The 110261-nt window shown below is 68.4% G+C and carries 112 protein-coding genes, 3 tRNA genes, 1 other RNA gene and 3 pseudogenes (2 of these 119 only partly in view); 77 read left to right on the top strand and 42 right to left on the bottom strand.

What is annotated here, in order from left to right; genetic code table 11:
* Nucleotides 1–1036, bottom strand: the 5' portion of a protein-coding gene (locus ASD65_RS04155) for an MFS transporter (protein WP_156378776.1). The gene continues 260 nt to the left of window position 1, outside the view; only the first 1036 of its 1296 coding nucleotides appear in the window; it begins with the start codon at nt 1034–1036; the stop codon falls past the left edge of the window.
* Between ASD65_RS04155 and prfB the strand changes: the two genes are divergently transcribed.
* From prfB to smpB, 4 genes are all read left to right on the top strand, one after another.
* Nucleotides 1035–2144, top strand: a complete 1110-nt coding sequence (gene prfB, locus ASD65_RS04150) for a peptide chain release factor 2 (RefSeq protein WP_056218912.1) — start codon at nt 1035–1037, stop codon at nt 2142–2144. The genes ASD65_RS04155 and prfB overlap by 2 nt on opposite strands.
* Nucleotides 2145–2246: 102 nt before the next feature.
* Entirely contained in the window at nt 2247–3395 is a 1149-nt protein-coding gene (ftsE, locus tag ASD65_RS04145) for a cell division ATP-binding protein FtsE (RefSeq protein WP_056218909.1), read from the top strand.
* Complete coding sequence (gene ftsX / locus ASD65_RS04140) at nt 3392–4306, top strand: permease-like cell division protein FtsX (protein WP_056218905.1); 915 nt, start codon at nt 3392–3394, stop codon at nt 4304–4306. Before ftsE ends, ftsX begins: the two co-directional genes overlap by 4 nt.
* A 98-nt stretch (nt 4307–4404) precedes the next feature.
* Nucleotides 4405–4881, top strand: coding sequence for an SsrA-binding protein SmpB (gene smpB, locus ASD65_RS04135; protein ID WP_056218903.1), 477 nt, complete (start codon nt 4405–4407; stop codon nt 4879–4881).
* A 94-nt stretch (nt 4882–4975) separates the two neighbouring features.
* Here smpB and ASD65_RS04130 read toward each other — a convergent pair whose 3' ends face one another.
* Nucleotides 4976–5851, bottom strand: a complete 876-nt coding sequence (locus ASD65_RS04130) for a histidine phosphatase family protein (protein WP_056218900.1) — start codon at nt 5849–5851, stop codon at nt 4976–4978.
* A gap of 132 nt (nt 5852–5983) precedes the next feature.
* Between ASD65_RS04130 and ASD65_RS04125 the strand changes: the two genes are divergently transcribed.
* On the top strand, nt 5984–7243 hold the full coding sequence (locus tag ASD65_RS04125) for a TetR/AcrR family transcriptional regulator (protein ID WP_056218897.1): 1260 nt from the start codon (nt 5984–5986) through the stop codon (nt 7241–7243).
* Nucleotides 7244–7298: 55 nt separating this feature from the next.
* On the opposite strand, the gene ASD65_RS04120 is transcribed toward ASD65_RS04125, so the two are convergent.
* The gene (locus tag ASD65_RS04120) at nt 7299–7973 is read right to left on the bottom strand and encodes an SIMPL domain-containing protein (protein ID WP_056218896.1); all 675 of its coding nucleotides are present in this window, start codon (nt 7971–7973) and stop codon (nt 7299–7301) included.
* A 132-nt stretch (nt 7974–8105) separates the two neighbouring features.
* Here ASD65_RS04120 and ASD65_RS04115 point away from each other — a divergent pair.
* Nucleotides 8106–8321: pseudogene (locus ASD65_RS04115) on the top strand (tautomerase family protein); the annotation flags it as partial.
* A gap of 1 nt (nt 8322) precedes the next feature.
* Here ASD65_RS04115 and ASD65_RS04110 read toward each other — a convergent pair.
* Nucleotides 8323–8949, bottom strand: a complete 627-nt coding sequence (locus ASD65_RS04110; protein WP_056218890.1) for a hypothetical protein — start codon at nt 8947–8949, stop codon at nt 8323–8325.
* 152 nt (nt 8950–9101) lie between these two features.
* On the opposite strand from ASD65_RS04110, the gene ssrA reads away from it, so the two are divergent.
* Nucleotides 9102–9471: a transfer-messenger RNA gene (gene ssrA / locus ASD65_RS18680) on the top strand.
* 99 nt (nt 9472–9570) lie between these two features.
* Here ssrA and ASD65_RS04105 read toward each other — a convergent pair.
* From ASD65_RS04105 to ASD65_RS04095, 3 genes are all read right to left on the bottom strand, one after another.
* Nucleotides 9571–10611 (bottom strand): serine hydrolase domain-containing protein, encoded by a 1041-nt coding sequence (locus ASD65_RS04105; RefSeq protein ID WP_056218888.1) that lies wholly within the window; start codon nt 10609–10611, stop codon nt 9571–9573.
* Nucleotides 10612–10900: 289 nt separating this feature from the next.
* Nucleotides 10901–11419, bottom strand: coding sequence for a flavodoxin family protein (locus ASD65_RS04100; RefSeq protein WP_056218885.1), 519 nt, complete (start codon nt 11417–11419; stop codon nt 10901–10903).
* Between the two features lie 159 nt (nt 11420–11578).
* A complete protein-coding gene (locus ASD65_RS04095; protein WP_082561859.1) occupies nt 11579–12076 on the bottom strand; it encodes a cupin domain-containing protein in 498 nt (165 codons plus the stop codon).
* A 257-nt stretch (nt 12077–12333) separates the two neighbouring features.
* Here ASD65_RS04095 and ASD65_RS04090 point away from each other — a divergent pair, with 257 nt between their 5' ends.
* Both ASD65_RS04090 and ASD65_RS04085 read left to right on the top strand, forming a co-directional pair.
* Nucleotides 12334–13503 carry a DUF4878 domain-containing protein gene (locus ASD65_RS04090; protein ID WP_056218879.1) on the top strand — a complete coding sequence of 390 codons (1170 nt, stop codon included), beginning with the start codon at nt 12334–12336 and terminating at the stop codon, nt 13501–13503.
* 161 nt (nt 13504–13664) lie between these two features.
* Nucleotides 13665–15191, top strand: coding sequence for an SPFH domain-containing protein (locus ASD65_RS04085; RefSeq protein WP_056218876.1), 1527 nt, complete (start codon nt 13665–13667; stop codon nt 15189–15191).
* Between the two features lie 75 nt (nt 15192–15266).
* Here the strand turns inward: ASD65_RS04085 and ASD65_RS04080 are convergent, their stop codons facing one another.
* Complete coding sequence (locus ASD65_RS04080) at nt 15267–16589, bottom strand: flavin monoamine oxidase family protein (RefSeq protein ID WP_056218874.1); 1323 nt, start codon at nt 16587–16589, stop codon at nt 15267–15269.
* Nucleotides 16590–16718: 129 nt separating this feature from the next.
* Between ASD65_RS04080 and ASD65_RS04075 the strand changes: the two genes are divergently transcribed.
* Entirely contained in the window at nt 16719–17303 is a 585-nt protein-coding gene (locus tag ASD65_RS04075; protein WP_056218871.1) for a TetR/AcrR family transcriptional regulator, read from the top strand.
* 56 nt (nt 17304–17359) lie between these two features.
* Complete coding sequence (locus ASD65_RS04070) at nt 17360–18337, top strand: zinc-binding dehydrogenase (RefSeq protein WP_056218869.1); 978 nt, start codon at nt 17360–17362, stop codon at nt 18335–18337.
* Nucleotides 18338–18341: 4 nt separating this feature from the next.
* Here the strand turns inward: ASD65_RS04070 and ASD65_RS04065 are convergent, their stop codons facing one another.
* The gene (locus tag ASD65_RS04065; protein WP_056218866.1) at nt 18342–19328 is read right to left on the bottom strand and encodes an MBL fold metallo-hydrolase; all 987 of its coding nucleotides are present in this window, start codon (nt 19326–19328) and stop codon (nt 18342–18344) included.
* Between the two features lie 130 nt (nt 19329–19458).
* Complete coding sequence (locus ASD65_RS04060) at nt 19459–20067, bottom strand: dihydrofolate reductase family protein (protein WP_056218863.1); 609 nt, start codon at nt 20065–20067, stop codon at nt 19459–19461.
* Between the two features lie 110 nt (nt 20068–20177).
* Here ASD65_RS04060 and ASD65_RS04055 point away from each other — a divergent pair, with 110 nt between their 5' ends.
* The 3 genes from ASD65_RS04055 to ASD65_RS04045 all read left to right on the top strand — a co-directional run bounded on the left by ASD65_RS04055 (nt 20178) and on the right by ASD65_RS04045 (nt 23743).
* Nucleotides 20178–21764 (top strand): carboxylesterase/lipase family protein, encoded by a 1587-nt coding sequence (locus ASD65_RS04055; RefSeq protein WP_200948617.1) that lies wholly within the window; start codon nt 20178–20180, stop codon nt 21762–21764.
* 156 nt (nt 21765–21920) lie between these two features.
* On the top strand, nt 21921–22745 hold the full coding sequence (locus tag ASD65_RS04050) for a CPBP family intramembrane glutamic endopeptidase (protein ID WP_056218860.1): 825 nt from the start codon (nt 21921–21923) through the stop codon (nt 22743–22745).
* Entirely contained in the window at nt 22742–23743 is a 1002-nt protein-coding gene (locus ASD65_RS04045; RefSeq protein WP_056218857.1) for a PIG-L family deacetylase, read from the top strand. The genes ASD65_RS04050 and ASD65_RS04045 overlap by 4 nt, the downstream gene beginning before the upstream one ends.
* Before the next feature lie 16 nt (nt 23744–23759).
* Here ASD65_RS04045 and ASD65_RS04040 read toward each other — a convergent pair whose 3' ends face one another.
* A complete protein-coding gene (locus ASD65_RS04040; RefSeq protein WP_056218854.1) occupies nt 23760–24221 on the bottom strand; it encodes an SRPBCC family protein in 462 nt (153 codons plus the stop codon).
* A gap of 23 nt (nt 24222–24244) precedes the next feature.
* A complete protein-coding gene (locus ASD65_RS04035; RefSeq protein WP_056218851.1) occupies nt 24245–25471 on the bottom strand; it encodes a hypothetical protein in 1227 nt (408 codons plus the stop codon).
* A gap of 213 nt (nt 25472–25684) precedes the next feature.
* Here ASD65_RS04035 and ASD65_RS04030 point away from each other — a divergent pair, with 213 nt between their 5' ends.
* Complete coding sequence (locus ASD65_RS04030) at nt 25685–26092, top strand: hypothetical protein (RefSeq protein ID WP_056218848.1); 408 nt, start codon at nt 25685–25687, stop codon at nt 26090–26092.
* A 1-nt stretch (nt 26093) separates the two neighbouring features.
* Here ASD65_RS04030 and ASD65_RS18915 read toward each other — a convergent pair whose 3' ends face one another.
* From ASD65_RS18915 to ASD65_RS04015, 4 genes are read right to left on the bottom strand one after another with little or no spacing between them, the layout of a single operon-like run.
* The gene (locus tag ASD65_RS18915; RefSeq protein ID WP_156378774.1) at nt 26094–26249 is read right to left on the bottom strand and encodes a hypothetical protein; all 156 of its coding nucleotides are present in this window, start codon (nt 26247–26249) and stop codon (nt 26094–26096) included.
* Nucleotides 26250–26305: 56 nt separating this feature from the next.
* Nucleotides 26306–26710 carry an SdpI family protein gene (locus ASD65_RS04025; protein WP_056218846.1) on the bottom strand — a complete coding sequence of 135 codons (405 nt, stop codon included), beginning with the start codon at nt 26708–26710 and terminating at the stop codon, nt 26306–26308.
* Nucleotides 26711–26733: 23 nt separating this feature from the next.
* Complete coding sequence (locus ASD65_RS04020) at nt 26734–27309, bottom strand: SPOR domain-containing protein (RefSeq protein WP_056218843.1); 576 nt, start codon at nt 27307–27309, stop codon at nt 26734–26736.
* A gap of 36 nt (nt 27310–27345) precedes the next feature.
* Nucleotides 27346–28176, bottom strand: coding sequence for an inositol monophosphatase family protein (locus tag ASD65_RS04015; RefSeq protein ID WP_056218840.1), 831 nt, complete (start codon nt 28174–28176; stop codon nt 27346–27348).
* A gap of 93 nt (nt 28177–28269) precedes the next feature.
* On the opposite strand from ASD65_RS04015, the gene ASD65_RS04010 reads away from it, so the two are divergent.
* Nucleotides 28270–28342: transfer RNA gene (locus ASD65_RS04010), tRNA-Lys, on the top strand.
* Nucleotides 28343–28428: 86 nt separating this feature from the next.
* Here ASD65_RS04010 and ASD65_RS04005 read toward each other — a convergent pair.
* The 3 genes from ASD65_RS04005 to ASD65_RS03995 form a co-directional block, all read right to left on the bottom strand.
* Nucleotides 28429–28917 carry an adenosine-specific kinase gene (locus ASD65_RS04005; protein ID WP_056218836.1) on the bottom strand — a complete coding sequence of 163 codons (489 nt, stop codon included), beginning with the start codon at nt 28915–28917 and terminating at the stop codon, nt 28429–28431.
* A gap of 16 nt (nt 28918–28933) precedes the next feature.
* Complete coding sequence (locus tag ASD65_RS04000) at nt 28934–29140, bottom strand: dodecin family protein (protein WP_045300893.1); 207 nt, start codon at nt 29138–29140, stop codon at nt 28934–28936.
* Between the two features lie 77 nt (nt 29141–29217).
* The gene (locus ASD65_RS03995; RefSeq protein ID WP_056218834.1) at nt 29218–30432 is read right to left on the bottom strand and encodes an MFS transporter; all 1215 of its coding nucleotides are present in this window, start codon (nt 30430–30432) and stop codon (nt 29218–29220) included.
* A gap of 202 nt (nt 30433–30634) precedes the next feature.
* On the opposite strand from ASD65_RS03995, the gene ASD65_RS03990 reads away from it, so the two are divergent.
* Together ASD65_RS03990 and ASD65_RS03985 are read left to right on the top strand one after the other, a co-directional pair.
* A complete protein-coding gene (locus ASD65_RS03990; RefSeq protein WP_056218830.1) occupies nt 30635–31192 on the top strand; it encodes a DUF6578 domain-containing protein in 558 nt (185 codons plus the stop codon).
* 36 nt (nt 31193–31228) lie between these two features.
* Complete coding sequence (locus tag ASD65_RS03985; protein ID WP_056218827.1) at nt 31229–31723, top strand: hypothetical protein; 495 nt, start codon at nt 31229–31231, stop codon at nt 31721–31723.
* 15 nt (nt 31724–31738) lie between these two features.
* Here ASD65_RS03985 and ASD65_RS03980 read toward each other — a convergent pair whose 3' ends face one another.
* On the bottom strand, nt 31739–32119 hold the full coding sequence (locus tag ASD65_RS03980) for an SseB family protein (protein WP_056218823.1): 381 nt from the start codon (nt 32117–32119) through the stop codon (nt 31739–31741).
* Between the two features lie 283 nt (nt 32120–32402).
* Here ASD65_RS03980 and glsA point away from each other — a divergent pair, with 283 nt between their 5' ends.
* Both glsA and ASD65_RS03970 read left to right on the top strand, forming a co-directional pair.
* The gene (glsA, locus tag ASD65_RS03975; RefSeq protein WP_442922447.1) at nt 32403–33362 is read left to right on the top strand and encodes a glutaminase A; all 960 of its coding nucleotides are present in this window, start codon (nt 32403–32405) and stop codon (nt 33360–33362) included.
* Nucleotides 33362–34990 (top strand): MFS transporter, encoded by a 1629-nt coding sequence (locus ASD65_RS03970; RefSeq protein WP_056218820.1) that lies wholly within the window; start codon nt 33362–33364, stop codon nt 34988–34990. The genes glsA and ASD65_RS03970 overlap by 1 nt, the downstream gene beginning before the upstream one ends.
* Nucleotides 34991–35017: 27 nt before the next feature.
* On the opposite strand, the gene ASD65_RS03965 is transcribed toward ASD65_RS03970, so the two are convergent.
* Both ASD65_RS03965 and ASD65_RS03960 read right to left on the bottom strand, forming a co-directional pair.
* Entirely contained in the window at nt 35018–36244 is a 1227-nt protein-coding gene (locus tag ASD65_RS03965) for an MFS transporter (RefSeq protein ID WP_056218817.1), read from the bottom strand.
* The gene (locus ASD65_RS03960) at nt 36241–36675 is read right to left on the bottom strand and encodes a MarR family transcriptional regulator (RefSeq protein WP_056218814.1); all 435 of its coding nucleotides are present in this window, start codon (nt 36673–36675) and stop codon (nt 36241–36243) included. Before ASD65_RS03960 ends, ASD65_RS03965 begins: the two co-directional genes overlap by 4 nt.
* 172 nt (nt 36676–36847) lie before the next feature.
* Here ASD65_RS03960 and ASD65_RS03955 point away from each other — a divergent pair, with 172 nt between their 5' ends.
* Genes ASD65_RS03955 through ASD65_RS03915 form a run of 9 tightly spaced genes read left to right on the top strand, consistent with a single transcriptional unit; the run spans nt 36848 to nt 45435 of the window.
* Nucleotides 36848–38050: a substrate-binding domain-containing protein gene (locus tag ASD65_RS03955; RefSeq protein WP_056218813.1), complete on the top strand. Its 1203-nt coding sequence runs from the start codon at nt 36848–36850 to the stop codon at nt 38048–38050.
* Between the two features lie 10 nt (nt 38051–38060).
* A complete protein-coding gene (locus ASD65_RS03950) occupies nt 38061–38828 on the top strand; it encodes an ABC transporter ATP-binding protein (RefSeq protein ID WP_056218811.1) in 768 nt (255 codons plus the stop codon).
* Complete coding sequence (locus tag ASD65_RS03945) at nt 38825–39556, top strand: ABC transporter ATP-binding protein (RefSeq protein WP_056218809.1); 732 nt, start codon at nt 38825–38827, stop codon at nt 39554–39556. Before ASD65_RS03950 ends, ASD65_RS03945 begins: the two co-directional genes overlap by 4 nt.
* Nucleotides 39553–40428 carry a branched-chain amino acid ABC transporter permease gene (locus ASD65_RS03940; protein WP_056218807.1) on the top strand — a complete coding sequence of 292 codons (876 nt, stop codon included), beginning with the start codon at nt 39553–39555 and terminating at the stop codon, nt 40426–40428. The genes ASD65_RS03945 and ASD65_RS03940 overlap by 4 nt, the downstream gene beginning before the upstream one ends.
* 50 nt (nt 40429–40478) lie before the next feature.
* On the top strand, nt 40479–41567 hold the full coding sequence (locus ASD65_RS03935) for a branched-chain amino acid ABC transporter permease (protein ID WP_442922446.1): 1089 nt from the start codon (nt 40479–40481) through the stop codon (nt 41565–41567).
* Nucleotides 41567–43132 (top strand): class I adenylate-forming enzyme family protein, encoded by a 1566-nt coding sequence (locus ASD65_RS03930; protein WP_056218801.1) that lies wholly within the window; start codon nt 41567–41569, stop codon nt 43130–43132. The genes ASD65_RS03935 and ASD65_RS03930 overlap by 1 nt, the downstream gene beginning before the upstream one ends.
* Entirely contained in the window at nt 43119–43796 is a 678-nt protein-coding gene (locus tag ASD65_RS03925; protein ID WP_056218799.1) for a TetR/AcrR family transcriptional regulator, read from the top strand. Before ASD65_RS03930 ends, ASD65_RS03925 begins: the two co-directional genes overlap by 14 nt.
* Nucleotides 43793–44545, top strand: a complete 753-nt coding sequence (locus tag ASD65_RS03920; protein WP_056218796.1) for a 3-hydroxybutyrate dehydrogenase — start codon at nt 43793–43795, stop codon at nt 44543–44545. The genes ASD65_RS03925 and ASD65_RS03920 overlap by 4 nt, the downstream gene beginning before the upstream one ends.
* Nucleotides 44542–45435 carry an alpha/beta fold hydrolase gene (locus tag ASD65_RS03915; protein WP_235566596.1) on the top strand — a complete coding sequence of 298 codons (894 nt, stop codon included), beginning with the start codon at nt 44542–44544 and terminating at the stop codon, nt 45433–45435. Before ASD65_RS03920 ends, ASD65_RS03915 begins: the two co-directional genes overlap by 4 nt.
* Nucleotides 45436–45441: 6 nt before the next feature.
* Here the strand turns inward: ASD65_RS03915 and ASD65_RS03910 are convergent, their stop codons facing one another.
* Entirely contained in the window at nt 45442–46230 is a 789-nt protein-coding gene (locus ASD65_RS03910) for an IclR family transcriptional regulator (protein ID WP_056218790.1), read from the bottom strand.
* Nucleotides 46231–46334: 104 nt separating this feature from the next.
* Here ASD65_RS03910 and ASD65_RS03905 point away from each other — a divergent pair, with 104 nt between their 5' ends.
* From ASD65_RS03905 to ASD65_RS03895, 3 genes are all read left to right on the top strand, one after another.
* Complete coding sequence (locus ASD65_RS03905) at nt 46335–47111, top strand: CoA transferase subunit A (protein WP_056218787.1); 777 nt, start codon at nt 46335–46337, stop codon at nt 47109–47111.
* A 1-nt stretch (nt 47112) separates the two neighbouring features.
* Nucleotides 47113–47763 (top strand): CoA transferase subunit B, encoded by a 651-nt coding sequence (locus tag ASD65_RS03900; RefSeq protein ID WP_200948615.1) that lies wholly within the window; start codon nt 47113–47115, stop codon nt 47761–47763.
* Nucleotides 47764–47880: 117 nt separating this feature from the next.
* Entirely contained in the window at nt 47881–49065 is a 1185-nt protein-coding gene (locus tag ASD65_RS03895) for an acetyl-CoA C-acetyltransferase (RefSeq protein ID WP_056218784.1), read from the top strand.
* A 43-nt stretch (nt 49066–49108) separates the two neighbouring features.
* Here the strand turns inward: ASD65_RS03895 and ASD65_RS03890 are convergent, their stop codons facing one another.
* From ASD65_RS03890 to ASD65_RS03880, 3 genes are all read right to left on the bottom strand, one after another.
* The gene (locus ASD65_RS03890; protein ID WP_056218781.1) at nt 49109–49768 is read right to left on the bottom strand and encodes a methionine ABC transporter permease; all 660 of its coding nucleotides are present in this window, start codon (nt 49766–49768) and stop codon (nt 49109–49111) included.
* Nucleotides 49761–50798, bottom strand: coding sequence for a methionine ABC transporter ATP-binding protein (locus ASD65_RS03885; RefSeq protein WP_056218778.1), 1038 nt, complete (start codon nt 50796–50798; stop codon nt 49761–49763). Before ASD65_RS03885 ends, ASD65_RS03890 begins: the two co-directional genes overlap by 8 nt.
* 69 nt (nt 50799–50867) lie before the next feature.
* Complete coding sequence (locus ASD65_RS03880; protein WP_056218775.1) at nt 50868–51776, bottom strand: MetQ/NlpA family ABC transporter substrate-binding protein; 909 nt, start codon at nt 51774–51776, stop codon at nt 50868–50870.
* Between the two features lie 188 nt (nt 51777–51964).
* Here ASD65_RS03880 and ASD65_RS03875 point away from each other — a divergent pair, with 188 nt between their 5' ends.
* A complete protein-coding gene (locus tag ASD65_RS03875; RefSeq protein ID WP_056218772.1) occupies nt 51965–52411 on the top strand; it encodes a GNAT family N-acetyltransferase in 447 nt (148 codons plus the stop codon).
* A gap of 24 nt (nt 52412–52435) precedes the next feature.
* On the opposite strand, the gene ASD65_RS03870 is transcribed toward ASD65_RS03875, so the two are convergent.
* On the bottom strand, nt 52436–52690 hold the full coding sequence (locus ASD65_RS03870; RefSeq protein WP_056218769.1) for a hypothetical protein: 255 nt from the start codon (nt 52688–52690) through the stop codon (nt 52436–52438).
* A 98-nt stretch (nt 52691–52788) separates the two neighbouring features.
* Here ASD65_RS03870 and ASD65_RS03865 point away from each other — a divergent pair, with 98 nt between their 5' ends.
* From ASD65_RS03865 to serA, 11 genes are all read left to right on the top strand, one after another.
* Nucleotides 52789–54213 (top strand): alpha,alpha-trehalose-phosphate synthase (UDP-forming), encoded by a 1425-nt coding sequence (locus tag ASD65_RS03865; RefSeq protein ID WP_056218766.1) that lies wholly within the window; start codon nt 52789–52791, stop codon nt 54211–54213.
* Nucleotides 54210–55013: a trehalose-phosphatase gene (gene otsB, locus ASD65_RS03860; RefSeq protein WP_235566595.1), complete on the top strand. Its 804-nt coding sequence runs from the start codon at nt 54210–54212 to the stop codon at nt 55011–55013. Before ASD65_RS03865 ends, otsB begins: the two co-directional genes overlap by 4 nt.
* Nucleotides 55014–55022: 9 nt before the next feature.
* Nucleotides 55023–56741: a dihydroxy-acid dehydratase gene (ilvD, locus tag ASD65_RS03855; protein WP_056218764.1), complete on the top strand. Its 1719-nt coding sequence runs from the start codon at nt 55023–55025 to the stop codon at nt 56739–56741.
* Nucleotides 56742–56780: 39 nt separating this feature from the next.
* Nucleotides 56781–58589: an acetolactate synthase large subunit gene (locus ASD65_RS03850; protein WP_056218762.1), complete on the top strand. Its 1809-nt coding sequence runs from the start codon at nt 56781–56783 to the stop codon at nt 58587–58589.
* A gap of 2 nt (nt 58590–58591) precedes the next feature.
* Nucleotides 58592–59101 carry an acetolactate synthase small subunit gene (gene ilvN / locus ASD65_RS03845; RefSeq protein ID WP_056218759.1) on the top strand — a complete coding sequence of 170 codons (510 nt, stop codon included), beginning with the start codon at nt 58592–58594 and terminating at the stop codon, nt 59099–59101.
* 71 nt (nt 59102–59172) lie between these two features.
* Nucleotides 59173–60198 carry a ketol-acid reductoisomerase gene (gene ilvC, locus ASD65_RS03840; protein ID WP_056218756.1) on the top strand — a complete coding sequence of 342 codons (1026 nt, stop codon included), beginning with the start codon at nt 59173–59175 and terminating at the stop codon, nt 60196–60198.
* A gap of 154 nt (nt 60199–60352) precedes the next feature.
* Nucleotides 60353–60757 carry a DUF6855 family protein gene (locus ASD65_RS03835; RefSeq protein WP_056218753.1) on the top strand — a complete coding sequence of 135 codons (405 nt, stop codon included), beginning with the start codon at nt 60353–60355 and terminating at the stop codon, nt 60755–60757.
* Nucleotides 60758–60807: 50 nt separating this feature from the next.
* Nucleotides 60808–61335: a hypothetical protein gene (locus ASD65_RS03830; protein ID WP_056218751.1), complete on the top strand. Its 528-nt coding sequence runs from the start codon at nt 60808–60810 to the stop codon at nt 61333–61335.
* Nucleotides 61332–61685: a hypothetical protein gene (locus ASD65_RS03825; RefSeq protein ID WP_056218748.1), complete on the top strand. Its 354-nt coding sequence runs from the start codon at nt 61332–61334 to the stop codon at nt 61683–61685. Before ASD65_RS03830 ends, ASD65_RS03825 begins: the two co-directional genes overlap by 4 nt.
* 88 nt (nt 61686–61773) lie before the next feature.
* Nucleotides 61774–62616, top strand: coding sequence for a peptidoglycan-binding domain-containing protein (locus ASD65_RS19290; protein ID WP_056218745.1), 843 nt, complete (start codon nt 61774–61776; stop codon nt 62614–62616).
* A 143-nt stretch (nt 62617–62759) separates the two neighbouring features.
* Entirely contained in the window at nt 62760–64364 is a 1605-nt protein-coding gene (gene serA / locus ASD65_RS03815; RefSeq protein WP_056218742.1) for a phosphoglycerate dehydrogenase, read from the top strand.
* Between the two features lie 22 nt (nt 64365–64386).
* On the opposite strand, the gene ASD65_RS03810 is transcribed toward serA, so the two are convergent.
* Nucleotides 64387–64932 (bottom strand): TetR/AcrR family transcriptional regulator, encoded by a 546-nt coding sequence (locus ASD65_RS03810; RefSeq protein ID WP_056224433.1) that lies wholly within the window; start codon nt 64930–64932, stop codon nt 64387–64389.
* Nucleotides 64933–65023: 91 nt separating this feature from the next.
* Between ASD65_RS03810 and ASD65_RS03805 the strand changes: the two genes are divergently transcribed.
* From ASD65_RS03805 to ASD65_RS03775, 6 genes and pseudogenes are all read left to right on the top strand, one after another.
* Complete coding sequence (locus ASD65_RS03805; protein ID WP_056218740.1) at nt 65024–66580, top strand: MFS transporter; 1557 nt, start codon at nt 65024–65026, stop codon at nt 66578–66580.
* 34 nt (nt 66581–66614) lie between these two features.
* The gene (locus ASD65_RS03800; RefSeq protein WP_056218737.1) at nt 66615–67682 is read left to right on the top strand and encodes a 3-isopropylmalate dehydrogenase; all 1068 of its coding nucleotides are present in this window, start codon (nt 66615–66617) and stop codon (nt 67680–67682) included.
* Nucleotides 67683–67756: 74 nt separating this feature from the next.
* Nucleotides 67757–68818: pseudogene (locus tag ASD65_RS03795) on the top strand (branched-chain amino acid aminotransferase); the annotation flags it as partial.
* Between the two features lie 472 nt (nt 68819–69290).
* Nucleotides 69291–70283 (top strand): annotated as a pseudogene (locus ASD65_RS03785) (branched-chain amino acid aminotransferase); the annotation flags it as partial.
* A 406-nt stretch (nt 70284–70689) separates the two neighbouring features.
* Entirely contained in the window at nt 70690–71454 is a 765-nt protein-coding gene (locus tag ASD65_RS03780; protein WP_056218726.1) for a fumarylacetoacetate hydrolase family protein, read from the top strand.
* Nucleotides 71451–72701: an MFS transporter gene (locus ASD65_RS03775; protein ID WP_056218725.1), complete on the top strand. Its 1251-nt coding sequence runs from the start codon at nt 71451–71453 to the stop codon at nt 72699–72701. The genes ASD65_RS03780 and ASD65_RS03775 overlap by 4 nt, the downstream gene beginning before the upstream one ends.
* A gap of 144 nt (nt 72702–72845) precedes the next feature.
* On the opposite strand, the gene ASD65_RS03770 is transcribed toward ASD65_RS03775, so the two are convergent.
* Nucleotides 72846–73916, bottom strand: a complete 1071-nt coding sequence (locus tag ASD65_RS03770) for an aminotransferase class V-fold PLP-dependent enzyme (RefSeq protein ID WP_056218721.1) — start codon at nt 73914–73916, stop codon at nt 72846–72848.
* A gap of 83 nt (nt 73917–73999) precedes the next feature.
* On the opposite strand from ASD65_RS03770, the gene ASD65_RS03765 reads away from it, so the two are divergent.
* The 4 genes from ASD65_RS03765 to ASD65_RS03750 all read left to right on the top strand — a co-directional run bounded on the left by ASD65_RS03765 (nt 74000) and on the right by ASD65_RS03750 (nt 77088).
* On the top strand, nt 74000–74962 hold the full coding sequence (locus ASD65_RS03765) for a LysR family transcriptional regulator (RefSeq protein ID WP_056218720.1): 963 nt from the start codon (nt 74000–74002) through the stop codon (nt 74960–74962).
* 11 nt (nt 74963–74973) lie between these two features.
* Nucleotides 74974–76485 (top strand): glutamate--tRNA ligase, encoded by a 1512-nt coding sequence (gene gltX, locus ASD65_RS03760; protein WP_056218716.1) that lies wholly within the window; start codon nt 74974–74976, stop codon nt 76483–76485.
* 83 nt (nt 76486–76568) lie between these two features.
* Nucleotides 76569–76640 (top strand) — tRNA-Gln (locus tag ASD65_RS03755).
* Nucleotides 76641–76728: 88 nt separating this feature from the next.
* A complete protein-coding gene (locus ASD65_RS03750) occupies nt 76729–77088 on the top strand; it encodes an MmcQ/YjbR family DNA-binding protein (protein WP_056218713.1) in 360 nt (119 codons plus the stop codon).
* An 80-nt stretch (nt 77089–77168) separates the two neighbouring features.
* Here the strand turns inward: ASD65_RS03750 and ASD65_RS03745 are convergent, their stop codons facing one another.
* On the bottom strand, nt 77169–78695 hold the full coding sequence (locus ASD65_RS03745) for a hypothetical protein (protein WP_162248466.1): 1527 nt from the start codon (nt 78693–78695) through the stop codon (nt 77169–77171).
* Between the two features lie 275 nt (nt 78696–78970).
* Between ASD65_RS03745 and ASD65_RS03740 the strand changes: the two genes are divergently transcribed.
* Nucleotides 78971–79777, top strand: coding sequence for a hypothetical protein (locus ASD65_RS03740; RefSeq protein ID WP_056218707.1), 807 nt, complete (start codon nt 78971–78973; stop codon nt 79775–79777).
* On the opposite strand, the gene ASD65_RS03735 is transcribed toward ASD65_RS03740, so the two are convergent.
* Entirely contained in the window at nt 79774–80688 is a 915-nt protein-coding gene (locus ASD65_RS03735) for an aminoglycoside phosphotransferase family protein (protein ID WP_056218703.1), read from the bottom strand. The genes ASD65_RS03740 and ASD65_RS03735 overlap by 4 nt on opposite strands.
* Nucleotides 80689–80790: 102 nt before the next feature.
* Here ASD65_RS03735 and ASD65_RS03730 point away from each other — a divergent pair, with 102 nt between their 5' ends.
* From ASD65_RS03730 to ASD65_RS03715, 4 genes are all read left to right on the top strand, one after another.
* A complete protein-coding gene (locus tag ASD65_RS03730; protein ID WP_056218701.1) occupies nt 80791–81576 on the top strand; it encodes a DeoR/GlpR family DNA-binding transcription regulator in 786 nt (261 codons plus the stop codon).
* Nucleotides 81573–82517, top strand: coding sequence for a 1-phosphofructokinase (gene pfkB / locus ASD65_RS03725; protein WP_056224431.1), 945 nt, complete (start codon nt 81573–81575; stop codon nt 82515–82517). The genes ASD65_RS03730 and pfkB overlap by 4 nt, the downstream gene beginning before the upstream one ends.
* A 38-nt stretch (nt 82518–82555) precedes the next feature.
* The gene (locus ASD65_RS03720) at nt 82556–84625 is read left to right on the top strand and encodes a PTS fructose transporter subunit IIABC (protein WP_056218698.1); all 2070 of its coding nucleotides are present in this window, start codon (nt 82556–82558) and stop codon (nt 84623–84625) included.
* Between the two features lie 67 nt (nt 84626–84692).
* Nucleotides 84693–84962 carry an HPr family phosphocarrier protein gene (locus tag ASD65_RS03715; protein WP_056218695.1) on the top strand — a complete coding sequence of 90 codons (270 nt, stop codon included), beginning with the start codon at nt 84693–84695 and terminating at the stop codon, nt 84960–84962.
* A gap of 56 nt (nt 84963–85018) precedes the next feature.
* On the opposite strand, the gene ASD65_RS03710 is transcribed toward ASD65_RS03715, so the two are convergent.
* Nucleotides 85019–86803 (bottom strand): 2-isopropylmalate synthase, encoded by a 1785-nt coding sequence (locus tag ASD65_RS03710; RefSeq protein WP_056218693.1) that lies wholly within the window; start codon nt 86801–86803, stop codon nt 85019–85021.
* Between the two features lie 164 nt (nt 86804–86967).
* On the opposite strand from ASD65_RS03710, the gene ASD65_RS03705 reads away from it, so the two are divergent.
* Complete coding sequence (locus tag ASD65_RS03705) at nt 86968–87636, top strand: FadR/GntR family transcriptional regulator (RefSeq protein ID WP_056218689.1); 669 nt, start codon at nt 86968–86970, stop codon at nt 87634–87636.
* Nucleotides 87637–87660: 24 nt separating this feature from the next.
* On the opposite strand, the gene ASD65_RS03700 is transcribed toward ASD65_RS03705, so the two are convergent.
* Entirely contained in the window at nt 87661–88299 is a 639-nt protein-coding gene (locus tag ASD65_RS03700) for an MBL fold metallo-hydrolase (RefSeq protein WP_056218686.1), read from the bottom strand.
* Between the two features lie 107 nt (nt 88300–88406).
* Here ASD65_RS03700 and ASD65_RS03695 point away from each other — a divergent pair.
* Nucleotides 88407–88479, top strand: a tRNA-Glu gene (locus ASD65_RS03695).
* A gap of 65 nt (nt 88480–88544) precedes the next feature.
* On the opposite strand, the gene ASD65_RS03690 is transcribed toward ASD65_RS03695, so the two are convergent.
* A complete protein-coding gene (locus ASD65_RS03690; protein WP_200948614.1) occupies nt 88545–89621 on the bottom strand; it encodes a DNA polymerase IV in 1077 nt (358 codons plus the stop codon).
* 94 nt (nt 89622–89715) lie between these two features.
* Between ASD65_RS03690 and ASD65_RS03685 the strand changes: the two genes are divergently transcribed.
* Nucleotides 89716–90105: a nitroreductase family deazaflavin-dependent oxidoreductase gene (locus ASD65_RS03685; RefSeq protein WP_056218684.1), complete on the top strand. Its 390-nt coding sequence runs from the start codon at nt 89716–89718 to the stop codon at nt 90103–90105.
* Nucleotides 90106–90112: 7 nt separating this feature from the next.
* Here the strand turns inward: ASD65_RS03685 and ASD65_RS03680 are convergent, their stop codons facing one another.
* A complete protein-coding gene (locus tag ASD65_RS03680) occupies nt 90113–91219 on the bottom strand; it encodes a hypothetical protein (protein WP_056218681.1) in 1107 nt (368 codons plus the stop codon).
* A gap of 74 nt (nt 91220–91293) precedes the next feature.
* On the opposite strand from ASD65_RS03680, the gene ASD65_RS03675 reads away from it, so the two are divergent.
* Entirely contained in the window at nt 91294–91704 is a 411-nt protein-coding gene (locus tag ASD65_RS03675) for a DUF3054 domain-containing protein (RefSeq protein WP_056218678.1), read from the top strand.
* Nucleotides 91701–92276 carry a GNAT family N-acetyltransferase gene (locus ASD65_RS03670; RefSeq protein ID WP_200948613.1) on the top strand — a complete coding sequence of 192 codons (576 nt, stop codon included), beginning with the start codon at nt 91701–91703 and terminating at the stop codon, nt 92274–92276. The genes ASD65_RS03675 and ASD65_RS03670 overlap by 4 nt, the downstream gene beginning before the upstream one ends.
* On the opposite strand, the gene ASD65_RS03665 is transcribed toward ASD65_RS03670, so the two are convergent.
* Complete coding sequence (locus tag ASD65_RS03665) at nt 92212–93711, bottom strand: SulP family inorganic anion transporter (RefSeq protein WP_056218675.1); 1500 nt, start codon at nt 93709–93711, stop codon at nt 92212–92214. The genes ASD65_RS03670 and ASD65_RS03665 overlap by 65 nt on opposite strands.
* Before the next feature lie 137 nt (nt 93712–93848).
* On the opposite strand from ASD65_RS03665, the gene ASD65_RS03660 reads away from it, so the two are divergent.
* Nucleotides 93849–94445, top strand: coding sequence for a GyrI-like domain-containing protein (locus tag ASD65_RS03660; protein ID WP_056218673.1), 597 nt, complete (start codon nt 93849–93851; stop codon nt 94443–94445).
* Between the two features lie 63 nt (nt 94446–94508).
* Nucleotides 94509–94967, top strand: a complete 459-nt coding sequence (locus ASD65_RS03655; RefSeq protein ID WP_082561557.1) for a VanZ family protein — start codon at nt 94509–94511, stop codon at nt 94965–94967.
* Here the strand turns inward: ASD65_RS03655 and ASD65_RS03650 are convergent.
* Both ASD65_RS03650 and ASD65_RS03645 read right to left on the bottom strand, forming a co-directional pair.
* Entirely contained in the window at nt 94940–96019 is a 1080-nt protein-coding gene (locus ASD65_RS03650) for a sensor histidine kinase (RefSeq protein WP_056218670.1), read from the bottom strand. The genes ASD65_RS03655 and ASD65_RS03650 overlap by 28 nt on opposite strands.
* Nucleotides 96016–96675 carry a response regulator transcription factor gene (locus ASD65_RS03645; protein WP_056218666.1) on the bottom strand — a complete coding sequence of 220 codons (660 nt, stop codon included), beginning with the start codon at nt 96673–96675 and terminating at the stop codon, nt 96016–96018. The genes ASD65_RS03650 and ASD65_RS03645 overlap by 4 nt, the downstream gene beginning before the upstream one ends.
* Before the next feature lie 86 nt (nt 96676–96761).
* On the opposite strand from ASD65_RS03645, the gene ASD65_RS03640 reads away from it, so the two are divergent.
* The 3 genes from ASD65_RS03640 (at nt 96762) to ASD65_RS03630 (ending at nt 99776) form a co-directional block, all read left to right on the top strand.
* Entirely contained in the window at nt 96762–97361 is a 600-nt protein-coding gene (locus ASD65_RS03640) for a M15 family metallopeptidase (RefSeq protein WP_056218663.1), read from the top strand.
* A 92-nt stretch (nt 97362–97453) separates the two neighbouring features.
* Nucleotides 97454–98032 carry a PadR family transcriptional regulator gene (locus tag ASD65_RS03635; RefSeq protein WP_056218662.1) on the top strand — a complete coding sequence of 193 codons (579 nt, stop codon included), beginning with the start codon at nt 97454–97456 and terminating at the stop codon, nt 98030–98032.
* A gap of 37 nt (nt 98033–98069) precedes the next feature.
* Nucleotides 98070–99776, top strand: a complete 1707-nt coding sequence (locus ASD65_RS03630; protein ID WP_056218659.1) for an ABC1 kinase family protein — start codon at nt 98070–98072, stop codon at nt 99774–99776.
* Nucleotides 99777–99792: 16 nt separating this feature from the next.
* On the opposite strand, the gene ASD65_RS03625 is transcribed toward ASD65_RS03630, so the two are convergent.
* Both ASD65_RS03625 and ASD65_RS03620 read right to left on the bottom strand, forming a co-directional pair.
* Nucleotides 99793–100743 carry a hypothetical protein gene (locus ASD65_RS03625; RefSeq protein ID WP_056218656.1) on the bottom strand — a complete coding sequence of 317 codons (951 nt, stop codon included), beginning with the start codon at nt 100741–100743 and terminating at the stop codon, nt 99793–99795.
* A gap of 290 nt (nt 100744–101033) precedes the next feature.
* Nucleotides 101034–101237 carry a cold-shock protein gene (locus ASD65_RS03620; RefSeq protein ID WP_056224427.1) on the bottom strand — a complete coding sequence of 68 codons (204 nt, stop codon included), beginning with the start codon at nt 101235–101237 and terminating at the stop codon, nt 101034–101036.
* A 570-nt stretch (nt 101238–101807) separates the two neighbouring features.
* Between ASD65_RS03620 and ASD65_RS03615 the strand changes: the two genes are divergently transcribed.
* The 8 genes from ASD65_RS03615 (at nt 101808) to ASD65_RS03580 (ending at nt 109573) form a co-directional block, all read left to right on the top strand.
* A complete protein-coding gene (locus tag ASD65_RS03615; RefSeq protein WP_082561857.1) occupies nt 101808–102209 on the top strand; it encodes a PPOX class F420-dependent oxidoreductase in 402 nt (133 codons plus the stop codon).
* Nucleotides 102210–102240: 31 nt separating this feature from the next.
* The gene (locus tag ASD65_RS03610) at nt 102241–102963 is read left to right on the top strand and encodes an NUDIX hydrolase (protein WP_056218653.1); all 723 of its coding nucleotides are present in this window, start codon (nt 102241–102243) and stop codon (nt 102961–102963) included.
* Between the two features lie 65 nt (nt 102964–103028).
* A complete protein-coding gene (locus ASD65_RS03605) occupies nt 103029–104324 on the top strand; it encodes a M18 family aminopeptidase (RefSeq protein WP_056218649.1) in 1296 nt (431 codons plus the stop codon).
* Nucleotides 104321–105691: an amidase gene (locus tag ASD65_RS03600; protein ID WP_056218646.1), complete on the top strand. Its 1371-nt coding sequence runs from the start codon at nt 104321–104323 to the stop codon at nt 105689–105691. The genes ASD65_RS03605 and ASD65_RS03600 overlap by 4 nt, the downstream gene beginning before the upstream one ends.
* A 21-nt stretch (nt 105692–105712) precedes the next feature.
* Nucleotides 105713–106060, top strand: a complete 348-nt coding sequence (locus ASD65_RS03595; RefSeq protein WP_056218642.1) for a VOC family protein — start codon at nt 105713–105715, stop codon at nt 106058–106060.
* 430 nt (nt 106061–106490) lie between these two features.
* Complete coding sequence (locus tag ASD65_RS03590; protein ID WP_056218639.1) at nt 106491–107771, top strand: HNH endonuclease signature motif containing protein; 1281 nt, start codon at nt 106491–106493, stop codon at nt 107769–107771.
* Between the two features lie 184 nt (nt 107772–107955).
* The gene (locus tag ASD65_RS03585) at nt 107956–108519 is read left to right on the top strand and encodes an NYN domain-containing protein (RefSeq protein WP_056218636.1); all 564 of its coding nucleotides are present in this window, start codon (nt 107956–107958) and stop codon (nt 108517–108519) included.
* Nucleotides 108520–108619: 100 nt separating this feature from the next.
* A complete protein-coding gene (locus ASD65_RS03580) occupies nt 108620–109573 on the top strand; it encodes an aldo/keto reductase (RefSeq protein WP_056218633.1) in 954 nt (317 codons plus the stop codon).
* Here the strand turns inward: ASD65_RS03580 and ASD65_RS03575 are convergent, their stop codons facing one another.
* Nucleotides 109574–109960 (bottom strand): HNH endonuclease, encoded by a 387-nt coding sequence (locus ASD65_RS03575; protein WP_056218629.1) that lies wholly within the window; start codon nt 109958–109960, stop codon nt 109574–109576. It lies immediately after the preceding gene.
* A 9-nt stretch (nt 109961–109969) separates the two neighbouring features.
* Nucleotides 109970–110261, bottom strand: the final stretch of a protein-coding gene (locus ASD65_RS03570; RefSeq protein ID WP_056218625.1) for an MFS transporter. The gene runs 1313 nt beyond the window's last position; 292 of the gene's 1605 nt are visible here — the last part of the coding sequence; its start codon lies off the right edge, out of view; its stop codon occupies nt 109970–109972.

The raw sequence follows: 110261 nt of genomic DNA, 5'->3' as shown, positions 1-110261 counted from the left end.
CCACGCCGAGGACGGCGGCGAACATCGCGAACCACATCTCCGGCGAGCTCAGGTCGTGCGTGAACGCGAGGGCGAGGAAGGCGGCGCCCATCAGGAGCATCGCCGGGAGAGCAGCCCATAGGCGGCCGAAGCGGTCCATCACCTGGCCGCTGGCGTAGAACAGGGCGAAGTCGATTGCGCCGGACACGCCCACGACGATCGCGATCGTCTGGGCGTCCAGGCCGATCGACACGCCCCACAGCGGGAGGACGAGGAATCGCGCGGAGCGGACGGCGGAAAGGGATGCCGCGGCGAGACCCAGCCGCGAGAGCACCCGGCGGTGGCGCCACATCGTACGGAACACGCCGGCCCGCTCGGCCGTCGGGATCGACCCGGTGACGGCCTCGCCGGTGTCCTCGACGTCCTCGAACCGTTCGACGGTGGGGGTGGGGAACTGTCGCTCCGGATCGGGACCGAAGAGCACGAGCAGCACCGTGGCCACGAGGCATCCGGCGAAGAACCAGATCGCAGCATGCTCGTCGTCGAACAGCGCGATCAGCGCGGCGGCGATGAACGGGCCGATGAACATGCCGAAGCGGAAGGTGCCGCCCAGCACCGACAGGGCGCGGGCGCGGAACGCCAGCGGCACGCGCGTCGTCATGAAGGAGTGGCGTGCGAGGCCGAACGCGGCGGCGCAGAAACCGATCAGGAACACCGCGGTCGCGAAGAGGCCGAGGCTGGGAGCAGCGAGCATCCCGATCACGCCGAGCAGGGATGCGCAGCCCGCCACAGCCATCGTCAGGCGCTCACCGATCCGCGACACGGCCCAGCCCGCGGGGATGTTGCCGCACAGTTGCCCGACGACGAGCGCTGACGCCACCAGGGCAGCGGTGGCGATGTCAGCGCCGAGCTTCGACGCGATGATGGGGATCAGCGGAATGACCGCGCCCTCGCCCAGGGCGAAGAGCACGGTCGGGCCGTAGATCATCGGACCGAAGCGCAACAGGACAGAAGAGGCGCGGTCGGTCACCTCATCCACGTTAGTCTGGACTGTCATGCTCGACTTCGATCTTTCCGCCGATATACAGGCCCTCCGCTCGACCTTCGCCGACATCAAGGCGGTGGTCGATGTCGACGCGCTCACGGCCGAGATCGCCCGCCTCAGCGAGGAGGCCGGGGCGCCCGACCTCTGGGACGACACGGAGAAGGCGCAGAAGGTCACCAGCGCCCTGAGTCACCGTCAGACCGAGCTGGCGCGCATCACGAGCATCGAGCGGCGCCTGGACGACCTCGATGTGCTCGTCGAGCTCGCCAACGAGATGGACGACGAGGATTCCGCCGACGAGGCCCGCAAGGAGCTCGCCGAGCTGGAAGACATCATCGGTCAGCTCGAAGTGCAGACCCTGCTCGACGGCGAGTACGACGATCGCCCCGCGGTGGTCACCATCCGCGCAGGTGCCGGTGGAGTGGATGCCTCGGACTTCGCCGAGATGCTGCTGCGCATGTACCTGCGGTGGGCCGAGCAGCACAAGTATCCGGTCAAGATCATGGACTCGTCCTACGCCGAAGAAGCGGGCATCAAGTCCGCGACCTTCGAGGTCGACGCCCCATACGCCTTCGGCACGCTCAGCGTCGAAGCCGGCACGCACCGCCTCGTGCGGATGAGCCCGTTCAACTCCGCCGGCAAGCGCCAGACCTCGTTCGCCGCGGTCGAGGTCATCCCGCTGTTGGATGAGGCCGTCGAGGTCGAGATCCCCGAGAACGACCTGCGCGTCGACGTCTTCCGCTCCTCCGGCCCCGGCGGCCAGTCGGTCAACACGACCGACTCCGCGGTACGCCTGACGCACCTTCCCACCGGCACCGTCGTGTCGATGCAGAACGAGAAGTCGCAGATCCAGAACCGCGCCGCCGCCATGCGCGTGCTGCAGTCCCGCCTCCTCATCCTCCAGAAGGAGCAGGAAGCGGCGATCAAGAAGGACCTCGCCGGTGTGATCACCGCCAGCTGGGGCGACCAGATGCGGTCGTACGTGCTCGCGCCGTACCAGATGGTCAAGGACCTGCGCACGGACTACGAGGTCAACAACCCCTCGGCTGTGTTCGACGGTGACCTGGACGGCTTCATCGCCGCCGGCATCAAGTGGCGCAAGCGTCCCACCGACGACTGAGCACGTCTCCGCGACCGCTCGCGGAAATCGCGACGAATGGATGCCGCATCCGCGGGTGTCGCTCGGGACCAGCGCCGCTGACGCGCCTAGGCTCGTTAGGCCATGATCAGGTTCGAGAACGTCACGAAGCGCTATCGCGGCACCGCGAAGCCTGCCCTCAATGATGTGGACTTCGAGGTGCAACGCGGGGAGTTCGTCTTCCTGGTCGGCGCCTCCGGCTCGGGGAAGTCGTCGTGTCTGCGGCTCATCCTGCGCGAGGACACCCCGACCGACGGCCGCGTCGTCGTGCTCGGGCGCGACCTGCGCACGCTGCCCAACCGCAAGGTGCCGTATTTCCGCCGCCACATCGGCGCGGTCTTCCAGGACTTCCGGCTGCTGCCCAACAAGACGGTCTTCCAGAACGTCGCGTTCACGCTCCAGGTGATCGGCTCCTCCAGCGGATTCATCAAGCAGGCGGTGCCCGAGGTCCTGGCGCTGGTCGGGCTCGCCGGCAAGGAGAAGCGGTTCCCGCACGAACTCTCCGGTGGTGAGCAGCAGCGCGTCGCGATCGCCCGCGCGCTGGCGAACCGGCCCCAGGTGCTGCTCGCCGACGAGCCCACCGGAAACCTCGACCCCGCGACATCCGTCGACATCATGCAGCTGCTCGCTCGCATCAACGCCGGTGGCACGACCGTGGTCATGGCCACGCACGAGGCCGGCTTCGTCGACCAGATGCAGCGCCGTGTGATCGAGCTGCGCAACGGCGAGATGCTGCGCGACGAACGCCACGGCGGCTATGGCGACACGTCCGGCCTGCCGAGCCTCGCGCCCGAGCCCGAGCGGGGGGCGGCGGCGATCGCCGCGCTCACCGCAGTGCTCGAGGTGCAGCGCGAGGTCAGCGCGGCCGGCTACGTCGAGCCTGACACCGTGGAGGCCGCGGTCGAGGCTGCCGAGGAGGCGGTCGAGGTCGTCGTCCACGACGAGCCGACCCCAGATGCTGCACCCGCCGTCCCCGCCTACGCCGCTCCGGTCGCGCCTCAGCAGGTCGCGCCGAGGCAGGCCGCGCCGGCACCGGCCGACCCGGACCCGGAGCCCGAACCGCCGACCGAGACCGCCGCCAAGCCCGCGCCCGAACCCGCGCGCCCCGCGACGCAGCCCGTCGCGATCATCGACATCCCGGAGGTCGAGATCGCGGATCTCGGTGTGGCCGACCGGCTCGGACTGGGGCTCGGCGAGACCGACCCCGACGACGAAGTGGGGCCGACCTCATGAGGGCCGGACTGATTCTCTCGGAGGCGTTCTCCGGCCTCCGCCGCAACATCTCGATGGTGATCTCGGTCGTGCTCGTCACCTTCGTCTCGCTCACCTTCGTGGGCGCCGCGATGCTGATGCAGATGCAGATCGGCACCATGCGCGACTACTGGGTCGACCGCGCGCAGGTCGCCGTGTACATGTGCACCGACGGTTCTCGGGCGTCCACCTGCACCGAGGGCCTCGCGACCGAAGCGCAGGTCGACGAGGTGCGCCAGAAGCTCGAGGGCCCGGCGCTCTCGGCGCTCATCCGCGACGTGACCTACCAGGATCAGGACGCGGCGTTCGCCGAAGCGCTCCGGCTGCTGCCCGAGGACTACGCCGAGTTCCTCACCGCCGATCAGTTCCCCGCGACCTTCTCCATCAACCTGATCGACCAATCCCAGTCCGATGTCATCATCGAGGCGTTCAAGGGGCAGACCGGGGTCGAGCAGGTCAAGGACCAGCTGCAATATCTCGAACCGCTCTTCTCGGCCCTCACCGTAGCGACGTATGTCGCGGTCGGCATCGCCGGACTGATGCTGATCGCGGCGGTGCTGCTGATCGCAACGACGATCCGATTGTCGGCGTATGCGCGCAGGCGGGAGATCGGCATCATGCGCCTGGTCGGAGCATCCAACCGCTTCATCCAGACCCCGTTCATCCTGGAGGGCGTGTTCGCGGCGCTGATCGGCTCGCTGCTGGCCAGCGGCGCGATCGTCGCCGGGATCCACTTCGGTGTCGACGGATACCTGCGCGAACGCATCGGCTTCGTCACGACCTGGGTCGGCCTGTCCGACGCATGGCTCGTCATCCCGGTCGTGATCGGCATAGGAATCGTCCTCGCCGCCTTGTCGGCGGGCTTCGCCATCCGGCGCTGGCTGCGCGCCTGATTCGGCGCGGATCGCAAGCCTGAGCCGCGGCGTGCCCACGCTCGTTGTATGCTGGTGGGCTGTCGTGCACCCGCACGACGTCGAGTACAGGAGTCACCATGCCTAGGGAACGCGGCGAAAAGGTCATCGCGACCAACCGTCGCGCGCGCCACGAGTACAACATCGAGAAGACTTACGAAGCCGGACTCGTTCTGACCGGCACCGAGGTCAAGTCGCTGCGTCAGGGACGCGCGAACCTGTCGGACGGGTACGCGTTCATCGATGGGGGAGAGGCCTGGCTGGACGCCGTGCACATCCCCGAGTACTCGCAGGGACACTGGACGAACCACTCGACCAAGCGCGTGCGCAAGCTCCTCCTGCACAAGGACGAGATCATCAAGCTCTCGCACGCCACCTCCGCGGGCGGCTACACGCTGATCCCGCTGAAGCTGTACTTCTCGGACGGCCACGCGAAGGTCGAGATCGCGATCGCCAAGGGCAAGCACGAGTGGGACAAGCGCCAGACGCTGCGCGAGCGTCAGGACAAGCGCGAGGCCGAACGTGCCATGCGCTCCCGCAACCGGATGGGCGACTAGCGCCGAAGCCTCAGAGGGACGGATGCCGCAGCATCCGTCCCTCTGGCGTTGATACTCGGGCCGCCGCGGTGTGCGCGGCGACCCGAGAGCGTGATCAGTCCGAACCGGCCTCGACGTAGCTCAGGTCGTTGACCGAGAGCACGGTCCAGGTGCCGTTCTTGTACTCGAGCTTGCTGACGGACGCGTTGCCGATGCCCGTCGTGATGCCGCTGAGGTCGGCTCCCATGGCGGTGAGGTCCGTCATGATCGTGATGCCGCTGGAGACGACGAGGACGTTGCCGCCGCCCTTCTTGGCCTGCGCCGCGGCGATCTCGTTCAGGGCCGCCATGCTGCGGGCGCCGACCTGCTCGAACGACTCGGCGATGAGCGTGGGGGCGTTCGGGTCCTTCGCCTGGGCAGCCGCGTTGGCCGCGTCGTTGGCGGGGATGATCGCCGCGAACAGATTCAGGGGGTTCCTCGGGTCTCCGACGACGTACGGCCCTGCGGCAGCAAACACCTCGGCCTGGGTTGCGCCTTCGAACCGGCCGAAGGCGATCTCGCGGAGTCGCTCGTCGCGGACGGCTTCGCCCTTGTAGCCCAGCTCTTCGAGCACGGTCGAGGCGGTCGAGAAGTGGCGCAGCATGTCGGCCGAGTAGGCGGATTTGAACTTCACTCCGGCTTCCGCGAGGCCCTTTCCGAGGTGCTCGGCGACGACCGTGCCTTCCTCGGTGAGGGGTGCGTCCGACCAACCCTGCATGCGCTGGGTCGCGTTGAGCCAGGTCTCACCATGACGAGTGAGGTAGACGGTCACCGTGGCGTTCTTGCCGGGCTTGTCGTTCTTGTCGTTCTTGTGGGCGACCGACGATGCGGCGGCGTCGCCGTTGAGCGAGCCGAGGGCGGCCATGGGCGATGAGACACCGGTTGCCGAGATGAGAGCGCCGACGGCGATGACGCCGGCGATTGCCGTGCGGAGAATGCGTGAAGACGACATTGTCTGCGATTCCTTTCGAAAATCGAACGTGAGTTGGTTTTCGCAGACTATCGGAATTCCTGAACCGGTTGGTAACAATTCATTCTCGGGATGAGGGATCTCTCGACTAGCCTCGAAGGGAGAAGGAGTGCTGTGACGATCGCATCGATCACCGAGTTCAGCGCCGGCGCGCGGCCGACACGGCAGGCGCGCTCGGCTGCCACGCGCCGACGGATCCTCGACGCCGCGATCGACGCCTTCACGGTCGACGGCATCGGCGCAGTGTCGCTACGCGATATCGCGGCGCGCGCCGGGGTGACCCATCCCGGTCTGCTGCGGCACTACTCGTCGAAGGACGCACTGCTCGGGGCGGTGGTCGAACGCCTCGATCAGACCAACGCCGACTGGCTCGCCCATGAACTTGGCCCGCAGGATGTGCTCGGGTTCGCCTCGCTCGCACGGCACAACGCCGCGTCGCCGGGCTACCTGGAGCTGTACACCGCGCTCTCGGGTGAGGCCACCAGCGCGACGCATCCGGCGCACGCCCACATGCGCGAACGTTACGCGCGCGTCCGGTCCGCCATCAGTCAGCAGCTTGCGACCGTATCGGTACGTCCGGGCATCGAGCCGCATGTGCACGCCACACTCGCGATCGCCGGATGGGACGGCATGCAGCTGCAGGAGCGCTACGCGCCGGACGAGATCGACCTCGTCGCCTACGTCGGCCGGCAGGAGCAGTGGCTCCTCGGACGCAGCATCCCCCTGGATCCGGACGAGCACACCGCGCCTTCGGAGCGGCTTGACGATCTCGAAGCGGAGATCGTCGAAGAGCCCGACCTGTCCGGCGGCGCCAGCGCACGGAAGGAGCTGATCGTCTCGAGCGCCACCGAACTGTTCGCCCGAGACGGCTTCCACGGCACAAGTCTGCGCGACATCGCGGAGCGCAGCGGCATCTCCAAGTCCACGCTGCTGCACCACATCGGCTCGAAGGACCAGCTCCTGATCGCGGTCCTGCACCGGCGCGACCGTCTGACGACCGCGGAGCACCTGATGCCGCGCGGCGCCGCAGTCGACCGCTTGTATGCGCTGGCCGACAGTGCGGAGCACACGGGGCGCGGCGCGCCGGGGCTCATCGAGCTGTACGCGGTGCTGTCGTGCGAGGGGTCCATCCCCGGGCATCCCGCGCACGACTTCTTCGCTCGACGCTTCCGCGTGGGGCGACGCTACTTCACGACCCTGTTCCGCACCCTGCGGGACGAAGGCTCGCTCCGACCCGACCGTGAGCCGCGCCACGAGGCGGCGTGGCTGATGGCGACGTGGGACGGCCTGCAGATCCAATGGCTGTACGACCCGTCCATCGACGTCGCGCAGCATCTGCGGGCGCATTTCGCCGACCTGCTCGAACCGCGATAGCCCGCGTCGTTCATGGTGGGGAGAGCGGATGCCGCGGCATCCGCCTCCCGCATCGTCAATGCGCGACGAACCGTGCCTCGACGGCCGCGGTGACGGTGATGTCTTCGGGCTGGAGCTGAACCGAGGGTCCGCCGCCGGTGGAGTCGGCCATGGCGAAGGCGGCGCGCATCATCTTCGGCTGCGGCCCGCCGGGGGCGGGCTCGTTGCGCGTGAGGAGCCCGAGATCGGCGATCTCGAGCGGCGTGACCGCGGTGAGTCCGATCGCGCCGGCGTACGCGGTCGCGCGCATGACGGCGACAGTGACGGCTTCGGCGGCGACATCACGTTCGACGTCGGCCCGCGTCGCCGGGGTGAGGCGCCACTCGATCCAGGCGATCTGCACGCCGTCCTTGTCGGCGAGCTCGGAGACCCACCACGAAAGCACGGTGAAGTCGTCGAAGGTGACGAGGTACTCGACAGAGGCGTGGTGCACGGGGGAGAGCTGCTTGCCCTCGGCGTTCCACGGGCGGTCCGACCAGATCGACACGCGCTGGCTCGACCATTCGACGACGGTGCCCGCGGCGTCGCGGGCGGTGAGATCGTCGCGCAGGGGAGCGGCGAGGGCGGCGATGCGCTCGACGACTCCGCCGCGCTCGGGTCCTTCGACGCGCAGCGTGAGGTGCACAACGCCCTGTTCGGGCGCGATCCGGGTCTCGTGCTCGCCACGGACGGTGATGATGACTTCGCTCATGAGGCGAGCATATGGGCGGGCGAGGACAGCTGTGCGGGTTCCGGCGGCACTGTGGGCGGTCTGTCAGCGGATGCCGCGCCCTAGGCTGGTGAGCGGTTCGCGCGCAGCGAGCCGGACGACGAACGGGAGCTCGACATGCCGCACATCCAGATCGCGATCGCCGAAGGCCGCACCGACGACCAGCTGCGGGCACTCGTCACCGAGCTCACCGACGCCACCGTGCGCGCGATCGGCTCGAACCCCGAGGCCGTCAGCATCGTCATCACCCAGGTCCCCGGCACGCACTGGGCCAACGGTGGCGTGACGCTCGCCGACAAGAAGGCAGCCCGCGAGGCCGCCGCGAGCTGACTCAGTCGGCGTCGGTCGGCGCCTTGATGTAGCCGTCCACCTCGGCCTTGCTCATGCCCCAACGGACGTCTTCGATGCCGAAGTAGTACGTCGTACCCCAGCCCTCGTCGTCGGCCCAGCCCGCGTCGCTCCTCACTGCCATGTAGACGCCGTCGGGCGTCTCGATGCGGATGAAGCTCTGCTCCTCGAGCTTAAGCATGGCGGCGACCGCGTTCTCGGGATCGATGGGGGCCCACGCCAGGTCGATGATGTTGTCGGTCGCGAGGTCAGGGCTCGCACCCCAGCGGCATACGATCGCGCCCTCGGGGCTGCCGTTCGGGAACTCGTCGAAGGGACGTGCGCCGATCTCCGCGTCCTGGGTCTCCCACGAGATCCAGCCGTTGGACGCCATGGCCGATCGGAGCGCGGCCGTCGACGTGTTCTCGCACGTTGCGGCCACGACCGCGGGAGGAGTGTATGTCGGAGCCGGGGTGGCGGACGCGGAGGGGGTTGCGGTGGGCGAGGTGGTGCGCGTGGGCTCGGCCTCCGCTTCGGGTGGCTGCGGTGCGAACACGTTCGCGACGATCACCAAGACGGCGACGAGGACGGCAACGGCTCCGGCGATCGCCCACAGGCGCTTGGTCGACATCCCTCGAGGCTATCTGCGGATTACCCGTGATCCCGGCATCCGCAGCGGTGTGGAATGGCCGTGGCGCGGCATCCGTTGTAGTCTGTAATGCTCGGGTACGCCCGAGTACAACTCCACAGTGTGACAGCGGTCCCTTCGCAAGGAGGATCCATGGGGATGATCGGTTTCGACATCGCCTGTGAATCTGCGAGAAGCGGGCCGAGGATGCAGGGTTATCTCGTAAACGATCTCTGCAAAACTATAATTGCCGATGCAAATCGCAATGATTTCGCCCTCGCTGCATAAGCGAGCCTGAAATCCGTGAGACCGTAGGCGTTCCCGCTACGGACCCTCGCGTCATCTAGGGGACTTGCTGCGTGACGGCGTCTTGGACGTCACGCGGGACTCTTCCCAGACTGGGCTTGTCGACTTAGATGCCTGTGGCAAATGTCGGAGCCGAGTAGAACGCCTTCACAGGATGCGCCCGGAGAAGACGCAGAGACTCAGCGATGGACGGGGGTTCGATTCCCCCCATCTCCACCAACGACCGTTGTCACAGAACAAGGCCCTGAGAGCCGCGTAACTACGCGGATTTCGGGGCCTTTGTTCGTTGTTCGCGAGATGGCTCGAAACAAGCCCCCGTTAACTCTCGTCCGCGAACTTCCCACCGACGGTTCGGTCCATGGCGTCCGCGAGCGCGTAGATCACCGGCCAGGCGCCTTCGGAGCTGTTGCCGAGGACGGTCACCGTGGTGCGCGTCTCCGGGACGTGCGTGGATCGGAATGATGCGCCGGCGTCGTAGCCCTCCAGGATCAGCGACGAGTTGCGGCGGCCGAGCCACAAGCCCATCCCGTACCGCTTGTGCTCTGACGGCACGTCGAAGCGGGGACGAATCATCTCTGCGAGTGTGCCAGGCGAGACGATCCGGCCGTCCAGCAATGCGTTCCAGAACCGGTGCAAGTCGTCGGCGGTGAAGTACATCCCGCCGTCGCCGTTGCCCCGTACCGGGAGGTGCAGCACGTTAGTGCGGTTGCCCTCCTCGTCCAAGTAGCCGAGCGCGGCATCCCCAGGGAGGTCATCGGAGCGGAGGAATGCGGAGCTGGTGAGTCCCGCCCGGTCGCAGACTTCTGTCTGGACCAGTTCATGAAAACCGCGGCCGCTTACGCGCTCGGCGACGAGCGCGAGCACCACGTACCCGCCGTTGCAGTAGGAGAATCGCTCTCCGGGCGGGAACTTCTGCGGGAACCCGTCGAGGGCGGGCAGGAAGGCCTCGGTCTCTGCGAGCACATGCAGCGGCAACGAGAAGATGTAATCGTCGATCTCCCCGTCGCCTTCCTCGTCAAGGTAGTCGCCGATGCCAGAGGTGTGGGTGAGCAGGTGCTCGATCGTGACCGCGTCGTCGATCAGGGGCAGGTCGTCGCCGAGGATTGGACGCACGAGGTCCTTGAGGCCGAGCTTGCCGATCTCGACGAGCCGCATGATCACGAGCGCGGTGAAGCCCTTGTTGCCGCTTGCGGCCGAGATGCGGGTGCTCGGGGTGTTTGGAACTCCGAGGGCGCGGTTCGCGAGCCCTTCGCAGCGCTCGAGCGTGCGCTCGTCGCCGACATCGACGGTGAGCACGCCGGTGAACGACTCCGCTTCGATAGCGGCGTCAAGCGCCTCGGGGGTGATGGGTATGGTCATGGTGGCGACTCCGTAGGGGAGCGGAAACGGGGGCGATAACTCTTGAAGATCGTGTCCTAGAACCGAATCGAGACCCAGCGGCATCCTTCCATGACTCGTCTTCCTCCCCTCTCCCCGCAAGACGCAGAGCGCAAGCAATGTTCTACACCCCCACAATCGAGCACACCAGTCGGGAGGTACTGACGCTGGTGGTCGATGTCGTGGAGGCTTCGTCCATTACATGGGTCGGCGAACGCGACAGCCGAGTCGCGCAAGCGGATCCGCGGTTGTGACGTGGTTGCGTCTGTAGCTATGCGGCGCTTGGACGCGCGCCTAGAGGTGCCGCATTCGCTGAGGCCCACGCGATGGCGCGTTCGATCTCACCGTCAAGGAGCGGGCCTTCGTACCCGTGCACTCTGAAGGTCTCCTGGACCGCGGAGGTGTCGAAGCCGAGGTCGTGCAGTTCATGTCGAGCGGCTTTCGCTGCAGATCCGGGAAGCCGGGGCTGGTCGACTCGAGTGTCGAAAACCAGGGCGGGGATTCTCACGGCTGGCCGCTGAAGGTCTGCCAGCCATTCCCGGACGCCTTTGACCGGTTCGTGGGGTGCGGAGCGGGACTTCACCGCGTCTGCTCTCGTTGACGGGCGTGACATCGAGAACGCATGCGTCGGCGCACCGACGACAAGGAGTTCGTAGGCATCCGTCGACGACGGCGCAGCATCCGAATCGAAGACGGCGACCGTGCCGTGCGATGCGAGTGCATCCGCGATCGCGCGGGCAACCTTTTCGGTGTTGCCCCACAGGCTTTCATAGACGACTAGTGCGCTCATGGGCTCCTCGTTCAGAACGATCGGCGATAGCGGACCTGTCGCAACCATATGCCCGCCGTCATTGCACGACTAGTGGCGCGCGTTCGCGAATCACTCCAGCGACGCGACGGAGGCGCACAGCACCCCCCCCGACGACCGCGACCGGGTACGCCTCGGGCCTCAGCGGTCGCACAAAGCGAGGTCGGTCTCGGCGAGCGGTTTCCCCTCGGGGATCACATAAGTGACCCACAGCACGACATCGGAATCGCCCTCATTCCGACCTTCGTGGGGATAGCCGGCGCCTTCGATGATCGAATCGCCATCGCGATAAACACGGACACCGCCCGGATGCGTATCGGAGTAGTGGGTCAACTCGCCCTCCGCGACGACTGCAATGAGCTGCCCATAGTGGCAGTGCTCGCCTGTTGATGCTCCCGGCTCGATCGTGATCTCGCGGAAGGTGACGCCGACGCCCTCGACCCCGCCGTCCACGGCGACCTGCACAGGCTCGTCCTGATCACCCTCAGCGAGGTCGACCGCACGGACCGGAGACGAGGTCTCCGTGGGAGTCGGCGCCGCGGCGGGCGCCGCGGCGCTGCACCCGGACACCACCGGCGCCACGCCGATGGTGATCGCGATGATCAGGGAACGCGCGAGGGAATGAGGGATGTGTGACATCGGCGAGTCTCGCTTCAGGGAGTGGAGCACGGGAATCAAGGTCTGTGAGATGGACGATAGCGCGATCGCCACGCTCGGGACACGCAAGGGCGACGGGATGCTGCATCCCGAAATTCGAGTACGACACCACTGTCCACAACTCGGTCCCTGATGGCCGCGACCATGACTGCTGACTGACCTGGTAGAAGCGATCGTCGTCCTCGCATAGATCCACGTCGCATAGCCTGGTCCTTCGCCCCAACGCAGGAGACCGCATCGTGAGCACTGACGGAACCGACAACGCGCAGCCGCATCCGGAAGCGGGGTATCCGCCGCCGCCGTTGCCGCAGTCGACTCCTGCCGGCTACGCCGTTCCGGAAGCTTCGTACGCTCCGGGGCATTCGCCGCAGAATCCGGTCGCGCCGCAGCCGCCCGTGAAGAAGGGTCTCGGCACCGGCGCCATCGTCGGCATCATCGTGGGAGCGGTCGTCGTGCTCATCGCGATCGTGGCCCTGATCCTGGCGGTTGTGCGACCCGGGGGAGCGCCCGCGGCCGGCGGTGCCGGCCCGGAGACCGTCACGCCGGGGAGCGTCGTGCAGGGGTACCTGGAAGCGCTGGCCGCCTCCGACGCCGAGACCGCACTGTCGTACGTCGACGATGCTCCAACGGACTCGCCCTTCCTCACGGATGAAGCGCTAGCGGCGTCGAACGCACTCGCGCCGATCACCGACATCGAGGTCACCGAGCCGACCGACGCCACGATGTCCGTCCGCGTCGTCGCGACCTACTCGATCGGGGATGTGCCCGTCACGGCCGAATACTCCGTGCACGAGTACGCCGCCGAAGGCGTGTGGCAGATGACCGCGGTCACCGCCGAGCTTGATTTCGCGGGCCGCTTCGAAGGCCTCGACATGACGCTCAACGGCATCCCTCTGGAAGCAAGTCCTGCCGTCGTGTTCCCCGGCACCTACGAGGTCGCCACCACCACCCCGAACTTCGTCGTCACGGGCGAGCCGGTGCTCACCGTGCGCGAACCGTTCGACTTCCCGAGCATGAGCGAGCTGAACGCGTCGTTGTCGGAGGAAGGCGTCCTCATCTTCCGTCAGGCGGTGAAGGATGCCGTGGCCGTGTGCCTCGCGTCGAAGAACTTCACCGCCGGGTGCGGGCTGGATCTGCCGGAAGTCTTGGACGACGGCACGCGGCTCATCGACGGCACTCTGACCCGTTCGCTGGCGGCCGAGGCGCAGGCGACGCTCGAGAACCTCCAGCCGCAGGAGTCCTACAGTGATCCTCTCGTCGTGTCGGGCGACTTCATCGGCGGCGTCCGCGTGACCGCCGATGTCGAGAAGGACGGCCAGAGCGGCAACGGCGAGGTGCTGTTCGCGCCGAGTCTCGGTGCGCCCGTCGTCGACTTCACGGCCGGCACACCGGTCGTGCGCTGGGACTGATCGCACGTGGCCGGATGGGGAAGAACCCTCCGGCCACACATCCAGCAAGAATGTGCCACAACGGCCTCGCCGCCGGGCTTGCATGAGGGATGTATGCCCGACTGCGCATAGGTTGGATGAAAGGCCCGCAGTCGGCGGGCCTGCTTAGGAGACCCATCCTCATGGATCTGTTCCAACTGATCAGCATCGCGGTAGTGGCGGGAGTCATCTTCGTCGTCGCGCTCATCGGCTTCATCATCTTCCGCGCCTGGTACCAGGTACCCAAGGCCGATGAGGCGATCGTCATCGTCGGTAAGAAGGCCCGCGACAGCACCGAGGGCGAAGCCAACAAGATGACCGTCATCAGCGGTCGCGGTGCGTTCGTCAACAAGCTCACGCAGCGGTCCGACAAGGTCTCGCTCCGGTCGCGTCAGATCAAGTTCGAGCCGACCGCGCAGACCATCAACGGCGTCACGATCGACCTCACCGGTGTCGCCCTGGTGAAGATCGGCTCGACGCCTGACCAGGTGCGTCGCGCCGCGGAGCGGTTCGCATCGCAGGACGACGCCATCGTCATCTTCACGACCGAGCAGCTCGAGGGGGCGCTGCGCGGTGTCGTGGCCAAGCTGACCGTCGAGCAGGTCATGCAGGATCGTCAGAAGCTCAGCGATGAGATCGCCGAGGGCATCTCGGGAGACCTGCTCGCGCAGGGTCTCGTGCTGGACTCGTTCGCCATCCAGGGCATCACCGACAAGAACGACTACATCTCCGCGCTCGGCGCGAAGGAAGTGCAGCGCGTCAAGCGCGAGGCCGACATCGCCGAGATCGACGCGACGCGCGAGGTGAAGAAGCGTCAGCTCGCGGCCGACGAGGCCAACCTCATCGAGCAGACCGCGCTCGACAAGAACAGCGCTGCCGCGAAGTCGGAGGTCGGTCGTGCGAACGCGCAGGCCGAGCAGGCCGAGAACCTGGCGCGCGCCGAAGCCGAGCAGGGCGTGCTCCTGCAGGAGGCGAACAACACCCAGGCGCGCCTCGACGCCGAGGTGAAGAAGGTCGCCGACGCCGATAAGTATCGGGAGCAGACCTCTGCCGACGCTGCGGCCTACACGCAGCAGGCGGCGGCGGATGCTGAGGCGTACAAGCGCGAGAAGAACGCCGAGGCCGACCGAAAGGTCGCTCAGGAGCGCTCGGATGCCGAGGCATACGCCGTCAAGGCGCAGGCGTCCGCACGCGAGGCGTCCGCGTCCGCTGAGGCTGCAGCGGTTCGGATGCAGGCAGAAGCGGATGCCGCCGCTGTGCGAGTGCAGGCCGAAGCCGAGTCGGAGGCCATCCGCCTTCGCGGTTTGGCCACGGCCGAGGCGCTGACCGCTGAGGCGGCCGCACTGCGGGAGGACCAGGACGCGATCCTCGCCCGGGAGATCATCGGCCAGCTGCCGCAGCTCATGGCGGAGTTCGCCAAGGGCTACGAGAAGGTCGGCAACATCACCCTGATCGGCGGGGACAGTGCGGCGACCCACCTCGCCCGCGAGCAGGCTGCGAGCCTCACGGCGACGTTCGAGAGCGTCAAAGCCACGACCGGTCTGGACCTCAGCGCAGTGATCCAGGGGCAGGCGCTCGGCCGCGGCATCGCGGAGGGGGCGCAGACGACCTTCGCCGATGCTCCGCAGGCCGCGATCACCGAGGGCGGCCCCGCGGCTCCGGGCGCCTGACGCGGTTCCACGCGGCCGGCTGTGTCGACGACTTCGTCGATGCGGCCGGCCGCGACGCGTGTACGCCCGGTGCTGTCAGGTCCAGATCTGGTCGAGGGGGATGTCGCGCCCCAGCACGTTCGCGGCCGCGCGATGCCCCGAGCACAGCGCCGCGGTCACCGTGGCCGGGTCATCGGTCCAGGTCGCCTCGCCCGCGATGTGCAGCACACCGCCGATCGGCGTTGCGAGGTCGTCGTGGTCGGCCGTCGTCGAGCCCACCGTCATGTAGGCGTACGAGCCGCGCGCGAACGGATCGTCCTGCCAGGCGGTGAGCGTGACATGCGTGGGCGGCTGCATCCGATCGCCGTAGAGGCGCTCCAGCTGGTCGAGGATCGACTCGACGAGCTGCTCGCCGTCCCAGTCGCGCGTTTCCACCGCGGCGGGTCCGGCGGCGAACGTCAGCAGCGTGGGGGTGCCGTGCAGCGGCGTGAGGTCGTACCAGGAGTGCCACCACCGCCCCTCGGGTCCCTGCTGGCGGATCGCGTACACCTCGTCGTCCCAGAACTTCGTCGGGAAGCGCAGGAAGACCTTCTCGAAGGCGTTCATCGTGAGCCGGCTGAGCGCGCCGGCGACAGGTTGGGGGAGGGGCGGATCGATGACGAAGTCGTCGGACTGCAGCACGCCGACCGGCACCGTGACGATCGCGGAGGCGGCGGAGAACGTGCCGCGGTCCGTCACGACGACGACTCCTTCGGCCGACCACTCGACCCCCGACGCGACGTGCGACAGGCGGACATCCAGCCCTTCCGCAAGGCCGGCCGGAAGCCGGTCGTACCCGTCAGGGAACACCACCTCGTCGCCGTCGACCGTGTCGTCGTCGAGACCGTGCGCGGCGAGATCTTCGATCCACGCGCCGTACTGCTCCTCCGACCGGTGCTCCAGATACTCCCGCACGCGCTGGGTGCGCTCATCGTGCCATCCCTGCGCGGCCAGCGCGGCCTCGGTCACGTCGCGATAAGAAGCATCCGGAGCGGACGCCGCGACCGTGTCGAGAAGTGTGGCATCGACGGTGTGGATGTCATCGATGAAGGCCTGCGCCGCGGCATCGGTCAATCGCGTCCCATCCACGCCGTAGTAGGCGATGGGGCGGCTGTCGGGCTGGTAGCCCCCGACCGTGAACTCGACCATCGGCATGCCGAACGCCTCGGCGGCCGCGGCGACAGGGGAGTCGTTGATGCCGTGGATCCAGGACGCCCCGAGGTCGGTGACGAGTCCGTCCGCGCGGTCCGTCCACACCCGACCGCCCACGCGATCGCGGGCCTCGAGCACCACGACTTGCCGGTCCGCCTTCGCCAGGAGTCGCGCCGCCGTCAGGCCTGCGACGCCCGCACCGATGACGATCGTGTCGAAATGCTCCATGGTGGACCTTCCTTCGAGGTGCACGCGTCGTGCATGCGTCTCCGACGCTAGCGACCCCCTGTCGATCGTGCGACACCCGGCAAACCATCCAACTCTAGACGACCGGTCTATTTGCGGTACGATGGACGGATGCCACTCACAGCCAAGGCCGAACTCACCCGTGACGCGATCCTCGCGACCGGGGGAGAGCTGATCCTCTCCAAGGGTTTCGTCGGTGTCGGGCTGCAGGAGATCCTGTCGACGTGCGGTGTGCCGAAGGGGTCGTTCTACCACTACTTCTCGTCGAAGGAGGGGTTCGGGGTAGCGGTGCTCGAGCGTTACGTCGAGACCTACCTCGCCGCGGTGGAGGGACTCGTCCAGCGACCGGGATCTGCACGCGAGCGCATCCGGAACCTCGGCGCAGCCTGGGCGGGGCGGGCGGGCGATGCCTCGGCCGATCGCTGCCTCGTGGTCAAGCTCTCCGCTGAGGTGTCGAGCATCTCCGACCCCATGCGCGTGGTGCTGGCCGATGGGGTCACGCGCTTGATCGACCTCCTCGCCACCGTCGTTGACGCGGGATACACCGACGGCTCGATTCCCGACCGCGCCCCCGCACGCCAGCTCGCCGAGTCGCTGTACGAGCTGTGGCTCGGCGCGGCACTGCTCGACCGCCTGATGGGCGACGGTTCGCCGTTCGATGCGGCGCTGCGCACCACCGACACTCTTCTCGACTGAATCCGGTCGCAGATCCCGGCCGCACAACGGCCCCGACAACCGAAGGAACCCACACCATGCGCGCACTCATCCACAACTCGTTCGGCGAAGCCACCGAGGTCCTCGAGATCGCCGAGCGGCCGCTGCCCGAGCCTGGTCCGGGTCAGGTACGCGTGCGCACGGTGCTGTCACCGATCCACAACCACGACCTCTGGACGATCCGCGGCACGTACGGCTTCAAGCCCGAACTGCCCGCCGCTTCCGGCACGGAGGCCGTCGGTATCGTCGACGCACTGGGCGAGGGCGTCGAGACGCTTCAGGTCGGCCAGCGGGTCGCAACCGGCGGCACCTTCGGGGTGTGGAGCGAGTACTTCGTGGCGAAGGCCGCCGCGCTCATCCCCGTTCCTGACGCGGTGAGCGACGAGACCGCCGCACAGCTCATTTCGATGCCGTTCAGCGCGCTGAGCCTGCTCGAGTTCCTCGATGTGAAGCCCGGCGACTGGATCGTGCAGAACACCGCCAACGGCGCCGTCGGCAAGCTCGTCGCGCAGTTCGCCGCGGGCCGCGGAGTGCGCGTCCTCGGCCTCGTGCGCCGCGACGCGGGCATCGAGGAACTGGCAGCACTCGGCATCCGTGACATCGTCTCCACCGAGAGCGCCGACTGGCGTGAGCGCGCCGCAGAGATCCTGGGCGACGCGACCCCGGTGGCTGCAGTCGATTCGATCGCGGGCGAGTCGGCGGGCGAACTGCTGTCGCTGCTCGGCGAGGGCGGCACGCTCGTGTCGTTCGGCGCCATGGGCACCGGCGTGCTGCAGCTCGCGTCCAGCGACCTCATCTTCAAGCAGACGACGGTCAAGGGCTTCTGGGGCAGCCGGGTGAGCCAGACGATGGATGCCGCGCAGCGCGGTCGCCTGTTCGGCGAGCTCGTGCAGCGCATCGCGTCCGGCGAGGTCAAGGTGCCGGTCGAAGCGGTGTTCCCGTTCGAGGAGGCCCGCGCGGCCGCCGCCGCGAACGCGACCCCCGGGCGCGCAGGGAAGATCCTGCTGCGCTTCTGACGGGTCAGCGCAGCGACAGGTACTCGCGGTGCATGGCGGTCTGCCAGAGCGCCGAGTAGGCGAAGAAGCCGGAGAGGTTGTCCCAGCCGGCGGTCCAGGTGAGTCGGCTGGCGATGTCCCAGACCGATGCGTCCGGGTCGTCGGCGAGGACCGCGGCGACCTCTCCGGTGCGCTTCAGGTGGTGAGCGGCGGACTTGTCCGCTCGGGCGACGAGTCCGGTGAAGCGGTACCCGTGTCCCGGAAGCACCTCGTGGTCGGGGTAGCGCTTCAGCGCGTCCAGCGAGGCGAGGTAATCCTGCAGCGGGTTGGTCTCGGTCGGTCCGCCGAGCCCGAGCCCGCCGTGCATGGTGGGCAGGAGCACGTCTCCGGTGAGCATCACCTGCTGCGCATCTCCGCGGATGCAGACGCTGCCCGCGGTGTGCCCGGGCGTGAGCATCGCGATCAGGTCGAATCCGGGGATGTCGAGCCGGTCTCCGTCCTGGAGCAGGCGGCCGACCTCCACGGTCAGGTGCGGCGGTGCGTGGTCGAGCATGGTCTCGATCTCGGCGCGCCGCGCATCCGGCACCATCCAGTCGTCGAGCTCCTGGACGACGGCCGACGGCGACCAGCCGCCGGGCCCCGCGATCTCGAGATCGCGCGCCTCGGTCGCGTGCATCTGCACGGGAGCGCCGCTCTCCAGATGCACCCGCTGCGCCATGCCGACGTGGTCGGGATGCAGGTGGGTCACCGTCACGGACTGGATCGCGGCCACGGAGGCGCCGATCGACGCGAGTGCGGCCACCAGGCCGTCCCAGTTGGTGTCGGAGTCCCACCCCGGGTCGACGATGTGGATACCGCTGTCCGTGTCACGCACAAGGTACAGGAGCGAGTACGGGATGTGTCCGCCGGGCATGGCCGTTCCCAGCGCCCAGATCCCCTCGCGTACCCGCTCGAGCGGGGGCACCTCTCCCGAGCGGGAGGCGGCGAACTGGGCGGGGCTGCTGGCTTTCATGGGTTCCCGGTTTCGTGAGGAGTCAACGGACGATCTCGCCGGGTGCGCCGGCGGATATGCCCAGCTCCTGACGAACGACGACGAATCTCCAGCGTAGGACGCCGAAGGACGCACGCCGTGCGGGAGCCCGCTAGCCCATCTCTACGCCGGTGACCGGCACGCCGGCGCGCTCGTACACCAGCCACGTCGCGCCCTTCGGGAACCCCTGGGGCGGCTGGGCGAGGGTGAAGGCGGCGGGCACCCCGGTCCCGTCGGAGAACAGCCGCTTGCCGGTGCCGAACGTCACGGGATAGAGGAACAGGTTGAGCCGGTCGACGAGATCGGCCGCGAGCAGCGAGCGGGTCAGATGACCGCTGCCGATCACGTGGATCTCATCGAACCGAGTCTTCAGCGCGGGGACGTCGGTCGCGGCATCCCTCAGCACCGTCGTCCCTTCCCACGTCGGATCCGTGAGCGTGCGCGACACGACGAACTTCGGCATCGCGTTGAATTTCGCACCGATCCAGTTGTCGCCGTGCAGCGGCCAATACGAAGCGAAGATGTCGTAGGTCTTGCGGCCGAGCAGCAGCGCATCCATGCGTCTGATGCCGGCGCCGATGGCCTCGCCCGACTCGTCATCGTCGAACGCACCCTGCCAGCCGCCGTATGCGAAGCCGCCCTCGCGGTCCTCGTCCGCACCTCCGGGCGCCTGGTAGACGCCGTCGAGGGTGAGGAACAGGTCGACCGAGATGATTCCCATGAGGAGCTCCTTCTTTCGTTCTCTCCATCCTTCTCGCGCCGATCGTGGCGTCAACCCCTTGCGCATCAGGCGCAACAGGGCTGTGGTGAGGGGGTGAGCAGCGTGCAATCGTGATCCGCCGCCGGCGGCCGTCCGAGGGAGACGCCGTCGACGTGCGCACCGCGGGTGGGATCGTGCGCGGTGTGCGCGAACGCGGACTGCTCGCCTGGCGGGGCATCCCGTACGCCGCACCTCCCGTCGCCGCGCTGCGGTTCGCGAGTCCGGTCAAGCCCGCGCCGTGGGAGGGCATCCGTGACGCCAGGGCGTTCGGTCCCACCGCCCCGCAGTCGATCCGCAATCCGCTGATCCATCCGCCGACGGTGGTGATCGCCGCGGACGAGGACTGTCTGACGGTCAACGTGCATGCCCCGGTCGACGCCGACCGCGCTGCATCCGCCTTGCCTGTCATGGTGTTCATCCATGGTGGCGGCTACAGCGGGGGATCGTCCCGGGACTTCTCGGGGCAGGGCGAGGGCTTCGTGCGCGACGGGCGTGTGGTCTACGTCAGCTTCAACTACCGCCTCGGAGCACTCGGCTACATCGACTTCAGCCGCTATTCGACTCCCGGCCGCACGTTCACCTCGAACCTCGGCCTGCGGGATCAGGTGGCGTTGCTGGAATGGGTGCGCGACAACATCGGCGCCTTCGGAGGGGATGCGGCGAACGTCACCGTGTTCGGGGCATCCGCCGGGGGCAATGCCGTCATCACGCTCATGGCGACCCCGTCGGCGGACGGGCTGTTCGCCCGGGCCATCGCGCAGAGTCCTCCGCCGCACGCGGTCTACCCGCCGTCGCTCAGCGCCCGCTGGGCAGGGGAGTACGTCGCGATCCTCCAGGACATCGTCGAGACGCACGCCCGACGGGAACCAGACGGCGACGTCCCCGCGCAGAGCCCGCATGAGCTGCTCGCCACCGCCGGCGTGAACGATCTCGTCGCGGCGTGCACGACGCTCCAGGTCCGCACGCCCGATGCGTATCCCGGCACCTTCTGCCTCGCGCCGGTCATCGACGGCGAGTTCCTGCCGAGGACACCGCTGCAGGCGTTCCGTGACGGGACGGTGCATCCGGTGCCCCTCATCATCGGCACGAACGATCGGGAGGGGTCGATCTTCCGAGGCCGCGTCGACATCCTCCCGCGCACACCGTCACGCATCGCCGCGCTGTTCGCCCAAGCGCCGCCGGGGTCGCGACGCCGCATGCGGGCGGCATACCCCGGGCTATCCACCCGGCGGACGGCGGCGGATTTCGGTGGCGACTACGGCTTCTGGTTCCCGAGTACGCGCGCGGCGGACTTCCACTCCCGGCACGCAGCCACCTGGATGTACCGGTTCGACGTCGCCCCGCGACTGCTCGAAGTGCTCGGTCTCGACGCGACGCACGGCGTGGAGATGTTCGCACTGTTCGACCGCACGGACCTCGCCCTGGCCCGCTTCATGACGGCGTTCGGCGGTGCCGAGGAGTACGAAGCGGCGGGGGAGCGGATGCGGGCGATGTGGCTCCGCTTCGCGGCGGGAGGTCCGCCCGACGTTGACTGGCCGCCCTACGACGAGCGGGAGCGGTCGACGCTGATCATCGACGAGGTGGATCGTGTGGAGATCGACCCGCGTCGGGGCAGGCGGCACGCGTGGACCCGGTTCCTCCCCGAGCTCGCGGGGTGATGCGGACGCCACCTGATCGACCATCGGCCGACGCGGGATTCATCCGGCCGAGTCGCCGCGACACACGGCGTGTCCGCCGATAGTCTCGACCCCGACGCACCACCGCCCGTCACCCTCGACGCTGATCCCGCGTCGCCCGTCACCGGAGGAAATCCCTTGTCTGAGCAGCCCGCACCATCCGCCTGGAAACGCTTCTGGGAGCGAGGGGGTTTCTGGAAAGCCCTGCTGCTCGCGGCGGTGTACTACGGCGTCTACCAGCTGATCGCGATCGGGGTGTTCTTCACTCTCGGCCAGTTCAGCGGGCCCGCGGGGAGCCCGCTCAACATCGCCGTGACGACCGGCCTCCCGATCCTGCTCACGGGTGTCGTGCTCGTGCTGTTCGCCTGGTCGATCGGTTGGCTGCGCGAGCTCTTCGGGCCGCAGCCCATCCGCGGGCGCGGCTGGATGTGGATCGCTGTCGCTGTCGTGCTGGTGACGAACATCGCGCGCTTCGCCGCTCTGGACTACGCCGAGGCAGGCTTCGCGATCGTGATCGCCTGGCTGTTCACCGGCTTGTGCATCGGCTTCGTCGAGGAGCTCGTCACCCGCGGATACGTCGTGAACCTGATGCGCAAGCACGGCTACTCCGAGATCCTCGTCGCCGTGGCATCCGCCGGCATCTTCGCGGCGCTCCACATCGGCAATGCGTTCGGCGGGCAGCCGATCCTCGCGACAGCGATTCAGGTCGGCTACACCTTCGCCTTCGGCATCTGCATGTACCTCGCGCTGCGCGTGACCGGCAACATCATCTGGCCGATCCTGCTGCACGCCTCGACTGACCCGAGCGTCTTCCTGCTGACGGCCTACCCCTCGGGCGGCAGCTTCAGCTCACTTGCCGGCCTCGGCAACATCGTGGTCATCATCACCGGGCTGGTGCTGCTCATCTTCATCCGCGGCAGCGTCACCCCGAAGAGCGGGTCGCCGGAGTTCGCGACGTCATGACTCCAGCGGTCGTACGCGGCGGAGTCACCGTCATCCTGATCGGGATGCTGGGACTGCTCGCCGCGTGCGCCCCCGAGCCGATCCCGACGTCCACGGCGGCGGCGCCGACCGCGTCGCCCGTCCCCGTGGCGACGGTGGAGCCGACGGCGACTCCGGAGCCGGAGCCCACTCCCGGGCTGTGCGACGCGGGCAGTCTCGTCGCGATCTGGGCGCACTACGACGACGACCTCATCTTCGGTCACACCCGGGTCGCCGAGGCGCTCGACGCGAACAAGTGCGTCACGATCGCCTACCTCTCGGCGGGGGATGCCGGTCGCGGCCTGGACTACTCGCTGGGCCGGGAACAAGGCATCCGCAACGCCTACGACACCCTCCGCGGCTACGACGGGCAGTGGAACGAGAGCGCCGACGTGCTCGAGACCGGGGTGACCGTGGAGGAGTGGACGCCGGTGGGCGATCCGCGCCTGCAGCTGCTGTCGTTCCGCCTGGTCGACGGCAACATCGATGGCAGCGGGTTCGAGAGCATGGGCTACGAGAGCCTTGCGAAGCTCGCCGCGGGCACGATCCCGACCGTGCGCGACGTCGACGGCCCGCAGCAGCTCACTCGCGACGACATCACCCACTCCCTCGTCGAGATCATCGGTGATGCCGATCCGGATGCCGTGCTGACAGGCATGCCGCAGGAAGCGGTAGATCTGGCGCGCGGCGATCACTCCGACCATTCCACGACGGCGTCGTTCGCGCGCGCCGCCTGGCGGAGCATGGATCTGGATGCCGCAGCCGTGACGTACGCGATCGGATACCAGACGTCGGACTACCCGGTGAATGTCGAGGGTGACGAACTCGCCCGCAAGGTCGCCGCCTTCTCGGCCTACGCCGTGCAGGATCCGGTGACCGCGAACTGTCGCGACCTCGATTCGTGCCTGAACCTGCGTCTGTTCGGCGGCTGGCTGCAGCGCGAGTACTCCAAGAACGCTACGGAGCTCGACCTGGGCTGAGTCGAAGTCCCCGGGGCTAGGTTCCGTCGACCGCGGCATCGAGTGACGCGACGAGGTACGCGTTCCGTTTGCGGATGAGTCGTCGCAGGTAGGGCACGAGCACAACCCGCTCGGCCAGTCGCCCGAAGAACGGCGATGCGACCGTGAGGGTGTCGGTCATCACGGTGGTGCCGGCATCCTGCACGAAGGCGTGCTCGTGCACGAACGAGCGGAACGGGCCGGAGACCTGTTCGTCGACGAAGCGATGCGGGCGATCGAGGGCCGTTATGCAGGAGGTCAAGGTGAACCAGATGCCGAAGTGCCGCGCCCTCCAGGTGACGGACTCGCCCAGACCGATCGATCCGCTGGTCACTCCGCCGACGGCCGTCTCGCCCGAGTCGTGCATCGACGCGAGGTGCGCATCGATGTCGAGGGATGCCGCGAACATCGCGTCGACCGGATGCTCGGTGCGCGTGACGATGACGAAGGTGCTGGGCACCCATCGATCATGTCAGGCCGGCGCTACCGGCAGCCCGCGGCGGCGTCGATCATGGCCTGGGACGGGTAGCCGTAGGCCTGCACGCCGTTGCCGTCGGCGGTGTGCCCTATGCTGATCGCCCACGCGGTCGCCCATTCCTCATTCGCGGATTGGCTGTCGGAATCGAACATGTCGCTGCACTTCGATGTGATCGCGTGCCCGACCTCGTGCGCGACGAGTGCGCGGGAATCGGCGGACGGCCACTCCTCAGCGACCGAGTTCGTCAGCGTGATCTTGGAGAACCCGCCGCGGGCAGTGTTCCAGGTAGCCGTTCCGGCCATGCCGTCCTGGCCGCCGAGGCCGTTGACGATCGGACTCCAGTCGAACTCGAGCAGCACGCCGCTGGCGATGGATCGCGCGTACTCCTCGATCTCCAGACGAGTGGCGAGCAGCGGGCCCGCCTTCTCGGCGAGTTCGGCCTGTGCCGACTGCTGGAGGGTGGCCGCACGGGCGGCATAGGTCGCGAGCGCGCCGGCCGCTTCGGCCCGCAGTTGGGTCTGCTGCGCCGCGGCCAGGGCCGCATCGCGGAAGTCGAGCACGGCGACCGTGCGCGCTGACACGTTTGCCGCTTCCAGCGCGGCCGCTGCCGGCGTCACCGCGGCGAACACGGCTGTGGCGGACGCGCCCAATGCCTCATGGGACGCCTCTACGGCCGCTTCCGTGTCTAGGGCCGTGTCGGCGTAGGACTCCAGGTCTTCGGCGTTCTCGTGCAGCAAGGGAGCGGCGTCGAACAGCTCCCACGTCCAGGCCGGCTTGACCGTCGACGCCGGGTCGGCGGCATCGGCGAGCACCGCTTCCGCGGTCGCGACGGCCTCTGCGGTGGCCGTCCGCGCGTCGGTGAATGCGGTCCGGACCTCGGCGGCGACGAGGCCCTCGCTGCTGGACGTGACGCTGATGATCTCGTCGGCAGGCCCGATCGCCGCGGCGGCGTCCTGAGCTGCAGCGAGTAGGGCGTCCGACGCATCGTCGGCGGCAGCATCCGCCGTTATCACCTCGGATGCGGCGGCATCGAACGACCGATTCGCGTGGATGTGCACCGTGGTCACGGAGGCACCGACGAGCACGACCGCCGCAGCGCCGACGATCCACCACACCGTCGCTTTGCGGCTCGGCCCTCTGCGTCGAGGCGTCGACTGCGGCGCAGTGGCATCGACGGCGGCGTCTGGACGCACGTCGGAGTCCGCGATGTCCGTGACGCCGTCGTCATCCATTCTCGAACCCTAACCCGTGGTCGCCCTCACGCGAGGCCTGAGCCGAGCAGGAACGTCGCGCGTCGTGTCCAGGATCGCGGACCCGGTCGCGCAGATCGTCGATGACGCGACGGGATGCGGCCTCCGCACGATCAACGCGCTCTCGATCGCCTCGGCCATGGCGCAAACCTACCGAGCGAAGGGTGCAGGTGACACAGCCGTTAGGCTCACCCAATGCGCGTACGGCCGATCGACCTCGTGGACGTCTTCGTCTACCTCGTGGTGCTGGGCGTCTTCATCCAGCTGTTCCCGGAAGTCATCACCGAGACGTTCCTGCTGGCGCTGCTGACCGCGATCCTGCTCAAGATCGTGCTCGAGGTGGTCGTGTGGGTCAAGACGAAGCTCGTCGGACGCCTCCGCGCTGCAGACAGCGTCGCGGCTCGCGTCATCGGTGTCGTCTCGTTGCTGGTCGTGATGCCCGGCAGCAAGTTCCTCGTACTCGAACTCGTCGCCTTCGCCTTCGGCGGAGCCGTGCACCTCGGCAGCTTCTTTCAGGTCACCGCGCTGATCATCTGCCTGATGCTGGCGCGCGGCGGGATGCGGCTGCTGTTCCGCCGCGAGGGTGAAGTCGCAGCATCCTGACTCAGGGCTGTCCCTTCTGGATCCACCGGGTGTGCGCCTTCATGGCGTGGAACACGGCGAGCCGGATGACCCAGTACGACGCGAATACGACGATGGTCACCATCACCAGGTAGATCACGATGGGTGCAAAGGCGAAGAAGGCTCCGGAATCGTACATGAGCCCGAGGCTATCGTGACCGGACCCACATCAGTCGGACCGCTGACGAAGGATGCTCAGAGGCGCTCCGTGTCGAGCACTGCCTGAGCCGCCCGCTGTCCGGCCGCCCCTCCTGCTATCGCCCAGCCCAGAAGCCACGCGGCAGTACCGAGTGTCAGCACGGTGTAGATCGTCATCGCGACCTCGTACGGCAGCGTCAGCAGGGCGACCGCCGTGACGGCGAGGCCGCCGATCAGAGTGCCCCACCCTGCCGTGGCGGTGTGTCCGGCGGAGGCCGCCTGGCCGGCGAACCACGCAGCATCCGACGCCAGAGTCGCCGTGGTGCGGACGCCGGCAAGTTGATTGCGGGGGAGTCGTCCCTGGCGGCTGCGCCGGGCGAGCCAGAGCATCAGCACTCCGACCGCGGCCAGAACGAGTCCGGTGAACGTCAACGAGAGCGTAGCCGCCGTCGAGTCGTCCATCGTTCCAACCTATAGAGGTCGGATCAGGGCTGCGGCCACTCCACCAGCAGGAGCCCCTGTTTCGTGTCGGCGTACTTCACCCAGCCGTCGCCGAAGAGGTAGGTCAGGCCGTAGCCCTCCTCATCCTTCGCGATGGCGGTCTGCTCGCTCTCGGTGACGTAGACGTTGTCGCCCGCTTCTTCGCGCGTCCAACCCGACTCGGTGAGCTCATCCTGCGCCGCAGCGGCCTGCGCGTCCGTGATCGGAGCCCAGCCGTAGATCTGCACGTGGTCGGTCGCGATCGTGTAGTCGCCCCAGACGCACTGGACGCCACCGGTCAGCTCGATGCTGCCTGCGCGGAAGGCACCCGCCTGTGCCGTCCACCCCTGGCTTTCGAACACGTCCACCGTGGCCGCCGGGATGATCGTGTCGCAGGTGGGGTCGCCGACGGGTACTGCCGGCTCGTCCGCCGTGGGCGTGGGCTGGGGGGAGGTGGGGGCGGGCGCGCTGGTCTCCGTGGGTGCGGTCTCCGGCTCGGCCGGAGACGAGCAGGCGGACACGAAAGCGGCGGATGCCGCGATCAGCACAACGGCGGTGAGACGCGAAATGGGGCGGGTCATCGAACAGGCTCCGATTGGGGGGAGATGGAGTCGGGATCAGTCGGCGTCGTGCAGGAGAGCGAGGAATTCGTCGTAGAGGGGACCGTTGGTGGCGAGGGCGGACCGGGCCGAGATCGAGTCCGAGCCGTCGAAGGCGCTGAAGCGTCCGCCGGCCTCACGGATGATCGGCACGTGTGCCGCGACGTCGTACTCCTTGACATCGAACTCGGCGACGAGCTCCAGTCGCCCTTCGGCGAGCAGCATGTAGGGCCATGCGTCGCCGTAGGCGCGGTCGCGCCACACGGCGCTGGTGAGGCGTTCGAGCGCGTCGAGTTGGCCCGCGCTGCGCCATTGCGCGATGCTCTGGAAGCTGACGCTCGCCTCGGCGAGGCTGGCGATGGATGACGCGGCCAGGCGCCGCGGCTCGCCGGTCGGCTGGTCGGTCCAGGCGCCGAGTCCGGTCGCGCCCCACCAGCGTCGGCCGATGGCCGGCTGGCTGACGACGCCGATCTGTGGCACGCCGTCGATCGCGAGAGAGATCAACGTCGCCCACATCGGGATGCCCTTGAGGTAGTTCGCCGTGCCGTCGATCGGGTCGATGATCCACTGACGGTGCGTGTCGCCGGTCGAGCCGTACTCCTCGCCGAAGATGCCGTCCGTGGGGCGTTCGGCCTCGAGCAGTGCGCGGATCGCGCGCTCGGTCGCGAGATCCGCTTCCGTCACATGCGACGCGTCGGCCTTGACGCTGATGTCCAGGTCGGGGGCGTCGAACCGCTCCATCGACACGCGGTCCGCGGCATCCGCCAGTCGCAGCGCCAGCGCGAGATCCGCCTCGAGGCCGGAAGACACAGGCACGCCGAAGGTGGGCGACGGAGGGGGGAGGGTCACAACATCCAGAATAGCGGCCGAGGGGGACGTCGATTGGCGATGAGGGCAATTGTGATGCTAACGTTGACCCTCGTTCGCCTCGTTGCGAATAACGCACCTCTAGCTCAATCGGCAGAGCAACTGACTCTTAATCAGTGGGTTCTCGGTTCAAGTCCGAGGGGGTGCACGGATAGGCCTCGGAGACTCTCGCCAGTCACCGGGGCTTCTTCATTTTCTCCCGCACGGCCCGGAAACACGCCGGTCCGACGCCTGTCAGAGCTTGTAGCCGATGGCCCGCAGCAGGGCCTTGCGGTCGGCGACATCCTGCTCGGTTTCGACTCCCAGCGGCGGTTCGCCGTCGATCACACCTGTCACACCGCGGCCGACATCGGTCACAGCCACGAGGATCTGCACCTGATTGGCCGTGGCGCAATAGATCGAGCACACCTCCGGCACGGCCTTGACCTGGTTGAGCACGTTCACGGGAAACCCGTCACGCAACATGATCACGAAGCAGTGCCCTGCGCCGACCGCCAGCGCCGCCGTGACCGCGAGATCCACGAGCGCAACGTCGTTGCCGGTGCGCCTGACCAGACGCGCACCGGACGCCTCGCAGAACGCGACTCCGAACCTCAGGGTGCCGCCGACCCCGGCAAGCGCCTCGTGCAGGTCTTCGACGGTCTTGATGAAGTGCGACTGACCGACGATGACGTTCACGTCATCCGGCTTCTGGAGCGAGACCACCTCGATGTCGACGGGCACGGTGATCCTCCTCGGCCTACTCCGGCGCGTACTTGAAGGAGAGCTGGATCCGAGCCCTGAACAACAGCGCCCCGTCGTCGCCGACAACCACGTCCTGCTTCGTCACCTCCGCGATGCGAAGGTCGTGCAGCGATCCCGCGGCAGTGTCGATGGCTTCTCGGGCCGCCTCCTCCCAGGACGAGGCGCTCGTGCCGATGACGTCGATCACTCGATAAACGCTCATGTTGACCCCTTCGTTGCTCCATGCCGATGTATCAATAGTGATCGCGCTCCCGCCCGTATGGAAGGGCCGCAGTGGTGTCAGACGTCCGCCGTGGCGGTGACCTCGCGGGCGGTATCGGCCGGTGGACGCTGTGCCCGGCTCAGCAGCAGGAAGGGCACGGCCGCCGCCCAGATCACGCCACCCCAGACCATCGAGGCGCCGTAGCCCCCGACATCCGCCACGCGCCCGAGGACCGGCTGGAAGAGCACCCCGCCACCCGAACCCATCAAGGAGTCGAAGGAGAGGACGGTGGCGCGTTGCTTCGACGGGATCATGTCGTTGAGATAGGCGCGGTGCACGGGGTCGTCGATTGCCGAGGCGATGCCCCAGAGCGCCACCAGCACGACGGCGACCCAGAAGTTCTGCACCAGCCCGAGGCCGATCAGCACGAGTGCGCTCGCGACGGCCGACAGGAGAAGCGTCGAGGTGCGACGGCGGAAAAGCCGGCGGGCCCACGGTGCCAGGGCGCCGCCGAGGATCGCCGAGCCCGACAGCAGGGCGGCCGCGAGACCTGCGACGGTGTAAGCCTCCTCATCGCCCCACAGCTCGAGTAGATACGGCTGCAGCGCGTAGAACACGTAGATGCCGACGCCTGCGGTGAACGGGCTCGCGAGCATGAGCCAGCGCACAGGTGGGTCGCCGAGACCGTAGCGGACGGAGGCGCGGAAGATGGTGCGCGTCGCCCGCAGGGGGCTCTCGCTGCGGTCCGGCGTGAAGCCCAGATCGCGCATCAGCACAGCGGCGATGATGAACATCGCCAGCAGGATGGCGCCCCTGATGAGGAACGGCACACCGAGGTTCGTCGCCTGTGCGATGACGCCGCCGAGCACCGACCCGGAGAGCATCGCGACGCCGCCGACGATCTGCGCCCTGCCGAAGACGGTCTCGAGACTGCCTTGGTAGCCGGTCACCTTCAACGCGTCGACCAGCCACGCGTCCACCGCCCCCGAGAAGAAGGTGAAGCCCAATCCGAGCAGCACCGACACGACGGCCCATGCCCAGAACGGTGATTCCCAGACCCAGAGCAGCCAGTACATGACGGTCGTCACTGCGAGCGTGACCGTACCGAGCAGGTACGACGCCCGGCGCCCGACCGTGTCGGCCACGACGCCCGTCGGTATCTCGAAGATCAGCATCCCGGCGGTGAAGAACGCATTCGCAGAGAACGCCTCGAGGTTCGAGAGGCCCGCATCGAGCAGGAACAACGTGTTGATGCCCCAGATGAACGACGCAGCGAGCGTGTTACCGAGCATCAGTGTGTAGTACGTGCCTTGTACCCGGCGAGGGGAGGGCAGCGAGGGCGCGTCATTGGTCCTGGAGATGGCGGCACCGCCTCTTTTTTCCACGTGTCTTCGACGACACCGCGACAGTACCGCCCGCGAGCGAAACCGTCCACAGGGTCATTGCCCTGCCGGTTCAGATGTGCAGAGGATGTCCCGGAGTAGCGTGGGCTCCATGACACGGGTGTGGCTGACGTGCTGGGAGTGGGAGTGCTGCGGGGAGGCGTTCGCAGTAGGCGACGAGATCGACTTCGGCATCGCGTCGCGCATCACGGATGCCTACCTCGCGGACATGCTCGGCCCGGAGCTCGTGGCGACGGTGGACGCGATCGAGTCGCATCACGAGGAAGAGTTCCCCGATCGAGTGCGTGGCCGCGTCCTGGCCGTCCAGGCTGTGACACGGGAGGTCATCGAGCGACGGTCGCTGCGCCGCCCCGGTCACGGTGCACCGCCTGACGCGGTCATGCCCGGTGACGGCGAGGACTGGCCGGTGATCGGGCGTGAGCTCGGCAACGGTGTGTTCGTGGGGACGCAACCGTCGCGCTACATCATCGAGATCGGGCCTGTCCCGGATACGGCCGCCCTCGTGCCCGTCGAAGGCGTACGTCTGCCATCGGCGGAGCGCGACGCAGCGCTCCCGGCTGCGGCGGAGCAGCCCGACGAGCCGCCCCCGCAACGCCGCGCGCGCTCGTTCGCCGGCTGGCTCGTCGACGTCGAAGAGGTGTCGGGGTAGACGGCGACGGGGTAGCGCGACGGTACGGTCGATCGTATGAATGGGCGCCACCGCTTCGGACGCACGACCGCGATCGTCGGGCTCGCGATACTGGCGCTGGTGATGACGGGATGCAGCGAACGCGGGCCCGAGTCGCGACCCCAGCCCCCGGCTCAATGGGACGGCGGGAACATCTCGCCGGATGCGCCGCTGGACGACCGGTCGATGTCGCTGCGCATCCTGCCTGACGGCGAAGCGGAGCTCGTCAACGTTCCCGCCGGTCGCTGGCAGCGCACCGACCAGGGGATCTGCTGGGATGAAACCGATGAGGTCTATTCGGGAGCTGCCACCTGGTCGTTCTTCAAGGACCAGGGGATCGAGGTCGCCTTCGAAGACTCCGCGGTGATCTTCTGGGCATGGCCGGGAAAGTTCGGCAGCTACGACTGGAGCGAGATGAAGATGGTCAGCTGTGAGGGCGACGTCACCTGGGGAATGGGCCTGACGTGCGGCTCGGCGGGCCTTGAGGACCTATCCGCATGCAGGGAGCCATAGAGAGCTTCGCAGTCGTCAAGCCGGCGACGAAGCTGCGCGCAGGTCGTCGAGCATCGGCTTGGGCAGGGCGAACGCGGCGCCGCCGAGGTTCACCAGCAGCGCGAGGTCGGGGTTCATGCCGACGACGAGGACCCGGCCGTCCATGGGGACCGCGAACTGGGCGACGTCGAGGGTCTCTTCGAGCGCGTCCACGTTGGAGGCGATGACGAGGTAGTCGACGTCCTCGATCTTCGAGATGACCGGGTCGATGGGGCCGGCCTCGGGGTCGGTCATCGACGGCACGTAGATCGTGGTGTCCAGGAACGTCTCGATGAGCTCGTGGTGGCTGATCTCGCCCGCCTCGGCGCGTGCGGCGAGGGTGGCAAGGGCGTCGGGAATCTGTTCTGCGTCCGTCATGATGCCCTCATTCTCTCAAATGCACCCTGCGCGTCCGGCGCCGCGCACACGATGGATTCGCGACCACGCGAGCCCTCGATGTCGCGGGATGAGGCCGGGCTTGACCGCGCCCTCCGGATTCCGCCACTCTGAGCACGAAGACGATGCCCGCGGATGTGGCGACGGATGCGGCATCCGCTCCACGCAGAATCGGCACCGCTTCGCGAACGAAGGGCTGGCGCCGGTGGTCGAATTGACGAAGCGAGAGGGCGGCGAGGACGATCACCACGTCTCCACCGGATCGCTGCAGGGCTGGGACAAGGTCGAGGCGCTCACCGCCGATGCCTACGCGTTCGGACTCGGCGAGACACGCGGGCTCGTTGCGGACTACATCCCGATCCTGGCGGAGACCGATCCCGAGCTGTTCGGCGTCTGCGTCGCGGAGGTCGACGGCAGCATCCACAGCGCCGGAGACGCCGCCGTCGAGTTCTCGATCCAGTCGATCTCGAAGGCGTTCGTCTATGCCCTGGTGTGCGAGGAACTGGGTCATGACCTGGTCAAGGAACACGTCGGAGTCAACAACACCGGGCTCGCGTTCAACTCGGTCATGGCGATCGAGCTGAACTACGGGCATCCGATGAATCCGATGGTCAACGCGGGCGCGCTGGCAACGACGGCGCTGGTACCCGGTGGCTCGCCGGCCGAGCAGTGGGAGCTGATCCGGCAGGGACTCTCCCGCTTCGCCGGGCACCCGCTCGAACTCGACGGAGAGGTCTACCGCTCTGAGATGGCGACCAACCAGCGCAACATGGCCATCGCCCGCCTGCTCGAGAGCTACCGCCGGATCGAGATCGATCCGCTGAAGGTCGTCGACGTCTATACGAAGCAGTGCGCCCTGCGCGTGAGCGCACGCGATATCGCAGTCATGGGCGCGACGCTCGCCGACGGCGGGGTGAACCCCATCACGGGGGAGCAGGTGGTCTCGGCCGCCGTCTGTCGGGACACCCTGTCCGTGCTCGCCGCCAACGGGATGTACGAGCGCTCCGGCGAGTGGCTGTTCGAAATCGGGCTGCCCGGCAAATCGGGCGTCGCGGGCGGCATCGTCACCATCTCGCCCGGCAAGGCCGGGATCGGCGTCTTCTCACCCCGTCTCGACTCGGCAGGCAACAGCGTCCGCGGCCAGGCCGCGACCTCCTTCCTCTCCCGCTCGCTCGGGCTCAACATCTTCGCCTCCGACGTCTCTCCGACACGACTGGAACCCTGATGACCAACACAGTCGCCGCACCCGCTCAGACCGTGGAGCGAAAGTCCTGGCTGCCGATGGTGGGGCTGTTCCTCGCCCAGGTGCTGATGTCGTTCAACGTCGCGGCCCTGCCGGTCTCGCTGGGCGGCATGGTCGAGGAGTTCGGTGTGCCGCCGACCGCGGTCAGCACCGCCATCGTCGTCTACGGGCTGTCGGTGGCGGCGCTCGTGATGGTGGGCGCGAAGCTCGGGCAGCGCGTCGGGTGGGTCATCATGTTCCGCATCGTCGTCGCGCTCTTCGCCGTGTCGGCGCTGGGCATGGTGTTCGGCCCGACCGTCAACTGGGTCATCGGCGCGCAGGCGCTGGCCGGAGCATCCGCCGCCATCATCGTGCCGTCGCTGGTGGCACTGATCGCTGAGAACTACCACGGGAGCCAGCAGGCCACCGCGATCGGGTCGCTGGGATCGGCACGCGCCCTGTCGGGCATGTCGGCGTTCTTCATCGGCGGCGCGCTCGGCACGCTCGTCGGCTGGCGCCCGGTGTTCCTGATCGTGCTGGCGCTGGCTGTCGCGGTGTTCATCCTGAGCTTCTGGCTGCGCTCCGACAAGGGCGACCCCGGCATCAAGATCGATGTCGTCGCGGCCATCCTGATCGGCGCGGGCATCGTGCTGCTGACGCTCGGCTTCAACAACCTCAACACCTGGGGCGTGCTGGTCGCCGAGCCGGACGCGCCCTTCACCGTCCTCGGGCTCTCGCCCGCACCGGTCTTCGTGGTGCTGGGCATCATTCTCGGCCAGGCGTTCTTCGTCTGGACACGGCGTCGCACCAAGGCGGGCAAGGTGCCACTGGTCAGCCTCAGCGTGCTCGGCTCGGGCCGTGAGCGGGCCGCCGTGTACGCGATGTTCATCGTCGTCGGTCTCGAGGCCGCCCTCAACTTCACCGTGCCGCTGTACATCCAGATCGTGCAGGGGCGCACCCCGTTCGACACGGCCCTCGCGATGATGCCGTTCAACCTCACCGTGTTCGTCACGGCGATGCTGGTGGTGCGGTTCTACAAGCGCTTCAGCCCGCGCCAGATCGGCGTGTTCGCCTTCATCCTCACGACGCTCGCGCTCGCGTGGCTGTCATTGGTGGTCACGAACAATTGGGAGACGCTCCCCACGATCGCCGGCCTCATCGTCTTCGGCATCGGCCAGGGTGCCCTGGTCACCCTGGTGTTCAACGTGCTCGTCACGGCGTCGCCCAAGGAGCTGGCCGGTGACGTCGGGTCGATCCGCGGCACCACCCAGAATCTCGCCTCCGCTGTCGGCACCGCGATCTCCGGGGCGCTGCTGGTGACACTGCTGTCGATGAACATTGGGCAGGCCGTCATCAACAACGTCGAGCTCACGCCCGAGCTGGCGACCCAGGTCGACCTCGACAACGCGAGCTTCATCAGCAATGACCAACTGACCGAGCTGCTCGCAGGCACCGGTGCGACCGATGCCCAGGTCGATGCGTTCGTCGAGATCAACACCGAAGCGCGCCTGAGCGCGCTCAAGCTCGGGCTGCTCATCCTCTCCGGAATCAGTGCGCTGGCGATCCTGCCTGCCTCGCGCCTGCCGCGGTACCGCCCGCACGAGATTCCCGACCCGTCACCCGAGAGCTGATCGCGGGCGACGGGTCTGCGGGAATCGTCAGGCCGCGTCGCCGATGAGCACGGCGGCCGCTTCGTCCGCCGCATCCGGTTCGCGGTCGTCGATGCGCGCGAGTGCGCGCCGCCCGATGAGGATCGTGGCGGTGGCGGCGAGGATGGATCCCGCGGCGAACAGGTACGGGACGCTCGGGCCGTATGCGTGCCACAGCAGCGCCGCAATCGGGGGAGCCATCGCTCCGCCGAGGAAGCGCACGGCCGAGTAGGCCGACGATGCCACCGAGCGCGGGAGGTCGGTGGCCTCCATGACCGATTCGGTGAGCACGGTGTTCATCACGCCCAGCAGCATGCCGCCCACGATGATGCACGCGACGAGTGCCGGCGGGCTCTCCACGAACACGGCGGCTGCGACGAGATCGAGTGCCAGCAGCGGCAGCACGATCAGGATGACGGTGGTGCGCGGCATCCGTCGGGTGAGCGCCGGCGCGACCCAGACGCTCGTGATCGCGAGTGCGACGCCCCAGCCGAAGAACGTCAGGCCGATCCCCATCGCGCCGAAGCCGAGTGGGAACGGCGAGAAGGCGAGCAGCACGAAGAAGCCGATGTTGTAGAACACGGCGGTGATGGCGAGGACCGCCAACGGGGGCTGGCGCAGCGCGCGGAACGGCGCCGACAGGGGAACCGGAGCGCGCTTCTCACCCGGTCCACGCAGCAGGAACAGCACGGCGAGGAAGGCGATGGCCATGAGCGCCACGACACCGAAGAACGGCCCGCGCCAGCTGACCTCGCCGAGGAGTCCGCCGAGCAGGGGCCCGATGGCGATGCCGAGCCCGAGGGCGGCCTCGTAGAGCACGATGGCCGCGCCGCTGCCGCCGCTGGCGGCGCCGACGATGGTCGCCAGCGCCGTGGAGATGAAGAACGCGTTGCCCAGGCCCCACCCGGCGCGGAAGCCGATGACCTCGTCGACGCTGCCGCTCATCGCGCACAGCAGCGCGAACACGATGATGAGGGCGAGCCCGATCAGCAGGGTCGCCTTGGCGCCGATGCGGCTGGAGACCCAGCTCGTGATCAGCATCGCGAGGCCGGTCACGACCAGGTAGCTCGTGAACAGCAGCTCGGTCTCGACCGGGGTGGCCTCCAGCGACTCGGCGATCGCAGGCAGGATCGGATCGACGAGTCCGATGCCCATGAACGCCACGACGCACGCGAACGCGACCGCCCAGACCTGCGGCGGCTGGCGCCACACACTTCCGGTGGTGGCGCCGCTCATCGGGCGGCCACCGCGGGGGAGGCCACGCGGGCGGAGAGGATCTCGGCGGCTCGGGTGAGGGCGGCCCAGTCGGCATCGTCGAGGTCGGCGAACCGGGGCGCGAGCGCCTCGCCCAACTGCACGAGCCAGGCCTCGAGCGCCTGCACGCCGGCGGGCGTCACCTCGACCACGATCGCGCGCGAGTCGGACGGGTCACTGATCCGCGCGACCAGCCCTGCGTCGGCCAGCTGCCCGACCAACCGTGTCATCCCGGGCTGGGTCACGCGGCTCGCGGTCGCCAGTTCGCCCAGGCGGAGGGGGCCCTCGGTGCGCAGGATGCTCAAGGTGCGCCACTGTGCGGCGGGCGCCTCATTGTGGGTTTCGGCGGCCGCGATGCGCGTGAGTCTTTGCGCTGCGACGACGATCCGCTCGATGTCGTGTGATCGGTCCATGCCTCGACTATATACCTGAGGTATATATCGCAGGTATGCAAAACCCGATCGCGATTGCGTAACGACTGCCCTCATCGCGATCGGCCGACTTGACGTCGTGCGGCGCTTTTCCTAGTCTGCTCTTACCTGAATCAGGTTTCATAAACTCCTTCCAACGGTGAAAGGCACACACATGCGGGTTACGAAGAAGTTGCTCCTCGGCTCCGTGGTCGCCACGGCAGCTCTCATGCTTGCGGCATGTGCGCCGCAGGGCGATCCCGATGGGGGCTCGACGGCCTCGGCCGGGCCGGCCGAGATCACGGTGGGCATCGTCACGAGCGAGACCGGACCGCTCGCCGGCTACGGCAAGCAGTACCTCGAGGCGTTCGCCGCGGGGCTGGACTACGCGACAGACGGCACGAACGAGGTCGACGGCACGAAGATCGTCGTCGAGCGCAAGGACGACGGCGGCGACCCCGACAAGGCCGTCACGGTCGTGAAGGAACTCATCGGCGACGGCGTCAACATCCTCGCCGGCACCGCCTCCTCGGGCGTGGCGCTGGCCGTCGCCGAGCAGGCCGCGCAGAACAAGGTGCTCTACATCTCGGGCCCCGCCGCCGCCGATGCCATCACCGGCATCAACGACTACACCTTCCGTTCCGGCCGTCAGAGCAGTCAGGACGTCGCGACCGCGGGCACGTTCCTCGACGACATCGAGGGCAAGAAGATCACGGTCTTCGCGCAGAACACGGCCTTCGGCCAGGGCAACGAGGCCGCCGTCAAGGCGATCCTGGGCGCCAAGGGTGCCGAGGTCGACTCGGTGCTGGTGGCCGAGGACGCGACCGAGTTCACCCCGTTCGCGCAGCAGATCCTGCAGAACGCCCCCGACCTCGTGTTCGTCGCGTGGGCCGGAGCGACCTCGGGCGCGATGTGGCAGGCGCTCAGCCAGCAGGGTGTGCTGGACGCGATCCCGGTCGTGACCGGACTCGGCGACTCGGCGACCTTCGGTGCCTACGGCGAGGCATCCGAGAAGATCAACTTCCTGAACCACTACTTCCCGGGCGCGAACGACAACGATGTGAACACGGCGATGATCGAGCTCATCGAGAAGGCCGGCGGCACCCCCGATCTCTTCAGCCCCGACGGGTTCAACGCGGCGATCATGATCGTGCACGCGATCAAGGAGGGCAAGGGAGACGTCGACGCGATGATCGCGGCGCTGGAGGGCTTCGAGTTCGACGGCCCGAAGGGCAAGAACACCGTGCGCGCGAGCGACCACGCCCTCATCCAGGAGATGTACCAGGCGAAGCTCGTAGCCGAGGACGGCGCGTTCGTCGCCGAACTGGTCGACACAGTGGCGGCCGATGAGGTCGCTCCCGCCGAAGCGAAGAAGTAGTCACCGGATCATGAGTGCACCTCTCCCGTCCGCGCTCCGCATCGAAGGCCTCGGCCTGCAGATCGGCGGCGCGACCATCCTGAAGGATGTCGAACTCGACATCGCGGCCGGCTCCATCGTCGGCGTGATCGGGCCCAATGGGGCCGGCAAGACCACCCTGTTCAACGTGGTCTCCGGTCTGATGAAGCCGACGTCGGGTCGCATCCTGATGGGTGGCGACGACATCACCTCGACGTCCGTGCCCGCACGGGCGCGGGCGGGACTGGGGCGCACCTTCCAAACGTCGAGCCTGTTCCCTCGGCTCAGCGTGCTGGAGAACGTCCGGCTCGCGGCGCAGGTCGCGCTCGGCGGCGACTACTCGCTGCTGCGTTTCCCCCGGAGAACGGATGCCGCCACCGCGCGTGCACTCGAGAAGCTGGACGCCGTCGGGCTCGGGCACAAGCTCGACACCGCCGCCGGCGACATCTCGCACGGCGACAAGCGCAAGCTCGAGATCGCGGTGCTGCTGGCGACCGAGGCGAGCATCGTGCTGCTGGACGAGCCGATGGCCGGGGTCGCTTCCGGTGATGTGCCCGGACTGGTGGAGAACATCCGCCAGATGCAGGCGCAGAACGGCTGCACGGTGCTCATGGTCGAGCACCACATCGACGTGCTCATGGGGCTCGTCGAGAAGGTCGCGGTGATGTACTTCGGCACGATCATCGCCTACGACACCCCGCAGAACGTGATGGCCAACCCGCTCGTGCAGAGCGCCTACCTCGGAACGAGTGCCGCATGAGCGCCGACAGCATCCTGGAGGTGCGCGGCCTGAAGTGCTCCATTGCGGGCCAGCAGGTCGTCGAGGACGTCACGTTCGACGTGCCGGCCACCGGCATCACGGCCGTCCTCGGGCGCAACGGTGTGGGCAAGACCTCTACCCTCCGCGGCATCCTGGGTCTCATCACCCGCCGCGGCGAGGTGCGGCTGGCGGGGGAGCGCATCGACGGTCTGCCCACCCACCGCATCGTGCAGCGCGGCGTCGGGTACGTTCCGGAAGACCGCGAAGTGTTCGCCAAGCTCACCGTCGCCGAGAATCTCGCCCTCGCCGAGCGGCAGAAGAATCCGCGTCGCGAGTTCGTGGCCGAGCTCTTCCCCGACCTCGTGCAGCGGCGCGACCAGCTCGCCGGCACCCTGTCCGGCGGGCAGCAGCAGATGGTGTCGGTGGCCCGCGCCCTGCTCAACGACAACTGCCTCCTGCTGGTGGATGAGCCCACCAAGGGCCTCGCGCCGAAGATCGTGACCGAGGTCGCGGACGCCCTCCTGGAGGCGTCCAAGCTGGTGCCGATCCTCATCGTGGAGCAGAACCTCGAGGTCGTACGGCACCTGGCCCAGGGAGCAATCGTCATCGGCGGCGGCCGTGTCGTGCACACCGGCGATGCCCGCACCATCCTGGACGACGACGACCTGACCCGTCGCCTCCTCGGCGTCCACGCCGACGCGCACACCGAGACGGAGACGCCCGCATGAGCACCCTCGTCCTCACCCTCATCACCGGCGTCGGACTCGGCGCCCTCTACTTCCTGGTCGCCTCCGGTCTGAGCCTGATCTACGGTCTGATGCACGTCCTGAACTTCGCGCACGGCGCGTTCCTGACCCTCAGCGCCTTCATCGGCTGGATGGTGGCCCAGGCGCTCGGCACCGAGTCGTGGGGATCGTTCCTCGCCTCGATCGCGGTCGGCGCGCTCGTCGGCGCCGCATTCGCGACGCTGACCGAACTCGTGCTGATCCGCCCGCTCTACGAACGGCACATCGAGCAGGTGCTCGTCACCGTGGGCCTGAGCTTCGCCGCCGTGGCGCTGTTCGAAGGCATCTGGGGCACCGACGCCATCAACATCTCGGGCCCGCCGTGGCTGAAGCAGACCACAGAGGTGTTGGGGGCCCGCATCCCGAACACCTACTGGGTGCTGATGATCGCCGCCGTCCTCGTGCTCGCCGCCCTCGTGCTGTTCCTGAAGAAGACGCGCTACGGCATGATCATCCGGGCCGGCGTCGAGAATCGCTCGATGGTCACCGCCCTCGGCATCGACGTGCGTCGCTCGTTCACCCTGGTGTTCGCGATCGGCGGCGCCGCTGCAGGTATCGGCGGCGTGCTGGCGATGCACTACTCCACCTTCGTCTCGGCCCATCTCGGCGCGACGCTGCTGATCTTCGCGTTCATCGTCACGGTGGTCGGCGGCCTCGGTTCGCTCACCGGTGCGGCCGTGGCATCCGTCATCGTCGCCGTGCTGCAGCAGTTCGCCAACTTCTACCTCGGCGGGACCGGCGACTTCATCGTCGTGATCCTTCTTGCCCTGGTGCTGCTGGTGCGACCGTCCGGCCTCATGGGAAAGAAGGCATGACCGTGCAGACCGAGTCCCGCGCGGCCGACTGGCGGCGCTTCGTCCCCGTCATGATCGGTGTCGGCGTCGTCGTGCTGATGGCGCTGCTGCCGATGCTGAACATTTCGATCCCCGGCATCCTCCCGACACCCACCTACATGCCCGGCAGCCTGGCGCTGCTGTCGCTGTGCATGGTGTTCGCGTCCCTCGCACTCTCGTACAACCTCCTGCTCGGGTCGGGCGGGATGCTGTCCTTCGGCCACGCGCTCTACTTCGGTGCCGGGGCGTACGGGCTGGGCATCGCCCTGGAGCACTTCGGCGTGCCGCTGTGGCCCGGCATCCTGATCGCGATCCTCGGCGGCCTCGTGATCGCGGTCGTGACCGGAGCCGTGGCGATGCGGGTCTCCGGCATCCCGTTCGCGATGGTGACGCTCGCCTTCGCCCAGGCAGGTTCTGTGCTGGTGCGCCGCAACTCCGTCGTCACCGGGGGTGAGGAGGGGCTCAGCCTCAACACCGAGCAGGTGCCCGACGCGCTCATCGGGGTCGTGAACACCCGTAACCTGTACTGGCTGATGCTCGTCATCCTGGTGATCGTGTACCTCGTCACCCTGTGGGTCGACACCTCGCGGCTCGGCCACCTGGCCCGCGCGACGCGCGAGAACGAGCAGCGCGTGCGCGTGCTCGGCCTGCGTCCGTACCGCGCGCGTCTTCTCGTGTTCGTCATCGCCGGCGGGCTCGCCAGCCTCTCCGGCGTCGGCTACATGCTGCTGCAGTCGGGCACGGTGCCGCGCGCGGTCTCGGCCGACTTCACGATCACGATCCTCGTCATGGTGGTGCTCGGCGGGGTCGGGTTCCGCTGGGGTGCCATCGTGGGCGGTGTGATCTACACCCTGCTCGACCAGCGACTGACGGTGCTCGCCGGCTCAGACCTCATCGCGGGCCTGCCCGACGTCCTGCGGATCCCGCTGTCCGAGCCGCTGTTCATTCTCGGCGTACTGTTCATCCTCGTGGTGATGTTCCTGCCCGGCGGTATCGCCGGAACTATCGACGGCTGGATGCGTCGCCGTCGCGGCGAGAAGGCGCGCACTTCGCTACGCACCCTCGACGACGCGGACGCGATGGCCGACACCGGCCCGGAGCAGGCGGAGGTGCGGGTCTGATGTGGGACGGCACCGGCGAGTTCGCGGACGAGCCGCACACGGTCGGTCGCTGGCTGACCGACCGTGCGGAGCAGTCGCCGCGGCGCATCGCGATCGATGACCGCGGCGTGACGATCGACTACGCCACTCTCGCCGAGCGTGCCGTGCTGCTCGCCGAACGCTTCCGCGCCGCCGGCTACGGCCCCGGGCACCGCGTGGCGACCGTCTCAGGCAACTGCAGCGACCACGTGGTGGCGTTCTTCGCCTGCGCCCTCGTCGGCCTCGCGTTCGTGCCGCTGTCATGGCGCCTCACCACACGCGAACTCGTGGACGTGCTCACGCGGTGCGACCCGGCACTGGTGCTGGTCGAGGACGAGCACGATGCTCTCGCCGGCGAGGCGCTGCGGGCACTGCCTGTGGCACCGCCCGTCGCCCACCTCGGCACGACCGGGGTCGAGGCATCCGTTCCTCCCGCTCGCCACTCCCGTCCGGTGCGTCCGGTGCGCGATGACGATCCGCTGCTGGTGATCTTCACCTCCGGCAGCGAGGCGGCGCCGAAGGGTGTCGTACTCACGCACGCGAACTGCTTCTGGAACAACCTCGCCCTCGGGCAGGCGTTCCCGCTGCATCAGGATGACGTGGTGCTCGCGATGCTGCCGCAGTTCCATGTGGCGGCGTGGAACTGCCAGCCGCTGCTGGCCTGGTGGGTCGGTGCGACGGTCGTGCTGGAGCGCTCGTTCCAGCCCGCGCGGGTGCTGCAGCTGATCCGCGACCGCCAGGTGACCACGATGATGGGCGTCCCCACCCAGTACGCCCTGCTCGCGGGAGAGCGGGAATGGGATGCCGCAGACCTGACCTCGCTGCGCCGCGCGCTGGTCGGCGGGGCCACGCTGCCGATGCCGTTGCGCGAGCGCTGGGCAGCGCACGGCGTCGCGCTCACCCAGGGCTACGGGCTCACCGAGGCCTCGCCGAACGTGCTGCACCTGCCGGCGAACGAGGCCGCAGCCCACCCGGGCGCGGTCGGCCGGCCATACCCGCACGTGGACGTGCGCCTCGTCGACCCCGAGTCGGGCCTGGTGCTCGAGGGCGTCGCCACAGGCGAGCTGTGGGTGCGCGGGCCGAGCGTCTTCCCCGGCTACCTCGACGACGATGCGGCGACCGCGCGGGCCCTGGACGGACACTGGCTGCGCTCGGGGGACCTGGCGCGCCGCGCTGCGGACGGCGTCTTCACGATCGTCGACCGCATCAAAGACATCTACATCTCGGGCGGGGAGAACGTCGCCCCGGCCGAAGTCGAGTACGCCCTCGTGCTGCACCCGCTCATCGAAGCCGCCGCCGTGGTCGGGATCGCCGACCCGGTGTGGGGCGAGCGCGGTGTCGCGTTCGTGGTGCCCGCACCCGGCGCCGTCCTGGGGGCCGACGAGGTGCTCGCGCACGCGCGACGCAACCTCGCCGGGTTCAAGGTGCCGGTGCACATCGAGTTCGTCGATTCGCTGCCGCGCTCGACCATCGACAAGCTGGCACGATCGCGCCTGCGCGACATCGCCCGCGACCTCACGGAAAGGGTCGCCCATGACTCCCGATGATCTCCTCCAGGACGAGGGACTGATCTCTCCCGCGACCGGCCGGCCGCTCACCAAACGCGGAGAGGCCACGCGCCTGCGGCTTCTCGAGGCTGCTGAAGCGGTGTTCGCCGATCAGGGGTACCACGAGGCATCCATCGTCAAGATCACCGAGCGCGCCGGCATCGGGCTGGGCACGTTCTACCTCTACTTCGACAGCAAGCAGTCGATCTTCGAGGCACTCGTGATCGACCTCAACCGTCGCGTGCGCCACTCGATGACGGCCGCGATGGCGGGGGCGACCTCGCGTCTGGAGGCCGAGCGCGCCGGGTTCGAGGGCTTCTTCCAGTTCACTGCCGCGCACCCCGCGCTGTACCGCGTCGTGCGCGAGGCCGAGTTCGTCTCGCCGGAGACTCTGCGCCTGCACTACACGCGCATCGTCGAGGGATACGAAGCGGGGCTCCGCGCCGCTCAAGCCGTCGGCGACGTCGACGAGCACCTCTCGCCCGAGGTCGCCGCCTGGGCGCTCATGGGCATGGGCGAGCTCATCGGCATGCGCTTCCTGCTGTGGGAGCGCGACGAGTCCGGCCGCCCGCCTGCGCACCTGGATCCCGCGGTCTTCGACGGGATGATGCGCTTCATCGACAACGCCCTCGCGCCCCGGCGCGCATCGGAAGGACAGCAATGAGCGAGCAGGACCTCCAGGGACGTCGCGCCCTCGTCACCGGCGGGGCCAGCGGCATCGGCCTCGCGTGCGCGCACGAGTTCGCGCGCCGCGGCGCGCACGTCGTGATCGCGGACCTCAACAAGGACGCAGCGGATGCGGCGGCATCCGCCGTCGGAGGTGAGGCGTGGGTCGTCGACCTGTCCGACACCGTCGCACTCGACGATCTGGCGCTCGACGTCGACATCCTGGTGAACAACGCGGGTATCCAGCGGGTGAGCCCGATCGAGGACTTCGATCCCGAGGCGTTCCGGCTCATCCTGCGGCTCATGCTCGAGTCGCCCTTCCTGCTGATCCGTGCGGCGTTGCCCGGCATGTACGCCAAGGGGTGGGGGCGCATCGTGAACATCTCGAGCGCCCATGGTCTGCGGGCCAGTCCGTTCAAGTCGGCCTACGTCTCGGCCAAGCACGGGCTGGAGGGCCTGTCGAAGGTGACGGCGCTCGAGGGCGCGACGCACGGCGTGACCAGCAACTGCATCAACCCCGGCTATGTGCGCACTCCGCTCGTGGAGAAGCAGATCGTCGATCAAGCGCGAGTGCACGGCATCCCCGAGGCCGAGGTCGTGGAGAAGATCATGCTCACCGAAATGGCCGTGAAGCGGTTCGTCGAGCTGGACGAGGTCGCGTCACTCGCAGGCTGGCTGGTCTCGGACCGCGCCGGCATGGTGACGGGCTCGTCATACACGATCGACGGTGGATGGACTGCGCGGTGACCGCTCACACATACCGCACGATCGATGTCCCGGTGGTCGGCGGCGACCTGCGCGTGGGCGTGTGGGACGCGCCCGACGCGACGGAGGACGTGCTCGTCGTGCACGGTGTCACCTCTTCGCACCTCGCCTGGCCGTTCGTGGTCGACGAGTTGCCCGGCGTGCGCGTGATCGCGCCGGATCTGCGCGGCCGCGGTCGCAGCAACGAGCTCACCGGTCCCGCCGGGATGCGCGCGCACGCAGCCGACCTCGCCGCGACGCTGGACGCGCTCGGGATCGAGCGGACCGTCGTGGTCGGACACTCCATGGGAGCGTTCGTCGCCGTCGTGTTCGCGGACCTGTATCCGGAGCGGGTGTCGCGACTGGTGCTGGTCGACGGCGGGCTGCCGCTGGACGTGCCGGCGGGACTGGACACCGACACGCTGGTCGCGGGCATCCTCGGCCCGACCGCGGCGCGGCTGTCGATGCGGTTCGCCGACGCGGGGGAGTACCTCGACTTCTGGCGCCGGCATCCCGCGTTCCGCGAGCACTGGACGCCCGAGCTGGAGTCCTACCTGGCCTACGACCTCGTCGACGACGGCTCGGGAGCCCTGCGGCCCGCGACGAGCTACGAGACGACGGCCGATGACACGGTCGACATGAACACCGGCACGGCGCTGCCCGACGCGCTGGCCAGGCTGCGGCATCCGACGCTCTTCGTGTCCGTGCCGCGCGGGCTGCAGGACGAGACCCCGGGGCTGTATGCGCCCGCCCACCTGGAGCGCGTGCTGGCCGCCGCACCGGACGTGCGGCACCGCTTCGTCGACGGGCTCAACCACTACACGATCGTGATGTCGCCGGAGGGCGCGCGCGAGGTGGCTGCGCTCGTGCGCGAGGAGCTCGCGGCGGGCTGAGCCCGCTCAGCGGCGCTGGGCGGCGATGCGCGTGGTGAGCTCGTGGGCGTGCGCCAACAGAGTACGGGTCAGCTCGGGCAGTCGGTCGGGTCCGAAGCGGAACTCCACACCGGTCAGGCTCAGCGCCCACTGCGGGTGCCCGTCGCGGTCGAACACCGCGGCGCCCATGCCATAGCTGCCCTCGACGATGAGTCCCGGATTCACCGAGCACCCGCGCGATTTGGTGTCGGCGAGGCGCGCCCGCAGTCGCTTCTCGCCGTGCGACGCGCCCCAGTTCTCCGGCAGCTCCTGATGACGGGCGAAGTAGGCGTCCACATCGTGGGGAGGCAGGAAGGCCAGGATCGCAAGCCCCGCGGATGCCACGCCCAGCGGAAAGCGCACACCCTCCGACAGCACGAACGAGCGGATCGGGAAGCTCCCGTCCTCGCGGAGAAGGCAGACCGTCTCGTCGCCGCGACGTACGGACAGGAAGGCGCTCTCTTCCGTACGGACCGCGAGCGAGCGCACCACGTCGCGCGCGATCGCCGTGATGTCGTAGCGGGATGCAGCGACCGTACCCATCAGGTACAGCTCCGGTCCGGGCATCCAGCGTCCTGAGCGCTCGTCCTGATCGAGGAGTCCCTCGTGGGCGAGCGCCGTCAGCAGCCGGTGCGCGGTGGGGCGCGTCAGGTCCGCCTGGCGTGCGAGCTCGGCAACCGGGACGCCGGCATCGCCGCCCGCCGTGACGAGGCGCAGCAGGCGCGCCGCACGCGCGACGGACTGTGCTCCGGGGATGGTGTCGCGTCCGATGTCCACAATATGGACGATAGGCGGATGCTGCTCCACATGGCAAGCGCCGATGCGATCTCCCGCACCCCGGGACGACAGGATGGGGGGATCACGCACACGAAGGAGTAGCAGTGATCGACAAGACATACGGCTCGGCGGCCGAGGCCGTCGCCGACATCTCCGACGGCGCGAGCCTCGCGGTCGGCGGGTTCGGGCTCTCGGGCAACCCCATCGCCCTCATCGAGGCGCTTCTGGCGCAGGGCACCACCGACCTCAGCATCGTGAGCAACAACTGCGGCGTCGACGACTGGGGACTCGGCATCCTGCTCAACGCGAAGCGCATCCGCAAGATGACCTCGTCGTACGTCGGCGAGAACAAGGAGTTCGAACGCCAGTTCCTCTCCGGTGAGCTCGAGCTGGAGCTGACGCCGCAGGGCACGCTCGCGGAGAAGCTACGCGCCGGCGGCTCCGGCATCGCCGCGTTCTACACGCAGACCGGCGTCGGCACGCAGGTCGCCGAGGGCGGGCTGCCCCGGCGGTACGACGGCAGCGGCGGCATCGCGGTCGCGTCGCCGGTGAAGGATGTCCGCACGTTCGACGTCTCGGGAACCCCGCGGCCGTACGTGCTGGAGGAAGCGATCGTCACGGACTTCGCCCTGGTGCACGCCCTGAAGGGCGACCGGCACGGCAACCTCATCTTCAACAAGGCAGCGCGAAACTTCAACCCGCTCGCCGCGATGGCCGGACGCGTCTGCATCGCCCAGGTCGAGGAGCTGGTCGAGCCGGGCGAGCTGGACCCCGATCAGGTGCACCTGCCGGGCGTCTACGTGCACCGTCTGGTCGAGGTCGGCACCGGCACCGAGAAGCGCATCGAACGACGCACCGTGACCACCGGAGAGGGGAACTGACATGACGCTCACCCGCAACGAGATGGCGGCCCGCGCCGCTGCCGAGCTGTCCGACGGCTCGTACGTCAACCTGGGCATCGGTCTGCCCACCCTGGTGCCGAACTATGTGCCGGACGGCGTCACCGTCGTGCTGCAGTCCGAGAACGGCATCCTGGGCGTCGGTCCCTACCCGACCGAGGAGAACGTCGATCCCGACCTGATCAACGCGGGCAAGGAGACGGTGACCGTGCTGCCGGGCGCCGCGTACTTCGACTCGGCGACGAGCTTCGGAATGATCCGCGGCGGCAAGATCGACGCCGCGATCCTCGGCGCGATGCAGGTGTCTGCCAGTGGAGACCTCGCCAACTGGATGATCCCCGGCAAGATGGTCAAGGGGCCGGGCGGCGCGATGGACCTCGTCCACGGCGCCGGCAGGGTCATCGTGCTCATGGAGCACGTAGCTCGCGACGGCACGGCGAAGATCGTGAACGACTGCTCGCTCCCGCTGACCGGGCGCGGCGTCGTGAACCGCATCATCACCGATCTCGCCGTGATCGACGTGACGGATGCCGGCCTCGTGTTGATCGAGACCGCTCCCGGTGTGACTGTCGAGGAGGTCGTCGCCGCGACCGAGCCGCCGCTCATCATCTCCGAGGCGCTGCTCGCTCGCTGAGCGGTCCTTCCCCGAACCACCCACACGCCGAGAAACGGCATTCCGGCGGGGAAACGCGGCAACGCCCCGTTTCCCGGTCGCAACGCCGTTTCTCACCCAACGATGGAGAATTGAAGCATGATCATCGACGACGTCGTCATCGTCGCGGCCGCCCGCACGCCCCAGGGGCGCCTGAAGGGCCAGCTCGCAGCGTTCACCGCACCCCAGCTCGGCGCACTCGCGATCCGCGGCGCGCTCGAACGCGGCGGCATCCCGCCCGAGCAGGTCGACGCCGTCATCGTCGGTCAGGTGCTTCCGGCCGGCTCGGGGCAGAACCCCGCGCGCCAGGCCGCCGTCGGGGCCGGACTCGGCTGGAACGTCCCGGCATCCGGCGTCAACAAGGTGTGTCTCTCTGGCCTCACGGCGATCATCGACGCGAAGCGCATGATCCAGGTCGGCGACGCGAAGGTCGTGGTTGCGGCCGGCATGGAATCCATGACGCGGGCGCCCCACCTTCTGATGGGGTCGCGCGACGGCTGGCAGTACGGCAGCGTCGAGGTGCTCGACCACATGGCGTACGACGGCCTCACCGACGCGTACGACCGCGAGAGCATGGGCGCCTCGACCGAGCGGCTGAACGGCAAGTACGAGGTCACGCGCGAGGAGCAGGATGCCGTGGCCGCCCGGTCGCATCAGCGCGCTGCCGCCGCACAGGAGGCCGGTGTGTTCGACGCCGAGATCGTGCCCGTCGAGATCCCGCAGAAGCGCGGCGAGCCCATCGTCGCGACCACGGACGAGGGCATCCGCCCCGAAACCACGGTCGAGTCGCTCGGAAAGCTGCGGGCGGCGTTCGCCGAGGGCGGGTCGATCACGGCCGGGAACTCGTCGCAGATCTCGGACGGGGCATCCGCCGTCATCCTCACCACCCGCTCCCACGCGGATGAGAACGGATGGCCCGTGCTCGCCGTCGTCGGAGCGCCCGGGCAGGTCGCCGGCCCCGACAACTCGCTGCACGCACAGCCCGCGCGAGCCATCGCGCAGGCGTGTGAGCGTCAGGGAATCGCCTCGGCCGACCTCGACTTCGTCGAGATCAACGAGGCATTCGGCGCTGTGGTCGCGCGGTCGCAGGTCGAGCTCGGGCTGAGCGACGATATCGTCAACATCCACGGCGGCGGCATCGCGATCGGCCACCCGATCGGCACCTCGGGCAACCGCCTCGTGGTGCACGCGGTGCACGAGCTCATCCGCCGCGGCAGCGGTACGGCCGCCGTCGGACTGTGCGGCGGCGGGGGACAGGGCGAGGCGCTCATCCTCACCCGCTGAAGTCCCGCCCGGGCCGGAGTGCCCGGGCTTGCGGTGTCGCGACTCAGCGGCGCAACACCTTGCGCGCCAGAGCGTTGCCCAGGAACTGCACACCCTGGACGATCACGATGATGACGAGTACGGCAGCCCACGTGACCACCGGGTTGAACTGCTTGAAGCCGTAGACGATCGCGAATTCGCCGAGTCCGCCCGCCGCGACCGCTCCGGCGATGGCTGTCATGTCGACGAGGGCGACGACGATGAACGTGTATCCCAGGATCAGAGGTCCGAGCGACTCGCGCGGGATCAGGCGGAACAGGATGCGCGAGCGGCTGGCTCCCGCCGCGCGCGCCGCTTCGATGATGCCCGGCCGCACGGTGAGCAGGTTCTGCTCGACGATGCGGCTGATCGCGAACATCGACGCGATCGTGATCGCGAAGATGCCGAACTCCGGTCCGATACCCGGGATGCCCACGCTGCGGGCGATCGGCTGCACCGCCGCCAGCAGGATGACGAAGGGTATCGGCCGGAAGAAGTTCACGACGACATTGAGCACGCCGAAGACGATCCGCTGGGGGAACAGGCTCCCCGCGCGGGTGGCATACAGCGCGAGCCCGAGCAGGAGCCCGGCAAGGCCGCCGAAGACGAGTGCGAGCGAGACGACGTAGAGCGTCTCGAACGTGGCGGACCAGAGCTCCGGAAGCAGATCGACGAGCCTATCCACGGGCGTCCTCCTCGATGAGCGGCGCGAATGCCGACGCCGTGTCGATGGCCCTCTGGACGGCTTCGGCATCGCCGTTCAGCGCCAGGGTGAGGTGGCCGAACACCCGTCCGCGGATGTCGTTGATGCCTCCGTGGATGAGTTCGAAGCGCACGTCCGCAGCGGCGAAGGCGGAGAACACATCTGCCTGCGTGACGTCGCCGTCGCGGATTGTGAACGTCACGATCCGGCCGGGGTGCCGCTGTCTCAGCGTCTGCAGCTGCGCGCCGACAGGGACGTCCTCGATGATGCTCGCGACGAACCGTCTCGTGGCCGGGTTGGCCGGCGCCGAGAGGATGTCGAAGACGTCGCCCGTCTCGATGACGCGGCCGTTCTCCATCACCACCACGCGGTCGGCGAGCGTGCGGATGACGTCCATTTCATGCGTGATCACGAGGATCGTGATGCCCAGTTCGCGATTGACGCGACTCAGGAGCTCGAGAACCTCCTGCGTCGTGTCGGGGTCCAGCGCACTCGTGGCTTCGTCGGCGAGCAGGATGCGGGGACTGGTGGCGAGAGCGCGGGCGATGCCGACACGCTGCTTCTGACCACCGGAGAGCTGTTCGGGGTAGCTGCGGGCCTTGTCGGTGAGACCCACGAAGTCGAGCAGTTCGGCCACGCGTGTCGCGGTCTCGGCACGCGATCGACCTGCCACCTCGAGCGGGTAGGCGACGTTGCCCGCGACGGTGCGGGACTCGAAGAGGTTGAACTGCTGGAAGATCATGCCGATGTCGCTGCGCAGCGCGCGCAACTCGCGTTCGCGGAGGCGGGTGATGTCGCGGCCGTCGATCTCGACGGCGCCCGATGTGGGCGCCTCGAGTGCGTTGACCAGGCGCAGTACCGTGCTCTTCCCCGCTCCCGAGTACCCGATGATGCCCCAGATCTCACCGGCTTCGATGTCGAGCGAGACATCGTCGACGGCGACGACCGGCGCGGCGCCGTTCGTGGTCGAAGGGTAGACCTTGGTCACATCCGTGAGGCGGATGAGGGTCATGACAGCTCCTTGAGAGAGAACATGCGTGTGCGGCCCGTTCGCATCGAACGGGCCGCACACGCACGGCGACTACTGCTGGGCGCGGATGTCGTCCTCGACGTCGGTGAGCGACGCGACGAGGTCCTTGGCCGGGGTCTTGACGGTCACGGCCGTTCCTCCGGACGCCTCCTGGAGTCCCGCGAGCACATCCGCATTCGTCTGGAAGATCTCGACGAGTTTCAGGTAGGTCGGGTTGTCGGCGTCTTCCGCCTTGGCGGCGAAGATGTTGATGTAGGGGAACGCGTTAGGGTCCGTCGGGTCGTCCGTGGCGATCGCGTCCTCGAACGACAGGCCGGCATCCTCGACGAAGTCGTTGTTGATGATCGCCGCTGCGACATCGGGCAAAGAGGTCGCAGTGAATGCGGCGTCCAGAGCCTCCACCTTGACCTTCGAGTTCGCGGCGTCGATGTCGGCGACGGTCGAGAAGATCGAGCCGCCGTCCTCGAGCTCGATGAGTCCGGCGGACTGCAGCACGAGTAGGCCGCGCGCCTGGTTGCTCTCGTCGTTCGGAACGGCGACGGTGGCGCCCTCGGGGATGTCTTCGACCGACTCGTACTGCGCCGAGTACAGGCCGAGCGGGTAGATGGCCGTGGAACCGATGGGCTGCAGATCATCGTCGCTGTTCACGTTGTAGGTGGCGAGGTAGATGATGTGCTGGAACTGGTTGAGGTCGAGCTCGCCCGCCGCCAGGGCCGGGTTCGGCTGGGTGTACTCGCTGAAGTCGACGAGTTCGACCTCGATGCCCTCGGCGGCAGCGGCGTCCTTGTAGACGTCCCAGTAGGGGTCGCCTGCGCCGACGACGCCGATGCGTACCGGGCCGGTCGCCTCATCGGTGGGCGCACCGGAGGATGCGGAGCCGGCCGAACCGGCGCATCCGGCCATGATCAGGGCCAACGGGAGGGCGAGAGCGGTGGCGGCCAGGAATCTCTTGCGGGACATGATGCTCCAAGTGCGTTCAGGATGGTGATAGTCGGCGCCGCACCGGCGGAGTGACTACCGCCGTGGCGGGTGTCATCCACCCGCTCGCCTCATCGCGGTGCCGTGTCGAGGCTAAACGCGACCGCGGAGGCCCGAGAAACCGGCTCGTAACAGTGCGACTCCGCTCGCACCCGCCTAGTCTGAGCGACATGACGCATGTCGCCGCGCTGACTCGGGCCGACCACGACGAATGGCTCGCGCTCTGGTTCGACTATCTCGAGTTCTACGAGTCGGAGCTTCCCGCCGCCCAGACTCTGCTGACGTTCGAGCGGATCCTCGATCCGACCGTCGACATCCACGGCGCGATCGCGCGGGATGACACGGGCCGTGCCATCGGCATCGTGCACTGGCTGACGCACCCGGCGACGTGGTCAGCGGGGCCGTACTGCTACCTCGAGGACCTGTTCGTGCACCCGGACGCTCGCGGCGCCGGCACCGCGAGCGCGCTCATCGCCCATGTCCGCGACTGGGCGCAGGAGCACGGCGCGGCCAAGGTGTACTGGCTCACGAAAGACGACAACCGCCGGGCCCGGGCGCTCTACGACCGGGTCGCGACCGCCACCGGGTTCGTGCACTACGAGATCCCGATCGACTGAGCCCAGCGACAGTCCCCGAGCAGATCAGCCGCGGAGGCGCTTCTTCGCGAGCTTGGCCTCGTGGCCGGCGACGGGGGAGTCGCCCGCGACCAGGTGTCCGGTCGACGCGCGACGCGTATCGACGATCGCGCCGATGGCGAGCGCCAGGGTGATGCCCCAGCTCAGCCAGGAGAGTGCGGTGCGCCATGTGAACGGCTCGTGCTCCCGCAGTCCGCGCAGGAGCGAGATTCCACTCACCACCGCGCTGATGATGCCCGTGCCGAAGAGGTACTTGCGCATGGGACTACCGTACCGGCCCAGCCGCCCCTGTCGCCCCGTCGGTTCGGGGCGGTCCGCAGAAGGGTAGCCTGGGGTGACGTCTGGAACCGGGAGGACTCGTGCCACAGGCCGAACTCGTTGTCGTCGCAAACCGCCTGCCCGTCGATCGTATCGACGGCCTCGATGGAGCCGAAGGATGGCGCCGATCGCCCGGCGGTCTGGTCACCGCGCTCGAGCCGGTGATGCGCGGCGCGAACGGCGCGTGGGTCGGCTGGCCAGGCCAGGCCGATCTCGAGTTGGAGCCGTTCGACTTCGAGGGCACCCACCTCGTGCCGGTCCCGCTATCCGAGGACGAGGTCCAGCTCTACTACGAGGGCTTCTCGAACGACACGATCTGGCCGCTGTACCACGACGTGATCGCCGTGCCCCGGTATCGCCGGGTGTGGTGGGACGCGTACGTGCGGGTGAATCGGCGCTTCGCCGAGGCCGCTGCAGCCGCCGCGGCCGAGGGCGGCACGGTCTGGGTGCAGGACTACCAGCTGCAGTTGGTTCCCAAGATGCTGCGCGAAGCCCGTCCCGATCTGACGATCGGCTATTTCCACCACATTCCCTTCCCGGCATACGGGCTGTACTCGCAGCTGCCGTGGCGTCGTCAAGTCCTCGAAGGGCTCCTCGGAGCGGACGTGATCGGCTTCCAGCGGGTCGCCGATGCCGGCAACTTCGCGCGTGCTGTGCGCCGCCAGCTGCGCTACGAGACCAAGGCCTCCGGTATCCGGGTTCCGCTGCCCGACGGCGGCTCGCGCGTAGCGCTGGCCAAGGCGTTCCCCATCTCCATCGACACCGCGTCGTACGTGGAGCTCGCGCAACGACCCGACGTCAAGGCGCGCGCGGCGGAGATCCGCGAGAGCCTGGGCAACCCCGACAAGATCCTGCTCGGGGTCGATCGCCTCGACTACACGAAGGGCATCCGTCACCGGCTGAAGGCCTACGGCGAGCTGCTCGAAGACGGCCGTCTTTCGGTCGAGCACGTCACCCTCGTGCAGGTCGCGAGTCCCAGCCGCGAGCGCGTGCAGGCCTATATGCAGCTGCGCGACGAGATCGAGCAGATGGTCAGCCGTATCAACGGCGACCGCGACACGATGGGCCACTCGGCGATCCGCTACCTGCATCAGGGGTACCCGCGCGAGGAGATGGTGGCGCTCTTCCTCGCCGCCGACGTCATGCTGGTGACCGCCCTGCGCGACGGAATGAATCTCGTCGCGAAGGAGTACGTCGCGACACGCAACGACAACCGCGGCGTGCTGATCCTGAGCGAGTTCGCCGGTGCCGCAGATGAGCTGGGCAGCGCGCTGCGCGTGAATCCGCACGACATCGACGCGCTCAAGGACACGATCGTGCGGGCTGTCGAAATGCCCGCAGCCGAACAGGGGCGCCGCATGCGCGCCCTTCGACGCAAAGTCATCGAGCACGACGTCGCCGCCTGGTCGCGAGACTTCCTCGATGCACTAGCAGACGCCCGCCGGGCGAAGGAGAACGAAGAATGATGGATGCCGCGGCTCACCTGGATCTTTCCGTAGAAGAGGCGCTGCGCTCGGTCGCGGCCACCCCGACTCTGCTGGTCGCCCTCGACTTCGACGGCACGTTGTCGCTGCTGCAGGACGAGCCGATGCAGGCCCGCATGCTGCCCGAGGCGCGCACCGCGCTGGACGAGCTGATCGCGCTCCCGGACACCGTCGTCGCACTCGTATCGGGACGCAGCCTGTCCGACCTCGAGATCATCTCCGAGCACACCGACGAGTCCGCCATTCTGCTGGCCGGCTCGCACGGCGCCGAGTTCTGGTACCCCGAGTCCGGCGCCGTCGAACCGGACGAACTCGATTCGGAGCATGCCCTGCGCGATCGCCTGCGCGCGGCGTCCGAAGCCGAACTGGGGGAGCTGGACGGCATCTGGGTCGAGCCGAAGACCTTCGGCTTCGGCATCCACACCCGGATGGCCTCCGCTGACGACGCCGAGCGCGCGTGGCAGTTCGCCGATGCGCTGGTCGCGCAGAACGCGCCGCACTGGCGCCGCCGCACCGGCCACAACATCGTCGAGTACTCCTTCCGCCAGGAGGGCAAAGACACCGCGATCGCGGTGCTGCGCGAGCACGTCGGAGCCACCGCGGTGGTCTTCGCCGGTGACGACGTGACCGACGAGGACGCCATGGCCAAGCTCGGTCCGGACGATCTCGGCATCCGCGTCGGCGACGGTCGCACGGCGGCCGCCGTCCGGGTGGGCAGTGCCAAAGAACTCGCCGCCGCGTTGTCCGTGCTCGCCGCGATGCGCGCCTCCGCGCAGGAATAGACTTCGGGAATGCCTGAGTTCGATCCCTCCTCCCGCGCGTCCGTAGACATCAAACCCCGCAGCCGAGTCGTCACCGACGGCATCGAAGCAACGACCTCCCGCGGCATGCTCCGCGCGGTCGGCATGGGAGACGAGGACTGGGACAAGCCGCAGATCGGCATCGCGTCCAGCTGGAACGAGATCACGCCGTGCAACCTGAGCCTGGACCGCCTGGCACAGGGCGCCAAGGAGGGCGTGCACGCCGGCGGTGGCTACCCGCTCCAGTTCGGCACCATCTCGGTCTCCGACGGCATCTCGATGGGGCACGAGGGAATGCACTTCTCGCTCGTGTCGCGCGAGGTCATCGCCGACTCCGTCGAGACCGTCATCATGGCCGAGCGTCTCGACGGCTCCGTCCTGCTCGCGGGCTGCGACAAGTCCATCCCCGGCATGCTGATGGCCAGCGCCCGCCTCGACCTCTCCAGCGTGTTCCTGTACGCCGGCTCGATCGCCCCGGGCTGGGTCAAGCTCAGTGACGGCACCGAGAAGGACGTCACGATCATCGACTCCTTCGAGGCCGTGGGCGCCTGCCTCGCGGGCAAGATGAGCGAGGAAGACCTCAAGCGCATCGAATGCGCGATCGCTCCCGGTGAAGGTGCCTGTGGCGGCATGTACACGGCCAACACCATGGCCTCCGTCGCCGAGGCGCTCGGCCTGAGCCTGCCCGGCTCGGCGGCCCCGCCGTCGGCCGATCGTCGTCGCGACTACTTCGCGCACCGTTCCGGCGAGGCTGTCGTGAACCTGCTGCGTCAGGGCATCACGACGCGCGACATCCTGACGAAGGAGGCGTTCGAGAACGCGATCGCCCTCGCGATGGCGCTCGGCGGTTCGACCAACGTCGTCCTGCACCTCCTGGCGATCGCCAACGAGGCCGAGGTCGAGCTCACGCTGCACGACTTCAACCGCATCGGCGACAAGGTGCCGCACGTGGCGGACATGAAGCCCTTCGGCAAGTACGTCATGAACGACGTCGACCGGCACGGCGGCATCCCGGTCATCATGAAGGCGATGCTCGATGAGGGCCTGCTGCACGGCGACGCTCTGACGGTCACCGGCAAGACGCTCGCCGAGAACCTGGCGGATCTCAACCCCGCCCCGGTCGACGGCACCGTCATCCACACCTTCGACAACCCGATCCACAAGAGCGGCGGCATCACGATCCTGCACGGCTCGATGGCCCCCGAAGGCGCCGTCGTGAAGTCGGCCGGCTTCGACGCCGACGTGTTCGAGGGCCCCGCGCGGGTGTTCGAGCGCGAACGCGGCGCGATGGACGCGCTCGAGGCCGGCGAGATCAACGCCGGCGACGTCGTGGTCATCCGCTACGAGGGCCCCAAGGGCGGTCCCGGCATGCGCGAGATGCTCGCGATCACGGCCGCCATCAAGGGCGCCGGGCTCGGAAAAGATGTACTACTCTTGACGGACGGCAGATTCTCAGGCGGCACAACCGGCCTGTGCATCGGCCACATAGCTCCCGAAGCGGTGGACGCAGGTCCCATCGCATTCGTGCGCGATGGTGATCTGATACGGGTCGATATCGCGGCTCGAACTCTCGACTTACTCGTCGACGAGGCCGAGCTGGGCTCCCGCCGCGAAGGCTGGGAGCCGCTTCCTCCGCGCTATACCCGTGGCGTTCTGGCCAAGTACTCGAAGCTCGTGCATTCCGCTGCCGAAGGCGCGGTCACAGGCTAGACGGCCTCCGATCTCATCTCTCATTCGAGGATCATCATCATGTCTGCCGAATCAGCATCGGCCGTTCCGCGGCCACCCTCTCGCACCGCATCCACCTCTGCGCCCGTGCTCACGGGCGCGCAGGCAGTCGTCCGCTCGCTCGAACTGCTCGGTGTCACCGACGTCTTCGGGCTTCCGGGCGGCGCCATCCTCCCCGTGTACGACCCGCTCATGGACAGCACCGAGCTGCGCCACATCCTGGTGCGGCACGAGCAGGGCGCCGGTCACGCGGCCGAAGGCTACGCGGCCGCCTCCAACAAGGTCGGTGTCGCGATCGCGACCTCCGGCCCCGGGGCGACCAACCTCGTGACCGCGATCGCGGACGCCTACATGGACTCCGTGCCGATCGTCTGCATCACCGGGCAGGTGTTCTCGAACCTGATGGGGACGGACGCCTTCCAGGAGGCCGACATCGTCGGCATCACGATGCCGATCACCAAGCACAGCTTCCTGGTCAAGCGTCCCGAAGACATCCCCGGCGCCATCGCGGCGGCGTTCGAGATCGCCGGTACGGGTCGCCCCGGTCCGGTGCTCGTGGACATCACCAAGGATGCGCAGCAGGCCGAGGCGCCCTTCGTATGGCCGCCCAAGATCGACCTGCCGGGCTACCGACCGGTGACCAAGGCGCACGGCAAGCAGATTCAGGCCGCGGCCCAGCTGCTGGCCGAGGCCAAGAAGCCCGTCCTCTACGTCGGCGGTGGCGTGATCCGCTCGCAGGCGTCGGCCGAGCTGCTCGCCCTGGCCGAGACCACCGGTGCGCCGGTCGTCACGACGCTGATGGCGCGCGGCGCGTTCCCCGACTCGCACCAGCAGCACCTCGGCATGCCCGGCATGCACGGCACGGTGCCCGCCGTGCTCGCGCTGCAGGAGGCCGACCTGCTGGTCTCGCTCGGCGCACGCTTCGACGACCGCGTCACGGGCAAGGCGGCGCTGTTCGCGCCCAACGCCCAGGTCGTGCACGTCGACATCGACCCGGCGGAGATCTCCAAGATCCGCATGGCCGATGTGCCGATCGTGGGTGACCTCAAGGATGTCCTGGTCGACCTGGATGCCGCATTCCGCGGTGCGACCATCGACGGCAAGCCCGACACCGAAGAGTGGTGGTCCTATCTGGACGGCCTGCGCGACGAGTTCCCGCTCGGCTTCGCACCGACCACCGACGGACTGCTGGCTCCGCAGCACGTGATCCAGCGGATCGGTGAGCTCACCGGTCCCGAGGGCATCTATGCCGCGGGCGTCGGCCAGCACCAGATGTGGGCCGCGCAGTTCATCAAGTACGAGCGCCCCAACGCCTGGCTCAACTCGGGCGGCGCGGGCACGATGGGCTACTCCGTGCCGGCGGCGATGGGCGCCAAGGTCGCCGAACCCGACCGCGTGGTCTGGGCGATCGACGGTGACGGCTGCTTCCAGATGACTAATCAGGAGCTCGCCACCTGCACGATCAACAAGATCCCGATCAAGGTCGCGATCATCAACAACTCTTCGCTGGGCATGGTCCGCCAGTGGCAGACGCTGTTCTACGACGGCCGGTACTCCAACACCGACCTGAACACCGGCCACGACACGATCCGCGTTCCGGACTTCGTGAAGCTGGCCGAGGCTTACGGATGCCTCGCGATCCGCGTGGAGCGTGAGGACGAGGTGGATGCCGCCATCAAGCTCGCGCTCGAGACGAACGACCGTCCGGTCGTCATCGACTTCGTCGTGAGCGCGGACGCCATGGTGTGGCCGATGGTGCCGCAGGGCGTCAGCAACAGCTACGTCCAATACGCGAAAGAGCATTCGCCGGCATTCGAGGAGGAGATCTAGACATGCCCAGTCACGTGCTGAGTCTCCTGGTGGAGGACAAACCCGGCCTGTTGACCCGCGTCGCGGGTCTGTTCGCCCGCCGCGGCTTCAACATCGAATCCCTTGCCGTGGGCGTCACCGAGGTGCCGGGCCTGTCCCGCATCACGGTGGTCGTCGACGTCGAGGAGTTCCCGCTCGAACAGGTCACCAAGCAGCTCAACAAGCTGATCAACGTGATCAAGATCGTCGAGCTCGACGCATCCCAGTCGGTGCAGCGCGACCACATCCTGGTCAAGGTGCGCGCAGACAACACGACGCGCTCCAACGTCATCGAGGTCGTCAACCTGTTCCGCGCCTCGATCGTGGACTACGCGACCGACGCACTCGTGGTCGAGGTGACCGGTGACAAGGGCAAGATCGAGGCGTTCCTGCGCGCGATCGAGCCGTTCGGCATCAAGGAGCTCGCCCAGTCCGGTCTGCTCGCCATCGGTCGCGGTGGCAAGAGCATCACCGAGCGCGTCCTCCGCCCCTGACAGGCCTTCCCGGCATCCCACTCCCGGTCACCGCAGTGGCCAGCAACTCCCAACGAAGAAGGAAACACACCATGGCCGAACTCCTCTACGACGCTGACGCCGACCTGTCGCTCATCCAGAGCAAGAAGGTCGCGATCGTCGGCTACGGCTCGCAGGGCCACGCCCACGCGCAGAACCTCCGCGACTCCGGCGTCCAGGTCGTCATCGCGCTCAAGGACGGCTCCAAGTCCGCTCCCAAGGCGCAGGAGGACGGCTTCGAGGTCCTCTCCGTCGCGGACGCCGCCGAATGGGCTGACGTCATCATGATCCTCGCGCCCGATCAGCACCAGCGCTCGATCTACCGCGACAGCATCAAGGACAAGCTCGTCCCCGGCAAGACGCTCGCCTTCGCGCACGGCTTCAACATCCGCTTCGGCTACATCGACGCACCCGAGGGCGTCGACGTGATCCTCATCGCTCCGAAGGCCCCCGGCCACACGGTGCGTCGCGAGTTCGTCGCGGGTCGCGGCATCCCCGACATCATCGCGGTCGAGCGTGACGCGTCGGGTCAGGCGTGGGACCTCGCCCTCTCGTACGCCAAGGCCATCGGCGGCACCCGCGCCGGTGTCATCAAGACCACGTTCACCGAAGAGACCGAGACCGACCTGTTCGGCGAGCAGTCCGTGCTCTGCGGCGGCACGTCGCAGCTCGTCATGTACGGCTTCGAGACGCTCGTCGAGGCCGGCTACCAGCCCGAGATCGCCTACTTCGAGGTGCTGCACGAGCTCAAGCTCATCGTCGACCTGATGTGGGAGGGCGGCATCGCCAAGCAGCGCTGGTCGGTCTCCGACACCGCTGAGTACGGCGACTACGTCTCCGGCCCGCGCGTCATCGACCCGAGCGTCAAGGAGAACATGAAGGCCGTTCTCGCCGACATCCAGTCCGGCGCGTTCGCCGAGCGGTTCATCGCGGACCAGGATGCCGGAGCGCCCGAGTTCCTCGAGCTGCGCGCGAAGGGTGCCGCGCACCCGATCGAGGCCACCGGCAAGGACCTGCGCGCACTGTTCGCGTGGAAGCAGCAGGACGAGGACTACGTCGAGGGTTCCGCCGCGCGCTGAGCCTGACCCGGACCGCCGTCCACACCCGGCACGGCATTGGCCCGGTCGCCCCTCCACCAACCGTGGAGGGTGCGGCCGGGCCGCTTTCGTTCGGCGCGACCTTCTGTCGGCGAGGTCCCGGCGGTAGCCTCAGTCCATTCAGGGAGGGGGAGTCATGGCGGGTTCAGGCACCAAGGACGACCCGTGGCAGCTGACCACGGCACCCGGATCATCCGGCTACACGATGTACCGGGACGAGTCGGCGGACCCGCCTGCGCTGGTGTGCCAGGTCGGGTCGACGACCCTGAAGTACCACCTCAGTGCGATCGACGACCTCGCCGCCTGGCTGCGCGAGCAGGGGGAGTGGGTCGAACTCGGCGCCGCCGACGAGCAGAAGGATGCGCCGGAGGGCACCGTCGAGGCCTGGGGGCGCAGTGCCGAGAACCCGGTGGGCGGCTGGTATGGGCTGCGCAAGGGCTATCGGGGCAGGTTCGGGATGTATCTGCCGCCGCTGCTCGAGGAGCTCGGGCTGGTCGAGCTCACCCACGAGAAGCGCGGCAATCGGGTCCGCGCGGTGTGACGCGGGCGTCCGCCTCGGCGGATCCCGAACGGGTGCAATACGCTGAGGGCATGTCTGATCGACGTGACGATGCCCTGTCGTGGGACGGTGACGACGATCCGACGCTCGACGCCGGTCGAGCCCCCGTCGCCCCGCCGACCGCGGACGACGACGCCGAAGTCGGTGGCGCCGTGGAGCTTCCGGAGGGCTTCCAGGCCGTCGGCAAGGGGGCGGCGACGGTCGCCGGCCCGACGACTGCGGTCGACGCCTCCGCCGATGCCGGTGATGCGCCCGGTGCGGCGCCTCTGGGGAACGTGGCGCTCATCACGCTCGGCGTGCTCGGCGGCGTCTACCTGCTCTGGACCCTCGGCTGGATCGTCGGCGGCCTCCGTCTGCAGGGCACGGCCGAATTCCTGGTCGCTCCGGTGGCCTACCAGGTCGCACTGTGGCTGGCAGTCCTGGCACCGCCGCTCTGGTTCGCGACCGTGTTCGTGCTGACGCGTGGCGCCAAGACCTGGCTCCGGGTCGTGTGGCTGCTGGCCGGCGTGGTCCTCCTTGTGCCGTGGCCGTTCGTGATGATCGGGACGGTGGGGCAATGACCGAGATCGCACCGGATGCCGCGGCATCCGCTCGACGCACCCCCGTGTGGCTCACCGTCACCATCGCCGGACTGTTCGGCCTCTTCTACGCGTATGCGGTGTGGAACGCCCTGTCCTTCCTGATCAGTCAGGCCTCCGGACCGCTCGGGCTGAACGGACTCGGCTGGTTCGTGCTGCTGCTGCCGGTCATCTTCCCGTTCCTCGCCTTCGGGGGAGCGTTCGCCCTCGGATACCGGCGCCCGGCGCACCACCTGTTCCTGGCGCTGCTCACCGGCCTCGCCGTGGTGGCGGTGTTCTGGCTCGACATCGTCGCGTATGCCGCCGTGGCCGGGGCCTCGCTCCTGGGCTGAGACCCGTAGATGTATCAGGTCGCCTGATCCAGACTCTTCATCGACGGACGCGCTCCCGCAGCGGGCACGCCGGAATCGAGGAGTTTCCATGAACATCGCACCGTGGAGCACAGTCGCCGTCGGATCGGACGACGTCGTCGTGTCCGGCATCCAGTACCTGCTGAGGGCACGGGGCCATGCCGTGGCGGTGGACGGCGTGTACGGGCCCGCGACCGCAGCGGCGGTGACCGCATTCCAGTCAGGGGCCGGACTTCCCGCCGACGGCATCGTCGGACCGCAGACCTGGCCGCTCCTGGTCACCACCACGACGTTGGGTTCCACGGGCGACGCGGTGCGCGCGGTGCAGCAGTTCGGGCTCGTGCCCTCACCGGGAATCGCCCCGCTGGTTGTGGACGGCGCGTACGGCCCGATCACGGCCGAGCGCGTGCAGTTCTTCCAGGAGTCGTGGGGCCTCACGCCGGACAGCGCGGCCGGACCTGCGACCTGGTCGTTCCTCAGCTCTCTGCGTCCTGGACCCCGGCCGTGGCCCCTGGTGGCGGTCGGCGCCACGCAGACGGTCAACTGGCGCGTGCTCGCGGCGCAGCACCTGCTTCGCGCGCACGGCGCCACCATCGTGGCGGACGGGGCATTCGGGCCGGCGAGCGGCGCAGCCGTCACCGTCTTCCAGCAGACCCTGCGCGGCACGGACCTCGGGACGACGCTGGGTCAGCTCGACTGGCCTGCACTGATCGTCACGGTGCGCTCCGGCGACTCGGGGGAGGCCGTGCGGGCCGCGCAGACGCTCCTGCCGGGTGGGATCGCCGTCGACGGGGCATTCGGTCCGGCGACGGATGCCGCGGCACGGGAGTTCCAGCAGATGTTCGGGCTGACCGTGGACGGTGTCGTCGGGCCGCAGACCTGGTACACGCTGACACTCCGCATCTTCGACTGACTCGTGCGGGGCGTCACACGGTTCGGGGGTCGTGGCCGCCCACGATAAGCTGTGAACGGCCTCGCCCCCGATGGCGTGCGGCGTGGCATCCCCATTCGTTCTGCCCGTCGTGCTGCCGTGCGACCGCCCCCGAAGGACCGCCCTTGTCGAAGCCTGTCGTCCTGATCGCCGAAGAACTTTCCCCCGCCACGATCGACGCCCTCGGTCCCGACTTCGACGTGCGCACCGTCGACGGAACCGATCGGCCGGCACTGCTGGCTGCGCTGGCCGACGCGAGCGCAGTCCTGGTGCGCTCCGCGACCAAGATCGACGCCGAGGCGATCGCTGCGGCGCCCGTGCTGAAGGTCGTCGCGCGCGCCGGCGTCGGACTGGACAACGTCGACATCAAGGCGGCCACGACGGCCGGTGTGATGGTCGTCAACGCACCGACCTCGAACATCATCTCGGCCGCCGAGCTGACGATCGGCCACATCCTCAGCCTGGCCCGGCACATCCCGAGCGCCCACGCGTCGCTCGCCGACGGCCAGTGGAAGCGCAGCGCCTACACCGGAACCGAGCTGTTCGAGAAGACGGTCGGCATCGTCGGCCTCGGCCGCATCGGCGCACTCATCGCCGAGCGGCTCCGCGCCTTCGGCGTCCGCGTCGTCGGCTACGACCCCTACGTGACCCCGACCCGCGCCCAGCAGTTGCAGGTCGAGCTGCTGTCCTTCGACGAGGTGCTGCGCCAGAGCGACTTCGTCACGGTGCACATGCCGAAGACCCCCGAAACCACGGGGATGATCAGCACGGAGCAGCTGGCGCTGATGAAGCCGACCGCGTTCGTCATCAACGTCGCCCGTGGCGGTCTCATCGACGAGGAGGCGCTGCACGCCGCCCTCACCGGGGGAGTGATCGCCGGTGCGGGTCTCGACGTGTTCACCTCCGAGCCGCCGGCGAAGGACTCGAGCGCCTCGCGCCTGCTCGATCTGCCGAACGTCGTCGTGACACCGCACCTCGGTGCGAGCACCAACGAGGCGCAGGAGAAGGCCGGCGTTTCGGTCGCGCGCTCGGTCAAGCTCGCCCTCGAAGGCGACCTGGTTCCGGATGCCGTGAACGTCGCCGGCGGAATCATCGATCCCTTCGTGCGCCCCGGCATCGCGCTCGTCGAGAAGCTCGGCCAGTTCTTCACGGGCCTCGCGCACGCTGCGGTGACCAGCCTCGACATCGAGGTGCGCGGTGAGCTTGCAGCGTACGACGTCAGCGTCTACCGGCTGGCTGCGCTCAAGGGCATCCTCACCAACGTGATCAGCGAGAACGTGTCCTACGTGAACGCACCGCTGTTCGCCGAGCAGCGCGGCATCGAGACCCGACTCATCGTCGAGGCCGAGAGCCCGCTCTACCGCAACCTCACCGTGCTGCGCGGAACGCTGTCGGACGGCACCGTTCTCACGATCGCGGGCACCCTCGCCGGAACCCGCCTCGTGCCCAAGGTCGTCGGCATCAACGGCTACGAGATCGAAGTGGCCATCGAGCAGCACCACATCGTCATGCGCTACGCGGATCGCCCCGGCATCGTCGCGATCTACGGTCAGAAGCTGGGCGACGCGGGCATCAACATCGCCGGTCTGCAGGTCGCGCACCCGGACGCCAGCGGTCGTGCCCTGTCGGTGCTGACCGTCGACTCGCCGGTGCCGGATGAGATGCTGGCCGAGCTGCACCAGGCTGTCCAGGCCGACCTGTTCCGCCAGATCGAGATCACCCAGGCGTAGCCTCGGGCGGGGTCATCGCGCGTCAGCGCGCGGTGGCCCCCAGCACGAGTTCGATGAGGGCGTCCATCTCCGCGCCGCGGGGGACGGGGCCGGGCACGGACCCGCCGTTGAGGGCGTTGTTGAAGTAGAGCCCGTCACTGACGAGCATGACGAGCTGCAGCGCGGTCTCGTCGCGCGCGTAGGGGCGCACGGCCGACTCCCACTGCTCGCGCACGCCGCGGAGGGCCGCGGATGCGCTGGCCGACCCACCCTGGGCAAGTCGCGAGATGGCGATGAGCACTCGGTCGAGCGGGTCGTTCTGCATCACCGAGGAGCGCAGGAAATAGGCGACCACGCCCTCCGGCGCCGTCGTGAGCGCCGCGATGTCTTCCTGCATCAACCGGTCGAGCCGCTCGATGAGACCGGCCTCGAGGGCATCCTTCGAGGCGAAGTGATAGAGCAGGCCCCCCTTGGACACGCCGGCCGCGCGGGCTGCAGCATCCATCGTGGCGGCGCGTTCGCCGTCGTCGATGAGCAGCGTCTCGAACGCATCGAGCACGCTTTCGCGGGCGCGCGGAGGTCTGCTCATGATCTCGATCGTATCCATTTCCTGATCAGGTACATCTGTTACTATACCGGCTGGACGGTTTACTAACTCTTTAAGCACCTGAGGAAACATCATGAGCACCACGTACGCACACACCCCCACCGAGGCGTTGACGACTTCGCCGCGTGTGGGCTGGCGTGGCTGGGTGGCGCTGGCTGTCCTGATGCTCCCGGTGCTGCTCGTCTCCGTCGACAACACCGTGCTCAGCTTCGCGCTGCCGCAGATCTCGCTGCATCTCGAGCCCACCAGCGCCCAGCAGCTCTGGATCATCGACGCCTACCCGCTGGTGCTGGCGAGCCTCCTGGTGACGATGGGCACGATGGGGGACCGCTTCGGTCGCCGCAAGATGCTGTTGATCGGCGCGATCGGCTTCGGCGTCGTGTCGATCCTGGCTGCCTTCGCCCCCTCGGCGGAGCTTCTCATCCTGGCGCGCGTCGGCCTCGGTGTGTTCGGCGCGATGCTCATGCCGTCGACCCTTTCGCTGCTGCGCACGATCTTCCGCGACCGTGAACAGCGTCGCCTCGCGATAGCGATCTGGGCGGCGGGGTTCTCCGCCGGAATGGCGCTCGGACCGATCGTCGGCGGCTTCCTGCTGCAGCACTTCCACTGGGGCTCGGTCTTCCTGCTGGCCGTGCCGGTCCTCATCCCGCTGCTCATCCTGACGCCGCTGCTGATCCCGGAGAGCCGCGACCCCAACCCGGGCCGCATCGATGTCTGGAGCATCCTGCTGTCGCTGGCGACCATGGTGCCGCTCGTCTACGGCATCAAGTCGCTCGCCGTCGAGGGCATCTTCGGCCCGGCCCTGCTGCTGGTGGGCCTCAGCGTTCTGTTCGGCTTCCTCTTCGTGCGTCGCCAATTGCGCGCCGAATCGCCGATGCTCGACATGTCGCTGTTCCGGCACGGCCCGTTCACGGGTGCGATCCTCGTCAACCTGCTCAGCGTGATCGCGCTGGTCGGCTTCCTGTACTTCGTCGCACAGCACCTGCAGCTCATCCTGGGTCTCAGCCCGATGGATGCCGGACTCGCGCTGCTGCCGGGACTCGCGGTCATGATCCTCGCGGGCCTCGTCGTCGTGCCGATCTCGCGTCGGGTCGCGCCCCGCGTTCTCGTGCCGGCCGCTCTCGTGCTGTCGGTGCTCGGATACATCCTGGTCGCGCTCACCGCCGACGGGGGTTCCCTGGTGATGCTGATCGTCGCGTTCATGTCGCTCGGCGCCGGCATCGGCATGGCCGAGACCGTCTCGAACGAGCTCGTGCTGAGCAGCGCGCCCTCCGCCAAGGTGGGGGCCGCCTCCGCCGTCTCGGAGACGGCGTACGAGCTCGGCGCCGTCCTCGGCACGACGATCATGGGCGGCATCCTCACAGCGTTCTACCGCGTGAACCTCGCGCTGCCGGCGGGACTTCCCGCCGATGCATCCGATGCCGCTCGCGAGACTCTCGCGGGCGCGATGGTGGCCGCGGACGGCCTGTCCGAGCCGCTGTCCTCGGCCCTTCGGGACGCCGCGGCGCACGCGTTCGACGGCGGTGTCGTGATCACCTCGCTGATCGGAGCCGCCCTCGTGGTCGTCGCAGCGGTCGTGGCGGCCACTACCCTGGGAAAGTCCCGTTCCACGGTCGCAGCCGAGCACTGACACGCTCCTGCGGCCGCGCCAGGCTAGGAGAGCAATGTCGCGTACGCAGGTCGGTCAGGTTGTGAAGCTGGCGGTCATTCCCGGTGACGGGATCGGCCCCGAGGTCATCGCCGAGGCCGAGAAGGTGCTGGATGCCGCGACCGCAGGCAGCGGCATCCGCTTCGAGAAGACGCGCTTCTCGCTCGGTGCCGCACGATTCCTGGAGACGGGCGACACGCTGACGGATGCCGATCTGGAGGCCATCGCGTCGCACGACGCGATCCTCCTCGGCGCGGTCGGGGGAGTCCCGGGCGACCCGCGACTGCGCGACGCGAACATCGAACGCGGACTGCTGCTGAAACTGCGCTTCGCACTCGATCACTATGTGAACCTGCGGCCGTCGCGGCTGTACCCGGGCGTTCCCGGTCCGCTCGCGGCCCCGGGAGACATCGACTTCGTCGTCGTGCGCGAGGGCACCGAAGGCCCATATGTGGGCAACGGCGGATCGATCCGCCGGGGGACACCCCACGAGGTCGCGAACGAGACGTCCGTCAACACCGCCTACGGCATCGAGCGGGTCGTGCGCTACGCGTTCGCCCTCGCCGAGCGGCGCCGCAAGAAGCTCACGCTCGTCCACAAGACCAATGTGCTCGTGCACGCGGGCGGGATGTGGCAGCGGATCGTGAACGAGGTCGCCGCCGAGCACCCCGACGTGGCCGTGGACTACCTGCACGTGGACGCCGCGACGATCTTCCTCGTGACCGACCCGTCACGATTCGACGTCGTCGTCACCGACAACCTCTTCGGGGACATCCTCACCGACCTGGCCGGCGCCGTCACAGGTGGAATCGGCCTCGCCGCGTCCGGCAACATCAACCCGGACGGGGCGTTCCCGTCGATGTTCGAGCCCGTGCACGGCTCGGCGCCCGACATCGCCGGGCAGCAGAAGGCCGACCCGACCGCGGCCATCCTGTCCATCGCCCTGCTGCTCGATCACCTCGGGCTGACGGACGAGGCGACACGCGTCACCCGCGCCGTCGAGGACGACATCGCCGGCCGCAGTGCGGCCACCCGCACGACCGCCCAGATCGGCGACGCCATCGCCGAGCGTCTCCAGGCGTAATCTGGTTCCAGCGCGTCGACCCGCACCCACCCTCGCGCATCAGCACACCGCGCACCGAAAGACACAGGCGTGACATGACACTCATCGACTCCACCCCCGACAGCGACCTCGCTCCGCTCGAGTTCGCGGTGACGAAGAACCTCGCCGCGAAGTCTCCGGCGCAGCGCGAGGAGGTCCTCGCCGATCCTGGGTTCGGTGTGCACTTCACCGATCACATGGCGGACATCTGCTGGTCGATCAACGGCGGCTGGCATCGGCCGCGCGTCTCGCCGTACGGTCCGATCGCCTTGGATCCGGCGGCGGCGGTGCTGCACTACGGGCAGGAGATCTTCGAGGGGATCAAGGCCTACCGCCACGCGGACGGCTCAATCCACACCTTCCGGCCTGACCAGAACGGCCTGCGCCTGCAGCGCAGCGCCCGCCGGCTCGCCCTGCCCGAACTGCCGGTGCCCTACTTCATCCAGGCGATTCGCGAACTCATCGCGGTCGACGGCGCATGGGTGCCGTCCGGTGAGGACCAGAGCCTGTACCTGCGTCCGTTCATGTTCGCCAAAGAGGCGTTCCTCGGCGTGCGGCCCGCGCAGAAGGTCGCGTTCTACGTGATCGCCAGCCCCGCCGGCGCGTACTTCACCGGCGGCGTCCGCCCGGTCTCGATCTGGCTCTCGGACGAGTACGCCCGTGCGGGCAAGGGGGGCACCGGGGCGGCGAAGACCGGCGGCAACTACGCCGCGTCGCTGCTGCCGCAGTCCGAGGCCTACGCGAACGGCTGCGACCAGGTCGTCTTCCTCGACCAGGACCGCAACGTCGAAGAGCTCGGCGGCATGAACGTCGTGTTCGTGTACAAGGACGGCCGCATCGTCACGCCGCATTCGGACAGCATCCTCGAAGGCATCACGCGCGATTCGCTGCTGCAGCTGGCCGCGGACCGCGGCCACACCATCGAGCGCGGCACGGTCTCGCTCGAGGACTGGCGCGCGGGCGTGGCTTCCGGCGACATCGTCGAGGTGTTCGCGTGCGGCACCGCCGCCGTGGTGACGCCGATCGGCGTGCTGAAGGGTCGCGATTTCGTGGATGAGCAGCCTCGCGGTGAGCTTGCACTGTCGCTGCGCCAGGAGCTCACCGACATCCAGTACGGCNCCGATCGGCGTGCTGAAGGGTCGCGATTTCGTGGATGAGCAGCCTCGCGGTGAGCTTGCACTGTCGCTGCGCCAGGAGCTCACCGACATCCAGTACGGCCGCGTCGAAGACCGCCACGGCTGGCTCCTGCGCCTCGACGCCTGACCCGACCAAGCCTGTGCACGAGCGGCTCCCGCGGGGGTCGTAGACTTGTGGGCACGTCGTCGCGGCATCCATCTCGGTCACGAACCAGGGCCCGCTTCGATGAGATCGTCACCGACCACCTCTTCGGCGACATCCCGGCCGACACCCTCACCGGTGGTCTCGGCCCCGCCCGCCCCGGCACCATCACCGCGGAAGGCGCATCCCCTCACCGGCCACGGGTGGCAGAGATCGACGATTCCGTCGTCGGTCAGCTCCCGCGAGGGAAGCTGCGCATCCCGCACAGACCTGAGCGCACCGACGACGGCGCTCCGAAAGCACAGGCCTCACATGACTCTGATCGACGCCCCCTCCTTTCCTGAGACCGACCTTGCCCCGCTCGAGTTCGCGGTGACGAAGAACCTCGCCTCGAAGTCCGCGGCGCAGCGCGACGAGATCCTCGTCGATCCCGGGTTCGGCAAATACTTCACGGACCACATGGTCGATGTCTGCTGGTCGGCGAGCGGCGGCTGGCACCGGCCGCGGGTGCAGCCGTATGGTCCGATCGCGTTGGATCCGGCGGCGGCGGTGCTGCACTACGGTCAGGAGATCTTCGAGGGGATCAAGGTCTACCGCCACGCGGACGGCTCGATTCACACGTTCCGGCCCGACCAGAACGGGCTGCGCCTGCAGCGCAGCGCCCGCCGTCTGGCACTCCCCGAGCTGCCGGTGGAGTACTTCATCCAGGCGATCCAGGAGATCGTCGCCGCGGACAGTGCGTGGGTGCCGTGCGGTGAGGACCAGAGCCTGTACCTGCGTCCGTTCATGTTCGCCAAGGAGGCGTTCCTCGGCGTGCGGCCCGCGCAGAAGGTCGCGTTCTACGTCATCGCCAGCCCCGCCGGCGCCTACTTCACCGGCGGCGTGCAGCCGGTGTCGCTGTGGTTGAGCGAGGACCACTCCCGCGCGGGCAAGGGTGGCACGGGGGCGGCGAAGACCGGCGGCAACTATGCCGCATCGCTGCTGCCGCAGTCCGACGCCTACGCGAACGGCTGCGACCAGACGGTCTTCCTCGACGAAGACCGCAACGTCGAGGAGGTCGGCAGCATGAACGTCGTCTTCGTCTACCAGGACGGCCGCATCGTCACGCCGCACTCGGACAGCATCCTCGAAGGCATCACGCGCGATTCGCTGCTGCAGCTGGCCGCGGACCGCGGCCACACCATCGAGCGCGGCAGGGTCTCGGTGCAGGACTGGCGCGCGGGCGTGGCTTCCGGCGACATCGTCGAGGTGTTCGCGTGCGGCACCGCCGCCGTGGTGACGCCGATCGGCGTGCTGAAGGGTCGCNCGAGATCTTCACCATCTCGTCGCCACACCATCGAGCGCGGCAGGGTCTCGGTGCAGGACTGGCGCGCGGGCGTGGCTTCCGGCGACATCGTCGAGGTGTTCGCGTGCGGCACCGCCGCCGTGGTGACGCCGATCGGCGTGCTGAAGGGTCGCGATTTCGTGGATGAGCAGCCTCGCGGTGAGCTTGCACTGTCGCTGCGCCAGGAGCTCACCGACATCCAGTACGGTCGCGTCGCGGACCGCCACGGCTGGCTTCTGCGCCTCGGCGCCTGACCGCGATCCTCTTTCGCGAGACTGCACGCGAGCCTCGAGACTGCGGGCATTCGCCACGGTCTCGACGCTCGGGTGCAGTTTCGCGGTGAGCGGGATCGGCCGACGGATGCCGCGTCCTGAGTAGGCTGGAGCGGTGAAGATCGCGCGGTTCAGCCACAGGGACACCATCCGCTTCGGCATCCTCGATGAGGGCGATTTCGTCGTACTCGCGGGTGACCCGATGTTCGCCGGATTCGAGACCACGGGGGAGCGCGTGCCGCTCGCCGACGCCGCACTGCTGGCACCGGTCATCCCGCGCTCGAAGGTGGTCTGCGTCGGACGCAACTATCGCGATCACGCGGCCGAGTTCGGCAACGAAGCGCCCGCCGAGCCGATGCTGTTCCTCAAGCCCAACACGTCGGTGATCGGTCCTGGCGACACCATCGTGCGACCGCGGCAGAGCGAGCGCACCGACTTCGAGGGCGAACTGGCCGTCGTGATCGGCTCGATCGCGAAGGATGTCGCCGTCGACCGCGCCCACGAGGTGATCTTCGGCTACACGATCGCGAACGACATCACCGCGCGCGACCTGCAGAAGCGGGACGGCCAATGGTCGCGCGCCAAGGGCTTCGACACGTTCTGCCCGCTCGGACCGGTCATCGACACCGAATTCGACCTCGCGAACGCCACGCTCGAGTCCCGCCTCAACGGCGAAGTACGGCAGAAGGCGCCGCTGACCGACATGGTGCACTCGGTGGCCGACATCATCGCGTACGCCTCGGCCGCGTTCACGCTGCTGCCCGGCGACGTGATCCTGACCGGAACCCCCGCGGGGGTCGGCCCGTTCGAGGCCGGCGACACACTCGAGGTCGAGATCAGCGGCCTCGGCACGCTGCGCAATACGGCGCGCAACGCGTGAGCACGTCGATCCTCACTGAAGCAGAGCTTGGCCACGCCCAGAACCGCATCGTCGGCGTACTCGCCGCGGGCCAGGTGCTCGGCGGCATCGCCTTCGGTTCCACGATCTCGCTCGGCGCGCTCCTGGCGCGCACGATCTCCGGACAGGACGCACTGTCCGGGTTCGCCACCGCCTTCCTCACGCTCGGTGCGGCCCTGTGCGCGATCCCGCTCGCCGCACTCGCGGCGCGTCACGGTCGTCGGCGTTCCCTGACGCTCGGCAATGCCCTTGCGCTGGTGGGCATCATCGTCGTCGTCTCCGCCGCCGCGCTGAGCTGGTTCCCACTCCTTCTCCTGGGCTTCATCCTGATCGGCGCCGGCAACGCCGGCAATCTGCAGTCCCGCTTCGCGGCGACTGACCTCGCGCCGACCGCACGGCGCGGCCGCGATCTGTCGATCGTGGTGTGGGCGACGACCGTCGGCGCCGTCCTCGGCCCCAACCTCCTCGAACCGGGCGAGGTCATCGGCGCCGCGCTCGGGATGCCGCCGCTCACCGGCGCCTACGTGTTCTCGATCGTCGCGCAGCTGTGCGCGCTGGCGCTGTACCTCATCGCGCTGCGGCCCGACCCACTGCTGACCGCGCAGCGACTCGCCCTCCAGCGCGTCGTGCGCGCCGATCACATCGTCGAGGTCGATCGGCCCCGCGTCGCCCGGTACGCGATCATCGCAGTCGCGGGCTCGCACGCCGTGATGGCATCCGTCATGGCGATGACTCCCGTGCATCTGGTGCATCACGGCGCCACGCTGTCCATCGTCGGGCTGACGATCAGCCTGCACGTCGCCGGCATGTATGCACTGTCACCGGTCTTCGGCATCCTGGCGGACCGCTGGGGACGAGTGCGGGTGATCATGCTGGGACAGGCGATCCTCGCCGCCTCCCTCCTGACAGCCGCGTTCGCGGGATCCTCCGAGGTTGGCGTGACCCTCGCGCTCATCTTGCTCGGACTGGGCTGGAGCGCCGCGACCGTGGCGGGATCGGCGCTGCTGACCGAAGCATCCGCGACGCAGTTCCGGCCCAAGCGACAGGGACGCAGCGACTCGCTCATGAGCCTGTCCGCAGCGGTCGGCGCGATCCTCGCCGGACTGATCCTGGGCTGGATCGGCTACGGCGGGCTCGCCCTGGTCGCCCTGGCCGTCGTCGCGGCTGTCGTCGTGATGTCGCCGATGGCACGCATCCCGCGCGCCGCGGCGTCCGCCACCGTCGACTGAGGCTGCTGCGCACGGCCCGCCGTGTGCAGAGCTTCGGGCCATCCGGACGACACGCGAAGCGTGCGTGGCCCCGACCCCGAGTCTCTCTCTCGCGCCCCGAAGCTGTGCACCGCCGGGGAATGACGACGGCGGCTCAGGACCGGATCAGCGGCCGAGGGCGGCCACGGCGAGGTCGACGTCCTGCGCGTCGTTGAAGACGTGGAAGGCGACGCGCACGCGTCCGGCGCGACCGGAGGCGATGATGCCGGCGGCCGTGAGGCGCGCGAGGTCGCATCCTTCCGGATCCCGCCAGGAGACGATGGCGCTGGCCCGGTCGGCGGTGACCAGCCCGAGGCGATCGCGGAACGCGGTGGCGAGCCCGGTGGCATGGGCGTGCAGAGCGGTCGGGTCGGAGGTCGCGAACAGTTCGAGTGCCGCCTCCGCACCGACGAATGCCTGCCACGCGGGGGAGACGTCGAACCGGCGCGCGTCGGAGGCGAGCTCGACAGAGTCGCCGTAGCACGACGTCCACGGGTTGTCGCCGGCGTACCACCCGGCGAACACCGACGGGATCCGGCGGGCGAAGTCCGCACTGATGGTGAGGAACGCCACGCCCCGCGGGGCGCACAGCCACTTGTAGGCGTGGCACACGAGCGCGTCGAACTGCGAGGCGTCGACGGGCAGCCACCCGACGGCCTGCGTCGCGTCGCAGTACGTGCGCGCGCCGTGGCGGCGCGCTGCGGTGACGATGGCGGCGGCATCCGCCACCTGGCCGCATGCCGATTGCACGATCGAGAAGGCGACGAGCGCGGTGTCGGGGGTGATCTCGTCCGCGAGCGCGTCGAGCGGCACGGAACGGACACGGATGCCGCGGCCGGCGTGGACGAAGGGGAGCACGATCGAGGAGAAGTCTCCTTCGGCGCACAGCACCTCTGCGCCGTCGGGGAGGCCGGCGGCGATCAGACCGCTGAATACGGATGCCTGCGAGCCGATCGCGACACGGTCGGCCGCGACATCGACCAGCCTGGCGAAGTGGCCGCGCGTGCGCTCGACCGCTGCCGTGTAGCCGACCGGGTCGGGGTGTCCGGAGGACCAGGCGTCGAGGTCGGCGGCCATGGCGTCGCGCGCGGCCCGCGGTGGCAGGCCGAGGGTGCAGGCCGCGAGGTAGCCGCGGCCGCCGGCGAACGCCTCGCTCGCCGCGAGGGCGGGGGGTGCGGAGACGGTGATCGGGGCCATGTGTCCAGAGTGACAGTCGGCTCAGACATTGGTCTAGGCCCGGTTTTCAATGCAAAACATGCACCCGCGTTATGATTTCGCGTATGGCCGACACCTCCTTCGACGACCCCGAGTTCGACGTGCAGACCCTGCGGGTCGTGAAGGCGATCGGCGACGAAGGGTCGATCACCGGCGCGGCCGACGCGTTGGGCCTCAGTCAGCCGGCCGTCAGTCAGCAGATGAAGCGTCTCGAGCAGCGGCTCGGCATCGCGGTGGTCGAGCGCGTCGGGCGCCGTGTGCGACTCACTGAAGCGGGCCGGATCCTCGCGCGTCACGCACCGGCGGTCACGACGGCTCTGGATGCGGCATCCGAAGAACTCGACGAGCTCCGCGGGCTGAAGGTTGGTCGGGTGCGACTGGTGGGGTTTCCTTCCGCGTCGCCCAGCGTCATCCCGCGGCTGCTCGCGGATCTCGCCCTGCATCACCCCGGGGTCTCGCTCACGTACGTCGAGGCGGAGCCGCCCGAAGCGGTCGCGGCCGTGCGGGAGGACCGTGCCGACATCGCGCTCACGTTCAGTTATCCCGGCGACCGCGACGATCCCCACCGCTACAGCGCGCGCGGGCTGTCCGTGCGCAGCGTCGGCACCGACCAGCTCCTCGCGGTTCTGCCGACCGATCATCCGGCCGCCGGCTCCGACACCGTCGAGATCGCACAGCTCGCCGACGAGGACTGGATCGCCGGGTGCCCGCGCTGCCGTGGGCACCTCCTCGAACTGTGCGGCCGGGCCGGATTCGAACCGCGCATCACGTTCGAGACCGACAACTTCGTCGCCGTCGAAGGATTGGTGGCTCAGGGCATCGGGGTCGCGACGCTGCCGCGGATGGCCGTGGCATCCTTCCCGCAACTGCCCGGTGTCGTGACCCTGCCGTTGCCGGCGGGGGAGGAGCGCACGCTGCATGTCGTGACTGCCCACGGTGCGGATCGGGTTCCGTCGGTCCGCACGACGCTCGCGGCGCTCACTCGGGTGCTCGCCGACACCGCAGAATCGCCGGCCGCCGCGAACTAAGCTGGACCGTGATGTCATCTACAGTCGATCCCCGCACCACGACCGCCACCGGAGCCGACGTTCGCGTGCGGTTCTGCCCCTCGCCGACCGGTCTTCCGCACGTCGGACTGGTGCGCACGGCCCTGTTCAACTGGGCTTATGCGCGTCACAACGGCGGCAAGATGATCTTCCGCATCGAGGATACGGATGCCGCGCGCGACAGCGAAGAGAGCTACCAGCAGTTGCTGGACGCCCTGCGCTGGCTGAAGATCGACTGGGACGAGGGCGTGGAGATCGGCGGCCCGCACGCGCCGTACCGCCAGTCGCAGCGCCACGACCTGTACCGCGGCGTGCTCGACAAGCTCATCGCCGCCGGTGCCGTGTACGAGAGCTACTCGAACGCCGAGGAGATCGACGCCCGCAACGAGGCGAACGGTCGCGCGAAGCAGCTCGGATACGACAACTACGACCGGACGCTCACCGACGAGCAGAAGGCGGCGTTCCGCGCCGAAGGACGCGAGCCTGCATGGCGCCTCCGCGTGCCCGACGAGGACGTCACCTACGTCGACCTCGTGCGCGGTGAAGTGACCTTCCCCGCCGGATCGTTCCCCGACTTCGTGATCGTGCGTGCCGGCGGCATCCCGCTGTACACGTTCGTCAACCCGGTGGATGACGCGCTCATGGGCATCACCCACGTGCTGCGGGGTGAAGACCTGATGCCCTCGACGGCCCGTCAGCTCGCGCTGTACGCGGCGCTCATCGACGCCGGCGTCACCGACTTCATCCCGCGCTTCGCGCACCTGCCGCTCGTGCTCGGCGACGGCAACAAGAAGCTTTCCAAGCGCGACCCGCGCGCGGACCTCTTCCTGCAGCGCGACAAGGGTTTCATCCACGAGGGCCTGCTGAACTACCTCGCGCTGCTGGGGTGGTCGATCGGCCACGATCGCGATGTCTTCTCGCTCGACGAGTTCACCGCGGCATTCGATGTCGTCAACGTCAACCCGAACCCGGCTCGCTTCGACCAGAAGAAGGCGGAGTCGATCAACGGCGACCACATCCGGATGCTGGCGCCCGCGGACTTCGCCGCGCGCATCCTCCCGTACCTGACGCAGGCCGGCGTGATCGGTGAAATCCCGACGCCCGAGCAGCGGGCCATGATCGAGGCATCCGCCCCGCTCGTGCAGGAGCGCGTGCAGCTGCTCGGCGACGTTCCCGGACTGCTCGGGTTCCTCTTCACCAACGAGATCGCGTACGACGACGACGCCCTGGCATCGCTCCCGGACAACGCGGGTGAGGTGCTCGTGGCCTCGGTCGGCGCACTCGAACTCGTGCCGGAGTCGGAGTTCATCGCCGCCTCGGTGCAGGAGGCGCTGGCCGCCGCCCTCATCGAAGGTCTGGGACTCAAGCCGCGCGTGGCATATGGTCCGCTGCGCGTCGCGCTGAGCGGCCGTCGTGTGTCGCCGCCGCTGTTCGAGTCGATGGAGCTGTTGGGCAAGGCGGAGTCGATCCGTCGCCTCGGCGCGCTCGTCGAGAAGGTCGGCTGACACGCCGGGACCGGCTCTCAGTTTGGCCAAGCCGCCGTGATCGCGTAAGCTTGATCTTCGGTAAGGCTTCGGCTGAACCGCCATGGGGTATGGTGTAATTGGCAACACGGAGGTTTCTGGTACCTTTGTTCTTGGTTCGAGTCCAGGTACCCCAGCAAGGAAAAACCCCCGCTCAGCGGGGGTTTTCCTGTTTCTCGGCACCGAACTCTCCGCGAACCGCGCGCTGACGCTGGAGATCCACGCATGGCAGTGATCGAGGATGTTCGATCGCTCGGCGCCGAACTGGAACGCTCGTACCACGCGTACGTACGCGGGAGGTTGAAGTTCCGCGTCGGACAGATGGTCTACGTGGCCTTCTCTCTCGACGAGACGGTCATGGGCTTCGCCTTCCCGCAGGAGGAGCGTGCGGCCCTGGTCGGGGGCGATCCGCGCAAGTTCCAGATGCCATCGGCGTCGGACCTGCGCTTCAACTGGGTCCACGCCGATCTCGCGTCTCTCGACCCGACCGAGGCCCGCGAGCTTGTCGTCGACGCATGGCGGATGGTGGTCCCCCAGAAGATCGCTCGCGCCTACGACCTCACCCATCCATTCGGCCCGGCTTGACCGGCCCGACGCGCAAGGGCTCGACCGGAGGAACGGGCGTGAATCGGATGCCCCGACCCACGCCCGTCCGGTAGTTCACGTCACGCGGTGGCGACAGCGCCCCGTTCGGTGCGGGTGCGGTGGCTGATCCGGTGACCGACCCAGAAGCCGATCGCGATCAGTCCCACCAGCGCGATGCCGAGCAGCCACGGCACGATCATCGGCGTCGCACCGGAGGCACCGGTGGCGAGGGTGTCCGATCCATCCGCGATCTGCGTCGTGCCGTCAGCCAGGGCGACAGCACCGGCCGAGAGCTCTGCGCTGCCGTCCGCGAGCGTGTCGCTGCCCTCGGCGAGGGTCGATGCGCCTGCGGAGAGCTCCGTCACACCCGACGACAGTGTCGCGGCACCCTGTGAGAGCGTCGACGTGCCGGTGGCCAGATCCGCAGCACCGGAGTTGAGCTTCGCCGCGCCGGCGCTGAGGTTCTGCGTTCCGGCGTTGAGGCTCGATGCACCGCCCGCGAGGGACTGCGTGCCTGCGGCGAGAGATCCGGCGCCGGAGCTGAGCGACTGGATCCCGGATGACAGCGATACGGCGCCGTTGCTGACCTTGGTCACACCTGCACTGAGCGACTGGGCGCCTGCGGCCAGCGCGGGGGCTCCGACTTTCGGGTTGGCGAGCCCCACGGTGCCCGGCCACATCTTGCTCATGTCGCCGTTCACGAGGATGTTTGCGCCCGCGGCGAGGTCCTGGGCTCCATCTGACGCTGAGATGAGGCCCTGAGCCAGTGCCGGGGCCGCAGCAGCCGGAGCAGCCAGACCGTTGACCTGCTTCTCCACGCCCGCGGCCAGAGCCGCAAGGCTCGCCAGCGTCGTGTTGCCCGGATCGGCGGCAGCGAGCGCGGCAAGGCTGGTGGCGAGTTTGTTCGCATTCACCGGAGCATCCGCGGCCGTTGCAGCGAGCGCCGTCTTGGTGGCGGGGTCGGCGAGGGTCGTGACATCAGCGGTGATTCCCTCGGCGAGTTTCGTATTGAGGGTGTCGGCGCCCGCGAGAACCTCACCTGCGATCGCGTTGGTCGCGACCACTCCCGCGGCCAGCTGCTGCGAGCTCGCGGCGATCTGCGCGGCGCCGGCGGCGGCATCCTTCGCTCCTGCCGCCAAGTCTGCAGCGCCCTGGTTCGCGGACCCTGCACCGTTGGCGAGTGCGGTAGCGCCACTGGCGGCCGATGCGGCGCCCGAACTGACCTTGGCCGCTCCCTCTGCGGCGCTCGAGGCACCGGAGGACAGCGAGGTCGCCCCCTCGGCGAGGGAGGCCGCACCGGCGGCGGCGGAGGTGGCTCCGGCCGACAGCGATGCCGCTCCGGACGCGGCGCTGGCGGCGCCGTCGTCGAGCTTGCCGGCACCGGCGGCGAGTTCTCCTGCGCCGTCGGATAGAGCCACAGTGCCGTCGGCGACCAGCTGGGAGCCGCCATCCGCGTCGGATGCGCCCGCGGCGAGTTGGTTCGCGCCATCCGCGATCTTTGAGGTGGTCACGAAGTAGAGGAAGATCATCGCTGCCAGCAGAACGCTGAGCACGATGACCGCGATGCGCATGCCGAGGCCGTGCGCGTGGGTTTCTGTTCTCGTCATTGAGGACTCCAGGTGTCGCGCCTGCGAGCAGGCGTGTTCGAATGCCGGCGTGCTGTCGCCGATCGACGGGGGATCGCGGGTGGTGATCGCCCCTCGGCCTGCCGTCATTGGCATGCCGATCGCGGGGTGGTCCGTCGAAGCTGTGCGAATCTAACAGGCGTTCTCCGTCATCCGACGGGCAGTGATGGTGGGACCAAGTACCGGATCCTGTGGGACTCAGTCGCTTGTGCACTATCTACAAAAGCGGTCGGATTCCCTTGAGTGATAATGAAGCCATGGATGCCTCGTCGCAGTCCCTCGAGAGCGAGGCGGAGCTCGCCGAACTGCGCCGTCGGGCCTACGGTCCGGACGCGGACATCGCCGACGACGACGTCGCTCAGCGACGACTCATCGAACTCGAGGATGCGGCGCGCCCCGCGTCGTCCAGCCAGAGGGCCTTGCCCGCGGGTCTCGACCGGAGCGACCTGGACGCGGTCTTCGCAGGAGTGCCGTCGGAGCAGCCTGCGGATGCCCGCTTCGGCCTGTCACCGGATGCCGAGGCAACGCCCGTCGGCGTGCCGTCGCCGGGCGCAGATGACGGTGTCGTGGTCGGGGACGTGGCTGACACGCAGGGGGCGCCGTGGTGGCGTCGCAACGCGCGATGGGTCGCCGCCGGAATCGCGGTCCTCCTGGTCATCGGGATCAGCGCGACCGTGACCTCGCTGATGGCTCCTCGTGCGAACTACTCGATGGCTCCCGTTGCGACGAGCGACGAAGATCGCGCCGCGTTCATGAGGCGCTCCGAAGGATTCCAGCCGATGTTCGACCTCGAGTCTCTGCAGCGGTACGAGACGTACAACGGTCTCACCGCCTGGTCCGCCGCCAGCGACGAGCGGGGACGCTGCCTCGTGCTGGAGATGGAACCCTATGGAGTCTGGGGCATGAGCTGCACGCCCGCCCCGCTGAATCCCGTGATCGATCTGATGCTCGAGGGGATCCCCAGTGAGATCGCGGCGAACCTTCCGTCGGGCAGCGTGGTGCGCTTCATGCTGAACGGCGATCGTGTCGATGTGTGGGTGGCCGGGGGCGCGACGAAGGCTTAGTCGCGTCGGCCACCGGAGACCACCGCGTCGAGGGCCTCCGCGCCGAGGGCGGCGTAGGCCGGGTTGTCGTCGCTGTGTGCGAGCAGCATCAGCGCGACCGCTCCGGCCCAGGCCCGCGCCCGCACCCAGGTCGCGGCGTCGTGCGTGCCGTCAAAGGCGTCGATGAAGGCGTGGCGGCCCGAGTCGTCGAAGGCGATCCACGCGACCGCCAGGTCGTACGCCGGATCTCCTCCGGTCACATCGCCGAAGTCGATGATGGCGCACAACTCGGACCCGTGCGCGAGTAGGTTACCGGGGTGCAGGTCGCCGTGTACCCACACGGGTGAGTGCTGCCAGGTCGGTGCGGCTACGCCGGCGTCCCAGAGCCCCTCCAGGGCGTCCAGGGCGGCATCGGGTCCGTGCTGACGGCGCAGGTCGTCGAGGCGTCCGGCGACCGCCTCTGCGCGTGCGGCCAGTGGGGCTCCGCGCGCGGGGTTGACGGGATAGTCCGCCGGGGCGGGGGCGTGGAGCGCGCGAAGAGCCCGTGCCAGTGGCTGTGCCCATCCGCTGCGGTCCTCGCGGCGCACCGACAGCCCGGACTCGCCAACGATCCAGGGAACGATCGACCACGCCCAGGGATACCCCGCACCCGGTGCACCGTGGAAGAGAGGAGCGGGCAGCCGCACACCCGTCGCTTCGACCGCGGGGGCGATGAGGGGGAGCGCGAACTGCTCGTGCGCGGTCAGCGATGCCGACAATGCCCGCCGGGGGAGACGAACCGCAAGGTCCGTGCCCAGTCGCCACACCTCGCAATCCCATCCTTCGGATGCCTTCGACAGCGGCAGGGGCGCGAGCTTCGGCAGCTGTGCCCGGAGGAGTCCGCGCACGAGCACCTCGTCGATCAGGATCTCGGCGATCGGCTTGTCGGACATCGTCCGAGGGTATCTGCAACTCGACACCCGCGCGTTGCGCACTATTGTGTTTGTGTTGTTTTATGTTGTACTGTGTTGGAATCAGATTCAAGGGGGCATGCTGTGTACGCAACGGAGCGGCAAGATCTCATCGAACGGATCCTGTTCGAAGAGGGCCGGGTCGCCGTGGTCGAACTCGCTGGGCGATTCGACGTCACCACCGAAACGGTACGGCGGGATCTCGACGCACTCGAAAGGTCTGGTGCGCTCCGCCGCGTGCACGGGGGGGCGGTGCCGCTGGAACGTGCCAGCACGGCGGAATCGTCCCTGGCCGATCGCGCCCAACGACGCAGCGGCGCCAAGCACGCGATCGCGCAGCGCGCACTCGATGCACTGGGCGAGGGCTTCCACGGTTCCATCTACTTCGATGCCGGCACCACGACAGCGGCGATCGCCGATCAGCTGGCCGCGCGGTTGACGATGAGTCGCGGCTCCGCGGAGGTCGTCACCCACTCCCTGACGCTCGCACACTCTCTCGCGACCGCCGACGCGGTGTCACTCTCCGTGATCGGCGGCCGGGTCCGCGGGGTCACCGCAGCTGCAGTGGGTGCGGATACGGTACGGGCGATCGAGGCGCTCCGACCCGATGTCGCGTTCGTCGGCGTGAACGGTCTCTCAGCGGCGTTCGGGGCGAGCACGCCGGACCCGGATGAAGCGGCGGTCAAACGCGCGATCGTGAGGGCCGCCCGTCGAGTGATCGTCGTCGCCGACGAGAGCAAGTTCGACCGCGAGCTGCTCGTCACGTTCGCATCTCTCACCGACATCGATCTGCTCGTCACGGATGCGCTTCCTTCCGGAGTGCTTTCCGAGGCGCTCGTGGAGTGCGGCACGGAGGTGTGGCGCGCATGATCGTCACCGTCACCGCGAACCCGTCGCTGGATCGCGCCGTGCGCCTGGACGCACCGCTCCGGGCCGGCGAGGTGCAGCGCGCCGGTAGCGTGCGCGAAGACGCGGGCGGCAAGGGCGTGAACGTCGCTCGAGCTCTGCGGGCGGCAGGCATCGCCACGATCGCCGTGGTCCCGTGCGCGGCCGATGACCCCTATCGACTGCTGCTGGACCGGACAGGGATCGCGGTGCGCCGCGTGGAGGTTCTCGGCCGAGTGCGCGCGAACCTGACACTCACCGACCCGGCCGGCACCACCACCAAGATCAATCTTCCCGGCCCCGAGATGTCCGAGTCCGAGTGCAGCGCCCTCATCGCCGGTGTGGTCGCTGCCTGCGAGGGGGCGGAGTGGGTCGTTTTCGCCGGCTCGCTGCCTCCAGGGCTGAGTGACGGCTTCTACGCAGATGCCATCGCCGCTGTGCGCGCTCGATGGGGTGCAGACGCACCGCGCGTCGCCGTCGACACGTCGGGTCGCGCGCTAGAGCGGGTCGTGGCCGACGCCGCTCCGGACCTCATCAAGCCGAACGAGGAAGAACTCAGCGAGCTTGCCGGCTCCACCGGCGAAGCGGATATCGCGGCATCCGCCCTCGCGCAGGCCCGCGCCCTGGTGCCTGCCAAAGTCGGCGCTGCCCTTGTCACTCTGGGCGCTCGGGGCGCTCTGCTGGTCACAGCGGACACATCGCTTCGCGCTCACGCACCGCGCATCGAGGTAGCCAGCACGGTCGGGGCCGGTGACAGCTCGCTCGCCGGGTATCTGATCGCCGCTGTCGCCGGCGCCGCAGCCGATCTACGGCTCCGGACTGCCGTCGCCTATGGCGCGGCTGCTGCGTCCCTCCCCGGAACGCAGATACCCACCCCTTCCGAGATCCCCCCGTGGGACCTCGAGGTCACGCCGATCACGCACTGATCGCAGCACGCTGCGTCACACGATCACGGAGGTCACCCATGACTCAGATCATCACATCCCCGCTCGTTTCCCTGGACATCGCGCTCGGCGCCGACAAGTCGTCCGTCATTGCGGCTCTAGCCGCGCGCGTGGTGGCTGAGGGTCGTGCAACCGACGCGGCCGCACTCCACGCCGATGCGTGGGCGCGCGAGTTGAAGGACGAGACCGGGCTGCCCGGCGGCATCGCGATCCCGCACGCGAAGAGTGCTGCCGTGACGGAGCCGACGCTGGCTTTCGCGCGGCTCTCGCCCGGCGTCGACTTCGGGGCGCCGGACGGGCCCGCCGATCTGGTGTTCCTCATCGCGGCCCCCGAGAGAGCGGCCGAAGCCCATCTCGCCGTCCTCTCCCGACTGGCGCGCAGTCTCATGCAGGACGACTTCGTCGCGGATCTCCGCGCCGCGACCACGTCCGAAGACGTCGTGGCGATCGTGCGCCACGCGATCGAGGAGGACGCCGATGAAGTCGAGTCTGCGCAGCCCGAGACAGCCGCAGCGGGGACGACGACCGCACCATCCGACCCGGCGGTGAGCATCGACGGCCGTCCGGCGCGCATCGTCGCGGTCACCGCATGCGCGACCGGCATCGCGCACACGTTCATGGCGGCCGACGCACTGACGGCGGCGGGCAAGGCCGCCGGCATTGAACTCGTCGTGGAGCCGCAAGGGTCGAGCGGGTACAAGGCGCTCCCGAAAGACACCATCGACGACGCCGATGCGGTCATCTTCGCCACCGATGTGGACGTACGCGAACCGCAGCGCTTCGGTGGCAAGCCCGTGATCCGGTCCAATGTCAAGCGCGGAATCGAGCAGCCCGCGCAGATGATCGCGGAGGCGATCGCGGCGGCGAAAGATCCGAATGCTGCGCGCGTGCCCGCGACCGCTGCTGCCGGCTCGACCGCGACCACGGCGCCGACGCAGTCCGTGGGTGCACGCATCCAGAGGTGGCTGCTCACCGGTGTGAGCTACATGATCCCGTTCGTAGCGGGCGGCGGCCTGCTGATCGCTTTGGGATTCCTTCTGGGCGGCTACGAGGTCACCACCGGTGCGATGAACGTCGTCCTGAGCAATTCGCTCTGGGACCTCCCCACGCAGGACATCACGTCGCCCCTGGGGCCGCTCGGACAGTACCTGGGCTCGGTCGCCTTCGTCATCGGGTCCACCTCGATGGGCTTCCTCGTCTCTGCCCTCGCCGGCTACATCGCCTTCGCGATCGCCGACCGGCCGGGCATTGCACCCGGCTTCGTGGCCGGCGCGATCGCCGTTCTCATGCAGGCGGGCTTCATCGGCGGCATCATCGGCGGTCTCCTCGCCGGCTTCGTAGCCTGGTGGCTCGGTCGTCTTCCCGCGCCGCGTTGGCTGCGGGGGCTCATGCCGGTGGTCATCATCCCGCTCATCGGCTCGATCATCGCCTCCGGGCTCATGGTGCTCTTCCTCGGTCGGCCTATCGCGACCATGATGCTGTGGCTGACCGACTGGCTCACCAGCCTCACCGAGTCGGGTGGCGCGGCGATCGGGCTGGGAGTGGTCCTCGGGCTGATGATGTGCTTCGATCTCGGCGGCCCCGTGAACAAGGTGGCGTACTCGTTCGCCGTCGCCGGACTCGCCGCGGGTTCGGCGTCCAACCCCGCGCCGCTGTTGATCATGGGGGCGGTGATGTGCGCCGGCATGGTGCCGCCGCTGGCCATGGCCCTCGCCTCGACCGTCCTGGCGCGTCGTGTGTTCACGCCAGTGGAACGCGAGAACGGCAAAGCAGCCTGGCTTCTGGGCGCATCGTTCATCTCGGAGGGGGCGATTCCGTTCGCAGCAGCCGACCCGCTGCGCGTGATCCCGGCGTCGATGGTCGGCGGCGCCGTCACAGGGGCTCTGTGCATGCTGTTCGGCGTGCAGTCATACGCCCCGCACGGCGGAATCTTCGTGCTCTTCGCGATCCAGCCCATCTGGGGCTTCGTCCTCGCACTAGCGGCGGGCACGGTCGTCTCGGCATTCCTGGTCGTCGCCTTCAAACGCTACATCGCACCCAAGGAGCTGGCCGCGGCCGAGGACATCCCCGCAGTGGCCGTTCCGGTCTGAACCCTCGCGTATGCACCCGGCATGCGAGAAGCTGAACACAATCGTCGTCCGACGGAAGGAAGAACCCATGGCAGAACGTCAGGCCACCATCGCGAGCAGCTCCGGCCTGCACGCGCGCCCCGCGAAACTCTTCGTGCAGGCGGTCCAGGAGAAGAAGCTCCCGGTAACGATCGCCGTCGACGGCGGCAAGGACCTCAACGCCGGCAGCATCCTCTCGCTGATGGGTCTGGGCGCCGCGCACGGCACCGTCGTGACCCTCAAGGCCGAGGGGGAAGGCGCCGAGCAGGCGCTCGATGAACTGGTCGCGCTGCTCGAGACCGACCTCGACGCCGAATGAGAGAGCGGATGCCGCGACCCGAGGCCGCGGCATCCGCTCTCCTGCACTTCCCTTCGCTACCCGGCAGGCATGGCCTTCCGAGCCTGCGCCGCAGCCATGACGACCGCGCGCAGGCTTGCCGCGACCACGGAGCGATCCATTCCGGCGGACCAGTGCGCGCCGCGCGTGTCGCGGTACTCCACGAGAGTGAGCGCCATGCTGTCGCTTCCCGTGCCGACGCTGCACTGATGCAATCCGAGGATGTCGATGTCGCAGCCGCGCTCGACAAGGGCGGACACGGCGGCTTCGACGGGGCCGACCCCGGTGTGGGTCGAGTCGTACCGGATACCGTCGATCGATAGCGCGATCGTGGTGCCCTTGTCGCCGCGCTCCTCCCCGGTCTCGAAACCGATGAGTGCGATGCCCCCTTCGTCGTCGTTCAGATAGACCTGGCGGAACAGGTCCCACAGGATGTCGGCGCTGACCTCCTGCCCCGTCTGATCCGTGTGCCGCTGGACGTGTCGGGCGAAGTCGATCTGCGCACGACGGGGGAGTTCGACGCCGTACTCGGCTTCGAGAAGGTAGGCGATCCCGCCCTTGCCGGACTGCGAGTTGACACGGATCACCGCGTCATAGGTGCGGCCGATGTCGGCGGGATCGATCGGGAGGTACGGCACGCGCCACGCGAGCAGACGCTCATCGACTCCCATGGCCGCCGCCCGGTCGCGGTGTTCGGCGAACCCCTTCTTGATCGCATCCTGATGCGTGCCGCTGAACGCGGTGTGCACGAGGTCGCCGACGTACGGATGTCGTGGATGGACGCCGATTCGGTTGCAGTCCTCGACCGTACGCCGGATCTCGTCGATGTCGGAGAAGTCGATCATAGGATCGACGCCTTGCGCATGCAGGTTCAACGCCAGCGTGACGAGGTCGACGTTGCCGGTGCGTTCGCCGTTGCCGAGCAGGCACCCCTCGACGCGCTGAGCCCCGGCCAGCAGTGCGAGCTCTGCGCACGCGACACCGGTTCCTCTGTCGTTGTGCGGGTGCACTGAGAGGATGACGCTGTCGCGCCGGGCGAGATTCTTGTGCATGTACTCGATCTGATCGGCATAGATGTTCGGGGTCGCGACCTCGACCGTTGCCGGCAGATTCAGGATCACCGGGCGATCGGTCGATGCGTCCCACAGCGTCGTCATTGCATCGGACACCTCCAGTACGTAGTCCGGTTCGGTGAGGTTGAACACCTCGGGTGAGAATTCGAACCGGACGCCGGGATGATCCTCGGTGAGGGCGAGGATGTCACGACCTCCGGCGAGGATCAGATCCTTCAAGGCCGCGCGATCCTGCCCCAGCACGACCTCCCGCCAGGTCGGCGCCGTCGCCGTATACATATGGATGACGACGGGGTTGCGGATGCCACGGATCGACGCGACGGTTCGTTCGATCAGGTCGCGCCTTGCGGGGGTGAACACCACGATTGTGACGTCGTCGGGTGCGATGTCGCTCTCGGCGATCAGCCGGACGAAGTCGTGGTCGGTTTGCGACGCCGAGGGGTATCCGACCTCGATCTCCTTGTACCCCATCGCCACCATGAGCTCGAAGAAGCGGCGCTTGCGTGCCGGATCCATGGGCTCGGCGAGCGCCTGGTTGCCATCGCGGAGGTCGACGGGAACCCACAGGGGGGCGGCGGTGAGACGGTGTGTCGGCCAATCGCGACCGGCGAGCGGCAGGGCTACTCGGGCGTGCACGCTCGTGTAGCGATGCGACGGCATCTGTGAGTGCCGCTGGGGGTTCCATGCAGGGCTGTGCGCAGGGATGGGGCCGGCGGGGGATGAGATGCGGCCGAATGATGTGGCGGTCATGAACGGTTCCTTGGTGTCGATGGTGGGGCGACCGGCACGACTCCACTCCACGGCGGGGTGCCGGTCTGGCTACGCCCCGCCGTGGCAACGAAGAAGGAGGAACGTCGACACGAGCTACACTGTACACAAGTCCTCAGACAAGTAGCGCACTAGGAGTCACACGCATGGAACAGGTACGTCGTGCGCCACTGGCCGACCAGGCGGCAGACCTCCTGCTCGCACGCATCAGGGCGGGGGAGTGGCCCCTGGGAGCGCGACTGCCCGGCGAGACCACACTCGGGCCGCAGCTCGGTGTCGGACGATCGACGGTGCGGGAGGCGATCCGACAGTTGGCCGGACGCGGCGTGCTGACCTCACGACAGGGGTCCGGCGTGTACGTCACCGCGCTGGACGCGCCGGAGGACTGGGATGTCGTCCTGCGCCGCGCGGACATCGTCTCGGTGATCGAAGCGCGTATCGCGATCGAATCCGAGGCGGCCGGGCTCGCTGCGGAGAGACGCACGCCGGCTGATCTTCGGGCTCTGCGGCGCGCCCTGGAGGACCGGGCGGCGCGCCGATCGCAGATCGAAGACCACGTCGATGCCGACATGGCTTTTCACCGCGCCGTGGTTACGGCATCCCACAACTCGATCCTTGTCGAACTGTTCGACGGGTTCGTACCTCGGCTACGGCAGGCGATGGTGGAGATGCTGCGCATCCGAGGCGAGTTCGGCGGTGACGACGACCACGACGTGCACACAGACGTGTTGGCGGCGATCTCGACGCACGATGTCGCCTTGGCGGCTCGGCTCAGCCGCGCCCACTTGGATTCGCTGAAGGAGAACCTCCGCTGACGAGGCCGCTGGTTGGCGGCGGAGCTACACGTCCGCGGATTCGCCGGGCTCGAGTTCGACGAACTCTCCGCCGCCCTGTTCGACGGCCCACTTCAGTCGGGCCTTGTGCATGTTGCGGCCGATGACCGACAGGGTCATGTCGTGCGTGGCGAAGGCACGGAGAGGCGCAACGGCCAGGACGAAATCCATGGCATCGCCGACCTTGAGCCACGGTGCGCCCACGGGGGCGGCCAACATTGCGACCTTCGCGCCCTTGGGCACCGTGAAAGAGTCGCCGGGGTAGTAGAACTCATCGTCGATGAGCACACCCACGTTGTCGACGACCGGGATCGACTCGTGGATGACCGCGTGCCTCCCTCCGAAGAACTTGAGCGTGAAGGGCTCGACCGTCACGGTGTCACCGGGGTTCACGACCGTGATGTCGTAGCCCGCGGCGGCGTTCGCCACTCCCTGCGGAGCGAAGATCGGCGTACCCGGAACCATCTCGAGGATGCGGTCGAGATGGTCGGCCGTCCAATGGTCGGCGTGCTCATGGGTGATGACGATCGCGACGGTGTCGCCCACGTCGGTGAGGGGGAGCGTGAAGCTGCCGGGGTCGACGATGAGCGACTTCCCGGAGCGCTCGACGGTGAGGGCGGCGTGTTCGTGCTTGGTGACTCGCATACGACGAGTCAAGCGCGGGACGGATGCCGCGGCAAGCCGAAAAGCGAAGCCCGTCTCGATTTGGTCGAGTCGTTCTCCGCATGGCATACTTGAACGGTTGTCGCAACGGCCCCATCGTATAGCGGCCTAGTACGCCGCCCTCTCACGGCGGTAACGCGGGTTCGAATCCCGCTGGGGTCACAACTCAGAAAACCCCCGGTTATCCGGGGGTTTTTCTGGTTTCCGGACTTGCCCGATGCACACAGTCACCACCCACTTCGCGTCGGACTGTGTCCTTCGCGGGCTTCGTCGGGCATCTCCATCTCGGCGCGGACGCCGAGAAGACGGAGCGGACGATCGGGCTCGATCCGTGCGACGAGTTTCATCATTTCGGCGGCGACCGTTTCGCGGTCGAATGTGGGCGCGATCTTGTGGACGAGCGTCTTGGTGAGGAACGGCGCATAGCGAACCTTGAGGCCCACGCCGACGACGGGGCGCCCCTCGGCCACTACCTCGTCGAGGACCTGCGTGAGGAGCACTCGGGCCGCCCTCTCGATCTCTCCGCGATCGGAGACGTCCTGCTGGAAGGTCGTCTCTCTGCCGTGCCCGCGCGCTACCCAGGGGGTGTCGTCGACCACTGTGGATCCGTCGCCCCGGCCGAGCTGCCGGAACCAGGGACCCATCTTGGGACCGAACTCCGCGGCGAGCGCGGTGTAGTCGGCGATCGCGAGTTGTTCGACGGTCAAGATGCCGAGCGACGCGAGTCGCTTCGAGATCTTGCTGCCGACGCCCCACAGCGCGATCGTGGGCCGTTCGCCCATGACCGCGAGCCAGTTGTCCACGGTGAGGCGGAAGGTGCCGCGCGGCTTGCCGAAGTCGGTGGCGTTCTTGGCGCGCACGAGCGTGTCGCCGATTCCGACGCTGCAGTGCAGCTGCGTGCGTTCGAGCACTGCTCGTTGGATCCGGCGTGCGTAGGCCTCCGGGTCATCGGTGCGAACCCCGACGAACGCCTCATCCCACCCGAGGACCTGCACGACGGCGTCCGGCTGCGCGCGCAGGGTGGCCATCACCTCCTCCGATGCGGCGTTGTACGCCGGGGCGTCCACCGGGAGAATGATCGCGTCCGGTGCCTTGCGGGCGGCGATGCGCAGCGGCATCCCGGATCCGACGCCGAACTCGCGGGCTTCGTACGACGCCGTGGAGACGACCGCGCGCTCGGTCGGATCTCCGCGTCCACCGACGATGACCTGCTTGCCGGCGAGTTCGGGACGCCGCAGCACCTCGACGGCGGCGATGAACTGGTCGAGGTCGACGTGCAGCACCCATGAAGCGGGCTCGGTCATGGCTCCAGTGTGGCGGCTCGCTCGCGCGCGGTCGAGGGTGGCCAGGGCCGGGGCACTCTTGCGTCGGGTGACAGGTGCGGGGATCGTGGAGTGCATGAGCGGACGCAGCTCGGGACCCCCGCGCGTCATCGTCAAGGCGACCGAGCCGGTGGCGCGAGCACTCGCGGGACGCCGATGGTTTCCGTTGTGGGCCGTCATTCATCACCGGGGACGCCGCAGCGGCACGGCATACGCCACGCCCGTCGCGCTCGTTCCCACCGTGAACCCCCATGAGATCGTCATAGGCCTTCCCTGGGGCGTGCAGACGAACTGGGCGCACAACGTGATCGCGGCAGGTGGCGCGACGCTCCGGTGGAAGGGGCGCGATCAGCCGGTGGTTGCGCCCCGCATCGTCGAGGCGGCAGAGGCCGCCACTCTCGCCAGACCCGCGTTCCGTCCCATCGTGCGACGGATGCCCGCAGCCATCGTGCTCGAGCGAGCCTGAACGCGGGTCAGCCGCCGAAGACGTTGTCGAACAGCGCCCAGACCCCGAGTCCGGCGGCGGCCAGCCCCAGCACGACCCAGTACCACGGCACGATCTGCTGCAGTCGCCGACCCGGAGCCGCGACGCCCCGCGGCGGTCGGACGATCTGCGTCTCGCCGTTCCCCCCAGGCTCGAGGCGGGTCTCGCCGAGCCGGTCATCGCGCCAGCGCTCCCACTGCGCCGACTTCGCCGTCAACGCCTCCAGTGCGCCGAACAGCCAGCGCCACACGTCGGGGTCGAGCGTGGCGAGGTCCTGCCGCGAGAACAGGTAGAGCCGGTCCTCGACGATCTCGACATCCACTCGGCCGGCATGATCGATGAATCGCTCCATCACGTCCGGCGTGAAGAGGTACAGCGCATCGCGTTCGTACCCGTGCGGCGCGTACAGCGTGAAGTGGCGGTCGAAGTCGCCCTCGAGGCTGAGCCGCTGTTCGGGATCGAGCACGAGTGGAAGGCTCGATGCGCCGAGCGAGTTGTTGCCCTTCGCGTCGAGCACGATGTGCGGCAATTGCGTGCCGAGCCGCACCGTGGCGAACCCCCAGCGGTGGGTGCGCGCGTTCTTGCCGCTGCCGGTGACGAACGTGTAGTTGCCGATGACGAGGCCACGCGACGAGTCGTCGCGCACGACGTCCCATCCCAGACCGCCGTCGTCGAGCGCGAAGATCATTCCCGGAAACTCGAGGGCGGGACTGAGGGGGGAGTACGTGAGGCGGTTGGCCGCCGCGAACCGTGCCAGGCGGAACTGTCGGCGCCCCGCGCGGCCTGCGACGTCGCGCACGACGACGCCGATGAGCAGAAACGGGCCGATGAGGATCACACCCAGGATGAACAGGTACATCAACCAGTCACCGGCGTCTTCCGCCTGCCAACCGTCATCCCACAGCAGGGCGAGCCAGAACCCGCCCAGCAGCGGGAGGACGACCGCAAGGAGGATCGCGGGGACGAGGATCGCCCGCAGCGACGGGCGCACGGCCGTCGGCAGCGTCTCGCGGTAGCGGCGCAGCTCTTCGAGTCGGATGCTCGAGGTGAGCGGCGCGGTGTCGAGATTCGACGCGTCAAGTGCACGGGTGGCCACGACCTCAGGCTATCGAGACGATGCGCAACGGCCCGCCGAGACGCGCAAGGATGGACGTGTCGCAAAGGAGACCCATGACGAACCACGCTGCCGCTCCGTCCGCGCCCGCGCCGCGGTCCCGCACCATCGCCCTCGCCTTCGGCCTCGACGTCGTGCTGGTCGTGGTCTTCGCGATCATCGGACGCGCCAGTCACGCCGAGCACCTCACCGTCGAGGGCGTCTGGCAGACGGCCTGGCCATTCCTGGTCGGACTCGTCGCCGGGTGGCTGATCACGATGGCGTGGCGTGCCCCGCTCGCCCCGGTGCGCACCGGACTCGGTGTGTGGGCGGTGACGTTGGGCGGAGGGATGCTGCTGCGCGGTGTCGCCCGTCAGGGCACCGCTGTCGCGTTCATCATCGTCGCGGCGATCGTGCTTCTGCTGTTCCTGGTCGGGTGGCGGGGCATCGCGGCCCTGGTTCGGCGCCGTGCGGCGGTCGCTCGATGACCCCGTACGCCTTGGCCGAGGGGGCAGTGCTGCGAATTGCCGTCCCCGGCGACGAGGCCGGCATCCTCGCCTGCATCCAGGGTTTGGCGGACTACGAGCGCGAACCCGATGCCGTCGAGAACACCGTCGCGGCGCTGACGGCGTCGCTCTTCGGCGCCGAGCCGCGGGTGTTCGCGCACGTCGTCGAGCACGAGGGGGAGATCGTCGGCATCGCGATCTGGTTCCTCACCTACTCGACCTGGACCGGAAAGCACGGCATCTGGCTCGAGGATCTCTTCGTCTACGAAGATCAGCGCGGCACCGGCTACGGCAAGGCGCTCATCGCGTCACTGGCCGCCGAATGCGTAGACCGCGGGTATTCGCGTCTCGAGTGGACGGTGCTCGACTGGAACGCGCCATCGATCGCGTTCTACCACTCGATCGGCGCCGTGCCGATGGACGAGTGGACGACGCAGCGATTGACCGGCGTGGAGCTGGAGGCACTCGCGGCGCACGGGACAGGGATCGCTACGCGTCGGGACGATCGGTCAACCGTTGGTGGAAGGCCGCCGTCGCCTCGTTCATCCCGGTGATCTCCACCGTGACCCCGTGACGCTCGTACTTCGTGACGATCGCGTCCAGCGTCGCCACCGTCGAGGCATCCCACACGTGTGACCGGGACATGTCGATGACGACGCGTGGCGGGTCGACGGCGTAGTCGAATTGGGTCGTGAGGTCGTTGCTCGAAGCGAAGAACAGCGCGCCATCGACCCGATACCTCGCGACCTCGCCATCCACCGTGCGGGTAACGGTCGTGAAGTGGGCGACGCGTCGGGCGAAGAGCACCATGGCGGTGAGCACCCCGAGAATCACTCCGATCGCGAGATTGTGACTCCATACCGTCGCCACGACGGTGACGAGCATGACGAGGGTCTCGCTCACCGGCATCCGCTTCAGCGTCGCCGGTCGGATGCTGTGCCAGTCGAACGTGGACACCGACACCAGGATCATCACTGCGACGAGCGCGGCCATCGGGATGACCGCCACCACGTCGCCGAGAAGCACGACGAGGACCAGCACCCAGATGCCTGCCGCGAAAGTGGAGATGCGGGTGCGTGCCCCGGACGTCTTGACGTTGATCATCGTCTGGCCGATCATGGCGCAGCCGCCGGTGCCACCGAAGAACGCCGCGGCGAGGTTCGCGACCCCGAGCCCCCAGGCCTCACGGGTCTTGCGCGAATGCGTGTCGGTGATGTCGTCGACGAGTTTGGCCGTCATGAGCGACTCGAGCAGCCCCACGAGTGCGACCGCGAACGCGTAGGGGGCGATGATCTGCAGCGTCTCCCACGTGAGCGGCACATTCGGAAGGAGGAGCGACGGCAGGCTCTGCGGCAGCTCGCCTTGATCGCCGACGTTCGGCACTGAGATGCCGAAGACGACGACCGCGGCGGTGAGCAGCACAACCGCGATGAGCGGACCGGGGATGAGGCGGGTGATGCGTGGCCAGACGACGAGGATGCCGAGTCCGGCGGCAACCAGCACGTATACCGGCCACGGAACATCGATCAGCTGCGGCATCTGAGAGACGAAGATGAGGATCGCGAGCGCGTTGACGAAGCCGACCATGACGCTGCGCGGGATGAAGCGCATGAGCTTGGCGACACCGAGCACCGCGAGGACGATCTGGATCACACCCGCCAGGATCACCGTCGCAATCAGGTAGTCGGCCCCGTGCTCACGTGCGAGCGGAGCGATCACGAGGGCGACGGCACCGGCCGCTGCGGTGATCATGGCCGGGCGGCCACCGGTGAAGGCGATGACGACCGCGAGAACGAACGAGGAGAAAAGCCCGACGCGCGGATCGACGCCCGCCACGACGGAGAAGGCGATCGCCTCGGGAATGAGGGCGAGCGCGACCACCAGGCCTGCCACGACCTCACGAGTGAGAAGGCGGGGGCTGCGCAGCGCCTGCAGGACCGTCGGCTGGATCGTGTAGCGGCTGGAGTGGTCGGGCGCGAGTGCAGACACGGCGTTCCTGTCGAGAGAGGGCACGGGACGACGCACCGTTGCGAGGCGTGCGCCAGCCTACTTCGTCGCCGTTCGGCGCGTGATGTCCGACCGGCCTGGCATGCTGACGTGATCGACGTTCGGATCGGGGCTCAGCGGTGAAGATCGACCTCAAGAAGCAGATCTCGGCCTACACGGCTCCGCGCGGGTCGTTCGAGATCATCGATGTGCCGCCCTTGCGGTATCTGATGATCGACGGGCATGGCGACCCGAACGCTCAGGAGTACGCCGACGCGATCGCGACGATCTTCCCGGTGGCATACAAGCTCAAGTTCTTCAGCAAGCGGGAGCTCGACCGCGACTACGTCGTCATGCCGCTGGAGGCGCTGTGGTGGTCTGACGATATGGCGTCCTTCACCACCGATCGCGACAAGTCACGCTGGGACTGGACCGCCCTCAACCTCGTGCCGGACTGGATCACCGACGAGCAGTTCGCGGATGTGCGCGCCACCGTGGAGGCACCGGTGCTCGATCGCCTCCGGCTGGAGACCCTCGCCGAGGGGCGGTGCGTGCAGACCCTTCACCTGGGGCCGTTCGACGATGAGGGGCCGACTCTCGACGCTCTGCACCACGACTTCATTCCGGGCAACGGGCTGCGGATGACCGGCAGACACCACGAGGTCTATCTCAGCGACATCCGCCGCACCGAGCCGGCGAAGCTGCGCACCATCCTGCGCCAGCCCGTCGAGGACTGACCCGGGGCTCGCGGCGCCGAAACTCATACGCTCCCGCAACATCCGCTCACGTGGACTGGGACGATGACCGACCCCACCACGACCCGACGTGGCGGCATCCGCGTGCTCGCCGCACTCATCGCCATCGCGGCGGTCGCCGCCCTGACCTTGGCGCCGCGGTGGATCGTCGCGCCCGCCCGGGGCGCCTTCATGCGCCTGATGGATGCCGTGACCGAGCCGCTGCTTCTGTGGATTCCCTACGGCGAAGCCGAGCGCGTGCTCAACACGATCATGTTCGTGCCGCTCGGCGTGACGATCGCTCTGCTGCTGACTCGTCGCGCCTGGCCGCTCGCGATCCTCGCCGGTTTCGCCCTGTCGGCCGCGGTCGAGTATGCGCAGGCATCCATCCCCGGCCGGGTGCCGGACCCCGACGACATCCTCTGGAACACGATCGGCGCCGCCATCGGCGTCGCGCTCGTGACGATTCCACGACTCCTCGCTGCTGCGATCAGGGCTCAGCGCGCCAGGACGACGCGGACGTGAAGCCCGCCACTCTCGAGCGCCACCACCTCGAGAGCGCCCTCGTGGACCCGCGTGATCGATGCGACGATGGCGAGGCCCAAACCCACGCCGTCCGGCCCGCTCGCGCGTCGCGCGCGCCCTGCGCCGCGTACGAACGGCTCCGTGAGGGTCCCCACGATCGCCGGGTCCACCCGTGCGCCGGAGTTCTCGACCTCGAGAGCTCCGGTCGAGGACACCGACACCCGGATCCAGCCGTTGTCCACGTTGTGCAGCAGCGCGTTGCCGAGAAGGTTCGCCGCGAGCTGTTCCAGGAGCGTCCGATTGCCCTGCACGAGGCACGGCGCCAGCGACCTGTCGATACGGATGCCGCGTGCCGCGGCATCCGCTCGGATGTCGTCGACCGCGGCGGAGGCCACCGCCGCCAGATCCACGGGCTCCCGATCCAGGGTGACACCGCGACCTACGCGCGCCAGCGTCAGCAATGACTCCGTCGACCTGATCGCCCGCTCGTTCGTCGTGCGGATGCGCTCGAGGAGCGTTTCGACGTCGCGTCCGTCCGGATCCGCCTGCGCCACCTCGAGCATCGTGCGGATGATGGTGTGCGGGGTCCGCAGCTCGTGCGAGGCGTTGGCGGCGAAACGACGCTCCTCTTCGAGGGTGTGCGCCACCCGGTCGAGCATGGCGTCGAACGCGTCGGCGAGGTCGGTGAGCTCATCACGCCGACCGGGCAGTGCGATGCGGACGTCGAGGTCGCCGTCGCGGGCTCGGGCCGCGGCATCCGTGATCCGCCCCAGTGGTCGCAGGACGATGCCGGCGAGGATCCATCCGCCCAGGAGACCGAACGCGACGAGCAGGGCCATCGCCCACCACGCGTACTTGAGGAATACCTCGACGAGATCGTCACGGCTGGGTGCCCACCGTCCGCCGATGACCGCGAGATTGCCGTCCGGTACGAACCGAAGGACGAGGAAGCCGACGATGAACAGGGCGATGCCGGCGATGACGAGGAATCCGGCATAGCTCAGCGCGAGCTTGACGCGCACCGAGAGCCCGGGCTGCCGCGTCAGGGTCATGAGTTCATCCGGTAGCCGACGCCGGGCACGGTCTCGATCACCCAGGGCTCGCCGAGGCGCTTGCGGAGCGTCGAGATCGTGATGCGGACGGCGTTGGTGAACGGGTCGGCGTTCTCGTCCCAGGCGCGTTCGAGCAGGTCCTCGGCGCTGACCACGCCGCCACCGGCCGTCATCAGCACGTCGAGCACCGCGAACTGCTTCCGGGTGAGGGCGACGTACTGTCCATCGCGGAACACCTCGCGACGGAAGCGATCGATGCGGATGCCGGAGACTTCGACGATCGGGGGAGTGCCGGCCGCAGGGCGCCGGGCCAGTGCGCGCAGGCGCAGCACCAGTTCGCGCAGCGCGAAGGGTTTGGTGAGGTAGTCGTCGGCACCGCTCTCGAACCCGCTCGCCTTGTCGTCGAGCCGGTCGGCCGCCGTCAGCATCAGGACGCGCGGACTCTCCGGCTTTCCGGCGAGCTGTCGGGCGATCTCGTCGCCGTTCGGGCCCGGGATGTCGCGATCGAGCACGACGACTTCGTAGGCGTTCACCGCGAGCTGCTCGAGCGCGGAGTCGCCGTCGCCGGCGATGTCGGCGGCGATCGCCTCGAGGCGCAGCCCGTCACGGATCGCCTCGGCGAGGTAGAGCTCGTCCTCGACGATCAGTACACGCATGCGCCCAGCCTAGGTCGGCGGGTATATCGCCGGCGTATGTTCCTGCGCGTACGCCCTCGCAACACGCATCCGCGTGGGATGGGCACATGACTCGCAACCTCGCTCCCACCACACTGGTCACGCCGCCGTATCGGCTGCGGCGCCTCACCTTCGTCGCACTCGGCGTGTGTCTGGCCGCCCTGCTCGCGGCATTCGTGACGATCATCGTGCACAGCACGTTCGCCTCCGCGGTCGCTCCGTTCTCGCCGACCGCGGAGGAAGGACTCATCGCCGAGGGCATTGCGGTCACGGTGGTCGATGACCAGGTGCCCGCGATCGGGCGACTCGATCCGGCTCTGCTCGAGGCGATGCGTCAGGCGGCGACGGATGCGGCTGCCGATGGTCAGACGTTCCAGGTGACGAGCGGATGGCGCAGCACGCGGTATCAGCAGTGGCTCTTCGAAGACGCGGTCGAGCAGTACGGGAGCGCGCAGGTGGCAGGCGAGTTCGTCGCCACTCCGGAGCGCTCGAGCCACGTCACGGGCAACGCGATCGACATCGGGCCCATCGACGCGCAGTTCTGGCTGATCGAACACGGCGCGCGCTACGGCATCTGTCAGACCTACGCCAACGAGCGCTGGCACTTCGAACTCGCGACCGAGCCCGGGGGAGTGTGCCCCGAGATGAAGGCGAACGCCGCCGGATGAGTGCATTCGATTCTCACAGCCCACACCCACGTTCAGCGATATATCGTTATGTATCGCTGAGACTCGAACGAGTCGGCGCAGAGGAGGTCATCATGAGCGGTTCATTCATGGGAGACGGTTTCACGGCGCGAGGCCGTGGCGGCTCCGGACAGGGCTGGCCGACGACGGGCATCTGGGAGGCGATGGATCAGCTGCGCGGCATGTTCGAGCAGAAGGTCACGACTCCGCGGATGGGCCGCGGCGACGTGCGCACCGCGGTGCTCGCGCTGCTGGCGGAGAAGCCGATGCACGGCTACCAGATCATCCGCGAGATCGAGGAGCGCAGCAACGGCGCGTGGAAGCCCAGCCCCGGCTCGGTGTACCCGACGCTGCAGCTGCTCACCGACGAGGGGCTCATCAGCGCCCAGGAGTCCGACGGACGCAAGACCTACTCGCTCACCGCTGAAGGCCGTGCCGTCGTCGAGGCGGATGCCGAGAAGGCGGCTCCATGGGAGACCCCGGGTGCAGCGCGCGAGAGCGCACGCACCGGCGCGCTGCCCAAGGCCGGCTTCGACCTGGCACAGGCAGTCGCTCAGGTCGGTCGCACCGGCACTCCGGAGCAGGTGAAGCAGGCGGTCGACGTGCTGGACGAGGCACGACGTAAGCTCTTCTCCATCCTCGCTCAGGACTGACCGGGTGCCAGCGGCACGTCGGCGTCAAGGAGATTCGATGACCGACGTCGGCAATATGCGCGCCCGCTACCGCAGGATCATGCGGTTCGCCGCACGCTACATGGTGCAATCCTGGTGGTACGAGTTGATCCTGCCGAGGGTCGGCCTCGGACGGATCTCTGCAGGCAATCGTGCGGCGCGGGTGCAGCGGATCGCGCAGCGCTTCCACGTGCTGGCGGTGGATCTCGGCGGTCTCATGATCAAGGTCGGCCAGTTCATGTCGTCGCGACTGGACGTCCTGCCGCCCGAGATCACGAAGGAGCTCGAGGGGCTGCAGGACGAAGTGCCTCCGGTGGACTTCGCCGCGATTCGGGCCCGCGCCGAAGCCGAGCTCGGCGTGCCGCTGGAACGCGCCTTCGAGTATGTCGACCCGACACCACTGGCCGCGGCATCCCTCGGTCAGGCGCACCGCGCGAGACTGTCCGCCGCGGATGCCGCAGACACCGGTCTCTCGGACGTCGTCGTCAAGATCCAGCGCCCCGGGATCGATGAGGTCGTCGCCGTCGATCTCCGCGCGCTGCGTCGGGTCGCGCGGTGGCTCAGCCGCGTGCGCATCGTGGCCACCCGTGTCGACATGCCGTCACTGGTCGAGGAGTTCGCCTCCACGACGATGGAGGAGATCGACTACCTGCACGAGGCCGCCAACGCCGAGCGGTTCGCCGAGGATTTCATCGGTGATGCCCGCGTCGCGGTGCCCGAGGTGGTGTGGGAGCGCACGACCCGCCGGGTGCTCACCCTGCAGGACGTCACCGCGATCAAGATCAACGACGTCGAGGCGCTCCGCGCCGCGGGCATCGATCCGGCGGAAGTCGCCAAAGAGTTCGCGGCGGTCATGTTCGACCAGCTCTTCGCGGACGGCTTCTTCCACGCCGACCCGCATCCGGGGAACATCTTCGTCACGCCGCACCCTGCCGGCGACAGCGCGGATGCGGACGCACGGAGATGGCACTTCACGTTCATCGACTTCGGGATGATGGGCGAGGTCCCCGAGGGGCTGCGTCGCGGCTTGCGCCGTGTGCTCATCGCGGCGGCGTCCCGTGACGGGAAGGGACTGGTCGATGGGATCCGCGAGGTCGGCGTACTGCTGCCGTCTGCGGATACCGTAGAGCTCGAACGCGCGATGACCCACCTGTTCGCCCGGTTCGGCGGAATGGGGTTCGCGGAGTTGCAGGACGTCGATCCGCGGGAGTTCCGCGACTTCGGGGTCGAGTTCAGTGACGTCGTGCGGACGCTCCCGTTCCAGTTGCCGGAGAACTTCCTGCTGATCGTGCGGGCGATGTCGCTGACCTCGGGGATGTGCAGCTCCCTCGATCCCGCGTTCAACATCTGGGATGCGATCGAGCCGTACGCCGGCCGACTGATCCGCGAGGAGAGCGGCAACGTGGTGCAGGCCTTCGCGAAGCAGGCCGTGTCGGCGGCGGGCGTCGTCGCGCGGCTCCCGCAGCGCCTCGACGACCTTGCGACGCACATCGAGGACGGGCGCATCGCGGTGCAGACACCGCGCCTGGACCGCCGCCTCGATCGTCTCGAGCGCGCTGCGCGACGGATCGTGTCGGCGATCCTCTTCGCAGGGCTGCTGGTGGGAGGCATCCTGCTGCGTTCCGAAGACGCCGTGCTCGGCATAGTGCTGATGGCGCTGTCGGTGCTGCCGCTTCTGCACGCCCTGTTCGCCGGTGTGGTCGGCGGACGCCGCGGCCCGGGCTAGGGGCTAGCCGGCTGGATCAATACCAGCCGTTGGACTCCGAGTGCGACCACGCGCCGCACGCGGTGCCGTAGCGACCGGTGATGTAGCCCAGGCCCCACGAGATCTGGGTCGAGGCGCTGGTCTGCCAATCGGCGCCGGCGGAAGCCATCTTGCTGCCCGGCAGCGCCTGCGGGATGCCGTAGGCGCCGCTCGGGTTGGAGGCGTAGACGTTCCAGCCCGACTCACGGTTCCACAGCGACACGAGGCAGGAGAACTGGTCGTCGCCCCAGCCGTAACCGGCGATCATCGAGCGGGCGATGGCCTGTGCCTCGCCGGCACTCGTGCCCCCGGCGGCGTAGGAGGGTCGCGGTGTGCTCGACGAGGCGGCGGGCTTCGCGGCAGCAGCAGTTGCCGCGGCGGCCTCCGCCGCGCGCTGAGCCTCGGCCGCAGCATCCGCCGCCGCCTTGGCGGCTTGGGCCGCGTCCAGGCTGCTGCGCAGGCCGGTCACGGCGCCGTCGACGGATGCCGTGAGGGTGGTGACGTCGTCGGTCAGGTCCGGCAGCAGCGGCTCGGGCAGGTCCTTCGCGCCTTCGAGCTTGGCGGCCGCGGTCGCGAGCTCGGTCGTGTCGACGGTGATCTGCGGCGTTCCGATGTCGAGTCCGGATGCCTGGATATCGGCCGTGACGGTCGCGGCGGCGGCGATGCTCGTCTCGGCGTTGGTCAACGCGACCTCGGTCGCGGATGCCGTCTTGTCGACCGTCGTGAGGGTCGACATCGGCGCCGTGCGGGCGCTGTACGAGGCCAGCGCGAAAGTCGCGGACGTTCCGGACGCCGAGGGCTCCGACGCCGTGGCCGTGACCGCCAGTCCCGCGGCTGCCACGAGTCCGAAGGCGAGGCCGGCCGCGACGATGGCGGGGCGGCGACGGGTGCGGCGTTCGCTGAGGCGACGGTCGCGGCGGGCAGAGGACGAAGACGTGGAGGAGCGCATTAAACCGGTTTCGTATGGGGATCCGCGCCTCGGGTGGGCGCGCGGCGACCGCTTCCGCGGGCACAAGTCCCCGAGTCTGTCCTTGTTGTCTGGACAGGTCCGGTGCGTTACCTGAACGTTACTTGAGAGCGGGATTCTCGAGTAAGCGCAGATCGACAGGCGGTTTCGTCGCCGTCGGATGCTCGTAGGGCACCCCTGGAACGACGAAACGCCGCTCAACTCGAGCGGCGTTTGTCAGCACTGAAGACGATCGGGGCGGCCTGAGCCGCCCCGATCGCTGAGAGCTGGTGTCAGAGCGGCCGGATGTTCGCGGCCTGCATGCCCTTGGGGCCCTGCTCTGCGTCGTATTCGACCTTCTGGTTCTCGTTGAGCTCCTTGTAGCCGCTGGTGGTGATAGCGGTGTAGTGGGCGAAGAGATCCGCGCCACCGTCATCGGGCGCGATGAAGCCGAAGCCCTTTTCGGAGTTGAACCATTTCACGGTGCCAGTGGCCATCGTGTCATTCCTTTTACTTTTCGGGCCGCGAGTGCGACCAGGGGTGCCGCGCCGACGTGTGCGACGCGGACGGATGGGATGCGGCTCCTGCGAATGCGCGGGTGCCGATCGGGTCTGGGAGGTGGCGACCGCCGTCTGGGCGAGGTCGCGGGTCGAGTGCACGCCGAGGTCGACGCCGAGCGCGCTGTGCGCCTCGTAGCCGAGTGGGGTGACGCTCACGAAGCCGGCGTATTCGCCGGCAGATGCCGCGACGAAGACGTCGTCGTCAGCGCGACGCCAGTCGAGCGGCAGTCGGGACGAGGGGGTGGTGCGGGTAACGAAGGTCAAGAGTTCTTTCAGTGGAGCTGCGCGGCGATTCAGACGCTCGTGCGCGGGAAGTAGTAGGAGGGGCGGAGGTCGTGCGACGATCCGGGCGTCAAGCTGTCTGCTACTCCACAGTGAGGCAGTGGGTGATGACGCAAACCCGAGTGGGCAACACTCAGCCTAGCACGCGATTCTGTGAACGCCCGGATGTCGCCGGGATGAGGCGATGCAGGCCCTCCAGGATGCAGCGTGCAGAAGAATGGAACGGTGCCCACGCCAGACGAGATCATTCCCGCCAAGTATCGCCGACTGATCGAGTTGCCCCTCTATGGGCACCTCGGAACGATTCGTCCAGACGACACGGTGCAGGTCACGCCGATGTGGTTCGAGTTCGACGGTGAGCACCTCCGTTTCACGCACAAGACGACGCGTCAGAAGTACCGCAACCTGCGACACAACCCCTCGATGGCACTGTCGATCATCGATCCCGACAATCCGTTCCACTATCTGGAGATCGCCGGGAGCCTCATCGAGGTCATTCCCGACCCTGAGGGGGCGTTCTACGTGAGACTCCAGAACCGGTACGGCAATCCGAGCATCACCCCTCCCGCAGACAAGGCCGATCGCGTCATCCTCGTGATGTCGATCGAGCGCTCCACGAAGCAGTAGGCCTGTCGGTGAACCGGCGTAGCCTGAGCCAATGCTTCCGGACGACATCTCAGTGAGTGCGCGGGCTCAGCTGGTCGCCCTCGCTGAGCGTTCAGAAACCGAGCCGCCGCGCCCCGAGATTCCACGACGCTTTCAGATCTCCGCGGGCGACGAGGCTCGGCCGGCCGCGGTCCTGATGCTGTTCGGGGTGCTCGACGAGCTGCCGAGCGATCACGCAGCGCAGGCGCAAGCGGTGTCGCGGGATCTCGACGTGCTGCTGCTCGCCCGCGCATCGACCTTGCGATCGCACGCGGGCCAGATCGCGTTCCCCGGCGGTCGCATCGATCCCGACGACGATGGCCCCGTCGCGGCCGCACTCCGTGAGGCTCGCGAAGAGACCGGACTCGACCCGGACGGCGTCGAGATTCTCGGTTCTCTCGAGGTCGTCCCCTTGGCGTACTCGCTGCATCTCGTGACGCCTGTACTGGCCTGGTGGCGGCATCCGTCGCCCATCCGTGTGGTGGACGTCGCGGAGTCCGCCGCTGTGTTCCGGATGCCGGTCGCCGATCTCCTCGATCCCGCCAACCGCGGAGTGACGGTGATGCGTCGCGACGGTCAGACGTGGCGTGGACCGGCGTTCCTCGTACCGCACGTCGGCGGGGAACGGCTCGTCTGGGGGTTCACGGCCATGCTCCTGGACGGGTTGTTCGATCGCCTGGGATGGACAGAGCCGTGGGACAAGACTCGCGAGGTGCCGCTGGACCTCGACGACTAGGGCACGCCCTCGGTTCGTCGAACTACGATCGAGGCACTGCCCGTCCCCGTCAGAAAGGTGCGTCCGTGCCGTCTCGGTCTGCCGCCACACCCGCCCTCGCGCATGCCGAAGATCTCGCGGCGTTCGTCGAGGCATCCCCCTCCAGCTTCCACGCGGCCGCGCAGGTCGCGGACCGACTGGAACGATCGGGCTTCACACGTCTGAGCGAGGGGGATTCCTGGCCGACCGCCGTCGGTGGGCGGTTCGTGGTCGTGCGCGACGGCGCGACCATCGCCTGGGTGGTGCCCGCGAACGCTTCGGCCGCGACCGGGGTGCGTGTCTTCGGCGCGCACAGCGATTCGCCGGGGTTCAAGCTCAAGCCGAAGCCGACGACGGGCAGACTCGGCTGGTTGCAGGCCGGCGTGGAGATCTATGGGGGTCCGCTGTTGAACTCGTGGCTCGATCGGGAGCTGCGACTGGCCGGACGCCTCGTGCTCGATGACGGCACGAGTGTTCTGACCGCGACCGGCCCGCTGCTGCGTCTTCCTCAGCTGGCCATCCACCTCGACCGCGAGGTGAACGACCACCTGGCGCTCGACAAGCAGTCGCAGACGCAGCCGGTGTGGGGTCTCGGTGAATCCGAGTCCGCGGACATCCTCGACGAACTCGCACGCGAAGCGGGTGTGTCGGCAGGCCGGATCCGCGGCTACGACATCGTCACCGCCGATGCCGCCCGAGGCGCGACCTTCGGACGGGATGACGTGTTCTTCGCCTCCGGGCGTCTCGATGATCTCGCGTCCGTGCACGCCGGACTCGTCGCGATCGAGCGGGCGGCGGACGGGTTCGACGCCGATCACATCGCCATGCTCGCCGTGTTCGATCACGAGGAGGTCGGGTCCGGCACGCGCTCCGGCGCCGCCGGACCGTTCCTCTCCGACGTACTCGAGCGGATCTGGCTCTCCCTCGGGGCCGATCGGGAGGAGCAGATGCGCTCGCTCACGGCATCCTGGTGCGTCTCCAGCGACGTCGGTCACTCGGTGCATCCCAACTACGCGGACAAGCACGACCCTGTCGTCCAGCCCGTGCTGGGATCTGGTCCGATCCTCAAGATCAACGCGAATCAGCGGTATGCGACGGATGCGGCCGGCGCGGCCGCGTGGAGCGGGTGGTGCGCCGCCGCCGGGGTGGCCAGCCAGGAGTTCGTGTCGCACAATGCCGTCCCCTGCGGCTCGACGATCGGGCCGATCACCGCGACGCGTCTGGGCATTCGGACCGTGGATGTCGGCATCCCGATCCTGTCCATGCACTCGGCACGCGAGCTGGCCGGCGTCAGCGATCTGTGGGATCTCACCCGGGTCGCGGAAGAGTACTTCCGCGGATGACCGCTCGCACAGCCCGCGAGATCGCCGGGTCGGTCCGCTCCGGCGACGTCTCGGCGGTCGAGGTCGTCGACGCGCATTTGGCGGTCATCGCCGAGAAGAATCCGCGGCTCAACGCGCTGACCGTCGTGTTCACCGAGCAGGCGCGGGCAGCGGCATCCGTCGTCGACGCGATCGTCGCGCGCGGGGAGGACCCGGGGCCGCTCGCAGGCGTGCCGTTCTCGGTGAAGGAGAACATCGACCTCACCTGGTCGGCGACGACGAACGGATGGCGCGGCCTGGTCGACGCGATGCCCGCACGCGACGCCACCATCGTCCGGCGGATGCGCGAGGCGGGCGCGGTTGCGATCGGGCGCGGCAACATGCCCGATTTCGGAATGCGGTGGGACACCGACAACGATCTGTTCGGGCGCACGCTGAACCCGTGGAGCGCCGAGGTCAGCCCCGGCGGATCGAGTGGGGGAGACGCGGTCGCCGTCGCGACCGGAATGAGTGCCCTCGGGCTCGGAAACGACTTCGGTGGGTCGCTGCGCATCCCGGCGTATGCCGTGGGTGTGTACGGTTTGCGGCCGTCGCGCGGGCGGGTGCCGCGCTCAGCGGTCAACGGCCAGCCGGTCGCGTTGACGCTGCAGCAGTTCTCGGTGAACGGGCCGCTCGGTCGCTCCGTCGACGATGTGGCGCTCGCGCTCGGCCTCCTCGAGGGCGTCGACGTGGACGATCCGATGTCGGTGGCGGCGGTTGACGTGGCGGGGCTGCCGCTGCGGGTGGGAGTGACGCGGAATCCACTCGGCTGGGGCGTCGACACCGAGGTGGCGGCGGGCGTCGATCGCGCGGCTGCGGCGCTGGCCGCGACAGGGTGGGACGTCGTGGACATCGAGCCGCCACGACTGGAGGAAGCCGCGGTGATCTGGCGTCGGCTGGCCTGCACCGACATGCTGCTCACCCTCGATCCGGCTCTGCTGCCCCTGCCTCTGGGGGTTTCGGCGACCGCGTTCCTGCGCGACAGCACCGCCGCCGCGCGGCCCTACGAGACCGCCCACGACTACGCCGACGCGTGGGCGCGGTGCGCGATGATCGCAGCGGATTGGCGGCGGCTGCAAGCGGAAGTGCCGCTCATCCTCGGTCCGGTGTCGACCTCCCGGATGGGTGCGCCCGACTTCGATCTCGGGGGAGGGGATGCCGCGACCCGCGCATGGCGTGACCTGCGCTTGACGGTTGCGGTGAATCTGCTCGGCCTGCCTGCGCTGGCCATTCCCACCGGGATGGCTGCGGATGGCCTGCCGTCCGGCGTGCAACTCATCGGGCCGATGAACGGCGAGACCTTCGTGTTCGACGCCGCGCGCGATGTCGAGGGTCTTCTCGGCGCGTAGTCGTCGGACTACCGTCGGTGCATGGAGTCCATGACGGATCTGTTCTGCATCATGTCGGTGTCGGACCGCGCCAGGTCGCTCGCCTGGTTCGAGGTCTTCTTCGGCCGACCGGCGGACGACATCATCGGCGAGGAAGCGCTCTGGCAGATCGGCGCGACCGGCTGGGTCGTCGTCGATGATCGCCGGGATCGTCCGGGATGCGGAGAAGTCACGATCGCCGTAACCGGACTCGACACGATCCTCGCTCGCCTTGCGGCCGCGGACATTCCACATGAGCCCGTCGAGACGTACTCGAACGGGGTGCGGCACGTCGTCGTTGCGGACCCGGACGGCAATCGACTGGCGCTGGCGGAGCCGCCGGCGGAGTGAGGGTAATGAGGGCCCGGCCGCCTCGGTGGGTGCGTGGTTTTGCGGCTTGTTCGCGCTTTGCCCCGTCCGCTGTGCGCGGGCCTCGCCCCTGTCTTTAGTGACGCCCACCGTCGATCAGGCTCGGCGACGCCCCTTGTAGTGCGTCCGACCGGGGGATCCCGCGTAGCCTGGCCGGCCGTCACCGCCCTGGATCTTCGCCGAACTTGCTAGGAATGTGCTGACGGGGATGTCGAGGCATCAGGTCGAATCACGTGATCGGTACTGGCGAGATGTCCGGATCGCGGGGTTGGTCGCTCCGCGGCTGGGGACGCGACTTGGTGAGATGGTCGGATCGACGCGGCCGAGTTGCTTGGTTCTTGCCGCCGGTGCCGTCGCCTCAAGGCGCCATCGGCTCGCTCGCAATGTCGGAGGTATGTTCTAATGTCGAGGTATGTCCAGCACCGTTGCCGACGAGGGTCTCCCTCCAGGCGATGACGGCTGGGTGCCTCCGTTCCCGGACGCGTTGGACCTGGTCGTGGAGGCGGAGGCGATGCTCGCGGTGTTCGCGGCGCACCGGTACGTGCGTATCGACGCGCTGCACCGGGAAGCGCTCGCGGACGCGGCGACCCATGGGTACCTGCTCACGGATGTGATCGAACGTTCCGTCCGTCTGGAGTTGGCGGCGGCGTTGTCGATCACCGAGTCGGCCGCGGGGTTGCTCGTCATGCACGCGGACGCCCTGGTGCACCGGTACCCGGGGGTCCTCGATTCGCTTGAGGGTGCGCGGATGAGTGCGCGGCACGCCACCGAACTGGTCGACCTGGTGGACACGGTCGAACCTGACCTGCGCGGGCAGGTGCTGGAGCAGGCGATCGGGTTGGCGGAGGCGCATGCGTTCGGGACGTTCCGTCGGAAGTTGCGGATACTGGTGGACAGCGTCCGGGCAGCCACCCTGGCCGAGCGGCACGAGCAGGCGCTCCAGCAGCGGCGGGTGGCGGTCACGCCGGCGGAGGACGGGATGGCGTGGTTCATGCTGTTCGGCCCCGCCGTCGAGGTGCACGCCATCCACGGCCGTCTCACCGCGATCGCCAAGGTCCTCACGGCCCGGGACGACGAGACCCGCACGTTGGATCAGGTGCGTGCGGACGTGTGCGGCGACCTCCTGATCGACGGCACCACCGACGGCACCCCCGCGGACGCGCGCGGTGTCCGCGCGACCGTCGTGGTCACCGTCCCGGCACTCACGCTGCTGGGCGACGACGACGGTCAGGCGACGGTCGAGGGCCTCGGCCCGATCCCCCTCGCGCGTGCCCGGGAGTTGTGTGGGTCCGCGGAGGGGTGGATGCGGGTGCTGACCCATCCGGAGACGGGGATGGTGCTGTCGGTGGGGCGGGAGAGGTATCGGCCGCCGCCGGAGTTGCGGCGCCTGGTGCGGTGGCGGGCGGAACGATGTATGGCGCCGGGATGCGGCATCCCGGCGGCGCGCTGCGAGATCGACCACACCGTGGCATGGGAACACGGCGGCACCACCGAACTGAGCAACCTCGCCCCGCTGTGCAAAGGCCACCATACGATCAAGCACCACGGCCGATGGCGCGTGCACCAGATCGCCGACAGCGGCGGCGCCCTGGAATGGACCTCACCCACCGGACGCCACTACCGCGTCGACCCCGAACGGAAAGTTCCCACCTTCACGCCATCGAGCAGCGAGGGCAGCATGGCGCCCTTCTGACCAGTCGGTCTTCGGCCAGCGACAGTCTTCGGTAGGCGGTGATCACATCGCCGGGGCCAACCAGGTGTTGGAGTGACTGCCACCCCCTGCACAAGTGCTCCGCGTGCCGGGGTCGACATCCGGCCCGCCAGGCCCGCACCCGTAGGATCGAGGACAGGGCACCGAGCCTTGCGATGGGGAGACGATGAGCGACAACGACGACCGCCAGACCTGGGTGCTGGTGGATGGCGAGAACATCGATGCCACCCTCGGTACCTCCATCCTCGGGCGACGTCCGCAGCCGGATGAGCGTCCGCGCTGGGATCGACTCCTCAGCTTCTCCGAACGGGTGTGGCGCCAGCCTGCTCGCGGCGTCTTCTTCCTGAACGCGTCGACAGGCATCCCGATGCCCTTTGTCCAGGCGCTCAAGGCGATGGACTACATCGTCGTCCCCCTCTCCGGTGCGCCGGATGAGAAGGTCGTCGACATCGCCATCCAGCGCACACTGCAGTCGCTGGTCAGTCGCGACGCCGACGTCATGCTCGTCAGCCACGACGGTGACTTCCTGCACGACCTCGCGGCCGTCGCGACAGGAGAGCGACGCGTCGGCGTCGCCGCCTTCACGGAGTTCCGCAACGCGGGCTTCGCCGCGCTCACCGGCGTCGAGAAGTTCGACCTCGAGTACGACGCCCGTGTCTTCGACGCTCCGCTCCCGCGCATCCGCGTCATTCCGATCGACGAGTTCGACCCGACCACCTTCCTCGACTGAGGTCGGAGCGCGTCCGCACGTTCCGACCGAAATCCCTGTCCTCGCGACACATTCCGAATCAGTTTCAGTAGTGCGTGAAACTTGGCTCTAGTCTGTGGGGATGACTCGAATCGGCGACAGCGCGCTCGACATCCTTCCTCTCTCGCTCGGCGGCAACGTCTTCGGGTGGACCGCCGACCGCGACACGTCGTTCGCGATCCTCGACACGTTCGTGGCGGGCGGTGGCGACTTCATCGACACCGCCGACGGCTACAGCTACTGGGTGCCGGGCAACACGGGCGGGGACAGTGAACGGCTCATCGGTGAGTGGCTCGCTTCTCGCCGCCCCGAGAACATGGTCGTCGCCACCAAGGTCGGACACCATCCGCAGTTCCCCGGCCTCGCCGCGAAGAATGTCCGCGCCGCAGCAGAGGAGTCCCTGCGCTGCCTGGGCACCGAGTGCATCGACCTCTACTACGCGCACTACGACGACGACACCGTGCGGCTCGAGGAGACCGTCGCCGCGTTCGGTGAACTGGTGACATCAGGCCTCGTCCGTTACACGGCACTCTCGAACTACTCCGACGAGCGCACTCGCGAATGGATCCGCATCGCCCAGGAGATCGGGGCACCCCTGCCCGTGGCGCTGCAGCCTCACTACAACCTCGTGCACCGCAGCGAAGTCGAAGGCGAGCTCCTCCCGGTCGCGCAGGAGTTCAACCTCGCGATCGTGCCCTTCTTCGGACTGGCGGCCGGATTCCTCACCGGCAAGTACCGGTCCACGGATGCCGCGGGCCAGAGCTCGCCGCGCGCTGCGGGTGCGTCGAAGTACGCCACGCCCCAGGGCCTCGAGATCCTCGACACGCTCGAGGCCATCGGTGCCGCGCACGGTGTCTCGATCGCTGCCACCGCGCTGGCGTGGCTCCGCATGCAGCCGATGGTGGCCGCGCCGATCGCGAGCGCATCCCGCGTCGACCAGGTGGGCGATCTGCTCGACGGCGCGCGCGTGGTCCTTCGCGACGAGGAGATCATCGAGCTCAACCGCGTGTCGGAGTGGAGCCCCGCCACGGTCTAGCTACGGCGCGGCGATGACCGGATCCGGCGTCGGGGCGAGCTCCTCGGCGGCGCGCAGCCCGATCAGTACTTCTCGATGGCGCAGCAGGAAAGCGGGCTCGTCGAGGCGCTTGCGCCGCATCCAACTCGTCACCTCGGAGTTGCTCTTGCTGGCGTTGCACGAACCGCACGCCGGAACGACGTTCTCGATCGTGTACCGGCCACCGCGCGAGATGGGCTGCACGCAGTCGCGTTGCATCGCCACGTCGGTGTCACCGCAGTACGCGCACCGTCCCCACGCCGCGCTGATCGCGGCCCACTCCGACGGGGTCAGGTCGTTGTCTGCGGCGTCGACTCGGCGTTTGCGGCGACGGGACGCGCGTGCGCGGCGACTCTGACTGACGGCCATGCGGCCAGGCTATCCGGCCTCTCGTCGCTTCACCGGCATCGTGGTCGGGATGCCGCGGGAGAAGAACAGCGAGAACAAAGTGATCAGGATCAACCCGAAGAAGGCGACCTGCAGTGAGGAGAGCTGCGAATCGCGATAGATCGTCGCCAGGGTCGACGCATCCTCCTCCGCGAGACCCGCATCTTGAGCGAGTTCGGCGACCTGCGCTGCCGGGATGATCGCGACCCCGCGCTGCGTCGCCTCGGCCACGATCTCCTGCGCATGCTCGGGCAGGTCGCTGGTCGCCACCCCGGCGGCGAAC

The sequence above is a fragment of the Microbacterium sp. Root61 genome, from assembly GCF_001427525.1.
GTDB lineage: Bacteria > Actinomycetota > Actinomycetes > Actinomycetales > Microbacteriaceae > Microbacterium.
Note: the sequence above shows the minus strand (reverse complement) of the source record. Positions and strands in the feature narration are given on the sequence as shown.

What these genes read in the sequence shown, in the direction of transcription:
- prfB (WP_056218912.1), top strand. Translation starts at nt 1,035, where the DNA reads ATGCTCGACTTCGATCTTTCCGCCGATATACAGGCCCTCCGCTCGACC.
- ftsE (WP_056218909.1), top strand. Translation starts at nt 2,247, where the DNA reads ATGATCAGGTTCGAGAACGTCACGAAGCGCTATCGCGGCACCGCGAAG.
- ftsX (WP_056218905.1), top strand. Translation starts at nt 3,392, where the DNA reads ATGAGGGCCGGACTGATTCTCTCGGAGGCGTTCTCCGGCCTCCGCCGC.
- smpB (WP_056218903.1), top strand. Translation starts at nt 4,405, where the DNA reads ATGCCTAGGGAACGCGGCGAAAAGGTCATCGCGACCAACCGTCGCGCG.
- ASD65_RS04130 (WP_056218900.1), bottom strand. Translation starts at nt 5,851, where the DNA reads ATGTCGTCTTCACGCATTCTCCGCACGGCAATCGCCGGCGTCATCGCC.
- ASD65_RS04120 (WP_056218896.1), bottom strand. Translation starts at nt 7,973, where the DNA reads ATGAGCGAAGTCATCATCACCGTCCGTGGCGAGCACGAGACCCGGATC.
- ASD65_RS04110 (WP_056218890.1), bottom strand. Translation starts at nt 8,949, where the DNA reads ATGTCGACCAAGCGCCTGTGGGCGATCGCCGGAGCCGTTGCCGTCCTC.
- ASD65_RS04105 (WP_056218888.1), bottom strand. Translation starts at nt 10,611, where the DNA reads ATGACCATACCCATCACCCCCGAGGCGCTTGACGCCGCTATCGAAGCG.
- ASD65_RS04100 (WP_056218885.1), bottom strand. Translation starts at nt 11,419, where the DNA reads ATGAGCGCACTAGTCGTCTATGAAAGCCTGTGGGGCAACACCGAAAAG.
- ASD65_RS04095 (WP_082561859.1), bottom strand. Translation starts at nt 12,076, where the DNA reads ATGTCACACATCCCTCATTCCCTCGCGCGTTCCCTGATCATCGCGATC.
- ASD65_RS04085 (WP_056218876.1), top strand. Translation starts at nt 13,665, where the DNA reads ATGGATCTGTTCCAACTGATCAGCATCGCGGTAGTGGCGGGAGTCATC.
- ASD65_RS04080 (WP_056218874.1), bottom strand. Translation starts at nt 16,589, where the DNA reads ATGGAGCATTTCGACACGATCGTCATCGGTGCGGGCGTCGCAGGCCTG.
- ASD65_RS04075 (WP_056218871.1), top strand. Translation starts at nt 16,719, where the DNA reads ATGCCACTCACAGCCAAGGCCGAACTCACCCGTGACGCGATCCTCGCG.
- ASD65_RS04070 (WP_056218869.1), top strand. Translation starts at nt 17,360, where the DNA reads ATGCGCGCACTCATCCACAACTCGTTCGGCGAAGCCACCGAGGTCCTC.
- ASD65_RS04065 (WP_056218866.1), bottom strand. Translation starts at nt 19,328, where the DNA reads ATGAAAGCCAGCAGCCCCGCCCAGTTCGCCGCCTCCCGCTCGGGAGAG.
- ASD65_RS04060 (WP_056218863.1), bottom strand. Translation starts at nt 20,067, where the DNA reads ATGGGAATCATCTCGGTCGACCTGTTCCTCACCCTCGACGGCGTCTAC.
- ASD65_RS04045 (WP_056218857.1), top strand. Translation starts at nt 22,742, where the DNA reads ATGACTCCAGCGGTCGTACGCGGCGGAGTCACCGTCATCCTGATCGGG.
- ASD65_RS04035 (WP_056218851.1), bottom strand. Translation starts at nt 25,471, where the DNA reads ATGGATGACGACGGCGTCACGGACATCGCGGACTCCGACGTGCGTCCA.
- ASD65_RS04030 (WP_056218848.1), top strand. Translation starts at nt 25,685, where the DNA reads ATGCGCGTACGGCCGATCGACCTCGTGGACGTCTTCGTCTACCTCGTG.
- ASD65_RS18915 (WP_156378774.1), bottom strand. Translation starts at nt 26,249, where the DNA reads ATGTACGATTCCGGAGCCTTCTTCGCCTTTGCACCCATCGTGATCTAC.
- ASD65_RS04025 (WP_056218846.1), bottom strand. Translation starts at nt 26,710, where the DNA reads ATGGACGACTCGACGGCGGCTACGCTCTCGTTGACGTTCACCGGACTC.
- ASD65_RS04020 (WP_056218843.1), bottom strand. Translation starts at nt 27,309, where the DNA reads ATGACCCGCCCCATTTCGCGTCTCACCGCCGTTGTGCTGATCGCGGCA.
- ASD65_RS04000 (WP_045300893.1), bottom strand. Translation starts at nt 29,140, where the DNA reads ATGAGCGTTTATCGAGTGATCGACGTCATCGGCACGAGCGCCTCGTCC.
- ASD65_RS03995 (WP_056218834.1), bottom strand. Translation starts at nt 30,432, where the DNA reads ATGCTCGGTAACACGCTCGCTGCGTCGTTCATCTGGGGCATCAACACG.
- ASD65_RS03990 (WP_056218830.1), top strand. Translation starts at nt 30,635, where the DNA reads ATGACACGGGTGTGGCTGACGTGCTGGGAGTGGGAGTGCTGCGGGGAG.
- ASD65_RS03985 (WP_056218827.1), top strand. Translation starts at nt 31,229, where the DNA reads ATGAATGGGCGCCACCGCTTCGGACGCACGACCGCGATCGTCGGGCTC.
- ASD65_RS03980 (WP_056218823.1), bottom strand. Translation starts at nt 32,119, where the DNA reads ATGACGGACGCAGAACAGATTCCCGACGCCCTTGCCACCCTCGCCGCA.
- ASD65_RS03970 (WP_056218820.1), top strand. Translation starts at nt 33,362, where the DNA reads ATGACCAACACAGTCGCCGCACCCGCTCAGACCGTGGAGCGAAAGTCC.
- ASD65_RS03965 (WP_056218817.1), bottom strand. Translation starts at nt 36,244, where the DNA reads ATGAGCGGCGCCACCACCGGAAGTGTGTGGCGCCAGCCGCCGCAGGTC.
- ASD65_RS03960 (WP_056218814.1), bottom strand. Translation starts at nt 36,675, where the DNA reads ATGGACCGATCACACGACATCGAGCGGATCGTCGTCGCAGCGCAAAGA.
- ASD65_RS03955 (WP_056218813.1), top strand. Translation starts at nt 36,848, where the DNA reads ATGCGGGTTACGAAGAAGTTGCTCCTCGGCTCCGTGGTCGCCACGGCA.
- ASD65_RS03950 (WP_056218811.1), top strand. Translation starts at nt 38,061, where the DNA reads ATGAGTGCACCTCTCCCGTCCGCGCTCCGCATCGAAGGCCTCGGCCTG.
- ASD65_RS03945 (WP_056218809.1), top strand. Translation starts at nt 38,825, where the DNA reads ATGAGCGCCGACAGCATCCTGGAGGTGCGCGGCCTGAAGTGCTCCATT.
- ASD65_RS03940 (WP_056218807.1), top strand. Translation starts at nt 39,553, where the DNA reads ATGAGCACCCTCGTCCTCACCCTCATCACCGGCGTCGGACTCGGCGCC.
- ASD65_RS03935 (WP_442922446.1), top strand. Translation starts at nt 40,479, where the DNA reads ATGATCGGTGTCGGCGTCGTCGTGCTGATGGCGCTGCTGCCGATGCTG.
- ASD65_RS03930 (WP_056218801.1), top strand. Translation starts at nt 41,567, where the DNA reads ATGTGGGACGGCACCGGCGAGTTCGCGGACGAGCCGCACACGGTCGGT.
- ASD65_RS03925 (WP_056218799.1), top strand. Translation starts at nt 43,119, where the DNA reads ATGACTCCCGATGATCTCCTCCAGGACGAGGGACTGATCTCTCCCGCG.
- ASD65_RS03920 (WP_056218796.1), top strand. Translation starts at nt 43,793, where the DNA reads ATGAGCGAGCAGGACCTCCAGGGACGTCGCGCCCTCGTCACCGGCGGG.
- ASD65_RS03900 (WP_200948615.1), top strand. Translation starts at nt 47,113, where the DNA reads ATGACGCTCACCCGCAACGAGATGGCGGCCCGCGCCGCTGCCGAGCTG.
- ASD65_RS03895 (WP_056218784.1), top strand. Translation starts at nt 47,881, where the DNA reads ATGATCATCGACGACGTCGTCATCGTCGCGGCCGCCCGCACGCCCCAG.
- ASD65_RS03885 (WP_056218778.1), bottom strand. Translation starts at nt 50,798, where the DNA reads ATGACCCTCATCCGCCTCACGGATGTGACCAAGGTCTACCCTTCGACC.
- ASD65_RS03880 (WP_056218775.1), bottom strand. Translation starts at nt 51,776, where the DNA reads ATGTCCCGCAAGAGATTCCTGGCCGCCACCGCTCTCGCCCTCCCGTTG.
- ASD65_RS03875 (WP_056218772.1), top strand. Translation starts at nt 51,965, where the DNA reads ATGACGCATGTCGCCGCGCTGACTCGGGCCGACCACGACGAATGGCTC.
- ASD65_RS03870 (WP_056218769.1), bottom strand. Translation starts at nt 52,690, where the DNA reads ATGCGCAAGTACCTCTTCGGCACGGGCATCATCAGCGCGGTGGTGAGT.
- otsB (WP_235566595.1), top strand. Translation starts at nt 54,210, where the DNA reads ATGATGGATGCCGCGGCTCACCTGGATCTTTCCGTAGAAGAGGCGCTG.
- ilvD (WP_056218764.1), top strand. Translation starts at nt 55,023, where the DNA reads ATGCCTGAGTTCGATCCCTCCTCCCGCGCGTCCGTAGACATCAAACCC.
- ASD65_RS03850 (WP_056218762.1), top strand. Translation starts at nt 56,781, where the DNA reads ATGTCTGCCGAATCAGCATCGGCCGTTCCGCGGCCACCCTCTCGCACC.
- ilvN (WP_056218759.1), top strand. Translation starts at nt 58,592, where the DNA reads ATGCCCAGTCACGTGCTGAGTCTCCTGGTGGAGGACAAACCCGGCCTG.
- ilvC (WP_056218756.1), top strand. Translation starts at nt 59,173, where the DNA reads ATGGCCGAACTCCTCTACGACGCTGACGCCGACCTGTCGCTCATCCAG.
- ASD65_RS03835 (WP_056218753.1), top strand. Translation starts at nt 60,353, where the DNA reads ATGGCGGGTTCAGGCACCAAGGACGACCCGTGGCAGCTGACCACGGCA.
- ASD65_RS03830 (WP_056218751.1), top strand. Translation starts at nt 60,808, where the DNA reads ATGTCTGATCGACGTGACGATGCCCTGTCGTGGGACGGTGACGACGAT.
- ASD65_RS03825 (WP_056218748.1), top strand. Translation starts at nt 61,332, where the DNA reads ATGACCGAGATCGCACCGGATGCCGCGGCATCCGCTCGACGCACCCCC.
- ASD65_RS19290 (WP_056218745.1), top strand. Translation starts at nt 61,774, where the DNA reads ATGAACATCGCACCGTGGAGCACAGTCGCCGTCGGATCGGACGACGTC.
- ASD65_RS03810 (WP_056224433.1), bottom strand. Translation starts at nt 64,932, where the DNA reads ATGAGCAGACCTCCGCGCGCCCGCGAAAGCGTGCTCGATGCGTTCGAG.
- ASD65_RS03805 (WP_056218740.1), top strand. Translation starts at nt 65,024, where the DNA reads ATGAGCACCACGTACGCACACACCCCCACCGAGGCGTTGACGACTTCG.
- ASD65_RS03800 (WP_056218737.1), top strand. Translation starts at nt 66,615, where the DNA reads ATGTCGCGTACGCAGGTCGGTCAGGTTGTGAAGCTGGCGGTCATTCCC.
- ASD65_RS03770 (WP_056218721.1), bottom strand. Translation starts at nt 73,916, where the DNA reads ATGGCCCCGATCACCGTCTCCGCACCCCCCGCCCTCGCGGCGAGCGAG.
- ASD65_RS03765 (WP_056218720.1), top strand. Translation starts at nt 74,000, where the DNA reads ATGGCCGACACCTCCTTCGACGACCCCGAGTTCGACGTGCAGACCCTG.
- gltX (WP_056218716.1), top strand. Translation starts at nt 74,974, where the DNA reads ATGTCATCTACAGTCGATCCCCGCACCACGACCGCCACCGGAGCCGAC.
- ASD65_RS03750 (WP_056218713.1), top strand. Translation starts at nt 76,729, where the DNA reads ATGGCAGTGATCGAGGATGTTCGATCGCTCGGCGCCGAACTGGAACGC.
- ASD65_RS03745 (WP_162248466.1), bottom strand. Translation starts at nt 78,695, where the DNA reads ATGACGAGAACAGAAACCCACGCGCACGGCCTCGGCATGCGCATCGCG.
- ASD65_RS03740 (WP_056218707.1), top strand. Translation starts at nt 78,971, where the DNA reads ATGGATGCCTCGTCGCAGTCCCTCGAGAGCGAGGCGGAGCTCGCCGAA.
- ASD65_RS03735 (WP_056218703.1), bottom strand. Translation starts at nt 80,688, where the DNA reads ATGTCCGACAAGCCGATCGCCGAGATCCTGATCGACGAGGTGCTCGTG.
- pfkB (WP_056224431.1), top strand. Translation starts at nt 81,573, where the DNA reads ATGATCGTCACCGTCACCGCGAACCCGTCGCTGGATCGCGCCGTGCGC.
- ASD65_RS03720 (WP_056218698.1), top strand. Translation starts at nt 82,556, where the DNA reads ATGACTCAGATCATCACATCCCCGCTCGTTTCCCTGGACATCGCGCTC.
- ASD65_RS03715 (WP_056218695.1), top strand. Translation starts at nt 84,693, where the DNA reads ATGGCAGAACGTCAGGCCACCATCGCGAGCAGCTCCGGCCTGCACGCG.
- ASD65_RS03710 (WP_056218693.1), bottom strand. Translation starts at nt 86,803, where the DNA reads ATGACCGCCACATCATTCGGCCGCATCTCATCCCCCGCCGGCCCCATC.
- ASD65_RS03705 (WP_056218689.1), top strand. Translation starts at nt 86,968, where the DNA reads ATGGAACAGGTACGTCGTGCGCCACTGGCCGACCAGGCGGCAGACCTC.
- ASD65_RS03700 (WP_056218686.1), bottom strand. Translation starts at nt 88,299, where the DNA reads ATGCGAGTCACCAAGCACGAACACGCCGCCCTCACCGTCGAGCGCTCC.
- ASD65_RS03690 (WP_200948614.1), bottom strand. Translation starts at nt 89,621, where the DNA reads ATGACCGAGCCCGCTTCATGGGTGCTGCACGTCGACCTCGACCAGTTC.
- ASD65_RS03685 (WP_056218684.1), top strand. Translation starts at nt 89,716, where the DNA reads ATGAGCGGACGCAGCTCGGGACCCCCGCGCGTCATCGTCAAGGCGACC.
- ASD65_RS03675 (WP_056218678.1), top strand. Translation starts at nt 91,294, where the DNA reads ATGACGAACCACGCTGCCGCTCCGTCCGCGCCCGCGCCGCGGTCCCGC.
- ASD65_RS03670 (WP_200948613.1), top strand. Translation starts at nt 91,701, where the DNA reads ATGACCCCGTACGCCTTGGCCGAGGGGGCAGTGCTGCGAATTGCCGTC.
- ASD65_RS03655 (WP_082561557.1), top strand. Translation starts at nt 94,509, where the DNA reads ATGACCGACCCCACCACGACCCGACGTGGCGGCATCCGCGTGCTCGCC.
- ASD65_RS03650 (WP_056218670.1), bottom strand. Translation starts at nt 96,019, where the DNA reads ATGACCCTGACGCGGCAGCCCGGGCTCTCGGTGCGCGTCAAGCTCGCG.
- ASD65_RS03645 (WP_056218666.1), bottom strand. Translation starts at nt 96,675, where the DNA reads ATGCGTGTACTGATCGTCGAGGACGAGCTCTACCTCGCCGAGGCGATC.
- ASD65_RS03640 (WP_056218663.1), top strand. Translation starts at nt 96,762, where the DNA reads ATGACTCGCAACCTCGCTCCCACCACACTGGTCACGCCGCCGTATCGG.
- ASD65_RS03635 (WP_056218662.1), top strand. Translation starts at nt 97,454, where the DNA reads ATGAGCGGTTCATTCATGGGAGACGGTTTCACGGCGCGAGGCCGTGGC.
- ASD65_RS03630 (WP_056218659.1), top strand. Translation starts at nt 98,070, where the DNA reads ATGACCGACGTCGGCAATATGCGCGCCCGCTACCGCAGGATCATGCGG.
- ASD65_RS03625 (WP_056218656.1), bottom strand. Translation starts at nt 100,743, where the DNA reads ATGCGCTCCTCCACGTCTTCGTCCTCTGCCCGCCGCGACCGTCGCCTC.
- ASD65_RS03620 (WP_056224427.1), bottom strand. Translation starts at nt 101,237, where the DNA reads ATGGCCACTGGCACCGTGAAATGGTTCAACTCCGAAAAGGGCTTCGGC.
- ASD65_RS03610 (WP_056218653.1), top strand. Translation starts at nt 102,241, where the DNA reads ATGCTTCCGGACGACATCTCAGTGAGTGCGCGGGCTCAGCTGGTCGCC.
- ASD65_RS03600 (WP_056218646.1), top strand. Translation starts at nt 104,321, where the DNA reads ATGACCGCTCGCACAGCCCGCGAGATCGCCGGGTCGGTCCGCTCCGGC.
- ASD65_RS03595 (WP_056218642.1), top strand. Translation starts at nt 105,713, where the DNA reads ATGGAGTCCATGACGGATCTGTTCTGCATCATGTCGGTGTCGGACCGC.
- ASD65_RS03590 (WP_056218639.1), top strand. Translation starts at nt 106,491, where the DNA reads ATGTCCAGCACCGTTGCCGACGAGGGTCTCCCTCCAGGCGATGACGGC.
- ASD65_RS03585 (WP_056218636.1), top strand. Translation starts at nt 107,956, where the DNA reads ATGAGCGACAACGACGACCGCCAGACCTGGGTGCTGGTGGATGGCGAG.
- ASD65_RS03580 (WP_056218633.1), top strand. Translation starts at nt 108,620, where the DNA reads ATGACTCGAATCGGCGACAGCGCGCTCGACATCCTTCCTCTCTCGCTC.
- ASD65_RS03575 (WP_056218629.1), bottom strand. Translation starts at nt 109,960, where the DNA reads ATGGCCGTCAGTCAGAGTCGCCGCGCACGCGCGTCCCGTCGCCGCAAA.